This window comes from Bacteroidia bacterium (assembly GCA_027493955.1).
Classification (GTDB): domain Bacteria; phylum Bacteroidota; class Ignavibacteria; order SZUA-365; family SZUA-365; genus JAOSJT01.
In genome coordinates, this window is record JAOSJT010000001.1 from 1,787,819 (window position 1) to 1,903,161 (window position 115,343).

The following is a 115,343-nucleotide window of genomic DNA, read 5'->3' on the forward strand; positions in this document are numbered from 1 at the left end:
CAGTCCGCACAGGCGGATTGGTGGGCACACTTCTTATGACATCGAGGCGGGACCTACTTTTCTCGTACGTTTCGGAACGAATCATGCTTCGAGACGCCACCGGACAACGTTGGAGCATCACCTTGAGATTTTGCCGCGGTTCAGCCTGAGGCTGATCAGCATGACGAGCTTAGTTGGCGCCGATTCGGAACCCGATGTCATGCCTGAAATGGACCGGTTTCCGCCCAGGCGGATTGGTGGGCACACTCAGGGTGACCGTGTTTGCGTCGATTTCTTCAAACCAATGTCACACTCGATATAAACCGTCAGCCTCAGGCTGATGGTTACCCGACTCAACGTGACGATTTTTGTTCGCATTTTTTTAATGTCACACGCGATATACACCAGTGTCCGCCACGACGGATTGCGGGTCACACCTGGCGTCCTGAAACGAAATTCGATGCGTAACTGTTGTAATTTATTGTCCGGGTATTGATGTCCATTTGTTCAGCAACGTAACGTATCCGATTCAAGCAGTTCACATGATTCTGTCCGGCATTCTTACGGTTTTTCTCCTCGCCGCTCTTGCGCCCCTGCTGCACCGTGTGCTGCGGAACAAGACAGGCATAGTGTTGGCGATACTGCCCGCAGGGTTTTCCGTGTGGATTGTGTGGGCGATGGTCGGCGGTGCGTCGGACGCCCTGCCTTTGGAGTCGTGGGAATGGGTGCCGTCGCTCGGCTTTGTTCTGAGCTTCCGGCCGGACGGACTGAGTCTGCTTTTCGCGCTGCTCATCAGCGGTATCGGCGCCATCGTGCTCGTGTACGGCGGTGGTTACCTCAAGGGGCACAGAGATCTCGGCCGCTTTTACGCTTTCCTCTTTCTCTTCATGGGTTCGATGCTCGGTGTGGTGCTGTCCGACAATCTCCTGGTGCTGTTCGTATTCTGGGAACTGACCGGCGTCGCATCGTATCTGCTCATCGGCTATTACCATGAGAAGGAAGAATCCCGGAAATCCGCTCTTCAGGCCTTGCTCATCACAGGTGCCGGAGGACTCACCCTGCTCGGCGGCATCATTCTTCTCAGTATCGCCGGAGGAGGATTTTCCATCACGGACCTCGTGAGCAAGGCCGGCGACATCCGTTCGCACGCTCTGTATCTTCCCGCCCTGCTTCTGATTCTGATCGGGGCGTTCACGAAGTCCGCCCAGGTACCCTTTCATTTCTGGCTTCCCGGCGCGATGGCCGCGCCGGCGCCGGTGAGCGCGTATCTGCATTCCGCGACCATGGTCAAGGCGGGCGTTTTCCTCCTCGCGCGTCTGACACCCGTGCTGGGCTACACCGCCGAGTGGCATTACCTGGTGACGCTCGCCGGTGCGGCCACGATGATCGTTGGTGCGGTGATCGCCTACACGCAGACCGACCTGAAGCGCCTGCTCGCGTTTTCGACCGTCAGTGCATTGGGGACGCTGGTGATGCTGCTGGGTATCGGCACCGAACTGGCGGCGAAAGCGGCCATGGTGTTTCTCGTGGTGCATTCGCTGTACAAAGGCGCGCTGTTCATGGTGGCCGGAAGCATCGATCACGAGGCGGGGACGCGGGACGTTCGTTCGCTGCGGGGATTGATACACGTGATGCCGATGACAGGCATCGCCGCGGGACTTGCCGCGCTTTCCATGACGGGCTTCCCTCCCCTGCTCGGCTTCATCAGCAAAGAGCTTATGTACGAAGCGAAAATGCAGGCGCCCGACGCTTCGCTGCTGATACTGACCCTGGGTGTCGCGGCAAACGCGCTCACCATAGCCGTGGCCCTCATGGTGGGGATTCGGCCGTTCCTCGGCAAGGCGGATCAGGTGCCCGCGGGCACACACGAGGGCTATCCCTCGCTGTGGGCCGGTCCGCTGTTTATGGGATTCGCCGGTCTTTTATTTGGCCTCTTCCCCGATCTGATCGCGGGACCGGTGCTCTCCCCCGCCGTGGCCGCCATACGCGCGGAGCATGTCGCGCTGGAACTCCATCTCTGGCACGGCATCAATCCCGTGCTGCTGCTCAGCATCGCGACGGTGATCCTGGGCGTCGCGCTGTACGCGTTGCGCGAGAAAAGCCGTTTGCTCGCCGGGACCTGGGCGCCTCCGCAGCGCCTGCGGCCCGGCGCAGTGTATCAGCGCGCGGTGGCGCACCTTCCCGCCTTGGCGGCACGACTCGCCGGCACGCTGCAAAGCGGCTATCTGCGCACCTATCTGGTCATCGTCCTCTCCGCGTTCATCGTGCTCATGGGCACGGCGCTGCTGCGCCTGCACGCATGGCCCGTGATGGACGGCTTCGATGACGTAACGCCCTTCGAATGGGGTCTGGTGCTGCTCATGCTGGCGGCGATACTCGTCGTACTGTTTTCCCGCACGCGTCTCGCCGCACTCGCGGGATTGGGCATCGTGGGATACGGCATTGCGGTAATTTTCATCTTTTATGGCGCGGCGGACCTCGCCATTACGCAAATTCTCATCGAAACACTCACGGTCATCATTTTCGTCCTCGTGGTGTATCATCTTCCGCAGTTCACGCATCGCTCCCCCAACGCGACACGGGTGCGCGACGGCGTTATCGCGGTGTTTTCCGGCGGCATCGTGACCGCGCTGGCCCTGCTCGCGGCGGATGTGCAGCTCTTTCCCTCCATCGCCGAGTCCTTCGCGCAGAAAAGTCTGACCGAAGGATTCGGAAGAAATGTGGTGAATGTGATTCTTGTGGATTTTCGCGCGCTTGATACGCTCGGTGAGATTACCGTGCTCGCCGTAGCGGCCGTCGGAGTCTTTGCGCTGATCCGTTTGCGTCCGCTGAAAAAGGAGGAAGGAAAGTGAATTCCGTCATCCTCCGCATCGCCGCGCGCCATCTCACGCTCATGCTCCTGCTCGCATCGGTCATCCTGCTGCTGCGCGGACACAACGCGCCGGGCGGCGGCTTTATCGGCGGATTGCTCGCGGCCTCCGCCGTGGCCCTGCGCGCCATGGCCTGCGGTGTGGACGACGCGCGCCGGCTGCTGCGCTTCGATCCCCGCACGCTGATCAACGGCGGATTGCTCGTGGCGCTGAGCAGCGGATTGCCGGCACTGTTCTCGGACCAGCCGTTCATGACGGGGATGTGGATAGTCCCGGAACTGCCGCTGATCGGCGCGCTCCCGCTCGGGACGCCGCTATGGTTCGATCTGGGCGTGTACTTCGCCGTGATCGGTTTTACGCTGACGATCTTTTTCACGCTGGCCGAGGCGCCGGGAGAGAAACAGACATGACTATCCTTCTCTCCATATTGAGCGGCGCACTGTTCGCGGCGGGCGTGTATCTGTTGCTGCGGCGCAATCTGATCCGCATCGTGCTCGGTCTCATTTTCATCGGACATGCGGCGAATCTGCTCATCCTGCTGTCGGACGGCCTGAGCAAGGCCGCGCCGCCGATTATCGCGCAAGGGCGGCAGGTGCTCGAGCCACCGTACGCGGATCCTCTGCCACAGGCGCTGATTCTGACCGCCATCGTCATCAGTTTCGGCGTGTTCGCGTTTTTTCTCGTGCTCATCAAGCGCAGCTATCAGGTGCGCGGCAGCGACGACATCGATCAGTTCCGGGAGAGCGGCACATGATGCTCATGCTCCCCATACTGCTGCCATTGGCCGGTGCCGCGCTGTCGTCGCTTCTGCGGGCACGCATGCTTGCGCAGCATATCATCGCCGGAGTGGTCACTGCGGGCATGCTTCTGGTGAGCGTACTCCTGCTGCACCGCGTGCAGAGCGAAGGCATACAGGTGCTGCAGGTCGGCGGCTGGGATCCCCCCTTCGGCATTACGCTCGTCGCGGACACGTTTTCGGCATTGATGCTGCTGTTGACCGCGCTGCTCGGCTTTGCCGTGACGGTGTATTCCTTCGCGGGTATTGACGAGCAGCGGAAGCAGCACGGCTATTTCCGTTTGCTGCTCGTCCTGCTGATGGGTGTATCCGGTGCGTTTCTCACCGGCGATCTGTTCAATCTCTACGTCTGGTTCGAGGTCATGCTCATCGCATCCTTCGTGCTGATGGTGCTGGGCAGCGAGCGCGCACAGCTCGAAGGAGCGATCAAATATGTGACGATGAACTTGCTGGCATCGGTGCTGTTTCTGATCGGCATCGGCGTGCTGTACGGCAAAACGGGATCGCTGAATTTCGCCGATCTCGCCGTACGCCTGAGCAGCAATCCCCAGGGAGCGCTGGTGAACGTCTCGGCCGTGCTCTTCCTCATCGCCTTCGGTATCAAGGCGGCGGTCTTTCCCTTCTTTTTCTGGCTGCCGGATTCCTATCATGTGCCGCCTCCTGCCGTCACGGCCATATTTTCCGGCCTGCTCACCAAGGTCGGCATATACGCGACATTACGGACTTTTTCCACCATTTTCGTGCACGATCAGGGCTTCACGCAGCCGTACTTCCTTATCGTCGCGGGACTGACCATGGTGATCGGCGTGCTCGGCGCCGTCGCGCAGGGCGAGATGCGGCGGCTGCTCTCGTTTCACATCATCAGTCAGATCGGCTACGCGATGATGGGTATAGGGATATTCACCGGGGCCGCGCTTTCGGGCGTGCTGTATTTTACCCTACATGTCGCCATAGCGAAAGCGGGGTTGTTCCTCGTCGCGGGATACATACTCGCGGTACACGGAAGCACGACGCTGAAGGACCTCGGCGGTCTGCTCCGCTCTTCGCCCTTCGTCGCCATACTTTTTCTCATCCTCGCGCTGGCGCTTGCGGGACTGCCGCCGCTGTCCGGCTTCTTCGCGAAATACGCGCTGATACAGGCGGGGCTTGAAGCCGGCAGTTATGTGATAGTCGCGACGGCGCTGGCCGTGAGCGTGTTGACGCTGTTCTCCATGACGAAAATCTGGGGCGAGGCCTTCTGGCGCGAGCGCGACGGCGACGCGGCCCCAAGCGCCGGAGCCCGCACGCTGCGGAGAGGAGACAGCTGGCTGCTCATCGCGCCCATCGTACTGCTCGCGCTATGCACCGTGGCGATGGGCGTGGGCGCGCAGTACGTGTTCGATCTCACCGACCAGGCCGCGCGCGAGTTGATCGATCCGGCACGGTACATCCACACCATACGCGGAGCATTGCCATGACGTTGTTTCGCTTGCTGACGCCCCGCAGATTGTGGAAGGCCCTGCTGTTCGCGATTTTTTACATCGAGGAGATGATACTCTCGAATTTCCGCGTCGCCCACGACGTGCTCACGCCGCGCGATCATTTCCGGCCGGGTATCGTCGCGATACGGCTGCCCGAACTGAGCGATGTACAGCTCATCGTGCTGACCAATCTCGTGACGATGACGCCCGGCACGATAAGCATGGAAGTGACGTACGACAGACGGACCTTGTACATACACAGCATGTACATCGAGGATCCCGAGACGTTGCGCAGACAGATTTGTCAGGATTACATCACACGCATACGGGAGATCGTCCCATGACGGAAGCGCCGTCCCCCCTGCTGCACACCGCCGCCACTATAGCGCTGGTGATACTGATGCTCTCGCTCGCCCTGGCGTTATGGCGGCTGGCGCGCGGCCCTGCCTTGCCGGACCGTGTGGTAACATTGGATCTTGTCGCCTCCATCGTGCTCGGGATCATTGCGGCATACAGCGTGCTGAGCGGAGTCGCGATATTTCTGAACGCCGCCGTGCTCCTGGCGCTCATCGCTTTTTTGGGCACGGTGGCATTCGCGCGCTATCTCGAGCGGGGTGTGAAATGATACCGGACATCATTGTGGCCGTACTGCTTCTGGGCGGCGCTGTCTTTTTCTTCACCTCCGCGCTGGGCACGCTGCGCTTCCCGGATCTGTACATACGCATGCACGCGGCCACCAAGGGCGGGGCCTTCGGCGCCGTGCTGATGTTGCTGGGCGTGGCGATGTATTTCCGCGACTGGTGGGTGGGCCTCGAAGTGCTGCTCGTGATACTCTTCATTTTCATGACCGCCCCCGTCGCCGGCCACATGATATCCCGCGCCGCTTATCTGCTCAAAACCCCCATGTGGGAAGGCACCGTGCTGGACGAGTGGAAGAAGGACATGGAAACGCGCAAGAGGGAGTGACGCGCGGGGTGATCGGTGCGGGGGGGGGATGGGGTAGCGCGGATGTCCGGGGAGATTTGGTTCGCGGGGGCATGCCGGAAGATCCTCGGATAGCAAGTGTTATAATCATCCATTAAGATGCGTATTCGTCAGCTAAATCTGAGTGTTTAGCCATTTTCGGATAACTTTTCGTCGAGAGGGATATGCAGAATGAGACGACTAAAGTCATCCAGTGCCTTATGACGCTTTCATTATTCACTATTCAGCTTAATGATCTCTGTCATGAGGTGAACCAAGTCAAATTCTAAGAGATTACTGTGCGAGTTCTATTGACCTGACGTTGATCATCTCGTCAACAAAAATCGTACATTAACCATGCATGTTTTTAATTATACCTCAAAAGGAAATTCGTGATATAAACTGCCTTTGAATCTCAGGAGATAGTTCTCTGTATTTCTCAATGAGCCAGTCAATCTTGAGACTATTCAAATGCTCCTCTAGCTTATGCTTAATCAACTCAAGACGAGATTGATGTTTATCAGCGAGGAACGCAGGAGGTAAATTAGCGCGAACGTGTAGATTGTTGATATCTGCCATATTTAGGCCATTTAATTCAGCAGCTTCTTTTTCTATATTATAAATCCACTCCATACTTTTCTCCTCTCTGTTTTCAGCTATCATTTTCTTGAAATTATCAATTGTCTCTAATGGTTCCCACGGTGGTTCGTCTTGGCCGACCGCTTCAAATACTTCTGATTTTAGTTTACTAGCGAGTGAATCAAACTCACTCCATGTAAGTCCATCATTATCTAACTGCAGATAGGTTTGTATATATATGCGTAAAGATCTACGCATCAACTGTAAATCATCAAGATCCTCTCTGCATCCTTCGAAAACAGAAAATAATTCATCGATTTCATTTTGAAGCTCTTCGGCGTCATTAAAAGAATTTATTGATGTTTGCCATAATCTTGAAGCACGACTCATAGTTTCATTTAATGAATGCTTAATTTCTTCAAGTCTCTCCGACAATTGCAGGCGCACATTTGCGATCTTAGGCATCTCGATATGTGTAGAAATGCTTCGAAGTTTGGCAGCATATTCGATGCCGACTTTCTGAAGAGCACGAAGCTCAGATATCCGTACAAATCTTGTTGCTTCAGCGTGGGTTGTGAGCCATAGGTTTACCTCCCTCAACATTTGGTTCGCAGAAGCTAGCAGTTCCGCTTTTCGTATAGCGGTATTGGTATATTTGACAAGCTCCTCCTCTAAATCGTCCAATTTTAATTTATTTAAACTTCCGCCCACCTTATGAATCATCTTGTGCTTAAATTCACCAACAGCATCAGGTGTCCCATCCTTTGGGGATTGCTTTTTGAGCCAATCTGGGAAGAGATTAATCAATGTTTGCCTAGAACGTTCAGCAATTGGTTTGATTTTCTCGATCTCATGATCGGACCATAATGGTTTATTTGATGTCATTCGGGATATCAAGTCAACAAGGTCAGCCGTGCCCCAAGAAAGCAAGGCAACGTCAAAGCGTTTGAGCCCATTATCAATTTTACTTATAGCGGATTCCTGTATTTCTTCATTTTTTTTCAATTCAATAAAGGCCGTTTTCCCTAACTCTTCGAGATGTAATTCTCGATAAGCCTGTGAGGGTGGCAGCGGTAGTCTTCTTTTTAATTCTTCCGCTTTAATGTACCAATCTCTTCGTTCAAAGTAGGTTTCAGCCTGTTCCCAATCGTCAAGAAGGCTTTCCCATTCTGAAGAAGAGCCTCCGGAAAGCATCAGTTCCACATCATGCAAACTGCTGACATCGATGAAATTTCCCCTAAAAACTCCTTCTTGGATCCATTCGGTAATCGTAACAGATCTTCCAGATTTAACGACAGAGAGCTTTTCACTTCGCGGGGCAACAAAAACTCCTAGGAATAGGCCAGCAGAGGCAATATTTGCCCCATATGGTGGCGCACAAAGTCCTTTTATTGATTCCTGCAAATGGATCCTTTTTTCGCCATTAGCAAGTTGTTCATCCCATTTTTCCGTAAGCCCCCTTAGTACTGGATGCTCTGGACGCATGCGGACAGAGCCATTTTTAGCAAAGACACCCCACGACTCGCGAAGAACAGAAGCTGCACGGTTCTGATCTTTTGCAGGTTTGGCCATTATAGAATTCCAGTCAAGTCGTCCCTGCAAAAGCTCTGCCGTAAAAATTTGGCAGGTTGTGGCTGCGTTCCCCCTTATCGTGGTGAATCCATCAAAAGGAAAGATGATTGGACTTTTGTATATTTTTGCAAAGATATCAGATCCGACACGCCCGAGTCGTGTCGATTCCATGGGTTCTTTAAAGGCTGTAACATATCGGCGCTGTTTAATCATTCCTTCAATGCGGGATTTAATGTCTGAACGCATTTTTTGTTTATGAGCCGGAATAAGGTTGCCAAACTTTGCGACGTCTTGAGCGCTGAGAGAGTCTTCCAAAATTGATAGCTCTGCTAATGATTGCCCTAATTTCCCGTCATCGTCGGAAAGCATTACAATCAATACGGGCTGGGCAACAATTCCGAAATCTTTTGCTATTGTTCTAAGAAGCATTGATGCATCACGTTCAACAACGTTAATATCTCTACTAGGCTCTACATAACAATAAATTACCGTCCCTCTCGGCTCGTCAATACTTGCTGCGCTGACCCATCGGTCCGAGGCCAATTTTACGTGTATTGGGAGGACATCAAGGTTTGATGTAATGGCTTGGTAGCGCCATTCTTTGGTGGTAATTTTATTTTCTTCGGCGAAATCGCATTCAAGATCACCTAGAAGATCACACCAGTCTCCCGCTTTTTTTGAAAATAGTGAAGCCTTGCCTGTTTCATCAAACGTACTTGCAACCCGCTGGCGAACATAAGCTAGAAACTGAGTTCGTGGTACAGCATCCCCTAGAATATCAAACTGCTTAAAAGCCTCGTCCCATTCAATTATGTTGAATTCTTCTCTTAAGAGCTTAAGCCCGTCATGGGCAGTCCTAGGGTGAAGTCCTGATAGTTCAGAGAGCGCCGTAATCGCCTCTTCTTGGCTAATAGATTTCATTCCAAGTTTTGAGGCAAGCACCACTGATCTTAGTAGTTTTAAAAGATCAGATGATAATTGTGCCCCATGGCGTGCTATTACCGAGGAGTATGAATGGGTAATAGCACCTTGTTGTCCGCCCTCTTCAGAAGTTATAAGCTCGTGTTGAAGTGCTTCCGACCAAAAATCCACCGGAGCCAGAAGTCCAACCTTCCCATTCTCAACGACACGATCCCTGTACCGATCAAACGCATCCCAAAGCAAAGCAAGAACCGACCGTTCCTGGAGATGCTTTCCCGCTGCAGCAAAATGGAAAAGAAGCCAGACAGCATAGGGTGAAAGGGGCCAGCAACCTTTACGGATGACACTGTGAAATTGAGCCAGATCCTTCCAGATTCTGTGATTTTGAGAAACCGGAAACCACCTAGAAATATTATCGATAATAAATTCAGATTCTTTTCTTGCAGCGTCATTTCCAAGAAGTTCTGTTATGTAATTAGTATCATTTTTTTCTATAAGGTTTGCGATTAGCGTTTCTAAGTTTATTGACAAGTAAACTTTGCTAGCAGTTTGATATCTTGTAACATAACGCAATATCTCATTTCGATGCTCTGGAGCGACCCGCTGTATGTATGCGTTTAATTCAAACTGAATAAACCCTACAAAACATACCTTGCTTGTATTGTTTTGGATTGCCTCGAACATGTCTTGAAGGACGCCACTGCCAGCAACATGACTTTTGACAGTGGCAAATTCCGTATATCTACCAAATTCGTCGAAAAGTATAGATATGCACTTAAATGGCTTTCCAACCCCACAATACTCACGTGATGCAACGTCTATAACATCCCTTACAGATTCTCCGCCTAATGCGGAAATTCTTATATTTCTGGATGCTAGTATTTTATAGACCTTGCTGTACGTTATGTCGTCTTGCTGCTTTAATTTTTGTAAAACATCATCGATGTTTTCAGCATCACATGCGACGAGCAACTCATCAACAACATCTTTATTGCCAGCAGCCATTTGAATCAAGCTTGATGCTTGAGCAAACCGGGGACGCAAATCATCGAGTGGGCGAGTATCCAAGTCGTGACTCTTGACTTGGTTCATAATTTGCCTGGAAACCTCAGAGGCCAAATCGAAACTTTGCATGCCATTCAAGGCTACCACCAAACATGGCTGACTAACTTCGGCGATCAAGGTCTTGAGGTCGGCCGCAATCTCACGGTCCGCAGATTCGATTCCTGACAAAATAGCATCAGCTTCAATTCCAGTTGGATTACCAAGAAGCCTGCCAAGGGTCAGACCAAGATGTGATTTTCCAGTACCATAACCGGCTATGGCGAGCGTAAAAGGCTGCTCCTCCAGCCCATAGCAGCGATGAAATATGGCTTTTACAAAGCTTGCCGTGTCCTGCAACCGATGGCCATGAGAAGTGCCAATATCTGTTTGAGAAACGCCATGGTAAGCAGGGCCGTGAAATACAAAGGCAGATGACGCAGCCAAAGCCTTAGCTTCGTCGGTTTCTAGCCAATCAATGTTAACGGCACCATTGAAAAGCTTATCTCCGCGAAAACGAACAATGTCGCCAAGCAACTTTAACATGGGCCATCTCCTTTTAGATCAAATCACAAAAAATTAGTTTCCAGGCTGCTTCTAGATCCATCCTTGGATGCAAAAGCCAAGGCTCCATATGACGGTCAACGGTAAACAATCCTTTTCTTTCGGCCAGTTGGAGCACTCGCTGAAGAGCATCTATGTCCCAACCTGGAATGGTTCGCCAACCAGCAACCGAATCAAGCTCTACAACAGAAATTTGGCCGTTCTTAGGGAAATGGTCATGTACAAGCTGCAACAACCATGCACCATATCCAAAACCGAATTCGTCACTCACCGGGGCAGGTTTTCGAGTAATAACCCCACTTTTTTCCGACAAAGCTCCACAAGTTCGAAACGCAGCATCATCCTCGTAGGTGCCAACCAATGGCCCGATTATGCCGGACTTGTCTATTTTGAGAACAGAGTGAAGGTAAGTCTCCAATTTAGATCGCTCAAATGCCATTCCGAGTGCTTGCTTGCCAGGAAAGAAGGTTTGATACCAGACTTCAGCACCACATAAAGGGCTGCAAAGATATAAATGGGCTACCCACTGCGTAATATTCAGTTTTAAAAATGGGTCTTCTAGTAGCACAATGCGGCCAAAGGGTGTGAGATCTGGCTTTTTTATAGATGTTCGGCTGGAACTAGGTAGTCGAATGAGCCCCATACCCCGACAATAATCGATAATAGCGGGAACCTTGCCACTCGACACCCCCATAGGAATACCGGTTTCCGATGCGATTTCCTGATAATCCCCTGACTTTCCAGATGCCGCATAACGGAGCAATGCATTGATGTACTGACGCTCCGGCTTGAAAGATTTATGGAAATTTCGAGGAAGGCGCGAAGGTTTACTCATCGAAACTACGCTCCTCCAATGCTGTTATACGAATTTTCAAGGCTCTCGGGACAAGCTTTTCTCCAGCTTGATCTAGAATACGACCAATGGAATAACATTCTCCTTTTGAGAGTGAAGATAGTTTGCGAATCCAGTCGTCTACCTTTTGTCTTGTTGCCAATGCGGCAATCTCTGCGAAGGCCTTAAGTTCAGTGTCAGCTGGCCTAAAGAAGAGTTTATGCTCCGCATTAAACATGCGGTCCCGCTCGTCTTTTCTCATATTACTCATAGTTTGCGTTGCAAGTATGAGTGAAAGGCCAAATTTTCGTCCCTCACGCAAATATTTCGACAGGGGACTTCCTTCCTTGTGATCAAGATTCTGAACCTCGTCGAGTACGATAACTTTGGGATCCGTTTTCTTCCCTTTTGACTGAAGGTGTCCGTACAAATCCCACAAAATAAATTCAGTAATTAACCTTCCAGAGTACATATCCATTCCAGCAAGCTGGAATATGTTGCATAGCGGATCCTGTTCAAGGAATAAATGATCCCAATCAAAGCCAGCCTCACCAGATGAAAAGGGTTGATCCAAGACAAATGGGCGTAACTTGTTGTGCAGTGATTGCGCGTATGCCTTGTACTGCTTATCCTCAGCCATCGATTCGATTATTGAAAGCATGTGATCAAGATTCATTCCGCTTTTCATGCTTTCCACACCGTCCATAATGGCGTGGTGAAGAACGCTATATTGCTGGTTTCCAATATCATATACCGAGTCAAATAGGCCAGCGATGCGCTTGGCAATGGCATTGGAATTTTCTTTGATTACAATCCCGCCATTATCGGACACCTGGGGTAAAAAAGGATTGATCGGGAGCGGCTCCTGACGCACTACATGCTGCTTGGGTGACAAAATCTCATTGGCTATTTTTTCCAAGTGATTCGGAAGGAAGCCATTCGTGTAGTCAATGATCAGGCTGTTTTGCCTGAATTTACTCATCTCGCACAGCATCGCCTGTATGGCGTAGGTCTTCCCTTGCCCTGAAGATCCAAAAATGAGCATATGACGGTTTGCTAGCTCAGGGTGCTTGAACTCCCAATAAACCGGCTGGCCATTGGGGACTGTCTCACCAAGAAGGATTCTCCCGGAAGGCACTTCTTTATTCACGACGGGTGTTACCGCCGCAACGCTTTCAGAGCCGGTTTCTTGCGGCATTGTGCCTGATGGCTCCGAAGCTGCCTTTGTCTCCATCTCGGGTTCGGATGGTAGTGTTGAATCTTTGATCAGCTCAGCAGCCAGCGGCTGACCGGCTGGTTCAAAAACCTCATCTTCAGAGGACTCATCCTCGTTTTCATCCTCGTCATATACCCAAGGCGTGTAATCATCCTCTGTATCCTCGGGAATATACTCATCATCCTGTTCAACGACCGCAGCCTTCTGCGCATTGATGGCTGTCCAGTCGACAGGATACTCTAAGGAGTCAGTCATCAATTGGCGTACAAATCCTCCCCCAACAGTGTAGACATTGGCGACCACATCGAGATCTCCACCAACGCTCCAATATCCGGCGCGTTTAATTTCTGGATCCTGATCGATCCAGAAGGCGAATACTGAAGCATCCCAAGTTACTAAAAAATCTCCTTCCGCCAAACGTTCGAGTGCCGACAGGACATCCGAATACTTGATTTTCGATACTTCCGTTTTGCTAGCAATCAGACGATGGAGCTGCATCCACCAGTAGCGGCGGTCGGGACGATCTTCGATGGAGCCCGCTCCTCCTGCCCTTTCCGTCGAACTTTTAAAGGCGGAACCCAATACTGACAGGCCGTTGTCAATCTGCGACTTGGCCTTAAAAATGTGCTCCGGCGACTGTTGTCCCATCTTGCATTCGATCAGATGCAGTTTCACGTGGAGGCGTCCATCCTCTCGCAGCCAAACCTGCATCCACATTAGATCTGGGCGACGTAAATTATCTGCAAGATCAAACCAGTGCCGGTAGGCATCTAGTGAGATCAATGATTCACAAAGCAGGTCTTCGGACCCTCGCAGCAGTTTCCGGGTCAAGGAATATGCCATGAAATCACGGATGTATTGATCTGCAGCTCCAGTTGCTCTTACCAAAGATAGACCGGAAAGCTCGGGGGCAACATGAAGAACTCCTTTGGCAACAGCTTTGCAATCGTCCAAAGACCAGCCCGCTTCCGCTGCGTATAGCTGCTGAATGGCGGCCTGCAGCCGGAAGTGAATATCGGCAAAAGAAAACTGCTCGGTCGAAATGGTGTAATTGTCTTCGCCGTGGCTACCGACTCCTGAACCAAAGCCAATTATTTCCCGCTCTTTGTTCTTTTCGAGTTTGGGCGTTCTGATGAGGCGTTCATCCATATTGGGATCAATGCAGATAATCCACTCGGCTTTGTCATGGAGGCAGTCAATTAGCGCTCTCCACGGCGAAAAATCTCCGGAACCAACGACGACAGTGCCGGTCTGCTGTGTTCCAGTCTTCAGACCATGCAGCAGAGTGGCGTGATAGGCTCCAAGTGCAAACTGCCGGTTGCTTACAACCCGTTTCCGTTTGTATTTATCGGCCGGGTTACTGACAGTGCAGCAGGCCTTTTCAAGGATGGGGAATTTAAGATCGCGGCTGGTGATATCGAAGGGCTCGACTCTCTCAAACTCATTCACACCGGTACCAGCGCCAATAAAATCGTAAAAAACGGCAATATCCGCCTCAAACTGCTCTTTTATCAGCTTCTGGAATGCACCGAGATCGTTTTTTTCAACGATACGGTGAGCCACAGAGAAACGGCAGTTCCGGTACAGCTCATATTTTGTTTCGGTTTCAGCAGCCTCCCAACGCTCCTTCCACTGCTGCACCCAGTTGGAAATGTCGGATTCATCATTGGATTCCGTAAACACGGTCACACCGATGGCGTAGGGTCTTCTTCGTTCCTCGTTCAGCACATAGCGCTTATTTGGCTTCTGTTTAGTCGGCTTCGTTGCCAAAACCTTCAGATAAGCATGCACCGCTGCGACCACCGGCTGAACATCTTTATTCCTGAAAACCGCAATACTTAATCCATCTCGCGCATGGGGGTGAAGATCGAAATAGTCCTGCATGAGCCGCAGGAGGAGTTTTGATTCGCTAGTTTCACGGAACATCTCGGCATCATTTAAATTGCTGTCATCTTCGGTGCCCTCGTTATAACGAACTAGCAACCGCGTCGAGAGCGGCGCGTCTATCGTTGAAGAGGATCCGATGCGATGGATCAGCTCGTTGCCCCTGACATCGGCGCACAGGTTTTTGCTTTCATCGCTTAGCAGTCCCGTCAGGGGAGACTGAATGCTCGAGAGGTCAACATACGTTCTCCAGATATGGGTCTTGAAACCATCCCGGCTCGGGGTTTTGGACAACTCCTTATTCACCGCAAAGTTAAAGCACCTGGTCAGATAGACAACCTGTGCCTCCAGCATTTCCACGACGGAAGGATGAAGAATGGTTGCCACGCCGGAGCGCTCGTGAACATCCGCATGCCAGGTATCGTCAAGGTTCAGGGAACGCGGCTCCACAACCAAAAACGCCCGGGTAAGCATCCCGATGAGGGAGGACGCGGAAATGTCGGGCAGCGCAAGCGCCACCTCAAAAGATTCCGCATAGGCCTTGCGGAGATCCGGCCATTCCGGCTTGGCACTGAAGATGGTTGAAAAAAGACCATTTGAAGATGCTGCGGTTACAAACCGGTCATACTTCTCTGCCAGCAGTTTGAGTTTGGGCGACAAGGGATCATCGACCTTGCTCCACTCTCCGCTTAGCAGGTTGGTCAGTGCCCCGTTGGACTCCCGTTCATCCCGGATTGCGTGCAAGAGTACGCGCCGAACCTCTTCGTCGGCCGTGGCCTGCAGCAGTTCCTCGAAATAGGAAATATGATAGACAGGAAGTTTGTGAATTTCCTGCAGGCTGGCAATAGACAGCCTGGCGCGGCGCAGCAGGTCAATCGACAGTCGATACATATGGTGTTCAGGAAGCCGCCAGCCATATTTCCGTTTTAACGGTTTATGCTCCGAGGAAATGACGACTGCAAACTCCAGAACCGGCTCGGCGGTTTTTGCATACCGACAGTTGATCTCCGGAGAGAGTAGATCGCTGAATATGGTAATCTCGCTTCCATCGGCATTGCTGATATTGATATGTTTCGTCAACAACTCATCAATTCCGCCTATCAGACGGGTGAGGTAACGCCGGGCATATTCCGCATTTTCCGCCGCATCCCCAAGCCCATCATCCATATTGTTCTCTTCTCCGGCACCATCCACATCGTGTTTAAACAGCACGGGAGAAATTTCGATGGATTGAATGGAGATCTCAGCCTTGTCTTTATGCTCGATATAAAATTCTCGGAGCGTCATCCAGACGGCATTCAGGAGAACTTCGACGGGGCTTCCGGCCAACTTTCTGGTACTTTCCCTCTTTTCCTTTTGAGCCCTGTCCTTGAATTTTAAAATATCGTCCCAGATAACTACAAAGTCGCACTGTCTTAATTTTTCGCGTTCACATTGCCCATCGTTTTCAATAAAGTCCCTCAGCCCGACTAGCAGCTCTTGCCCGAAAGCATAGGGGCCGCAAACTTCTTCATCGTCAAAGGGAATGCCCGGATCATTTCCTTCTGTTATCGCTTTTTGTAAACTATCAATAGCCTTGAGCGCCTTGTCCCGTTGACGGGCCTCAAGGAAGAGCGTGTAATTGAAGAACTCCACCGCTTTATGAATGTATGGTCCTAGCTGCTTTCTCTTTTGATGGCACGGAAAGCGGGAAAGAACCGGCAGGCCGAACGCCTGGAGATTTGCCAGCATCAATCGGGGAACATCCGTCACGTCGGCCGCGAGGCTGAGATCCATTTTTTCCAGCCAATCGCTGAGCTGCAGCAGATCCCCGGTTCCACTGGTAAACAGCGGCTTGATGACCCTATCGATGGTCGTGAGATCATCCGGGCGGTAGTCATGCATTCCAATGCTTTTCAGTTTCTCTTCAATCCACGAACTGAAACTTCCCCGCATATCCTCATTCCAGACCATGTCGGGATCGCAGGTGTGGAAATCCGCCAAACCCGCAGAGTCCGTCACCTGATCGGAACCGCAAAGAACAATAACCAGCAGACGGTTGGTATCTGTATTCACGATACTGCGGGTATATGTCAGATCCCGGCCTTCGCTCAACCATCCATTGCAGCGGGCCTGGGCGACTCCTGCGTCACTCCAATCTGCCGTCAGTGCGGAGGCGATTTTCAGAACCAGTCTGATTTTTGGGTCTTTCAGGCAAACGGCCGTTACCGCCTCGGCAATGGCCAGAAGGGTCGGTTCCTGCATAGCCGGAATCATAAATATCATCTTGCGGCCATACGCCGGATCCGCCTGAAAACGTTCGATCCGGGTTTTCAGATGGTTTCGTACTGTATTAGCAAAATAACTCATAGGACGTCCCCTCTGTCATCCGCCGGATTGTGGATCAGCGCACAGGAATCGGATAGATGGATTAGGAACCCGGCGGCCTCCAGCATTTCCTGAAGCCACTGGTCCGTGTCTGCCGGTAAATAGATTCCCTTGCCGCAAAGTCGCTCGCTGGCCCGATCAAGTCCTTTGGCATCAAAGACTAACCCATGCCGGCGCTCCAGCAGCTCCTTGAATGTGTCGAACGTAAGTCGACCTCCCACCGGAACCGTGGTCACGACCAGCAGGCGCAGCAGTTGTTCATTCAAAACAAACCGCGCACCGGCCCCCCTTTTGGGAACGACGAAACCGAGGCGTTTGGAGAGGCCCACGAACAGCTTGCTGCCGTAGGATCGGTCCGCCTGTTTAAGTTTTTTATTCCGTTCACCCTCATCCTCCGGCAGCTCAACCGTGTCCGACCTCAACGATTGAAAAATCATCTTTTCAATCGCTTTGACTGATTGCTGTGAAAGGCGACGGATAACCGGACGGTTCTCTTCCGGAGCCGATACGGCCAGCCGATAGTCCGGCCCGCTACAGGGTTCCGCACCGCTCATGAGTCGCATGCTCTGCATTGCCAGGGTGCGGAGAACCTGCATGGAACAAGCGGTCTCCAGCATATAAATCCGCTCCACCACATCCAGATTGCTCTGCATGAGACGAAGCAGATCAACAGCAAACAGATAGCCTTCCATCCAGCTTTCTGCATTGCACCAACCGGCGGAGACAAAACGACGATCCGACTCGGTCCCATCAGTGCTTTCCGGGGTGATTGGATCCAAACGGGAGTCAATGAATTCCGCAAGTTCCGTCAAGGTGGGTGGACAGAAGCTCATCAGATTCTGCAACGATTCGTTCAGCTGAGTGTGCAGCCACTCCGGATCCTGTTCGTCTTTCGTCAATCCGAAAACCCCATCCCGGCACCATGCGGTGATTCGGTCGTGAGGTTGCCTCAGCGCATTGCAGACCTGCAAATAAAGCAGCTCACCGCCTCGCGATAAGAAACGGTGCTGATTCATTGTTAAGTATTTGCTTTTGTTTTCAAAAATATCATCCCAGCTGTCTGGATTCTCTCTCTCAGCCGCACTTTCATTCCAAATCGTTTCCCCTGCTAGAAACGAGTGAGAAATCGGAAGAAAGCTCTGGGCACACCATGTCCTACCGCTGCCTGCGCCTTGAAACCCGAGAAACAGATTTTCGATAGTGCGGATAATATCCTTTTTACGCTCGGGGTCATCGACCTGAATTTGACCGTGCAGTTTTTGGATCAACTGCTCATGGTGGACCCGGTGTGTTTGGTGGCGAGACTCCAGCCGGGATGCCCCCAAAAAGGAGAAGAGTTTCAGGTTCAGACGCGCCTTCGGCGTATATTCAAGTCGTGCGTTATTCCAAGCAAAAAGCAGTTCCCGGCTCGGCAAGGCCGTTTCAAAAACCGAGTGTCCTGTCCGTTTGGGCGAAAAGATAACAAGCAGGAATTCGCTCAGCAGTTCACTGATGGTTTGGTCGGAAAACAGGCGGTTGCCATAGAGCTGAATCGCCGGATTCTGCATCGCTTTCACATCATCTGGAGTGTAGGGAAAATAGTTAAAGGTCATCGGTTACCTCCAGATTGTTGCCATTTACGGCAAAACGCTGCCTGCGAAAGGTGTGATCCGTTTTCAGGCGCACCAGCATGATCCGTTCGTCGTCATGAGCGGAGGCCTTTTGTTGAACCTGCGCCTTGAAGCAATCGAGCCGCTCAAGATAGGAAGCTTCAAGCACCTCGCCCAGTTCACCGAAATGGCGCATCATGACATAATCCAGAAACGGTACCTTCAACGGCAACTTCAGTCCGTCAATACGACTATTTTCCTTTCCGCATAAAATGAGATCTCGACGCAATTCACCCGATGCACTGACGCTGTTGATTAGCCTTAATGTTGTCGAGTCTCCCCAGTCGACTTCGGCCAAAACAACCTGGGCGCTCTGCCGGACTTCGCTCCGGCGGCGGCTCAAAGTTATATAAAGCCGCCGCCGGTCATTCTGCGTCGATCCTTCGGGGAGCCGCACCCCGGTAAAGTGCTCTTGAAGGACATGGTATATCTTGCGTTCGAGCGTCTCTTTTTCTTGCCCATTAAGCTGAACTCCACCTTGTTGCCATCTGATCCAGTCCAGAATCGTCGGAGAGTTTAGGTACTGCCCCAAATATCCCTGTTTCCCTTCGGGAAAGTCCGCCAGAAAATAGAGCATGCGGCGAACCTGTTCCCGGGCCAGATCCGATGACATTCCGATAAACTGCGACTCATGAGCCCCATGACGGCGCAGCTTTTCAAACTCCGTATTCAGCGAATCCACACCGAGCGTCACTGGCTCGTCACAGTTGCGCAGCCACAGTTTGTGCTCCCATCCTGGGCAGGGACGTTCCCCGAATTTCTGTTTTTCGATCTCCTGCACTGCCTTCATTTCGAAGGCTGAACCATCCGGTTGGCGGCCGTTGTCGCCAAAAAAGCGGTTGAAAAAGAGATATTCGGAAATCAGCGGAGGTGGATTCTGCGTCTGAACCTCCCGGATGTCCTGTTGATCCAGCCCGGAGGTGATGAGATATGCAAGGTGCTCCGTAAACTGCCGCATGGTCAGGCGCGTTCCATATTCATACATGCGCCGATAAGCCAGAAAGATCCGTTCGGTTGCCCGTTCCTGATTGGATTGCAGGAGGTTGACGTTGATGAAAATGGGACAGGTTTCCCGGCAATCCAGAGTTTGGCAGATCGTCCAGCGTTCCGGAGCCAGCATCTTTTCAAAAACCCGGCGGGCCAGCGCCATATTATCCATGCGGGCCAGGTTGAATACCCGGAATTTGATGCCGCCCAGAGACAGGGTCGATTCCCCGCTCTCGCTGCTGATAGCCTTTAAGACGCGGCTTTCCACTTCAACATCCTTTTCGCCGAAATATGCCGAATGCCGCTTGGCAAGATCCAGCAAGGTACCAGTGTTGGAGACCAAAAGAAAACGGCGATCTCGTTTCGACAACTCGTCCAGCAGGCTTGGATCCTCGTTACGATCACGTTCACTCAGGTCTTTTATGATAGATACATCCCCCGTATCTTCACGAGGTTGCGGCGGCACATCCAGGGGACGGTCACGATCCCAGTCCCGAAAAAGCTTATATACCTCCATGGCGAGGGTAGATTTCCCGTCTCCCGCATGTCCCGTCAAAAGTACATGTTGGCCTCCCGGATCCCTCATTTCTTTATAAATGATGTCCGCCAGCGGATGCTTTACGTGGATGGTGGCAAACTGCGCATTGCATACCTGCGATTCTGCCAATGCGTTTTCATTGCTTCCACCCGAGCGTTGAAGTGAATTAAGATAACTCACAAAGGGATTTAAGGAAGCTTCACTCTGCCCATCAAGCAATCTTTCAAATGACTGGGCGCGGTGATCGCTCCGGTTACTACTCTCTTGTAGACAATTAATAATAAGCTGAACAAGTTCCCCCCGCGTTGATTCATCCTCTAGCAAGCTCAGTAGGGGGTCTAAAATTAATGCATGGTCCACTAAATCACATAACGCTCCAGGACCTCCAACTGTTTCTGTTGCCTCAAGCTCTGGTGCCTTTCCATCCAAAGGCACCAACGACCAAAACGTAGAAGTGTGTAAATGGAAAAACGGAGTGTGAGCCCTGCAACTACTGCTGGTATCAGGTGAAAACTGATTAAATAAATCCGAAAAAGTCTCTTTGAAGAATGAATCGAAATAAATTCTTCCGTCTGAAAAGTTGTTCTTTTTCAGAGATTCAATCGCTGTCAGCAGTGCAATCAACTTATGCGGTTTAAAAGCATTTCCTTTCCAACCTAATGCACGAATTTCCCGTTTGACCTCCATCAGCATCATCAGCCCCTCCTCATGGTTGTCGGAAAATACTTTTAATTTCAACTACTGAGCGTCTTAGCATCTCTATGGCCTCATGGATGTCGTTTTGGGTTGTATGTCGCCCCAAAGAGACTCGAATCGTCCCTTTCGCTGTTTCACGATCACATCCAATTTTCTCAAGCACGTGAGATATCGTGATTGCATGATTGGAGCAAGCCGAACCCTCAGAAACAGCGAGTGTCTGTAGATTGTCGATGAGCAGATCGGCAGGAACTTTTGGAAAAGCGATTGAAAAGACCCCTGGCAATCTAGGAGTGGTCAGCGAGTGAACTATGCTTTCTGGAAATGCTCTTGCTATCCGCTCTAATAACTCTTTTTCGAGTCGAACGATTTCCGCTGAGCCATTCTTTTGAACATACCCTTGGCAAATGGAGCAAGCTTTACCGAAGCCAACTATACCTGGAACGTTATTTGTCCCAGGGCGCAAACCATGCTCCTGCCCCCCTCCACGAAACGGTCGTGCCCAAGGCCATTTCCGGGCGCCTCCTCGGACAAAAAGCGCCCCCACCCCCTTGGGGCCGTACATTTTGTGGGCGCTAAATGAGGCAAAATCACAATTGACCACCTGTACATCGAATGGCACCTTGCCAAGCACTTGGGCAGCGTCAGTGTGGAAATAGGCCCCGTTCTCGTGGGCTAGATCAGCCAGCTCAGCTACAGGCTGCAGCGTCCCCAGTTCGTTGTTGGCAGCCTGCACTGAAACCAGCAAAGTCTCCGGGGTGATGAGCTTTCTAGCAGCATCCAAATTGGTTACGCCAGTCTGGTCTACGGGCAGCTCAACAACCTCAAATCCATGTTTTTCCAGTAGGTGGGCGGGCTCAAGGACCGACTTGTGTTCAATGGTCGATACCGCGATCCGTTTTCGGTCGGAGCGGGGCGTCAGTAGCACGCCCAGAAACAGCAGATTGTTGCTCTCTGTAGCTCCCGAGGTAAAAATCATTTCGGCAGGGAGCGCATTGGCCAAAGCGGCAACCTGCTCCCTGGCTGTTCTGACCGCCAACTCGGCCCGTCTCCCCATCAGGTGTCCGCTGGAGGGATTACCATATTCTTCATTCCAGTAACGCTGCATCGCCTCCACGACTTCCGGGGCGCATGGTGTTGTCGAATTATGGTCCCAGTAAATCATTGAAAAAAATCCTAAAGATGACAGATGTTGCAAGAGAGAGACTCGCCATCGTCGGAGTCATAGCCCCAAATATCTTTCAGTTTCTGATGTCCCTTAAAAGCATTCGTCTCACGCTCTTTCCTTTTTGCGTGCTCTTCCATAATTGCCTCTGCGCGTTGGGCCAGCTCATCAAGGGTCTCACCCTGATTCCAGGTATACCGTACACCTGTTTCTGGATCGTATTTTTCGTATTTTTTTGCTTCTTCAAAAAGTTCAGGGTGATTTTGAAGCAATCCTACCCATTCACGCTTCTGCTGATAGAAGCAAAAATAACATCCTGACCGGGACCGCCACTCATAATAACGAGGCACCCCCAGCCCCGACTCATTAAGAATCCTTTCCACATCTTCAAGACGTATATTATTTTCAACAAAGGGTAAGACTGTTTTCACATTGGGTTTTGTTGAAATGTAGCCTGTACGGTGAGGTTCATCTGCTCGTATGCCGACATAGCTGATTACAGGATCGTTGCCTATGAAATCTTCGTAAGGCTTCAGCTTTAGATACTCTGTACACCAGCGAGACTTTGGAGATGGGAGGTAACCTTTCTTGATTTGAAGGATCTCGTCGAACCCATATCCCGATGAGTATTTAAGAAAATGAATCTTTTTGCCGAGAAAAGTTTCTAGTTTAACCAAGTACTCATACGTCTCATCAAGTTCCTTTTCTGTGTCACAGAAAACATATTCGACATCCGGAATCTTGCCCAACATGTAAACAGCTAGCGCAGAGCTATCTTTACCCCCTGACAGCGCCAGAATATGTCGCACAGGCTTATCGGATTTTGCAGATATTTGAGTATCGGAATACATTGGGAACTCCTTGCAATCTAATTCTGGTTCGACTCAATTGTGCTCAATAGCTCCCTTAAGGCAGCGGCAAGGGCGCGGGAATTGTCTTTCCCTCTTAGTTTGCTGAGCTGAGGTTCCAGCATTATCCGGAAGGCCTCCTTTTGCTCGAGCTCCTTGTTAGTCAAGACAGGACCAGCATCCCCATAGTTAAGCCAGGTCTGCCGGAACAGCTCCCCCATGCCTTTTGCCAACCCTTCAAAACTCTCTAAGTCCATGTCAGTCCACTGCTCAAAAGGCCGATTGGCGATCAGAGACAATGCTGGGCGTGCGTTGTGGTCGTCGGCAATGCCGTTGTTCACACAGTTGAGAAAGGGGGTCAGCACCTCATGCTTAATGCGTGGTACGAGCCATGCCGCTCTACGTTCGAGCTCGTGCCACCCATCGATGTTTTCGGCAAGCCCACAGTGACGGAGCAAGACCTTCCTTTTCTTCTCAAGCAACTTCGGGCCGTAGTTGTTTAAGGTGGAAAGACTGTTATTGAGCTGCTCAAAAAAATAATCCACGTCTCTTTCACGCCTCTGCCCCTGCATGAATGGCTGCAGCCCAAAACAACGTGGCAGGTCGACAAAGAGGAGCTGTTCCGGTGAAGCCGCGTGCAACAGGCAGTCGCGCACTTTTACTGCCGCAGCATTCCCGATCTGGTTTGTTTTCTGTGTGACGGGTGGCAACGAATTCAATACCCGATACAGTGCACGCACGACCGATGCCGTCTTAGGAGCCTGTTTTAAGCCTGTGGCCAGACGTTCCACAACAGCCTTGCGGGTGCCATCAAGCTTTGCGCCCGAAACCGCAAACAGGTCAGGCCTTCTTTGCAGCAGCTCCAGGTGGGCCGACTGGACTTCGGGAATAAAAGTACCTTCCCTATAAAGAAACAACTCATCCTGGTAATGGAGGTAAAAGGCAACAAATATAATTGGATGAACACCATCCGGAAGACCATATGGGACATTTGCAAGCTGTTCAAACAGGTCGACAAGTTCGATCCGCTGAATATTTTCCGCGAATACTATATCCTCAACCAAATCCCACGATGGCCGTAGGTTGCAGCTATTGCCCTCAGAAGGAGGTCCGAAGTCCCAACGCTGACGGTCATCATTAAAGAAGTGAACCCCAGAAGCACGTAACACGGATTCATATACGCTGCGTTCCGGAGGGTAGCCCTCAATGCCAAGACACTCCTCACCGCGCCTTTCCAACATGCGCTCCAACAGACAACGTCGTGCTGCTGAAGCAGCGCTTGAAAGTTTTTTTCTGACGACCAGCTCATTTCGGACCATGGGGGTTAAATGGTATATTTGGTCACATGCCTGGGATAGCAATTTTGTTACATCAACAGGCTTTTGCGGCTGCTGGTCTTGACCGTGCCATATCCATTGACAAGAATTGCCCACCGGCGCAGGACGAGGATCTAGCAACGTCTGAATATGTTGGGCGATGTGCTGTTCTCCCATAGCGAGCCTCAAGCTTAACTCGCGCCGGGCAATGCGGTCATCACGGAGTTCAGGCGTATTTTTTTCGACCCAACGTAAGCAAGCTACCTCCTCCGCAACACCGCGTAAGGCATCAACTTGTGTGGGCAGAGCAATAATGAGCCTTTTTTGTCCCTTGGCCGCTTCGAGAGCTTCTGCCTTTAGTCGCTCTATGTTGGCTTGTGGCAGCAACACAATAATGGTGCCTGCTGCATCTTCAAATCTATCAGCTGCCTTCAGAATACTTTTGCTCAAACTCTCCGCGTACATCAGATTGAAATAACGGTTGACACCAGTTTTCAGGCTGTGGCGACGGGCAACGAGAGTCCTGGCAGGAAGGTGATGGCAAAGAGCCTCCAAGGGCGACACACTTTCAATCTGAAGCTTTCTCCTACCTTCATTCATTCGGGCTTCGATATCGACATCGCTGCCCTCCCAAACCCGATATGAGTTGTCCAATCGTCGATAAGTGACTACCGACTGCTGTCTCAAAAACTCCAGGTCCTGATCTAGTGTTGCAGGGCTAGAAACAGCACTCCTGAGAATTTGCGCTGTGGCGCGAAGAGGACATATTTCTGACAAGACATTCAAAAGCGCCACTGTCTGCACAATTTCAAGTTGGGCGTGACTTAGATAGTGACGGCTATTTATAATGTCGTTGGCCTCCAATAAACGTTTCGCGTGCGGCAAGCGAGCTAGCCCCGCCTCAAAGTTAGCTAATAAATAAGCATAGATGTGATGCAGACGGATAAAGTTGTCACCCCCGTCAACAGGATGGTCAATATGGTACTGGAAGGCAAATGGCTCGCAGCTGGTTAAATAAGAAAATATGGATCGTTCATTCTGTGCGAGCCTTCTGAATAAGTAGGGCATTGCCAGCAATAAGCTAGGGTGCAATGGCCATGAGCGACGAGCTATTTTTTCAAATTCGGCATATTCCAGGCCAAAAGGGAGTGAGATTGCTCCCTTTTTGATGTCCAACAAAGCGTAATCCAACTCATCCGCTATTGGCTTTGGCAAATTGACAGCTGGATGTAATGCTGAAGCTATAAGCCTTATTGTGGTGCCCGCTGACTCGCTGAATTGAATAGACTGAAAACGCTCCTGGACCTTGTTCCACTCATTACGAAGAGTTCGATCAGACAGCTCAACATAGTCGTCAAACATTTGGTGCAGGGTAATGAGAAACAGCAGAGGTGTTTTCGATTGGCGGCTGGCGTATTCCGCCAACTCCTGGAAAATATATACGTCGCCACCTGCTCGATCCTGAAGGGCGTATTCCAGTGTTTTCCCCGCCTCGTCAACAAGCAAGAGAACGCCAGTGAAAAATTGTTTCTCCGCCTCTTTCTGAACGTCAGTCAGAAAACCAACCACAATGGCAGTGTCTCGCCAAACCTTTCGCCGAAGCGCCTCCTCAATTCGAGCATGGAGATCCCTCACTGATGTAGAAATTTTCATGCCCCTGACGGCCTCGAGCATTCCTTCCAACAGCAATTGCGCGATGGGGCGACGACGAGCCGTAACCGGGACAAGAAGAAATCCCTCTCGGCCGTCTTTGGTTTTGCGAATTTGCCGCAACTTTGCATTCAGCTTGGAGTATTCCGGGGCAAGCATTTTAGCTGCCTGGTCAACCTTCCTGGCATCCCGATCCAAAAGCTGACAAAGAAAAACCGCAAATGCTGATTTCCCGGTTCCGTATGGACCGGTCAAAGCGAAGGCCCGCTGCCCCTTTTCGGATAACAACCCTTCGCTCAGTTGCTCCAGCGCCTGAGCTACATTGGGGGTTACAATGTAACCGGACGCACTGCCAATGTTCTGCCAGTCGTTATGAAGGTTGACAGAGCGCAAAAATCGAGGCGCTACCGCAACATAATGAGATCTTTTCAGGCCTTTGCCCATCACACATCCCCTCGGCAGTAATAGCTGCTTAGCAACTCTTCGGCTTCATCGAGGGCTACATTGCAATGCACTTGTGCAACACCAGCGGACTCTGTGAAATCGAAACGATTCCCCCAAATCGAGTTTTCATGTAATTCCTGAACGGCCTCAATCAATGCGTTTTCATCCAGCATAAACACTTGCCCAGGGCTTCCTTCCTTGTAGAGCACTCCCTGAATTGTCATTGCGCTCTTGTTTTCTCGTCCGAAATACTCGCAGATTGCATAACCAATAATTTCTGCGGGAAGAGAAGCTTTAGCCCCAATTGAAAAGCGGTAAAAGTCTCCTCCACTCATCGCCTGAATTAAGTTCAGCTCTTGCAGAGGACAATCGAATGATTCCTCTCCGGATTTTTTTTTCTCAAATCGCTTGAGCCCGCAATAAGAGCGGATAAAGCAGTCGACATCTCTCATGATAATATTGTCGGAAGGGGCATTCTTGCCTGCATCAACAAAGCGCAAGGCTGCTTCAGCCACATCCTGTTTCGAAAATTCAGGCTTTCGGAGGTAAGAGAAGAGAGCCGTGCCTGAAGTCTTATAGTTCAGGTTTGTAGTAAGTTTCCAATGCAACAACCACCAGGAAGCTTGGTCCTCCAAAAAAGGATCCCAGCCTGATCTCTCGTCCAATAGTTTCTTCCCGAAACGGGTAACAACATCGCCTTCGATGATCCCGGTCAAATCGCACCAGTACTTAATGCTATCGACCATGTTTTTTCCAACACCCAAATCAACAATAGCTGATTCGTGAGAAAAGCTTTTTCTGTTTGCGGTGAACTCGTAGCCCTTCTCCAACCAACCATAGCGGAGGGAAAAAGTCTGATGTCCTGAAAATTTTACTCGCTGGTTATTCATGAATCGCCTTTACTCACTTTTCAGTTGTGACATTTACCCTGTCAGCCGCACCACCAGAGCGGACCCATGCGTCTACCTCGTCTTGCTTGGACGTCCACCTCGTCTTGCTTGATCGTCCAACGACGACCGATGCGGTGACCAGGCATAGCCCGTTATTCAATCTACTTGTAGACCGTCTCGTAGCTTACATCCAGGTATTTGCAATGTCATCGACTGTCGGCCATCTCTCAATTTTAACCGGCTGGAACAAATTTTCCATTGTTGCCTTGTTATCATTGTTCCGTATTCAGGGAAAATTGAGGACGTGCAATTGCTTTAATAAAATATACCTAATTATTGCCATAATCAAGCGAATTGAATCGAAGAGTGTCGAATCTGATAGAGCTAAATTGCATTACGGACCGCCATGCCTGTGTGTAGCCTGGAACGGTGTTCGGACTCGGCGGGAGTGCTGTCAGAGGTTCCGCCCACCATTCGCGGGCGTGGGTCGAAATTCGTATTGCCGCTGACCGAGATTCGGGACGGATACCGCGTTCGAGCAAGGTGTTGCGCACGGCCTGATTGTTCGAAATATGTACCGCGAGTGGTCCTCCCCGCTGCGCAGGCCGTGTTGTCGGGCGTTGAAAATGGTGATCTCGATGGCGAAATCCCTGGCTTTAGGAATGATCGTGGGCGCGATGTCCGCCAGAGGACGATTGTCCGGTACCTCCCACCGCGCTTTCATCGCTTGTGTGGTCTTGTTGAAATCGCCTTTGCTTCGAAACGGGCGAAATTCTCATCACCACCGGTTTGCTCGAAGATGACGGCGAAAAGCTCCTCATCGAACAGCCGCCCGCTGCCCGGCTTGCCCGGGACGAGACTGGAGCGGAAAAGTTCACTTTGATTTTTCATACGGCATTCTCCGAAAGCAACTCTTTGCCTTTGGCTGTCAGGCGGTATTTTTGGAGCCGGCTATTGTGCTTGTCGGGGATGGTCATTTCGATAAGCCCTTTATCCAACAAGGATCGGATTTGCTTATGCAGCTCGCCGGAAACGGTTTTGTGCCCAAGGTGGCTGGCCAACGCGGATTTACCGGCAGCTTCTTCGCTGAGCTTTCGTACTACGGATGCCGCCAGTTTTGACTCTAGCCGTGACTCTAGCCGTGACTCTAGCCGCGACTCTGACTGTTCGGTTACTTGTCCCGCATCGGTCGGCTCTGGTAGCGGCGAGGGATTTACCTTGCAAATAACCGAATGAACGTCGAAGATGAATTCCGGGGGAGGATTGCCATTGTCACTCAACTCACGGCGAGCCATCTGAATGCCAACACCGAAGCGTTGGACCAGATTCAAGACCTTCATGCTTTCGGCGATATCCGGATTGCGATAGTCGGCAAAACCGGGCTTGCCGAAGTTCTCCGGAGTGACACGCCCGTAAGGACTGCCGGCATTGATGATTTCGATATGATCGTTGAACCAGTACACCATGACCGGTGCATTTGTACCTTCATAACTGCGGTGCATGACGGCGTTTCTGGTCAGTTGCTGCAACGCGGGGATCGGGTAGTTGTAACGGCGGATTTCGGTCGGGGCACTGACAATGTCGACGGCCACGCGGTTATGGGCTGTCATCTTCTGATCAAGCGCTTCAATCTGACGACTGAGCGACCCATCGATGCGCAATTCATCAATCACCTCATCGCCCCATTGTGTGCCGTCAATCCTCAGGAATTGAATACGCGCGCCCGGTACGAAGTCCTGTGGTCTCCGGCCGAGCGTCAGCTCCGGATGCCGAGCCACTTTTTCGAGTGCTGCGAGCACATCCAAATCCTTGGGCTCTATCTTGACGGTTTTCGGTGTCTTGACCATGCGAGTGATGGACGCTTCTTTGTTCACGCTCGGGATAAACACCTTCAGGCGAACGAATGCCTTTTCATGGTAGTCCCTAGCATCAACGTGTGGCCCATGCGTCTTCACGCTCAGAGAGCCAGTTCCGTGCCCCGAGAGCCTCGTCATGTCGCCGGTGAGACAGAACTCGATCGCATCAACTACACCGCTCTTACCTGAGCCGTTGGGTCCCTGGATCGCGAAAGTCTTCCGATTCAGTGGCAGTGTAAGCTTCCGGATGCCGCGCACCTCCTCAATATGGACCTCTTCGAGTTGGATCATGATTCGCCGCCAATTTGCTTATCGGAGAGTTGCAGGTAGCTGTCGGCTTTTGGCACAGTTCCCGCTGCAAGCAACTCGCGTAGCTCCTCCAAGAATCGGTCGGATAGTTCGGGCTGCTTGACCTTCATGTTCTCGATGGTTCTGCTGACCACGCGGCCACGAACTCCTGTACCGACATATTGGTTTTGTTTCTCAGTCATTACTGTCTTGAAGAAATTAAAATTGGTAAGCGGCTCCAGCATAGAGAAGGACTAGCGCACGCTGTTGTGGGGCAGGCACTCGCGACCAGAACTCATAGGCCCGTAACGAGCTTCATTGTGATCTTGATGACAGCGCCACTAACCTTGCCAATCTTGTCGGCGAGATCAGCCTTTTTCTGATTGTCCGAGGCGTCTGAGTTAACGATCTCGATCAGCTCAAGAAGCTCTTCACGATCACTCTTCGTAGGGAAGAGTTCCTCTATCTCCCGCGAGGTTAGCGATGTATAGCTGGACAGCTCCTCTGCGAACTGTTTCTTGGTTTTCGCGTTCGCCAAGATGCCAACTGGACTTCGTTTAGCCATGTGATCCTCCAAGTTGATTTTTTACTGATTCGTAAGTTTTTCGATGCGTTCTTTTATATTCTCTTTGGCGGTCTTGACTGCTCCATCGACGGCCTCGAGAGATAGGCCAGGCTTGATTGCACTCAATAAATCGTTGATCGCTTGTCGCTGCGCCACGTTTAGCTTCTCAAGGCTGTCGAGCCAACCGCCAATTGCCCTGTGCGCCGACAGCGCATTTCGGTACTCCGCTTCAATAGCACCTCTGAGTTGCACTCGTATCGCTTCGATTGGCGCTGATTCCGCCTGGTACTCAGCAACCAGATCATTGTACAGGGTTGGGAAGTCTTTATCCTTATCGTATGGACGTCCGTTCAACTCCTCGAAGGCATTGATCCAGTTACTTAGGAAGACGGGACCGTATTCGTGGAAGAAGAAGTGCTCGAAGTTCTGAAGCTTCTGGTCAATGAAGGAATTCACCATCGCGAGATGGGAGTTCTCTAGCGACTTGATGATCTCTGCCTGCTTTTGATGCGTCCTCGCTACCTCTGGAGGGACTGAAACGCATCCTACGGTTGCAACCAGAAGTACGAGGAGCGCGACGCCAAATTTGGCCTGAGTGCTCATTTTGATCATTGAAGTCTTTATTAGCATATATTTATCCTATTTTATTTATCCTCGCTTAGGCCGGGGAACCCTAGCTGCCCAACAATAACTAGATGTCCCCTCATAAGCCGCAGGTGTTGCACTTTCTGTCCACACAATACTCCGTTGGATATTGCTTGAATTGTGCGATACCACCAGTTCCTTCAGTCTCTTGTTGTTGACGTGGCCAAGTAGCAGCGAATGTTATACGGATCAAAATAAGAAGCTGCCTTTCAAAGTCCGTCCTTGGGGCTGCGAACACCTGCCGGTTTCGACTCCGCTCAACCACTGTTGAAGGGATGGTACATACTGGCGTGCGAACCTATCTCCGCACCCCCTCCGCATCCCAGACCAACAACGCACCAAAGAGCGAAATTCACCCAACGGTTCATGTGCGAATCTCTCAGATGCGTGGCGAAGTTGCATACAGTTTGCGGGTATCCTGATACGAATCATGGGAAATTACAGAAAGGAAAGACAAAAGTCAATTATGCCCTGGAAATCGCGAACAGGGCCGTACGCCGTCTATGATCAACCAATCCCACAATCCCAACAACACTATCCTGCCTTCAAACTGACGGTATGATGATGTGATCCAATGAAATGGGAAGGGGTTGCACCGCCGCGGATGCGGCTGCCGCGAGACGATGTTGCCTTGCCGAAATGTCGCTCAACTTCCATGAACTGTTGTACGCCACCGCAGTACATATCCCGCACAGGGTGTACATTCCGCTCGCAGTCACAAGCCGGACGTGGCAGAGCGCGTATCGGCTTTTATCCTGAAATGGCGAAACACAGGCCGCAGCATTTGCATCAGGAAGCGTACGGTTATGATGGCAGCTCAGTGGTCTTGCTCTCCACCCCGAATGGATCGTCCGTGTGGGGTGTCGTTCATCTGTGGTCAGGAAATGATCGTGGCTGCATGCCGCGACGGGGACCAGGCATGGGAAACGATGCGAGCACCTCTGCACAACCACGCATGCGCAAAGGAAGCACCGCTTCATACCACGGCACAACCTGAATGGAGGCGAACTCCTCGGAAACGCGCCGTCTTCTAGCTGATGCGCCCTGAACCGGCCACCAGGGTGATCAGCGCTGAGTAAAACAGCGCGATGATTAGTCCCAACGGGTCGGGAAGGAAATCCGGAAATACAACGTGAAGCACCCCGTTGTCGAGTATAAACATCCAGATCAGAAATGCGATGACGGTCGTCGCAATTACCGCAATACTTGCGCCGGCGAGCCAACGGACGACCAGAAGCAAGATCAGAGCCAGGGTGAAGATCAGCCAAAGAATGCCTTGAGACGGATCGGTGATCGAATCTACCGCCATGAGGTAGAAGCCGCTGGCCTCCCCGGGTATGTGCTTAAGGATGTTCTTCGCAATGTCGGCATGCACCGGATTCGCCGTTGCGGTTCCCACGGGTGAGGTCGCCGATGCTGACCGGGTGTTCGAAGCTAACAATGCTGAGACAGGTGTTGCATGGAATCTCATGGTGCGCTGCTCCTTGCTGAATATTGGGGTGATATGAGCGAAACGGGTGTATAACGCTAGAATTCCGTCGTCACCGATATACCGCGACGTAGTTGTTGGCCGTCGGCAACGAGAAAGCTCCTTATCCTATAGGGCCGAGGGAATTCCCCCGGTGAATCCAGTCGTGAGGGGACCCGTCATTCTCGAGGTGCGTTCGAAGCGTACTCGCCTGAGCAGATAGGGCCCGCGTATAGCCCTCGAACGATTCAACCTCTCCGTCTTGGTATCCCGGCAATTGTCCCACAGCACGATGGTGCGCTGTCACTACAAGTTGCCATACAATCGCGCAGGAATGTATGCAGAGTATACCACCTTCGAGCAGTCGTCTCCGCTGGCTGAGTTGGCGCATTTTGATAATGGCCATAACCGTAATCACCACGGCTACCAAGGTCGCCGGTACGAGTAGCAACCATTGCTGATCGATGAGGATTTGCACACACATCGCGGTCATGGAGAGGATACCCAGTGCGACGATCATGAAGAGGATGGAGAGCATCGTTCGAAGATAGCTCCCCGCATAATAGACGCTGCCAGGCGAATGCAATTTTTCGGGCTCGAACCAGGGATACCGGACACGTGAATAGTTGGTCTTGAGCGTGTTGCGCCTGTGTGTGCCCCAATTGTAATAGAGACGAAAGACTGTGGGCTGCACAGTCCTCCAGGCACGCACCGCTTCCTCCCATCCAATCTCACGATACACACCCTTCCATCCTGGCGAATCACGCAGGCGTCTGATCCGATCAAGATAGAGTTCGTAGCCGTGTATTCGGTTGGCAGTGGCATACTTGTGGGCACCGATTCTGCCCACAGAGAGTGCGATCAGGACAACACCAACGCTTGCGAGACCCAGCAGAGGGTAGTTTGGCTGAAATCGCGCAACAAGGCCCAGCGCTATGGTGCTCACAGCAACGACTTGAAAAGAGAATCGCGTGAAGCAATCCTTGACCGCGTCCGCTTCTTTCCTGAGGTAATCGAGCAACGTGGTCTCGTAGTCGCTGAGTCCCTGCATGATACCCTCCGTGCTTTATACGCGACAAGTTTTATGGTGCCATTTCGTGTGCACTTTGGTGACCGGGGGCACGAACATCCGGTGCAGTGCTTTCAGGGGATGTGTCTGTTTATCCGGCAGCCGTCACCGCGTCCTCGTAATCGAATCTCAGAACAACGTTTCCTTTTTTGTGACCAGCGTCGACGTAGCGGTGCGCTTCCACGATCTGCCCGATCGGGTAGCAGCGATCAATGACGGGGCGGTATTCTCCTCGAACTGCGAGATCCGCGAGGAAACGCACATCTTCGGGGCCGCCGCTCGCAGGGCCTGCGATGATCTTTTTCCCGCTCATCGCGGAGAGCCACGGCGCGGAGAGCATTTGCGGGAGTCCGGCGAGCACCAGGAGAAGACGGCCCCCATCCTTCAAAGAGCCCTTGCATCGCGAGAACGGGGCTGTCCCGACCGTATCAACAATCACGTCATAACGCTCACCATTCCGTGTGAAATCCTCCCGGCTGTAGTCAATGATCTGCCGCGCACCAAGGGTTCGTACCATTTCGCCGTTGGAGGAACTGCACACGCCGGTGACGTCCGCTCCGAAATACCTCGCAAGTTGCACCATGGCCGTGCCCACCCCTCCGGAGGCGCCGTTGATGAGCACTGTTTCGCCGTCCCGGAGTTTCGCCTTTCTCAAGAAGTGCAACGCCGTCGTACCGCCGAAGCAGAGCGCGGCGGCTTCCTCGAAACCGAGATTGGGTGGTTTGTGTGCCACAGCGCCATTTTCCGGCATGCATTTGTACTCCGCATAACACCCCATGGCGGTATCGCTGAAGGCGACAACGCGGTCACCGGGAGCGAAGGTGCGCACGCTCCCACCCACGGACTCGATTACGCCCGCCAGTTCCATCCCTGCTATGGGTTGTCTTGGTTTTGATACGCCGAGTGCCAGGCGCATGAGCAGCGTGAAGCCGACCGGCACATCGAGGCTACGTACCCTCCGATCGCCGGAGGTGACTGTGACCACGTATGTCTTTATCTGGATTTCATTGTCCTTGGGCATGGGTTTTTCGACGTCCTTCCACCGAAGGACCTCGGGCGGCCCGTAGTGTTCATACACAATGGCTTTCATGGGGTGCGATTAAGAAGATTCGATCCGGTACTGCTTATGGGTTGAGTGGTAGCTTGCACCGACGCCAATGCGGCATAGATGTGCTTTGCAACAATAGCGTTGTCAAGGTAACCAGTGATACCGTGTCTGTTCGGTGTATGGTTATCCACGTCGGTCTTGTTTTGAATCGCCGGAAAGACATCGAAATTGTTGGTATCGAGCGGATGTAATGCCACGACATCTCGCTTATCCATCGCATTAAACCAATGCTGGACACAAGCAGGCATGGTGAGAGGTACATCCAATTTTCTTTTGATAGCATTCAGTCCAAGCGGTGAGCCAAGAGTGACATATTGTCTCACCCCCACCGAGGCTGACGAATTACGCAGGACGTTGTAGGAGACAACGGATCCGAGTGAGTGGCCGACAACGACGCAAGGACCATCGGGCATTGATGCAGACACGATCCCGTCAATCGCTTTGCGTACCGATCTGTTTGTCAAATACACATAGACGTCTCGCGTAAAGACATCGATCGCTACTTCGCCCAAAGGGGTTTTATCCAGAGCCGAGAGTATTGATTGCACCCATTCCCAATTCAGTGGTCCCTTTTCCTGATAGGTGCCTGAGAAATGTGATTGAATCTCCGCATCGCTCACACCCGCGCCCTGAGCAATTTCATATAACAGTTCGCCCCTGAAAGCGGCTTCCGCCGAGTCCGGTGCGGCGCCACGCAATAGCACATCCGAAACCAGCGGAGCGTCGAGCTCCTGCAGTAATTCATCCAATCGATCTCCATAATACGGGAAAATAACCTCAACGCCCTGCTGCAGTTTCAGATTGGATTTCTCGAGGCCGGCAGTCAACGCATGAACCCACTCCTGCTGTAGTTGTGCCGGATCCTTTCCTTGTTGCGCGCGACCGTGGACAAAAACGAGTTTCACAGGACACCTCCTTCTTCAATATGCGACCACAATATCGAAGCGCCTTTTTCTCCAAATGTTGTCCATAGTCCCGGACGCAGATGCTCGCGGGCACGCCGCACAACCGCCGGCAACCAGACTTCACTTACATCAACAAAAGCCCACCCTTGTGTCAGCATGGGACAAAATGGAGCGATTTTTGAGAGACGCTCACTGTTTATCGCCGGGGCATCCAGCTTGGCGCAAAGCATGGCTACATCGAACAGAACTGGAACGGACTCGCGACTCATATATTCGAACACGGACTTTATTCCCTGGAAATCGCCTGCTTGCGCGTACGCATAGGCCGAATGCAGCCCGAGGGTCGGATCGATAGCCTTCAGCATGCGCAGGTAATCTGCTCCCGCCGCTGCCTCCACGGTACTCTCAAATCGAAATGCGCCATTTCGCGCGGCGACGGATACAAATGCTCGCCTTTGTTCAACCTCATGAGCGAAGTGTTCATATTCGGAATAATGTTCCGTATTTCGACTTGGAAGATAGTTTACTGTGACAACTCTCCCTTCCTCGACTACCACCGTGCCGATATATCCGGGCAGTACCGCGAGAGGAATTACGAGGCCACCGGTAATTTGCATGAGGGTGGACCTTGATCGAATGCCGTCTTCATCACTGTGAACCCTAATCTGAAAGGCCCCGTTCTCTTGAAAAACATCACACCCGGAGTCCGTAACAACAGCTCGTTCCACAGCAGTACCAAGCACACTGAATCCTGTTCGGGTTTCGAAGCTTTCCCGACCCTTTGCGTCCATCAACCGATGTATTGCGCCAGCCATCCCAGATTGCTCCGCGAACGCTCGCGCGTGGTGTGAAAGAGAGGTATCGTGTATTCGTCCCTGGAAAAACTGTGTTTCTTTGAGACTCCGCACAACGTCTCCGAATCTGACCTGGTCTGGCTGATCGGTCCGCGCGGTTCTGGGGGAGGTTGCAGAACTCGGGCGCGCGAACTCCGCCAAATAGTTCGGTGGATGAGACTCAACTCTGATATCGGGATCTTGCTGAAGCCTGATATGTACGCTCGCCGCAGCGTCGGGTACTTCCTGTTCGAGGTAGGGTTTTAGCTCCCAGCTCGGCACCACCCACTTTTCCTCATTCACGAGTGGTGGGGCAATGTTCACGATAACGTCGGGGACATGGCCAAGTAATCCCTTGAGAAGACAATCGGTAAAAATACCGCGATAGTTTTCTGTCGCATCTACCGCTGAAACTTCCATGGCGGGGTCGCCCGGCAGCGTTGCGTAAAACACATCAACAGCAGGTCTGGGAGCTTTCGGCGATTCGTTCGGAAAGATCACACCACCCTGAATCTGACTGAGACGTGAAGTATTCGGCAGGGACCGACATGCATCGGAGATTACCACCACATGGGGAATGCCGACATTTCTTGCCAGCCATATTGAGCCAGGTACATTTACCGCGTCATCCGGATCATCGGGTGCCCCGGATAGCAGCCACAGTTCGTAGTCAGGGCCTCGAAGGATGCCGTGACCCGAAAAATACACAATCAGTTGGTTGAAAGTCCTCTGGCGGACATAGTGCCGTATGGCATTTTTTATATCGCCAAGCGACACACTTTCGTTCTCGTCTGTAAGAAGGGATACATTTATACCTTGCGCCGTGGCCCATGCAGCGAACTGCTGAGCTCCGGACACAGCCGCTTGCAGGACGGGCATATCACCAGTCTTATTCACCCCGATTACGACAGCACATCTATTCATTTCGAGTTCCTTGTGTTACAGGTTGAGAAGGGATGACAATCCGGTTAACGCGGTGACGCGGCTTCTGAAACCGAATGTCCAGAACGCCCATTATTCAGCCAGCGTCCACATTTTTCCCGGCTTCTTTTTCTGATCGTGCAAGTCGGGGCCGGCGACACGGTCCCAAAAGCGTCCACCAACCTTTTGTTCCGCGTCATACGTTACTACAAGGTAATCCTCCAGTTTGCCGTTGAGCGCAGTGTTTTCCATCTCGAAAGTCCAGAGCTTCAGACGTCCGCGGTTATCTTCGGCCAGAATGCTCTTCACGAAAGCGTGTGGAACGGGCACATCAATGCCATACTTGTCATTCTTGTCTCCTATTGTCTCTACCTTTCGATCAAAATAAAAAACCGGAGCGGTCAGGACGTACGTTTCCAGCACATTCTTCTGATCGTTCAGCTGGCGTACCGCTTCCTCGAGAACACGCCAGAGACCACGGTTGAGATCCGGGTGCTGTGGCGACATATTGGACAGGAGAAAGGTCTCGCTATTCTGAACCTCCAGCTCCGCATGATTAGCACTCCCGACAAGGTGGCCACGATCATACCCCGAACCCGTATAGGCCCCAAGCCCGGCCCGAAATCTTCGTGGAATCCGAATATCGGCGCGGAAATTATTACTTCGCTCGACCTGCCATCCAAACGGCGCATTGGGATTGACAATTTCCAGTACCCATTTTGCTTGCCTGAAGTACCAAGAGTAACCGATGGTAAAAAATCGTCCAGTCAGAATCTCATCGCAGACTGGTGCACCATAGCGGAGTTCTCGTTGAATCTGAAATGGATTGTTCATACCACTCTCCTTTTTCGTATCGTTATATATGCTTCAAGACGACCGATGTGATTACTTTCCTGCTTCTCCAGAGCGTCATCCATTTCTGACTTGAGAGGAAGGGGCCACCTTGGAAAACCTTGCGCAAAACCACTCCATCCGGTATGTCATTTCCGTATGTTACCAAATCGCAGCGATACGCATATCGTACACCGCACCGCGAACTATTTCACCGGCACAGTACGCAAGGTGTAGGCACTGTCGTTACCACCGCGCCGGGTAGTGTGAACGTGGACTATTCCTCGTCGCAATGGCAGCCCGTCATGAGCATGATATCGGCTCTGACGCATAAACGGCACTCCTGGGTCCAAAGCAATGCCTGGTTGCTTATGGACGTCGTCTATTCCGGACGCTCGTCTTTGTTATTGCATCGTGACATTGAAGCGAGTCCCCTCGTGCGCTTTCCATCGCTTCGTCCCGCCATGACGCGCGATGTGTGGCACCGATAGGAAGAGCTGCGTGCACGATGCAATGGCATGCGTATGACGATGCATATAGCTTGCGTGTATCCAGATATAATTAGGAGGAACTTACGCAAAGGAAAAACAAAAGTCAAACATACCCGAGTTTTATTGTAAATTGCTCGCAACCCCTGCAACCGGGCAAGCGCCGCCCTCTGCGCGTACACATTCGTATTCCCCGCACGCGCGGGGATGAACCGATAGATCTGCTCAAAATAGAACACGTTCAAGCGTATTCCCCGCACGCGCGGGGATGAACCGCAGGCCATCGTGCCGGATTCGTCCGGAGATTAGTATCCCCCGCACGCGCGGGGATGAACATTTTGCGCGCACTGCTTGACGAGTGCGTCACTCCGTACTCATCATCCGTGATGATCCGTTTTCAATCCGCGAAATCCGTGTACTCATTAGTACGCGAATTCGTGCGCGGACTACGCGGATCGGCACGGATACTTACGGGTGCATGGACTTTCAGCATCTTTTTTCCGATGTTTCATTTTTTACCCGGAGATGCACAGTCCATGCCAGGCATTGACCTCGACGAAATCTATCGCACCCTCGCGCCGGAGGATATTCCCTGGAACAGACCCGCGCTGCCGGAGCCGCTGGTGGAATTACTGGACGGCGGGGTGGTCTCACCGTGCCGGGCCGTGGAATTCGGCTGCGGCCTCGGGAATCACGCCATCGCGATGGCGCGGCGGGGCTTCGAGGTGACGGGCGTGGACCTCTCCCCCACCGCTGTCGGCATGGCGCGAGAGCATGCCGCGGCCGCGGGTGTGCGTGTGCGCTTCCTCGCGGCGGATGTGACGGCGGAGCTCGACGAACTGCACGGGGACTTCGCTTTCGGCTGGGACTGGGAGATGCTGCATCACCTTTTCCCCGAACAGCGGCTTCGCTATGTCACGAATCTCGCGCGGCTGCTCGCACCCGGAGCACTGCATCTCAGCGTGTGTTTCAGTGAACACGATCCGATGTTCGGAAGCGGCAAACAGCGCAGCACTCCGATAGGTACGGTGCTGTATTTCAGCTCGGAGAAGGAAATTCGCGAACTGTTCGAGACGGCATTCGACATCGTGACGTTGGGAGAGATCGCCATTCACGGCACACATGGCGATCATCGCGCGGTACGGGCGCTCCTGCGAAAACCGGCCTGAAAGAAACCGCTGAAAAACCGGGATACGAATTCGTGCGCGGATCACACGGATTGAGGCGGATTATCGCGGAGGGAGCTTCGAGGGGAGCTATCCGAAAAGCTGCCGGATACAGACCTCGAAAATATCATCCGTGACAATCCGTTCTCATCCGCGAAATCCGCGTACGAATTCTCATCGGGCGAATCACCCTTCCAGCAGGCCCCAGGCAAGACGGGGTTGATGGCGGTCGCGACGGACCATGGTGATCCAGAGCAGCGCGAGATGCTCCAAATGCAGGGCCTGTGCGAGCGGTCCTACATCTTTGGCCGCGAAGCCCAGTGTTTCCGCCAGCGTCGCAACCATCCCTTTCGCTTCCGCATCGTTGCCGGCTATCGGCATCATGGGGCGCTGAGCGGCGGTGGGAAAAGCGCTGTCTGCGAGCAACTCGACGCCGTATACGGAAAAGGCCTTGACCACGCGGGCATCGGGGGCGGCCTCCTGCACCACTTCAGCACCGGAGCGTGTGCCGCCCAATCCGTGCGTGAGGCCTGCGCCTACCGGATTGGTGCAGTCCACCAGCGGTTTACCGTGAAAGTGCAGTCCCTCGAGCACGGTCGCCACCGCGCGGAAAGGCGTGGCAAGAAATACCACCTCCGCCGCCGGAAGCGCTTCGCGCACGGGCAGAACGCGCAAGGACGGATTGCCTCGCAACGCTGCGCGTACGCTTTCCGATTCCGCGTTGTCGTGCGCGACCAGTATCTCGTGTCCTTCTTTCTGCAGTCTGTCGGCCAGCGCGAAGCCGACGTTGCCGATACCAATGAATGCGAGTGTCATCGTCGGGGAACTCCTTATTTTAATCTGTTTTCAGAGTCGTATTTCCTGTATAATCACGCCGTCAGAACTGATAGCGCACGAATACGCCGGTCTGGCCGCTGCCGCTGAGCGTGCCCCTTCCGCGCTGCTGATAATCGGCTCCGACGCCGAACGCCACCTCCCGCCACTGTGCGCCGAGACGCACACGCTGCGTGAACGCGCGCGCCGACCGTCCATCCGTCGGAAACACGTTCAGCAGCTCCAATTGCGTGTATATGCTCCAGCGCTCCGTCAGCGGAGGGGTCCATCGCGCCAGGAGATACGCATCAAGGTCCGGTCGCCCCTGGATTTCCGTCACGAACCAGGAAAACACCGTCCAGCGTTTCGCAACCCGCGCGTATTGCAGACCGCTTTTCACCTGTGCTCCGGACGAGAAGAGTTGTCCGATCGCCACCGGGGCGAATCCGCCGAGTGCGGAGGGATTCCAGGAAACGGCTTCGGTGAATCCGAACTGCGGGAGACGCGTGCCGGTGGTCATACGATGGTCGAGTATCGCACGGTTTCGATTAAAAAACAACCAGTCGGAATTCTCTCCTTCCGCTGTCCGGAAAAAGCGAAAGAACAGCACATCCACCGAGGTGCGGTCGGGTCCGGAGAAGACCTCGACCGGCACCTGGGCGAGTGCGCAGAGCTGCGGCAGCAGCGTCGCGAGAAGCACAAGAAGTGCGCGCCTCATTTCCCTATCGCGTCGACGAGCAGGCGCGCCGCGGCCGCCCCGCTGTTCTGCTGCTGACCAGTGATGAGATTGCCGTCGCGAATCGCGTAAGACGAAAAGGGTGCGGCGACCTTGAAGACAGTACCAGGGATTTTCCGCGCTTCATCCTCTATACGGTACGGCTGCAAGCGCTGTCCGACCGCCTTGTCCGCATAATCCTCTTCCGCGTTCGCGAAGCCGGTCCAGGTTTTTCCTTTCACCAGCAACTCGCCGTTCGCTTTCCGCGCTTCGAGCAGCAACGTGGTGGAGTGACAGACCGCCGCGGCGGGTTTGCCGCTTTCATAGAAGCTGACAAAGAGTTTCTGAAGCTCCGTGTTGCCCTTAAAGGTGTACATGGGGCCCTGCCCGCCCACGAGAAAGATTGCGGCGTAGTCGCGCGAAGACAACTCGGTCAGTTTGCGCGTACGCGCGAGCATATCGTTGAAGCTTTTCTGCTGCAGATAACCGAGCGAGATGACATCGTGCGCGGAGTAGCCGCTCGGATCGAGAGGATTGGAATAGGCGTCCATCTCCAGCTTGCCGCCCTGGGTGGAAACCAGTTCCACCTCATAGCCGGCTTCCTGAAACACATGCAGCGGATGCGTCAATTCGGCGGCCCAGAACCCGATGGGCCAACCGGTTTGTTCCGACACGGCGGGGCTGCTGGCGACCATGAGTATTTTCCCCTTCGACGGCATCCCGTGCGCATGCACGTAGTGCTCGAGTTCGACCACGCCCTTGCCGGATTTGTTGCTCTTTCCCTGGGCATGAAGTCCCGCCGCCATCAGCGTGAGGGCAATAGTTGCGATTGCGAACGTTTTCATCTTTCTGTCCTGTTGTTGTATATAGTTGCGTTCTGCGTGTTCAAAGATATCGCCCGCGCATCCGGCGGCGGAAGTATGTACGACGAAGTAGGTAACGCACTTTTTTGTAGGTTTGTAAAAACAGCAGGTGTCGCGCCATGCCAACATTTACCTATCGCGGAAAATCCTTCTACAACCCGGTGGAATTCGCCCTCGATCAGATTGGCGGCACCTGGAAAATGCCGATTCTCTGGAGATTGCGGGAAAAAACGCTACGGTATTCGGAATTGCGCGACGACATCCCGCATATCTCCGAGAAAATGCTGAGTACGCAATTGAAGGAACTCACCGCGGACGGTTTTGTGGACAAGGAGATTTATGCGACCGTACCGCCACGAACAGAGTACTCTCTCACCGCGAAAGGCCGGCGCGCCATCGAGGTGATAACGATGATACGCGATTACGGTCTCGAGCTGATGCGCGATTGCGGCCTTGAAGAAGAGCGCGTGTGAGCGGTCCCCTTATGCGCACGAGCCGCAATCACAGCACAGCGATCATGCGCTGATCCAGGAACATGTGAATTCGCAGAATATCCCGTGAAGGGATGTTTCGTGTTTTCCTGAGCCGTGACACAGCCCCCGTCATGCAGGAGTTTGTGTGAGGGGCAGCGCAGCCGGCGAGTTGCGTACCCCGGAGCTTCCAATGCGGTACAACGTTTGTTGCATCCCGGCGCGACAGCACTCGTCCGGAAGAAGTAGCCCCTACTCCCCCAATCGTGTTCGTCGCGCCATGATCACTTCCCGCCGCGACGATCACCAATGCCTTGAAAACCGTTCCCACGACAGGAGCACAGGTGAAAAAATTCGTCCTTCTCATCTTCGTCTTCGCCGCGGGTGTGGCGGCGTATTTCTCCGTGCAGAACAACGCGCCCGGGCGTGTCGCACGGAAGGACACATCCGCGGAAACGCTGCGACACGCGGACGACGAGGAAGTCCGCCGCGCGTTCGAGAGGCGCAGCAGCGGCGTGCAGGTCATCGGCGCAGGTACAGTGGAAAAGGTACTGAAGGACGATCTCGAGGGAAGCAGGCATCAGCGCTTCATCCTGCGGCTCGCGTCTGGGCAGACGCTGCTCATCGCACACAATATCGATCTGGCGCCCCGGGTGGCGTCACTGACAACGAGCGACGAGGTGGAGTTCTACGGCGTGTACGAATGGAATCGCAACGGCGGCACGGTACACTGGACACATCACGATCCCGGAGGAAGGCATACGGACGGCTGGATCAAACATCGGGGGAAATTGTACCGCTAGCGAGTCTTGGGAATTCGCGTCCATTCGGCGTTTCCGTCCGTATCACGCTTCTCGTCCCTGCCTGACCACGCGCGCGCTTCGCGCGCAGGCGGTGGAGGTGCGCAGCAGGGCTTCAATCCGCTCGCGTTCTGTTTCGTCGTGATAGAGATCGCAAGTCAAGGGTTATTTCACTTAATACAGCGTTTTACCGCTCGGTAAATATCGCCATATAGTAAAAGAACGTAAGAAGAAGAACGAAACTGCACACAATCGGTCTACTTACAGCATATTACGCGCAAAGCATCCCGCCGAAGTTTAAGATCGCGCAGCAGAGATGAGCCATCAACTATGGGAAATTGCATTGTATCATCAGGGAATAGAGACTATTTGCTTTCATGGCGTCCTGAAGAGCAGAAAGTGCCTCCCGGCCTTCCACAGTATCCAGCTTTGCAGCGACCGCCACATGCTTCATCAATCGCAGGTATTGCAAGCGGTCGTCCAGTAGTTCTTTGCGATTCAGTCCGGTGCGAACTATCGTTTCCTTCCCGACGTCGGTCAAGCCAACCGCGACTTTTGCGTTGAAGGAGAGGTGATCTGATGGGTCCATGGTCCCGATGTCCACGATCAGCGGTTCTTCTCTCGAGATGCTCGTACGATGCGTTTTAGCACGCTTTGAAGGATTGCGAAGCGGGAAATAATTCTTCTTGTAGACCTGATTACACTTTTGACAGGAAAAATACAGATTCGAGAATTCGAAGGCCAGCCAATAATATCCGGGCTGATGGAGGGCGTCTCCGGTCTTCTGCATCCAGCCGCCTTTGGGACGATAGTGCTCGACATCTCCATGGGCCACATGAGCGACGCGCGCCTCACAGAAACAACATTTTCCATGCTGTACGCGCTTCAATTCGTCCTTCACGGTTGCGTGCCCGTAAATTTTGGAGGAGAACGCATAGGCAATGAGCTCGGCTTTCTTACACTTCTTCAATTTTTCGGTTTCCACAGCGCCCTTTCCGGCAAGGACAGCCGGGGTGCCGGCACCCTTATTGATGCGCACCATTGCCGTCACCTCTTGGCTGCTTTTGCTTTCTTGAGAATCTCTTTCGCCGCAAGGTATTCCGGCGTCTGATCGACAGGCAGGAGGCCTATCAACAGATCGAGCTTTTCAAGCCGTGATCGTTCCTTTGCGTTGAGAGTCTCCTTTGCCAGCAACCTGCGTCGCTCCTGCATAATCTTCTCGCTCTTTTCGGATCGAGCGCTCGGCAGCCCGAACAGATCGCTGGTCAGTATCTGATCGATGCGCCAGCTCGCGATTGCTTCAGGGTCGTTGTTGATGATCACCCGATCACCCTGTCGTTTTAACAGGACCAGATTCCAGTCCATTGCCGTTTGCACGATCAGTGGGCTATGCGCCGTCACGATGAACTGTGTATTCGGGAAAACGCGAGAGAGATGGCCAAGTATCTTCCTTTGCCATCTTGGATGCAGATGCAGATCGATCTCGTCGATCAGGACTACGGCGGGTTGCGCGAATGGATTCGACCGCAATCGATGATAGTAGTACATGCGGCTTGCAAAGTCCACAATCCAGGCAATAAGACTTTTATACCCCAGACTTAACTCTCTCATGCGCACCCACCCGTACGGAGTTTTCATCTCCACTTGACGGGTTGCGCCGTGCGCACGCTCACTCTTGACAATGCGCAAATCGTTGACGTCAGGCAGCACCCGTAATATCAATTTCTTCACTTCGTCACGCTGTTTGGCCGCTCCGGCACTCTTTGTTGACTTGGCTTCATAATCCGCCTGAAGGAAAAACTCCTCCACATTTATCAGCGGAGCCTCGTCATCGAAGAGGCTTATACTTGCTGTGGAGAATTTCTCGTTAGCAAGTGAGCTAAAGCCCATTTTCCGCGAAGCGCCGTAGGCGAAACACAGGAAGTCTCCGAGCATTTCGTACTCGTGACTACTGTGGACAATATCATCGAACGCTTTGTGGCCGTGACGCAGTTCGAGCTGCTGTGTGCTGTCTTTTCGGAGCTTTTTGAAGCCATCAGCTGCAACGATGGTCCCTCGAATAATTGAGGGTTCTTCTCCGGCGTGACGGCGCGGATCCCATCGTTCGCGCCAATCAAAGAAACCGGGGTACAACCGAATATTCTGAGAGTCATCCCGGACGATTTTCGGCGATGGAGCAAGGGATATCAAGCTCCTTAACAAGGTCGTCTTGCCGGCACCATTATCGCCAAGTATCACGGTCCAGTGGTGCGGGAGGCCGTGAGCGTCGCTGAGTTTCAGCGTGCTCTTCCTGCCAAAGCAACGCACATTCTCGATCGTCGCCTCGAGGAAGTAATGCCCCGGGATGTTTTCCCTAAGATAATCGGAATTCTTGATGGGCTTCATGGCAATCACTCATACAGTGAAACGATGCTTGAATGTTGTAAGAAAAAATACGCGACCGACCTTGACTTTCATAATTGAAATGATTGTCCGGGTCCTGGTAATTCTGTTCCCGATCGTAACGGTTGAAGTGGGACTCGAACGCGTTGGTCCGTTTGCGTGAACCGCGGGGAGGTTGCCTCCAGTGACCATGAGGTTGAGGGACCCACACGCTATCTCGGAAAGGTCGTCCCCATCAGGTAGTCCGGAGTCTACGGGTTTTGCCTGACACGGGATCCGACCCCGGGGAGTCTGTCACGCAGGCTATGGCGATGCGGCTACCGTGCTCTTCCCAGCAGGGGAAATGCGCCGTGAGCACGGCACCGCGTGTTGCTTACACACGGCGATTGGAGCAAGGCGCGTCAACCCCACACGCATACGCTGACCGGAGCCTTACTCCATCCGCATCCTGTTGCCGCGTGCGCCCGTTTCACGATGCATCTCCTACACAAGTGACGGTTCCATCACGCATCCAGTCGGCGCAGGAGTATTCGCGGGACCAGATCTTCGGGATTGAGTTGGATCGCCCAGGCCCGAATTGCTTCCTGAACCTCGGTGGTTTTCCCCGCTTTCTCTGCCGCGCGCATCACGCTGTCGTATACGGCGGACACATCCCACGGTGTGGGTTCGTCGTAGGAATGTCCCGTATGGAGGTTCCCGATAGCGGCCAGACCGACGCTGATGGCAAAGTCCGGGTGTGTGTCGGCGTGGTCCCGTGCGGCAGTGATCAGTGTTTTCGGCTCTGTCCGGTACTCTTGCGCGAGCTGCTGTGCCACATCGAGATACCCTGCCGAACGCGCCGCCGCGAACCACTTCCCTTCTTCGTCGGGTGATTGTTCGATGCAGTGGTTCAGAATATCCCGCGCGTCGATGCCGGGGTATTTTTTGCACAGCGCTCGATAGGTCGCGAGAAACGTCGTCGCCATATTGGCGTCCAGGCCATAGGTGCGAAACGCCCGCTCGCTCTGACCGACCGCGAGCAGTATCTCCTCGCCGCATCTCGCGATGGCGTAACGGCTGTCGTTCAGTCCCGCGCCGCTTTCAAGCCACTCCAGGGCCTCCTCGACACGGCCCGTTGCAGCCAACGCTCTGATGGCATACACACGATAGAACAGCATCCGAGATTCGCGAGACTGCCTGAGCAGAGCGATCAGTTCCTCATACCTGCCCGCGGTGAACAGCGCAGCCAAACACGAAGACGTTCCCTTGAAATAGCCGCCGTATCCCGGGACATCGAGAAGAATGGGCCGGACTATCGGCAGGAACTCGTCCGCCCAGCGCGAGGCGAGATGCGGAGTCGCGCAGAGTTCGCCCCAACGGTCTCCGAGTGCTTCGATATACGGCATTTCGTCATCCTGGATTGCCTGCCACAGTCGTTCCAGCCAGGACTGCCGCATTTCCACATCGGCTTCCGCCTGTGATATGATGGGGACGAGTTCATCAATAGCTCGTCCGACGGCACTGCCTATAGCGCCGGACGACGAGTCGATGCGCTCGAGCGCGGGCGCGAGTTTCTCGAGAAACAGCACCGCGCCGTCCGCGGCAAGGACGGGGTCCTTTTTTGCGACGCGACGTATCTCGCTCACCGCTTCCTTGATGCGCTTGATCGCTGGTTGGGACTTCCAGCCGAAGGCGTTCCTTCGAAAACGTGCACGGAACTCCCATGTGTGCTCCGCGTTACTCACGCTTCTTTCCCCTGCTTGACCGCACGCTTGATCCGTGCGAGGGCTTTTTTCCGGCCCGTGTCATTCGGATCGGCGAGATTGGCCACGACAGCGGTGACGGGGGTGCGATGATACTGCCATCCGAGAATGTCGTCAAAGACCTGCTTGTCCGTGCGCAGGCGATGGACGTCGCGCACCAGGGCTTCCGCGCGCTCGCGTTCGGCTTCATCATGGATGTTGACAACGATCAGGCCGGCGTCCTGTATGCCGTTGTGCGATGCGGCGAGCGTCCAGCAGGGCGTGGGCTCCGGCACGGGGAGAGCGCGTAATTCCCGCACCTTGTTCTGGAGTTCCTCACGCACGGAATCGAAAAAGCCGGAATTCCGGCCGATGAACGAGTTGAGCCTTCCGCTGAAATCCGCTCCCAGTATGTCAATGATGCGTCGCGGATCGTTGGCGAGTGCTTCAGCTTCCGCAAGCTGGCGTTCGTGCTCCGCGCGGTTGTCGCGCAGGCCCGCCACGATCAGGGGGTCGTTTCCGGGAAGGGGTCGGGCGACATACGTGGTGAGATCGTAGCAACTGAGGGGCGAATCGCCCTCGATGAGCACCGCGCCGGAGTAGTGGGTCATCACCTCCGACTCATACAATGTGTCGATACCATCTCGTGCCGCGCCCGCGAAGTGATACCGAACGGCATGCATCGCCCCGGCGTCCAGGTATCGTTTGAGGTGGGGATCGTTCCGGGGGCTGCTTTCCTTCGGCTCTTTCAGTTTTTTATCGGACTGCGCGTACACGCACAGAACCATCTCCGTGCGCAGGGCTTCGAGAGTCGCTTCCATGAGCTTCGTCTTTCCCGCTCCGGACTGACCAGTGATACGCAAATAGGCACGGTGGATCATACGGGCAACGCCTTCGTTCTGTCAATGGAATGGAATGGCACACTACAACGCGCTGCCGGCTTCGAGTCGCGCCAGCCAGGTCTGCGCTTTGTTCGATAGTTGTCGTACATGGGTGTCTGGCAGCAAGCCGTGGAAGCGTAACTCTCTGATTTTGATATGCAGTGTCGAACGCCGCCAGTCGTTGAAACACACCGCGACGATGTTGTCTGAATCCTTGATATGCCTGAACAACGCGAGGTAGCGCTCGTGGGGATTCCCCGAAGGCCGGGTGGCTATAGCGACGGCCTCGTCGTTAATACGCGCACACAGGGTGTGCAGCAGTTCATCGCGAATGCTGCGCATGTATTTCCAATCCTTCTCTTCGATGGGGTCGTCGGGTCTCATGTACCTGCCTCCGCGAGTAAATGGAGAAATGGAGCTGTGTGGCATCACCAAGCCGTAGTCGGGAAACTGATGATGCGGATGGACCTGTCCGGGATCGTGCGACGGTTGCCTGGCTCGAACAATGGCACGGAAAAGACGGTGTCAAACCGTTTTCTGCAATCTACTCCAACGGGAAGGAGAAGAAAAATTCTCACAACAGCGATAATGGCGCGACAACATCGCTGCGATGCGTACTTCCAGTGTATCGAGGGTAAAAAAAATGACCTTGCCGTCGTACACGGGATTTACGCATATTGCAAAAAGGGACGTCTGGATGATATACTCACTATCAACCTCATTCACCATGCATCACACCCGTTTTCATCACCATGCGCGTATTCTCGGCGCCAGCGGGCGCTGTCTCGTGTTCGCGATCCTGTGTGTATGTCACTTCCAGGTCGCTGTGGGCGGTTTCGTCTGCGGTGGCGACGAGGCACCGCGTCTGTCGCGACAAGGCGGCGCACTGACGGAATGGAAAGCACTACCGGGGCCGTACGGCGGCCTCGTGCGGGCCATAGTCCCGACAGCGTGGGGAGCGTGGTATGCCTGCGGCGACGGCGGCGGTGTGTACCGCTCCGATGACGACGGGCAGTCCTGGTTGCCTCTGGCTCCCATACCGCAACGAGGTTTCATGATGGAGACGCTCATACCCTTGCGTCCGGACATTATCGCAGTCGGAGGGTATCACGGCAATTTCATCTCCCGCGATGCGGGACTTTCATGGCGGGCGCTGCCGGAGAACATGAGCAGTCTCACGTTGGACTCGTCAGGAACGCTGTGCGGTCTGCGCTCCGGATCCGTCCACGTCTCCCACGATAGCGGGAGGACCTGGTCCGGACCGACGCTCCGCGCTTCGGGAGTGTTCGCCGACATCGTGTTTCAGCTCTACGCTCCGGCGCACGGTATGCTGCTGGCCAACAGCCGCCGCACCTTGTACAGAAGCACGGACGGAGGGATGAGCTGGGATTCGCTGTCCGTCCCGTTCTTTGATCGCCCCGAATTTGACGGTGGACGCCTGTTCGGCGATGACGTCAATTTGTATCTCGTGGCCTTGCCGTCAAGGTCTGATCTGATCTGGTTGTTCCGAAGTCCCGATCTCGGCCGCACGTGGACGCAAATCAGACTCCCCGTGTCGCACGACGGTCTCGTCAACGGATGCGATGCGCGGGGAAATCGGCTCATGCTCGTCGAGCGTCGGTACGAACAATGCAGCGGGGTGCTGCACAGCAGCGAGGATGCGGGACAGAGCTGGTCGCATCGCTCTCTCCCCGATTTTTCTTCGACGCATGTCATTATGCGTCCGGATGGAGACGCCTTTGTCAGCAGCTACGATGCACTGTATCACGTTTCACCGTACAGCGACAAGACGATCGATGTCGGCAAGGGGATGGTGACCTCGGTAGTACGCTCCATGGCGGCGCTCTCCGACTCCATTCTCCTCGCCGGTACGCATTCGATACTCTTTCGCAGCACCGATGCGGGTGCGACTTGGAGCGACGTCAGGAAAATCCCTTCCTGCAAATGGTTCGGCGAACAGATCGTCCGGCTTGGAAACGGCGCGTTGTTCATCATGGGAAGCGATGAATCTCTCGTTCCCATGCTCCTGCGCAGCGACGACAGCGGCGCGACCTGGCAAGCCCTGAATCCGCCGCGATGGGATCAGTCGCCCGAGATTCTGGCCGGCGATGGCGGCAGACGGATTCTCGCGACCTACTATGATGGCGACATACGACTCAGCGAGGACGAGGGAGGAACATGGCGGAAACTGGCGGCTCCGCGCGGCAATGCGTCCTGCCAGGCCGCTGCGGTGGACAGCGGAGGGCGCGTCTTTGCGTGTCAGTTCGACATACTCCGCTATACGGACGACGGTAGTGAATGGAGAGTCGTGACACACGGTGTACCGGCGAGTTTCCGCTGCACCACCCTGCTGCCCGATGTGGCCGGGCAGATGTTCGCAAGCACCGCTAATGACGTGGTGTATCGCTCGACGGATCGCGGCGTCCATTGGCAGGCGCTGCCTTCGGGCCTCATTGACTGGCCGGTGCGAGGGCTGGCGGCCGATGCCCGCGGAAGAGTTTTTGTCACGGACGATGCGTACACGTATCGTCTCGATACAGTCTCGGGTGATTGGAAGAGGTTCGCACGACACGCCGGTTTCACCATGACGCGCTCCTTCACCTGCGCCGCCTCCGGACGCCTCTTCAATGGCACACATCACTTCGGCGTGTGGACGCTCGATCCGCCGGAGGATGAACCGGTCCCACCGGTTTGGGGCTTCCGGCTGTTGCCCGGCTATCCGAATCCGCCGACAGGCGGCACGACTATACGCTTCGAAACAGACAGGTATACGATGGTCTACCTTACCATTCACGACTTGCTCGGGCGACAGGTGTTCGTGGACAGCCAATGGTGTCCGGAGGCGGGTTCGTATTCCTTCCTGTGGAGCGGAAGCGGCAGGGCAAAAGGCGTGTATCTCTGTACCCTGACCGATGGAAGCAGACGGCTGTACGGCCGGCTGTTGCTACAGTGACGGGGGACGCCGGAATCTGTTTGTCCTGTTCGAGCACGTGCGGGCGACACAGAGATGTGCTGCACGCAGCCCGTTTCGCAGAACCATGGGTACGGACAAAAGCTGCGCGGGGACCGATGTCATGTTCCACCGATGTCATGTTCCATTGCCGCGTGACGATGATACCTGCGGGAATTATCCTACATTAGCGTGTGGTACCGGTACCCGTCCGACCCGAACGGGATTTCCGCGATGTGTTGTACGAAGCAATGGGACGATGGCATGGGCAATCGGTTTGACTCCTCCCCCCTCGCACGACGCACGGTCGTTGCGGCAATGTTCCTCATCGCAAGCCTGCCGGCAGCAGGCATCGCACAGGGACAGCAGCACTTCGGCATCGTGTCGGAACTCCCTCTGGTGACGAAAACGCTGAACACCGATTTTTCCCTCGATTCCCTGCAAACCTTTCTCAAACAGCTCTGCGGTGAGCTGCCCGTGATGGTGCATGGTACACCGACGAGCATCCCGCACCGTTTCGCGGGGAATGGTTCGCAGGAATACCGGGACGCGGCGCGGCACATCGCCAATGTATTCGAGCGCTACGGTTTGCACACCGTTCTCGAAAACAACAGAGACCCCTATACCCGATTGAACGTCATCGGGACGCTCCCCGGCCGCCGCGCCGAATATGTCATGATCTGTGCGCATTATGATTCGCGCTTCGAGGGCTGTCCCGGGACCGACGACAACGCGAGCGGCACCGCGGCGGTACTCGAGGCCGCACGGCTTCTTCACGACATCCCTTTCGAATACTCCATCAAGTTCGTCGCCTTCGGTGGCGAGGAATTGGGCCTGCTCGGCAGTAAGGCCTATGTCGCGGCGCACGGGGACGACTCCATTCGCGCCGTCATCAATCTCGACATGATAGCGTGGGACGGCAACGCCAATCGCGTCGTCCAGGTGCACAGTGAGGCGCCCACAGATTCGAACAGGGCGGAAGATCTGTTCCGTCTGATTTCCGATGTTGATGATGTGTATGGACTGCTTACCGAGGTTGCGCTTGTACGGCCGGGAATAGGAGCCAGTGATCATGCACCTTTCTGGGATGCGGGCCATCCCGCGGTGTTGCTTATCGAGGAGTTTGGCTCGGATTTCAATCCGTACTATCACTCGGAGAAGGACAACTGGATCAATATGTCCGCTGAAAAACATCAGCTGCTTTTCCGAAGCATCACGCAGCTCGCGATCGGGTCGGTGATGCATCTCGCTTCACCGATGGATCCGCTTTTGCATGTCGCAGCGTCAGCGGATCATGCAGCCGGTATGCAGATCTTCGCGTACCCCAATCCGACGCACGGGCGGACGAGTATCGCATGGAGCAGTCCCTTTCGCACTCCGGTGGTGCTGGTGGTCACCGATTTGCTCGGCCGCGAGGTGTTTCGCGCCGAACGCCAAGCCGTCGGAAGCACTCCTCAGATCGAAGCCGTCGACTTCACTTCCCTCCCTCATGGAATGTACCTGCTCCGTCTCAGCGGGGCGCAGCACGCCGTTACCGAAAAACTTCTCCTGCGCTGAGTTCCGGAAGTTGTGCTGAGGCAGGGAGGCTTCATAGGCATCGAGCGTGCCACAGCGGCACGACGCGCCGGTCGCTCCCATCGCGCTCCGCTATCCGCCTCTCTCGCCCGTGATCAGCACGGGGATGAGAGAAAGCACCCTTCCATTCCCGTTCCGTAGCATGAAGAAATACACTCCCGGCGGCTGAGCGCGCAGATCCACGCACAAGGACGAACCGAAAGCCGGCGTCGTCAGCACCCTGCGTCCCAAAACATCGGACACAGTGAGTGTAAACCCGGCTCCGACTGTGCTCACAGTACACAATCCGCTGCCGGGATTCGGATAGACGGAAAATCCGCTCGCGTCGGGTATCTCATCCGTCGAGGTCGCCTCTTTCCACTCATGCGCACCGATGTCCATGGCCGAAGCTTGCGGACGCGGCGTTTTGTCCATATCGTCCGGGACGAGCCCACCCAGGTCACTGCCGGCATCCACGACGGCAGGTAACGCCGAGGAAAGACGCAGATTCCCTGCGCCAGCCTCCACGAACCACGACGAACGCGCATCCGTGACATTTGTGGTGAGCATGGCGCTCGCTCCGTCGCGCGCGCGAATGGCCTGATTGCTGAGATTATTGACGATGTGTACGTCACGCGTGGAAGCGAAACGGTATTCGATGGCGTTGGGGTAGCTGATGAAGATGGTGTTGTTGTACACCTTCGTTCCGGGGGAGCTCTCCAGACCGATACCGACATCGGGAAAGCTGCCCCCGCCGTCATGCGCGATGAAATTGTTCCTGATAATGCCGCCGCTGTGCGTGCTGTTGCCGAGGCCGAAGCCGATGCCGCGGTCGCAGTTGATGATGAGATTGCGCTCCACGGTGCTGTTCTCGCTGGTATTCCAGAAATGCACCGCGTGCTCGGCGACCGAACCGGCGGGACTCCGGATATTTTCGAAGACATTGTCGCGCACAATCCAGTTGCGTCCCTTATGCACGTCAATTCCCCCGATGTAGTAATTGGGGCCGACTCCCGCTGTGTACTCGAACATGCAGCACTGCACGACGCCCGAGTCAATGACAGCACGCTCGGTCGCACCCTTGAGCATCTGCTGATAGGTATCCTGGATGCGCACATTATGCACCAGCAGTCCATGCCCACTTACCTGAATGCCATGATTCCCGACATTGCGTATCGTAAGGTCCGCGATCGTGACGTGATCTCCGGCGATGAGCAGGCCGTTTTCCGTCGCGGGCTGCACGTCGCGCATGCCTCTCCCCTCGAGAATGACCGAATCCCTATTGCCCGAACTGCTGCGCAGTATGACATTGCTGCCCGTGATGTACGGAAATGAGGTGGTGGAAGCGACGCGGTACACACCGTTGTCGAGCAGAATGGTCGTGTTGCCGCCCCGCGCGTTGGCTTCGTTGATGGCCGTGCGAAAGTGCTGTTCGTTTTGCACGCGAAGAAGCAGCTCATTTTGCGCAGCACAGGGAGATACGAGGTTCTTCCGCACCTGCTCGGTGGTGCAGCCGCAGTCCTGCGCATACAGCGCTTCCACGGAGAGAAGCATGAGGCCGGCGAGCGTCAGGAACAGGAGCAGTACGCTGCCGCGAAGGATGCTGCGGCGACCGGGGGATGCGCTTGTACATCCCGATACCCGACTGGAGCGGTGCAGGACGGCCGGCGGAGGGCCGGACAGAGATTGCGGATGATACGGCATGGCGGCAGCTCCGATTTCATTCATACATACTGCTGCGGGAGCGGATCCTTCCCGCCTGAACAGGCATCGTGCCCTGGCGTCGTACCGATACACGAAGTGTGCGGGCACGACCGGTGGTGATTCGGATACGAATGTACCGAAAGATAGTCTGGAATTCAATGCGGCGGCGTGGCTGCTCGGGATATGCCTGCTCGCGGATGCGTCGCAACGCATCGAAACTCGTTCCCTGTGTAACGCGGAGCGACAACGGCATTGCGTAGACACTATCCTGCGAAGAGGGGCAGTGGTCAGTGTGGTGACAGACGGGGCGAAACATTTGCGGAGCATTTTCGTACCCCACAGATCTTATGCACATCCGGAGCGCAGCATGAAAAGCTTGGTTCTCGTTGTCGGTAGCGTCCTCCTTCTCCTCCTGTCCTTTCACCACCCTGCAGCCGCAGCCACCGATAATGCGAAGGCAAGCATCATCAAAGGCACTGTCATTGATGCCGGCTCCCGGGCGCCGTTGATGTACGCAAACATCGTTCTCCGAAAAAAGTCTGATTCTTCCTTTGTATCCTCCACCTACGCCGGTGAAACAGGAGAATTTCTACTGTCCGGCGTCCCTGCGGGAGAGTATGTCCTGACGATCAGCTACGTCGGGTACACACGACAGCAACTGCCGGACGTCAGGGTCGCCGAAGGCGGAAAAGTGGTGGACCTTGGGACCGTTGCGATGCGTGAGAGCGCCGTAGAGAGTAAAGAAGTGACGGTCGAAGCCGAACGCGCTCCGGAGGAATTCCGCCTGGACAAAAAAGTCATCAACATCAGTCAATCCCTTCACGCGCGCGGTGGTTCGGCGATGGATGCACTGCGTGAACAACCGTCGGTCCGCGTCGATGAAAACGACAACCTGACGCTGCGCGGGAGCAGCAATTTCACCGTATTGATCAACGGACGGCCGGGCGCCTTTCAGGGCTCCGACGCCCTGCGGCAGATCCCGGCGAACATGATAGAGAGCATCGAGCTGATGACGAATCCCTCCGCGAAATACGAAGCGGAGGGGTCGGCAGGAATCATCAACATCATTCTCAAAAAGGAACAGCGCTACAGCAGCAGCGCCATCGTCAATATCGGCGCCGGTACGCGCGATAAGTACAACACCGACGCCACGATGACGATGAACATGGGCAGTACCACGCTCACGGCGGGAGGTGATTATCGCGACGTCACCTACCATCAGGTACAGGACGTCAACCGCGTGACCTTCATTCCGGACGGGCGCATCGTCAACAACACGGACCTTCGCAGACGGGATATCCGCGAACAGTACTCGCTGCGGCTGGGCATCGAGCACGGTTTCAGCGAAGAGCATACGGTGTCGCTGAACGGCAGCGGAGGGCACATCACGCTTCCCCGTCTTTTCACCTTCGATGTGCATAATACCGATCCCTTTCAGGATCTGTATCAGCATATAGAGAACAGTTTCGATCTCGACGCGGTGTACTATACCGCCAGTTCCGCCTATGTGTACAAGCCGGTGCCCGGAGCGCGCGAACTGACACTCGAAGGCAGCTACACACACGTGACCCTTCCCTACTCGCAGATGACGCGAGAGTTTACCACCGATGCCAACTTCATGAATATGCAGCCCGATCCGTATTCCGTGCGTATGGAAAGCGATGTCCAGCGCTTCGAGGCACGCCTCAAACTCGGCTACATGCACAAATTCAGCGACGTGAGCACGTTCGAAAGCGGCCTGCAGTCGGATGTTTCCTCCCGCAGTTACGATGTGGAGAATTCGATCTATGACTGGACGCAGCAGCAATGGACCATCGATCCCGTCCTCACCAACACCTTCGACATGGATAATTACGTCCATGCCGCGTACGGGACGTATTCCAACGCCCTGTTCGATACACACTTCCAGGTCGGTCTCCGCGCGGAGTACATGGACCGGCTGTTGGAGCAGAAGACCATGGAGGAGGATTACCGCTACGACAAGCTCGACTGGTTTCCGAGCGTCAGCGTTTCGCGGAAATTCGGAGAGCATCAGCTACAGGCGAGTTACAGCAGGCGCGTCAACCGGCCGAACGAGAACTTGCTCAATCCCTTCCCGTTCTATTCGGACAGATGGCTCAGCAGCGCAGGGAATCCGAAGCTGCTGCCGGAGTACATCAACTCCTTCGAACTCAATTATCAGAAAATGTTCGGCGGGGTGTTTGTGTCCGTCCAGACCTACGCGCGCACATCGGTGAACGGGATGTGGCAATCGCAGGTCGCCGATTCCGCCGGGAAGATGATACAGACGTTCGGAAATTTCGCGGAAAACGGCTCCATAGGAACGGAGGTGTCGGCAAGCTTGCGTCCGCTCTCCTGGCTTCGGCTCGATCCCAACGTCAATCTGTTCCACTATTCCCTTTCGGGCGACGTCTTCGGGCGGAAGCTGGAACAGAGCGCGTTTACCTGGACCGCGCGCCTCAGCGCCACAGGCACGTTCGCCACAGGTACACGCGTGCAGTTGACCGGCATGTACCTCAGCAGACAGATCAATCCGCAAACGGAAACGAAGCCGCTGTTCTTCCTCAGCGTCTCAGCGCGTCAGGACCTCTTCGACCGCGTGCTTTCTCTCACATTGCAGGCGCAGAATCTTTTGACCACCGCGTACTACACCATCAATGCGTCCGGAAGCAACTTCGCGAACTCCTTCGTCATCAAGCCGGAGGTCCCTGTCGTTAATCTTTCGTTGAGTTGGAATTTCAACAATTACAAACGCAGGGAACGTCCGAATGAGGGCGTGGATGTGAATGTCGGGATGTAGCCGAAGCAAGGCATGACGCGTCCCGACTGATTCTTCAACGTCGCTCATCCCTGACACGCGACCGTAAGCATCTGTTTGCGGTCGCAATTGTTGATGTAGCGCAGAGTTCGCAGCAGAAGTATTTCCAGCCGTACGCTGCGGGAGAAATGGGCGTTTCATGTATCGCCCATGTTTCGATGCGGGCGCGGCGGGAGAAGTGGGCGTTTCATGTATCGCACGGTCCTGCTGGCACAATCGGGTTCCTCGGACGGGGTTTCCCGAGCTGCCTGCTTCTACCGCATCCACACTCTCAGCAGGCTTACGAGGATCAGAGCGCCAAGCAAGGCAATAACGGCACCAAGGAGCTTCTGCAAGCGCATGCAATGCGAGCGCCGCAAACGCTGCGCATAACGCGAGGCGAGCCTCATGCAGGTCTGGAGATACAGAAAGTTGCCGAGACCGAAGCCCATGGCAAACACCGTCCTTCCGAAAAAGCTCCAACGGCTTAACCCCAGTGCACCTGCCTGCGACGTCAGCAGTGCGAAACCGGCGAGAAAACTTGGACTCGCGATTGTGGAGAGTTTCAGTGTGATACCGAGCAGAAGATATCCGGGAAGTGATACCCCAGCACCCTGCGACGTCACGACACGCTCACAGTGCAATGCCTCGTCAGCCATTGGTCGCTGTCTGAACACGAGATATGCACCGTAGCATCCCAGCGCGGCAACGAGAGCCAACTGTGTTCCATGAAGCAGCGATGGATACGCAGCAGCTATACGGACATACGCATCCGTTGCTGAGGTTGCTGCCGTCACTGCGAGAAAAGCATAAACGATATCAATGAGCAACACACCATAAGTGAATGCGGCAGTGCGCGAAAATCCGGAAGACAGGGCCAGGTTGAGCCCGACGAGTATCGACCCACCGGGAATAAGAGCATACAGAAAACCGATGAATATGCCTTCGAGAAGTATCATACGCCCCCCGGTACATATCCGCTATTGTTGTTCGCAATCACAAACATGGCGCACCCTCCGCATCGGCCGGGAGCACTGCCGGCACGCGATGCTTCCCGCGCAGCCGCTTCAGTCGGAGATACTCGCGCCTGAACAACCAGTTGCTGTAGAGGAAGAACACAGACAGCTTCACATCGCTGCTGACTGAACGGCGAATGATCTGACCGTACCCGGACAGACGGCCGAGTAATTCGATGAATCCTTCCTCCGCTTCTTCGGCTGTCAGATTCTTCGGTTCGTAGAGGCAAAGGTTAAAGGATGAATTGTAGCCGATGTTGTTGCGAAGAAAATCGTTCTCATCCCGTATGAGCAATCTGTTCTCTGCTTTGAGCCGTTCGTACAACACAGTCCCTGGAAGAGGAACAAGCAGATTGATCATCGGCAGCTCGATATTGTGCCGGGAGACGAGTTCGGCAAGCTGCCGGGCTGTGTCCTTTGTGTCATAGTCGAATCCATACATGAGAAATGCTGCGATCTTGATCCCGGCACTGTGGATATTGCGGATTCTTCTCTCGTAGGACTCCGCGGACAGATCCTTGTTCACGTTCTCCAGATTGGATTGCGAAAATGTTTCCAGACCGATGAACAGCGCCTTGCAGCCGACACGGCGCATGAGCTTCAGTGTTTCTACATCGTCGCCAATGTCGATCGTAGATTGTGCGCCCCAGACAAAGCGGTACTTTCTCTCAAGCATGCCCTCGCACAGCGCTTTGAGATAGCTGTGCCGGCTGTGAATGTTCGTATCGATGAACGCGATGCGCCGGGTTTTCGTATGGAGATAGTCCAGTTCCGCGAAGACGTGGCGGAGCTTGCGAACACGACAGTTCCCTTCATATATCGAGGCAACGCAGCAATAGTCGCAGCGAAAATTACAGCCGACACTGGTAAACACCGGAGTGAACAGCACACGGCTGGTATCGAAGGCTTCGTAGTCCACCTGGTAATTGATGTCCACACCGCAGCGGTACTCGCGCTGCAGCGTTCCGTTCAAAGCGTCATCGAGTATGCGTCGCATCGCTGACCTGCCGGGATTTCCGTGAACGACTGCGTCGCAGTGCGGCGCAACGAAATCGCTGCTGAGGTGCGCCTGAAAGCCACCGAATATCACAGTTTTCCCACGACGACGAAACTCCCCTGCAATTTCAATGCCACGGTAGATCTCGTACCCCATCGATGAGAGTCCGATCACAGAGGCGTCGGTGTCGAAATCGACTTCCTCGAAAAACTCGTAACAGAGCTGTTTTTCCCATTCGTCGGGCACGGCGGCGCTGAGAGCAGGAAGAGCGAGCGACATCGTATACAGACTCTTGCCCTTGAGCAGCTTGCCGAATTTGTCTCTGTACGTGGGTTGTATGAAATACACTTTCTTTTTCATCATTCACCTCTGCCTTCGGACGCGGTGATGCGGCCGCTGTCCATGAAATGAATTACGTCGGCATACTCGCGCAGACGGAGGTCGTGGCTTGCCGCGAGGACGCATTTCTTCAGATCCGCCGCGCAGGAATGGAGCAGACGTATGATTGCTTCGCCCTGCTGTGTGCCGAGACTGGCTGTGGGTTCGTCGGCAATGAGAAGATCGGCGTCGATGGCGAGTGCACGCGCTATTGCCACTCGCTGCCGTTCGCCATGGCTGAGTTCCGGCGGACGCTTGCCTGCGAGCTGCGGAATGCCTACGCGCTCAAGCGCATTCAACGTCCGGCCACGGGCGTCCGCGTTCCGCACCCCTGCGAAGCGCAGTTGCAAGTCGATATTCTCTGCCGCGGTAAGCGCATCGATGAGCAGGAACGTCTGAAAAACGAAGCCGATCCTGGCTGCGCGCAGCGCCTGAAGCTGCCTGGAGCTGTATCCGCCCAGCGTCTGTCCGAAAAGTTCCACCGTTCCACTGCACGGGGCCACGAAGCCCGCGGAAATCGTGAGCAGCGTGGTTTTACCGCTGCCGCTGGGACCGAGCAACAGCAGCAATTGCCCGGGAAAGGCATCCAGATCGATGTCAGTGAGAGCGGTATATTCGTTGCCCTGCGAAACAAATGACTTCGAAATCCCGCGCAGACGGACCGCCGGTGTGTTTGTATCATGCCGCGTCATGAGAACACCTCCGACGTAGAAATGCGCCGTACCCTTCTGCTTGCGAGCAAACCGCTGGCGATGCTGATCACGAACACCGCTACGGTGACTGCGAGGATGTGTGACGCTGTGACGAGAGCGGCCACCTCGGGTGTGATCGATTCGATCAGCAGCAGCAACGGATACAGCGCAGCCAGACCGAGACACTCGGACGCGGAACACACGAACAGCGACTGCGTCAGAACCACACGCCTGAGATAAGAGGACGGCGAACCGATGAGCTTCATTATCGCGAAGTCGTGACGCCTCTCGAGTATATTCACCGAAAGGATCAGACTCAGAATGATTGCCAGAACGACTCCCCCAATCAGCGCTATTGCGAAAAACAGCGGAAGTATACCGGACTCGACTTCGCGAATGTTGTTATCGAGAAATTGCGCATGCTGATGCACGGACAAACGCCCCGGGTACTTCAGGGCAATGTCCCGCGCCACAGATTCGGATGTGCTGCCTCCCCGCACCTGAACGATGAAGAAACTCGCCAGACCCGGCAGCTCGATGATCGACTGCTCGTAAGCCAGCGTCACAAACGCGTATTGCGTGACAAATGCGTTTGTCCCGGATGAGAGTCCAACAACCGTCAGCGAATCGTCCCGCAGCTTCAGTCGCCGGCCGAGACCAATGCCGTGCTTTGCCGCAAACGCCTGATCGAGCACGATCTCGCCGTCCCTTGTGATCGCCCGCCCTTCGGCGATGCGCGGTGGTCCGCCCAACTCTCCGGGCACGTACCCTGTGAGCAGCACTGTTGCATTGCAGCCGTCAAGCTCAATTGTTGCAAAGAACAACAGCACTGCGGTTGCCGAGGCGATGCTCTCGTGTCGGCGGATTTCATCGCAGTATGCCTCGGGCAGTATGGAAGTGCCGCGCATGATATTCGATGTGTTCGCCTGCAGCACCCATAAATCGGCGGGGGTCTGACGAACGTAATCCACCGATCCTGTCGCGACGCCATTGTACACCCCGAGAATGAAAAGTATGAGCACGATACACAGCCCGATGCCCGAAAGTGTCAGCAGCAATCGGACAGGGTGTGTTGTCAGTACGCGCAGGACATACATGCGGCACGCTCCGTGTTTTTTAATCGTCCAGACACGAACGAAGCACGACTTCAAAATCCGTCCAGCGGAATTGAAAATCCGTTTCGCGCAGTCTGGCCGAGGAAAACGTCATATCGAAGCCGGGCCTCCAGACGCCGAACGCCAGGCTGCGCCGGCCGTGCAATCGCAGTCTGCGCGCCAGCGATGGTCTTCGCTCTATCAATACGGAGATTTGTCCGAGGAGGCGCTGGCGCAGAAAGCGATACCCGGCGCCGTCGAGTGCACGAAGGTAGGCCTGAAACGCATGTTCGTAGGAGACGGAAGGCTCCGCGACGATGTTGTACACGCGGGCACTGAGCTTCTGAAGTTGCATGACATGCACGGCAGCCGCGGCCACATCGTCCACATGCACAAAATTGAAATGCTTGTTCCTGAACCCTCCGCCAAGAAGAATGCGGGAAACCGCGGCCTTCCGCAGTTCGCTTCCGAAATGCGTGTGCTCCCCGGGCCCAAACACTGCGGTGGGACGAATCACAACGGTGTCGATTTCTCTCCCGGCGCCGATCTCCGCAGCGATGCGCTCGCCCAGTAGTTTCGAGCGTCCGTACGGTTCGACTGCACGCGGCAGGATATCCTCGGTCACAGCCTGTCCGTTCTGCGCAAGCAGACCATACACTGCGGTGCTGCTGCAGTACAGCGCCTTGCCGATCCCGGCATCGGCGGCAGCTTCCCATACGCTGCGTGTGCCCTCAGCGTTGACGCGCAGGAGCTTCGCGGCTGACGTGTGCGAGGTTACCGTCGCCGCAAAATGGTACAGTTGGTCGACTCCGCGCATCGCTCCGGCGAGAGACCGGGCGTCGCAAATGTCAATCGCGACCACTTCACAATCATCGCGCCGCGGCAGGGCTTTTTCTGAGCCATGATGTCGCACACCCGCTCGCACGTGTACACCGGCGGCGAGCAGGACGTCGACGACGCGTCGTCCCACAAATCCTGATGCTCCGGTGACAAGCGCGGTTGTCATATCTGCCCCGCATCCTCCGTGCGCCTGGTGACGATGAAATCGCCGAGCGCGAGGAGATCGATATCTGTGTTCAGAAAACAGCGGATGGCATCATCCGGTGTACAAACGATGGGCTCATGCATGACGTTGAACGAAGTGTTCAGGAGGACGGGCAGGCCGGTCCGACGGCCGAACGCCCGAATCAGCTCATGGAATCGCGGGTTCGAGTCCCTTGAGACTGTTTGCACACGCGCAGTTCCGTCGACGTGTGTAACAGCAGGTATTTCACTCCTTTTATCTGGCAGCACCGGCACAACAAACAGCATGTACGGCGAATCATGCAGGCCGCTCATATCGAAGAAGTCGTGCACATCCTCTACAGTCACCGCTGGTGCAAAGGGACGGAAGCCTTCGCGGTGCTTGACCTTTGCATTGATGCGGTCTTTCATATCCGCCGGGCGGGGATCCGCGAGTATGCTTCTGTTGCCCAGGGCACGCGGACCGAATTCCATTCTTCCCTGAAACCAGCCTGCAACCTTGCCATTCGCCAGTGCTTCTGCCACATCCTCGGTGATGTGCTCTGAGATATCCCAGGCAACTGCATCAGCATGTTTTTCCAGTGCGGCGGTGATGTCCGTGTTGTCAAAGCCCGGCCCTGTATACACGTGTCTGAGCTGCGGGCTGGCGCCGTTTCCTTCACCGTATTGATGCCATGCCTGCTGCGCTGCACCGAGGGCACCGCCTTCGTCGCCGGCCGCCGGCTGCACGAATATGTCATCGAACAGTCCCGAGCGGGCAATGACGCCGTTCATCATGCTGTTGAGTGCGACGCCGCCGGCCATGCACAGCTTGCGCAGTCCAAGACGCCGCTGTGCGTGCGTGAGCGCATGCAGCACCGCTTCTTCCAGCGCTTCCTGCAATGCTGCGGCGATATCGCAATGGTGCTGCGCGATTTCCTCTCCTCGCATCCTTGGCATGCCCAACGCCTCCGTCAGACGTGACTTCAGATCACTGCGCGCAAAGCCTTCGAGCGTATGCGAGCCATCCTCGTGGAGACGAACGAGCGAGCGGAAGAAATCGCGGTAGCGTGCAGGATTGCCATAACCGGCAAGCCCCATCACCTTGTATTCGTCGCCGAGACTCCTGAAGCCAAGCAACACGGTGACGAGCAGATACAGGGTGCCGAGTGAGGTCGGCAGCATTGTCCGCGACTCCTCGGTAATAGTGGTACCGCGACCGACTGCGAGCAGCGCGCTTTCGCGTTCGCCTGTTCCGTCGATGGTATAGATCAGCGCCTCGTGGAATCCCGACGGGTAAAATGCGCTGGCCGCATGCGCAAGGTGATGCGGGACTTGCTCGAAGCGCCGCGGAGAGCCGCCAGTCATGGCTTCGAACTGGCGAAGCAGCACAGGCAGATCCATCATTTCCATAAACACCTTTCGGTACGAATCGCCGATCATGGCGGACTCGTCCGGTGACACGAAGGGTGCGATCAGAGCCTGCCTGTCCGCTATGGCTTGCGAATCAAAGCGGCAATAATGCGCCACAATATCCACATCATCGATGCCGATGCCTGCTTCTTTCAGGCAGTACGCGATCGCATGTTTCGGCAACAGCGTATTCCCCGCAAGATTGAGAGCGAACTTCGCTCGGGTAAAGCGCTCCTCCGCAGCGCAGGCGACGAGCTCGCCGTCGCACAGCAGCGCGGCGGATGCATCATGCCCGAAGAAGCCGAGCGGGAACATCTGAAACGGCACCTCGCCTTCATGAAACATAAAAACGGAGTCGAAATCCTGCTTCGTTTTTGCAAAGGGATTGCGGTAGCCGTCCGCAGACCGCGAGTCGCGCGTAAAACCGCTGTAACCGAGTACATACATGGCAATTACCCTCCGGATTTCTTTCCCAGCATGAGAAAATAGCGATCGGGTTTCAACAGCAGGTCGCAGGCGATCAATTGTTCATCGCTGCTCATCAAATAATATCGACGGCGGAGCTCATCGGATCGCAGCAAAACGCTGATATCCTTTGGAGCACCGATCCATTCCTCCATGTTCAGCCCGCTTGACTGCAACAGAGCCAGGATAACGCGAAATGTGAGACTATATTCGTTGGGATTGAGAAACTGGTCAGCTATCCACGTTGCATCCTCAAAAAACGTGCGCAGCAACGGATCGGCGCTTCGCTCCCCGAGCAGATCACGGGCCGCCATGTTGTCTCCTGCCGCTTGAATGAATTCGCGTGCCACAGCAACCGCATCATCCGTCGGGTCAGCACCGAGCAACATCGCCAGCAACTCCATGTTGAGCACGTGCCGGTATCGTCCGTATGCACCGTACACCCAGAGGAACATGCTGCCTTCGTCTCCAAGCACAGCACTGATATTTCCAAGCGCAGTGTGCATATCCGCCGTGTGGTGCAGCGCGCCGAAACAGAGAATAATATCGAAAGGCTTCTCGTGTCTGAGCGGATGAAGCAGATTCCACCGATAGAACTCCGCGTTCCAGAGGCCGTGCGCCGCCACACCACACTTGGCGCGCTCAATGGAGCTGCCGGAAAGATCTACTCCGGTAAAGGTCACTGCAGGGAACTGCGCCGCGAGCGAAAGCGTCGTGTTCCCCGTCCCGCAGCCTGCGTCCAGCACGCGTACATCCCTGCCATCCTTTCTCATCGCAGTCACGAGGCGGTCGAACTTCCGTAAAAAGACGAGACTATCCTGTTCCATAGGACGCGTACCCGGAAATTGTATCGCCTCGTAGAAGCTCCGGACCTCTGCCGTCACATCCTCCTGCGAGCCTCCTACGGAATGACGCAGCGGCATGCCAGTATACCGATTCGTGTCAGACATAAAATTCTCTCTTCCTTGAGAACCGATCCGCGATAATGAAATGTCGTTTCAGGCGCGTGCGCACATAGTCATCCTCGATGTCCTCCCAACGCGTCTGCGCCGACACCACGTAGGCCATGAAGAGACCATCTATCTCGCGCGGTGTGAAATACGGCGGCATGATGTTCTCCGCACGCATCACTCTCTCCTTCGTAAATGCGAATTCCGTTATCGCCTTCTTCTTCAGCTCTATCATCCGCTCGGCGCTGAAATTGTATGGACCATCGCTTACCTGGACGTAATCGCGATTGATTTCGTTGTGTTCCTCCTTGAAATACCCCATCGACTGCGCGAGCTCGTACAGTTTTGTTCCGGGGTAATACACGACCTGGAAGAAGGTCGCCCCGCACAAAGCAGACTGCTTCGCGTATTCGATGGTGCTGAGCGCTTCTTCCTCGGTTTCAGTTGGGAAGCCGAGCATGAAGAAGCCGCGTGTCACGACTCCGGCCTCTGAAAACAAATCGATCGTGCGAAAGGCCGTGTCGAGATCGAGATTCTTCTTTATCAGCTTCTGCAGACGGGGAGACGCGGTTTCGATGGCTATAGCGGTAAACTTCGTCCCCGCCAGCGCCATTTTTTCCACAAGTTCCTCATCGACCCTGTCCGAGCGTATCGCATTCGGAAACGCGAACGTCAGATTCATGCCACTCTGGATAATCAAGTCGCAAATTCGCTTCGCCCGGTCCATATCGAGATTGAAAATGTCGTCGATCACCTGAAAGTCCGTGATCCCCAGTTCGTCATGTATCCAGCGGATCTCCTCGAACACGTTCTGTGCGGACCTGGGTCGGAAGGTCTTGCCCAGAATATTGTGACAATACGCGCAGCGGTAGGGACATCCGCGCGACGTCATGATATTCGCATGCGGCGTCGATACCTTAGCAGCGAAGCTGAGGTAGCGGTTCGAAAAAATATCGAGATCCACGACCGAGTAATCCGGAAACGGGAGCGCATCGAGATCGTTGATCACGGCGCGGGGAGGATTTTTGACCATGCTTCCATTGTTCCGAAACGCGATGCCCTCGACGTGCGCGTAGGGCACGCGATCGAGCAGGCACTGCGTCAATTCAAGCAGTGTCAGCTCGCCTTCCCCGATAACGGCCACATCAACCAGACCTGTCGACAGCACATCGCCCGGATCGTCGGACGCGTATGGACCGCCGGCGAGAAGCACGCAATCGCTTCGCCACCCCTTCACAACCCGGGCCACAGTGTGGACACAATCGCTGCTGAGCGTGAGTGAGCGTAGCCCCACGACGTCCGGCTGTGCTTCCTCCAGCAGGCGCTGCATCGACTCGCGGTCCTGGTCTGCATGATGAGGCAGCGAAATCAGCGAGCGCAGTTCCACGTCCACCAGTGCGCCGAAGCGCTGTTTAAGTACAGCCGAAAGGTACATCAGGCCGAGCGAGTGTTCTGCGGCGGGCCATATCTCCTCGAGGCCCGAGCGGAGAATATCGACGAGCAGGAATTTCATTGTATCCTCACCCATGATGGACATACAGGCTTCTGTGAATGGTCAAGAAGAAACACAAGACTTCCATTTTCGCGAAGCTCATGCTGCCGGAAACCCGCCATCTGGAACATTGTGCGCATCATACGATTCCGATCCGTCGCTGTGTACGATGCTGTTACGCTTGCGCAGCCTCGCTCCGTCGCCTCACCTATGAGCGTGGAGAGAATCGCACGTTCGACTCCGCGCCCCATGACGCGGCACGACATCGCGAAGAGTTGAATATCCCAGCGCGCTCCGGTGGTTTCCGACATGACCGTACCGATGATACCGCAGGCGCCAAACCTGTCCCGCAGTTCCGCGACATAGAGGCTGCGGACGTCACCGGGATCCTCAAGCATGCGATATACCTCGGCCTCGTCCGGTAACAGCCCGGTAGAGTTCATCTGATGCGTGCGCTTCATCAATTCAAGAACTCGTGGAACGTCCGTGGTCGCAGCATGGCGGACGCACAACTCCATGCCGCAGGAGAGCAGGAAGTCCTCACGACTCGCGAAATCGCGCTCGGCGGCTTTCCTGGCCTCTTCCTCCTGATAGAGCCGGTTGCGCTTCATGGCCTCGGGAGTCAGCGGACCGGAATCAAAGCCAGGGAGATCCGGAAGCCCTGCTGCCTGATCCGCTGCGAAAACGCGCACGCCCGGCAGCATCCATGCGACCTGCTCGCGTTCGAAGGGATCGTCGTCGATAAAGGCCGCGGCATCCGGCGCCAGATTGAGCGTACGCACGATGTCAAGGATGTTCGTGTTTTTCGGAAGCCAGTTAATCTTCGGAGCGGTGAAATACGGGCGCAGTTGATGCTCTTCCAGGGTCCGCAGCGCGATGGCTTCATCTCCCCGGCTGGCAATGGATTGCAATATCCCGCGCCCGTGGAGAGTTTCAAGCGTCCGGACCGCCTCCGGGCGGGGTGTGACCTGTCCTTCGAGACAGATGCCGTCCCACACCGTATTATCCAGATCCCAGATCACGCATTTGCAGAGCCACGACATCATTTCACCCCTCCTCGATTACGGCGGGCTCGCTGAGCCGGCTGCGGATGTAGTCCGCGATGGAGGCGATGGTAGTGAATTTTTCCGGGATGAGATCCTCGTCGGGAATGACGATATCGAATCGTTCCTCGATATAGCCGATAAAATGGATCAGTCCGGCGGAATCGATGGTCCCGGTCTCGAACAGGTTGTCACCAAGCCCGAGCGTTGTCTGCATCTTCTGAGGAAGACAGTGCTCGCGGATAAATGCGATAAGGATAGCTTCGATATCCGTTTCCATCAGTCATCTCCTCATGGTTGTTGCACCTGGCACGGGACAATGGTGATTCGATCGCAGACAGAGGACACTGCACCGGGGTAGCAATCGCGAGACCGCGTTTCAGGCGTCCATAATGCCCGATTATCTTCTATTTTGACATTGCGCAAAGATACCTGCGATGGCAGCGAAAAACAAGTGTCGCGCATCGGGCAGCGCGTCTTCGGGCAGCGCGTCAACCGCAATTTCGCCCGCCGCTCCCCCCTCTTTGTCACAATGTTGTCAAAGTATCGTCACGGGTGCTGTTACCGAAGCACGTGGCCGTTTTTGGGCTGAGATGCCCTCGCATAGTTTAGCGGCGATAGGCCTGGCACGATGTTAGTGTCGTTTGATGCTGGAACTCCGGGAAGCACGCACATTTCAGTGTAACTACGTAGGGATTTACGTACCTCCACTCATTGAGCTTGCGGGATGAATCAGGTAGTTTTCTGCTGCACAACCCGCATCGATCCCGGCAACCTCCATTGCCGAACCTTATGGCGCCAGGCGTCACCGCATGCATGCGGGCAATGCAACACGTGAAGTCAGACATCATTTTTCTTACGCATTGCACAGCAGGAGGACAAGACAATGAAACGGTTCCATTTTTCGATTATGACAGCGATACTGCTCATCTCTTCGGTGGTAGAGATGTACGCGTCCGGTCCCGACCGTGCCTCGCAGTCACTCGCGAATACAGGGATCCGATTCCAGGAAAACCGCGGGCAAATTGTTGATTCCGAAGGACGAGCGCGCCACGACATCGCCTTCATTGCGGAGGCACCAGGAGTGCGTATGTATTTTCGCATTGACGGAATCAGCTATGTCTTCAGCGAGACAAGCCTTAACCTCGCCGAAGCTCCTCATGAGGGTGCGCCGGTGACCTTCGCCAAAAGCAGCACAGCTGCTGAATCAAAGCTCTATCGCATGGATATGACATTCCCGGGCAGCAATCCGAACACGCGTCTGCGCGTCGGCGATGTGTACCCGGGGTATGTGAATTACTACCTCCCCCACTGCCCGCAGGGTATCACGGGTGTCAAAGAGTACGGTCGTATCGTGTATGAGAATATCTACCGGCACATCGACCTGGAACTCCTCAGTAGCGGCGGAAAGATCAAATACAACTTCGTTGTGCGTCCCGGCGGGCTGGTGAGCGACATACGTATGCACTATGATGGCTCCATCGAAACCGCGCTGACACAGGCAGGGCTACTGCAAATCGCAACGCCCCTCGGCCGCATCGAAGAAGCCGCTCCGTACAGCTACGTTGGCCGTGAAGAAAACGAAGTGCAATCACGATTTATTCAAGACGGCAACACCGTGGGCTTCGAGGTGGATGCGTATGATCGTTGGCAGACGCTCGTCATCGATCCCTGGGCGACCTATTATGGGGGAAGCGCAGGAGACGGAGCGTATGAAATTGTCGTCGACGAATACGGAAATGTCATTATTGCCGGAAACACAAGCAGTCTGAATCTCCCGGTCAGCACGGGTCTGCAGACGGTACTTGCCGGCGGATCCGATGCGTTTGTGACGAAGTTTGACAACGCGGGACAGCGCGTCTGGGCGACGTACTATGGAGGCAGCGGTAATGATGGGGCTGCCAGCATCTCGTGGAATACGAACGGGAAATGCACTATCGTCGGCACCACCTACAGCAGCAATCTCCCCGGAACGTCAGGATCCTATCAGCCGCTGTACAAGGGTAACGGCGATGCCTACCTCGCACAGTTCAGTTCCGCCGGAGTGCTTCTGTGGGCGACCTATTACGGCGGCACAAAGGTGGAGCAGATGCCCTGTGCCGCCACGGATGCCAACGGCAACATTTTTCTTGCCCTTCAGTCCGGCAGCAAGGGCATGCCTCTCACGCCCGGCGTGTTTTCCGTGAGCGGTGGTCTGAACCTCGTAAAGTTCAGCGAGAGCGGCACCTTGCTCTGGGCCACGCAGCATGGCAGCGGAACACCGTGGGACGGCATCGCCACCGACGTGTACGGCAACATTCTCGTCACGGGTATGGCGCCCAGCGGATTTCCGGTGTCAAGCGGAGCGTGGCAATCCACCTGCGCCGGAGGCAATGACGCCTTTATCCTCAAGTACAGCGGAAGCGGTGCGCGGCTGTGGTCAACATATTACGGAGGAAGCAGCAACGACTGGGCGCGCGGGCTAGCGACCGACGGAAACGGTGATGTTGTGATCACCGGCTACACGTACAGCACGGATCTACCCGTTTCTCCCACTGCATTCCAGACCTACCATGCCGGAGGTGGGATGTATGACCAGGATGCCTATCTCGCGAAGTTTTCCGCCTCGGGACAGCACCTGTGGTCCACATACTACGGAGGAAGCAGCTACGACTATGGATTCGCAGTGACAACAGATCTGAACAATAGCATCACGTTCGCCGGAAGCACCAGCAGTGCGCAGTTTCCGGTTTCTCCCGGAGCATTCCAGGGGTCGATCCAAGGAATGCGAGATGGCTTTGTTGTCCAGTTCAGCAGCGCTGGAAGCAGAAATTGGGCGACGTTTTTCGGAGGCAGCAATGACGAGACAGTGTATGGTATTGTTTCTGACGCAGCGGCCGCGTTGTACTTTACGGGAAACACGTACAGCACCGATTTCCCGACTCTGAATCCATCTCAGCCGGTAAATGCAGGTCAAGCGGACGCCTTCATCGCACAGCTCAACTCGAGCGGCCTCATTCCCGGCTACAATGCCCCACCTGTTGCGGTGATGGCTGCAGTTCCGACACAGGGTAAAGCTCCGCTGGCGGTGAACTTCAGTTCCGCCGGTTCGTATGATCCGGACGGCACGATCACAGCATATTCCTGGGATTTCGGCGACGGAGGCAGCTCTAATCTGGAGCACCCGTCTCATGACTACCTGACTCCCGGCGTCTATACCGCCGTGTTGATGGTGACGGACAATGGCAACGCGACCGCGAGTGCGAGTACGACGGTTACTGTCACCTCGGCCTCCGCATACCTCTATGTGCATGATCAGACGGTCACCCGCGTCAAGGCAGGAAACAAGTGGAAAGGCCGGGATCTGATCACCATTTATGATGGAGCGAATCAGCCCGCGTCCGGTGCGGTGGTGACCGCCAGCTACAGCGGGCCGAACAGCGGAACGGCAACGGGAACGACAGCCAGCAACGGAACAGTAATGCTCGAAACAGCGCCCATAGCCAATCCTGCGGGCATTTGGTGCTTCACCGTCACCAACGCCCAGAAAAGCGGCTATACGTATAATTCCGGCATCGGTGTGCCCAGCGCCTGTGAAGTGGCACCGAAAGTGAGCACGTCCATCCCATCCACGATTGATGTCAGCGTGGATCCTAATCCCTTCAATCCTTCGACGACCCTCACATACAGTATACCAGACGACGGCTTTGTCCTACTGAAAGTTTTTAATGTGAGCGGACAGGTTGTATCAGTTTTGGTGAAGGAGAAGAAAGCACCAGGGACATACTCCGTTGTCTTCAATGGTGCTCATCTGCCGAGTGGACTCTACCTCTACCGTCTTGAAGCAGACGACCAGACTTGTGTTGGCCGGATGATTCTGATCAAGTAGGCAAACAGTATGCGGGTTGGGAAGCAATTCCCAACCCGCACGATCCTATTCAAGATGGCCATAAATAACTGACTTTACGACTATAACCGATAACGAGGCATGGTTATGATATACTCCATAATTAATATTCACAACACGATAGCAAGAGCAATGAACATACGAAACAGAGTTCTCACATTGCTCATATTGACGACTCTGACATCATTGGTCGCAACACAGGACTGTTGGTCACAATCCGTAGCTGGTGGCGGGGCTCATTCTCTCGTGTTGTACCCGACTGGTGCCGTTTCTGCAACCGGACTGAACGACTGGGGGCAACTCGGCGATGGATCGACAACAAACAGAACGACACTTGTTCGGGTAACCGAGCTTAATGGCGTAACCGCCGTTTCAGCTGGTCAACATTTTTCTCTTGCCTTGAAAGAGAATGGGACTGTCTGGGCATGGGGATTGGGTGGACATGGACAACTCGGTGATGGGACCCAAACGACAAGGCTTACACCTGTTCAGGTATCTGGGTTATCAGGAGTAACAGCAATTTCCTGCGGTCAGGAGTATTCGCTCGCCTTGAAAAACGACGGGACGGTCTGGGCATGGGGATATAATGGAGAAGGCGAGCTCGGTGATGGGAGTACGGTGTGGAGAGTGACGCCCGTACAGGTTTCGGGATTAGCTGGAGTAGTTGCTATTGCAGGCGGATGGCGCCATTCTCTTGCATTGAAAGATGATGGAACAGTCTGGGCATGGGGGCTGAACACAGATGGACAACTCGGAGATGGCACCACGACAACAAAATTGTCTCCCGTACAGGTCGCTGGACTATGTGGAATAACCGCCATATCGGTTGGTTGGACTCATTCACTTGCCGTAAAAGCTGATGGGACTGTCTGGGCTTGGGGATTGAATGTGAATGGACAACTCGGCGATGGCACCACCACGACGAGACCGACACCCGTTCAAGTAACTGGGTTATCAGAAATAGTTGCCACTTCCGCAGGGAGGTATCATTCGCTGGCCAAAAGGGCTGATGGAACAGTTCGAGCGTGGGGAGTAGGTGGGGAACTCGGCGATGGAAGCACAGTGACGAGGCTGACGCCCGTCCAGGTTCTCGGGTTATCTGGAATAACTTCCATTTCCAGTGGAGCGGAGCATGGCCTTGCAATGAAAAATGATGAATCGGTCTACGCATGGGGAGCGAATTGGTTTGGACAACTCGGTGATGGAACCACAGATTGGAGGTTAACACCGTTTCAAATGATTCCTACCGTCGATGCAGGGCCCGATTTGACACTAACTTTGGGCTATGGAGATCAATCCAAGACGATCACGGCGGTCGCATCTGGCGGCACGCCCCCCTACAGCTACATGTGGTCCACGAACCAGACCACAGCTTCAATTACTGTTTCTCCTATGCTCACCACAGTCTATACTGTGACAATCACTGATGCGAGCAACCGGACGGCAACAGACAACGTGACAGTGACCGTGATTGACTGGCGTTGTGGGATTCAGAACAACAAAGTCAAGATCTGTCACAATGGTCATGAGATATGCGTCGATGCGAGTGCCGTGCCTGCACATCTCGAACATGGAGACAACCTTGGTAGCTGTCAAACACCAAAAGTTGAGTCTAACACCAATACATCTAATTTTTTCCTCTCCCAAAACTTCCCCAACCCCTTCAACCCAACCACCACGATCAGCTACAGCCTACCGGAGCGCGCCGTCGTGCAGCTTCGCGTCTATGACCTCATCGGGCGCGAAATTGCTGTGCTGGTCAATGGAGAGCGGGAGGCCGGTGTGCATACTGTGTTGTTCGACGCCCACGCACTTGATGCAGGCGTATATTTCTATCGGCTCTTTGCCGGCAATGAGGTGCTCTCGGGAGCGATGACGCTGGTGAAGTAAGAGAAGCGTCCTCAGCGAGACCAGGAATAATTGAAGGAAAGAGGAGACGGTCTTGATATTCGGAATTACAAACCGTATGTTACGGCCGTACTCCCCTTTTCTCCATACGAACCGACGAACGGTGACAGCCATGAAAACGAGGTTGTTCTACTGGGGCGCTTTCTCCTTCCTGGTCCTGTGGCTGATGAGCAGTGTGCTTTGCGCTCAGCAAGCGAAAATTGACAGTCTCCATGCCTGCTTGTCCTCCAAACAACTCCCAAGTGAAATCAGGGTTCGGTTACTCTTGGAACTTTCGGAACTCGTGAACAGGACCGATCCGGAATATTCATTTTCACTGGCGAAGCAAGCCCTACCCATCGCACGGAAAATCAGGGATGCAAGAATTGAAGCTCGGTCTCTATACCTGATGGGCTATTGCCGTCTCGTACTGAGCCAATTGAACAGTGCAACGGAACTCATCAATTCCAGCATGGCGATCAGCACAAGAATCAGGAACTATGCTGCTATGGCAGATGCTCTTCGGTGTCTTGGCTACATTGAAAAACGAAAGGGCAATCAGGATAAATACGTTACATACCTCAAACGTTCGCTGTCCGTGTGCGAACAGCACGGGTATACCAAAGGGGCGGCCCAGGTCCTGATGAATCTGGGCTTCGCAGCAATCGGAGCTGAAGCATTGGGCTACTTTGAGCGCAGCTATGAGAAATTTCATCAGCTGAACGATATTCACTCGATCCTTAGTGTGTTACACGTGCTCGGCGGGGGATACTATGATTTGCAGGAATACGAGCGCGCCGAGCAATGGTTGCTCAAAGCCCCACCGCTCATCCCTCTTGCGGGCGACGACCGACTTGTAGCGGGCTGTTATGAATTGCTCGCCATGACGCATCAGCAGCTGGGAAAAATCCAGACTGCGCGGACCTATTTCTCGAACGCTGTGGATCATGCACGCTTGTCGGATGACCGGAATCTATTCGCCGAATGTCTACAGAAAGCGGGTGTCGTAGAATACGACGCCGGCTTTCAAGTGATCGCTCTCAGATATTTCTCTGAGGCAAGAGAGGTATTCAGCCTTCTGAACGATTCCGCCCGGCTGTGCGAATTACTTGTAAATGTGGCGAATTGTCATGAACGCCTCGGGAAAAATGATTCCGCCATTTCGAACTATAAGAAGGGACAGAGCATAGCGAGCAGTATCGGACATATCCCTGCTCTTCTCGGAGCCCTGGAGGGTATGAGTCTCGTATACAAAAACCTGGGTGCCGCTGAAAAAGCACATGAAATGGACAAGCAGCGCCTGACGATCTATGAGAATTCTGGCGAAAGCTCGGAATGGAGTGCAAGGCAAATCGCGGGGATATATCATGACTTCGGTTTGTACTTTGAGCTCCGCGGAAGCAATGATGAAGCACACCGGCACTATGAACGCGCCTTGAAAGTGCTCTCGGATGCGAAGATAAAGGATGGTATGGCACAGCTCTATTCAAGTATCGGCGGTCTTTATGAAAAGACCGGCAATCCAAGAGCTGCACTGGAAGCATACAGCACTGGCCTCGCCATTGCCGAGAATACCGGTGAGTTTGCTTCACAGGTCACACACCTCACCAATATCGGTTTGCTCCATCTGGGAGAGGATCGGCTGGATGAATGTTTGAAATATCTGAAGAGGAGCATCGACTTGAATTCCATGCTTGGTAATCCAAAGGGCTTTGTCTATGCTTATGTCAATATGGGACTCGCGTACAGACGGCTCGGGAAATTGGACCTTGCGATGGATTATTATCTGCGTGGCCTGGATCAGGCACGTTCCGTCGGGGAGCAATATGCTCTTGCCTGGGCTCTCCACCGCGTCGCGGAATGTTACCTGTCACTCGAAGATTACCACCGTGCCATCAAGCATATCGAAGAATGTCGCAGCATCGTAGAGAACAGATTTGACCGTAGTTGGCTTGCCGAAGTGCTGGGTACAGCCGCCTTGGCATATCGGCATCTACATGAATTTGACAAGGCACAGCAGTATGTCCAACGCAGTCTGGAGATTCATAAGATGATCGGGAGCACGGAGGGTATCGGAAAGGATAACTTCATCATCGGATTGATTCACGCGCAGCGACGGCAGTTCGACGAGGCGCTACCCTACTTCGATGCGGCTGAAAAGTTGGGGGCGCAGACGACTCAATATGCGAGTGTTGCGGAGGCTCGTTTGAACATCGGTTTGTGTCATCTTGCACGCCACCGCTATGAGCAGGCTCGGGATCATTTGATGCAAGCTCTCTCCATGGCTGAGTTATGCAATCGGATTGAAGTCAAGCGAGATGCATGCAAGGGGCTGAGTGACGCCGCACACGCGAACGGTGATCATGTCGCAGCCTTCAAATATCACGTGCGTTTTACAGCATTGAGGGATTCGGTTCTCAGAGAGCAAAATCGACAGAGTATCAACGAGATTACGGCACGTTACGAATTTGATTTGAAGAATCAGAGGATTACGATACTTGAGCAAGAACAGTCCCTACAGAAGTCCGAGCTAGCCAGACAAGCAGAGTCGCTTCGCCTTAAGGCGCTTGAGATGGAGCGCATGCGTCAGCGTAACCAGCTGATCACACGGCAACACGAACTTGATCTTCTGCAACTCGAAAAACAGCGCCAAGACCATCTATTGACAACTACACAGCTCGATCTGGAACGTGAAACCAGAGTTCGGAGGGAAAAAGATGTCATCCTCATTTCGAATGAGAGATCATATAACGCATCGCTAGCTCATTCTGCCAGACAGGTAAAGAACATGCTCCTGATACTTCTTCTGCTGCTCCTCGTCATCTCCTACCTCACCTTCAAACGCATACGTGCGAAAAAAGTGGAAGCCGCGCTGCGTGCCGAAGCGGCGGAAGTCCGCGAGTTGGCCGCACGCACCGAGCTGGAGCGTAAGGAAAGTGAATTTCAGAAACTGTATACCAGCAGACTGATCGAAATCGAGGAACAGGAGAGACGGAGACTCGCCGGCGAATTGCACGACGGCCTCGGACAGGAATTGCTCGTCATTGAAAACCAGGCCGAGCTTGCACTGATCGATTATAACGTCCTTTCGGCCCGCGAGAGCCTGGCCAGCATTGCTGAACGAGCCAAGAACGTCATCGTGGAGGTGCGTCGGGTTTCACGGAACCTGCGTCCTGTACAGCTCGAACGCGCCGGACTCACCGAAACAGTGAGAGACACCCTGCACCGCATTGAAGCATCGACAGGGCTGCATATACAAACCGATATAGAGAACATGGACGGCTGCTTTTCCCAGGACAAGGAAATTCATCTCTTCCGCATCGTCCAGGAAAGCATCAGCAACATCCTCAGCCACTCGCATGCGGATGCGGCATCCGTCAGCGTTTCGCGAAATGATGCGGACGTGCATATCCGAATCGAGGACAATGGCATCGGCTTCGATGTGTCGGCATTGACGATACGGCAGGATTCAGAACGTGGCTTCGGACTTCACGGAATGAGAGAGCGGGTGGCGATGCTCGGCGGCACTATAGCAATCGTAAGCAACCCGGGACAAGGCACAACAATTGACGTGCGCATCCCACTGCCTGTTGATACTGAGCGTATGTACGAGGCGCAGGAGGTAACGTGAAAACCATGCCTGAAACCATCACTGTGGTGATCGCCGATGATCATCCGGTATTCCGCAAAGGTCTTTACGATGCAATGATACGAAATATGTCATACAAGATCGTTGGAGAAGCAGCAGACGGCAAAGAGGCGTACCGCCTGATTAAAAAACTTCTGCCGACGCTCGCAATCCTTGATATCGAAATGCCGGGGCTGAACGGACTCGATGTCGCCCGACGCATCAATGATGAGAATCTACCTGTTCGTGTAATAATCCTGAGCATGTATGATGAGCAGGCTCTTTTCAACAAAGCCATCGATGCCGGCGTGAAGGGTTATATCCTGAAGGAATCGGCGGTGGGTGACCTCCTCGCTGGTCTCTCGGTCGTGGCTGAAGGGAAGTACTACTTCAGTCCTACTCTTACGAGTTTTCTTGTGAGAAGAAATCTCGCGCAACAAAGCTCTGAGAAACCAACAAGAATTGCGGCGAACCTTACCCCGACGGAGCAGGAGATCCTGCATTTGATATCCGAATCATTATCCAGCCGTGAAATCGCAGAGCGGCTGTATGTCTCCCTTCGCACCATCGAAACACATCGCTACAACATAAGCCACAAACTCGGGCTAAATGGGAGTTACGCGCTGCTCCGTTTTGCACTTGGTCATAAAGACGAACTCTGACGATTGCGTTATCCCATGAACAACGCGCGTGCTGTGCGTCGACGGCTTCGATTCCTCATTTCATACGCCGCTCGATCTCCTGTCCGAGCATCACCACCAGGCCGGTTGCCACGCCGATACCGCCGAGGATAATGGCGGCAAGCGCGAGCAGACCGAGGCCGATGGGATTGCCGTCCGATGGACCGAACTGTATGTACAGCAGCAACGGGAGACAGCCGCCGAGACCGACAACGATGCTCCAGAGCAGGATTTTCAGACCGATGGATTGTTGTCGCACGGAAGCGTTGTCCTTGCTCATGCCGCTTCCCTCCTTTCGCGGAGGCGAACAACAAACCATCCTGCCACAGCGCCGACACCAGCCGTCAGCAAGCCCAGTAACGCTGCGATGATCAGTTCGAACGGCCAGAGATTATGGGACGTGGGATCCATGATGGCCTCGACGATGACGCGGAGCAGAACCAGAAATGGTAACGCGGACCCAATGAGAAGCACACTGCTCAGCCAGAATGCTTTGCGCAACGTCACGAGCAGCATGGCGGCGAAAGCGGCAACAAGCAATCCCGGCGCTATGAGCGTCGTGGGAAGTGAGACCTGACTGTACGGGACGACCCAATACGGTAAGCCCGAGGAGAGCACAGACAGCGCGAAAGCCGCGATCCTCCATGTTGTATCGGATAGCTTCATGTCAGTGTTGGTATAAAGTGAAGAGTGAAGAGCGCACACCCTGTCATGCACTTTGAAAGGACCCGCCGTTTTGGCGGGTCCTTTCCGGTTGTCATGTGTCGGGATTGAAGGATTTCATCGAGACGCTGTCCGTTGAAACGTCTTTCCGGAATCCGACTATTTATCGCAGGTCTGTGTCACAACGATGGAGATGCGGCGGTTGAGTTTGCGAATGGCTTCGATTTGCGCGGCCGTCATCTTTCTCAAGGTCTTGCCGGTGGGTTCCTTTACCTTGGGCTGGCTGGATCCGTAACCGGCAGTCTGCGCAATAACCTCTGGCTTGATGCCGCGCTCGATCAGCCACGCGCGCACACGATTGGCGCGCATCTCCGACAGTTCCTGATTGCGTGTGGGATTGCCTTCGGAAGAGGCGTGGCCCTCGATGCGAATCCGCAAGCCTTCGCATTGCCGTACGAACGCGAGCAGCGTATCGAGGTTGGCGGCGGTCTGCGGAAATTCGTAGTTGAACTCATCGGTGTTCACGATGAAAAAGATATCCGGGAAGTCCACTCTTGTACCCACCTTCGGCGCGGCGGGACAACCGTTGCGCCCCTCTTCTTCGCTCTTCACGCCGCGGATCAACGGACAGTCGTCCTCGCTGTCGATGATGGTGTCGCCGTCGGTATCGGGATTGAGAGGATCGGTGCGATAGCGATCACTGAGTTCCTCACCGTCCTTGAGGCGATCTTTGTCGGTATCCGGATCGAGGGGATTCGTCTTGTGTTTGAGCACTTCATCACCATCGCTCAGGCGGTCGTTGTCCGAATCCACTTCCTTCGGATTGGTTTTATAGCGCTGCACCTCATCACCGTCGCGCAGGCCATCCCCGTCGCTGTCCGCGAGCATGGGATTGGTGTTGGTGGTGTTCACCTCTTCACCGTCGGTCAGTCCGTCGGCGTCCGTGTCCCGCGCGGCCGGATCGGTTTTGAACTTCCTGATCTCCTCCCCATCGGGGAGACCATCCTCATCCGTGTCCACCCTGATGGGATCGGTTTTGTGATCCCGCACCTCATCTCCGTCCAGCAGACCGTCGCCGTCACTGTCCGCCGTCATGGGATCGGATTTTCTGGCGATTTCCTCGCCGTCGTTGAGGCCGTCGCTGTCCGTGTCCGGTTTGATGGGTGACGTGTTGTGCAGTTTGATTTCATCGAAATCCGTAAGATTGTCGCCGTCCGAATCCGCTTTCTTCGGATCCGTGGTATAGATTCGCACCTCTTCGTAATCGTTGAGTCCGTCCCCATCCGTGTCAGGATTTTTGGGATCCGTGCCAATGCGCTCCTCTTCCTCATCGTTGAGGCCATCCTTATCCGTGTCGCGGGTGCCGAAGAGATAATAGGATAAGCCGATGCCGAAGGTCAGGAAGGCATCATCGCTGCTGCCCTCCTCCAAGACGTCGTCGAAGAAATCCGTCCCCGTCAGGCGCATCGTCGCTCTGCCGTTGAGCACGAGATTGCTGGTCAGGTAGGATTCGAAGCCGAAGCCGAGAGGTATCGACAACTGCCTGGCTTCGTACTTGTCGTTCGCGATATTGGGCAACTTCTCGTTGGAGTAGATGTTTGCCGCATTCCATTCGAGCATGCCGACTCCTCCGAAGATGAAGGGAACGACACGCTGCGACGGGAACGCATTGATGGAGAGCACGAGATCGTAGGTGGAGAAGCGTAACGCGTTTTTCTCCTCGATCAGGGCGCTCGTACCGGGGTACAGCCCTCCCAGGGTATTGCCCGGTCCGAAGTATTCCGGACGTTCCCGAATAATGGTGTTGTCAATTTTATAGCGCGCCTGCCCGAAACCCACGACGGCATGCAGCGACAGATACGGAATGATGTTATAACGCGCAAACCCATCACCGGCGAGCCAGAATTGGTTATCGGTGAATTCTCCCCAGTATTTCACGCCTCCTCCCTCGAATCCGAACGCCACATGGCCGCCTGCGACCTGTGCGTTTGACATGCCGGTGGCCAAGAGCAGCATGAGCAGCATGAGACGAACTGCTTTGTGTGCCATGACATCCTCTCTATTGTTACGATTATTGATGCTGTTATCTGTAGAACCTCTTCTTCGCGAGGCGCTCTGCCAATTGCGCGGGTTCACCCGTCCTTAATATGGATATCGTCGGAAAAACGACAACTGTGCGCATGGGAATTGAACATGCATGGAACGAATATATCCGTTGGTGCTGAATTGTTTGCTGTTGCGCACTATTTACTGGAATTTCACGAGAAATCAAACTATGATGCACCATTTTTTTCCGACCGGCGGTACGACTCCGTATCGGCGGACTACGATGGTAGCGCATCCGCACACTCTGGAGAATCCGCTATATTGTCGTACATCTCCTGCGAGAGAGTCCGTCCTATCTTACGAATGTCGCATCCAACTCCGGAAAGCAATCCATGGCCAATCGCAATCGTTCAGGCGTATGTCGCGCGAGTGTGCTCCAGTGCGCGATGTTCGTCGCTCTGATTCTCGTATCTGCAACGCTGGGACTTCCTGCCCAGGAAATCCGCTACACGGAGTATGTGAATCCCTTCATCGGCACCGACCGCATGGGGCATACGTTTCCCGGTGCGGTCGCTCCGTTCGGTTTCGTGCAATTGAGTCCGGATACGGACACGATCAGCTACGAGAAAGACGGTGCGTACAATCCGCGCGTGTACGAATATTGCGCGGGGTATCAGTACCGCGATTCCACCATCGTGGGTTTCAGTCATACGCATTTCAGCGGAACGGGACGTGCCGATCTGGGCGATTTCCTCATCATGCCCACCACCGGCGAAGTGCAACTCAATCCCGGCATCGCCCAAAATCCCGACGGCGGCTACCGCTCACGTTTCTCGCACGACACTGAAAGCGCCGGCCCCGGATACTATCGTGTGCGGCTCGACGACTACGCCATCGTCGCCGAGCTCACCGCGACAGAGCGCGTCGGCTTCCATCGCTACACCTTCGAGCGCGGCGGTGCGGCAAACATCATACTGGATTTGATGCACGGCATATACAACACTCCTGAAAAAAACGTGTGGACCTTCGTGCGCGTCGAAAACGAACGGCTGATCACCGGTTACCGGATGACCAGCGGCTGGGCGCGTACACGTGTGCTGTACTTCGCGATGGAATTCGATACACCGTTCAGCGCGTACGGACACAGGAAATACGACACGGGAATCTACCGGGGCTTTTACAGAAAATTCGACGAGTCGAAGAATTTTCCGGAAATGGCGGGCCGGCAGCTTCGTGCATACTTTTCCTTCGATACGCGCGAAGGCGAGACGGTTCAGATCAAATTCGCGCTCTCGGCGGTGAGCACCGAAGGCGCGCTGAACAACCTCCGGACGGAAACACCTGATTGGGACTTTTCGAAAACCCGGGCCGCGACATCGGAGCAATGGAACAGAGAGCTCGCCCGCGTCCACGCCGACTTCCTCTCCGATGACGATCGCACCGTCTTCTACACCGCGCTGTATCACAGTTTCATCAGTCCATCGCTGTACGAAGACGTCGACGGATCCTATCGTGGTCTCGATCAGAGCATTCACCGTTCGGAGGGCTTCACGAATTACAGCACGTTTTCCTTGTGGGACACGTACCGCGCGCTGCATCCCCTGTTCACACTCCTGCAGCCAACGCGGACGAACGACATGATTGAATCCATGCTCGCGCATCAGCAACAAAGCGTGCACGGCATGCTCCCGGTATGGTCGCATCACGCGAATGAGAACTGGTGCATGATCGGCTATCACGCTGTGTCCGTGATCGCCGACGCGGCCGTGAAAGGAGTGTACACCGGCGATCTCAAGCGCGCACTCGATGCCTGCGTCGCCACCGCGACCTATGGTCCCTACGACGGCATTGCCGAGTACATGCAACGCGGATATGTACCCCAGGAGCGGAGCCGCAACTCGGTCAGCATGACGCTGGAATACGCCTACGACGACTGGGCCATCTCGCGGCTCGCCGCGCTTGCCGGAAACAGCGACGCTGAGGATACCTTCCGCCGCCGATCCGGGTTCTGGCGGCACTGCTACGACCCCTCCATCGGATTCATGCGTCCGAAAAGCGCGGACGGTGTATGGATGCGCGATTTCGACCCGCTCGGCACGCACGGGCAGGGCTTCATCGAAGGAAACGCCTGGAATTACGGCCTGTACGTTCCGCATGACGTCGAGGGATTGATTGCGCGCATGGGTGGGCAGACGCGCTTCACCGCTTTCCTCGACTCACTGTTCGTGATGCACCTCGACGACCGGCACTTCGAACACACGGAAGACATCACGCGCGACGGCATCATCGGCAGCTATGTGCACGGCAACGAGCCGGGACATCACATCCCCTATCTGTACAATTGGACTGCGTCGCCATGGAAAACGGAGACGACAGTCCGCATGATCCTGGACAGCATGTACGCCAACAGGCCGGACGGACTGTGCGGCAACGACGACTGCGGACAGATGAGCGCCTGGTACATTTTCAGCGCACTGGGCTTCTACCCTGTCGCTCCCGGATCCGACCGGTATTATTTCGGGAGTCCCCTCGTGCGTAGCGCCCGCATTCATTTCGAGAACGGAAACATGCTCACCATCACCGCCTCACAACAGAAACGCGAGAACGTCCATGTACGCGATATCATTCTCAACGGACGCTCCCTCGGTCGGCGCTATATCACACATGCCGAGCTGACTGAAGGCGGGGAGTTGGAGTTCGTAATGGGAAACGCAGAATTCGGAACACAGAATTCGCAGAATAAACAGAACACGCAGAAATAATGGTGAAAAGGTAAAAAAGTAAAAAGGTGAAAAGGTTCCAGCCCGTAGGGCGACACCTCCCGTAACCCCATACGTAAGTATGGGGGCCACGCATCCTCCCTAGCACCTCAACTCCCAGCCCGCAGGGCGGCACATGGAAAAGTGAAGAGTGAAGGGTGAAGAGCCCGAAGGGCGACACTTCCCGCAACCCCATACGTAAGTATGGGGGCCACGCACCCTCCCTACCACCTCAACTCCCAGCCCGCAGGGCGACACATGGAAAAGTGAAGAGTGAAGGGTGAAGAGTGAAGAGCCCGCAGAGCGACACTTCCCGTAACCCCATACGTAAGTATGGGGGCCACGCACACTCCCTACTACCTCGACTCCCAGCCCGCAGGGCGGCACATGGAAAAGTGAAGAGTGAAGGGTGAAGAGTGAAGAGCCCGCAGAGCGACACTTCCCGTAACCCCATACGTAAGTATGGGGGCCACGCACACTCCCTACTACCTCGACTCCCAGCCCGCAGGGCGGCACTTCCCGTAACCCCATACGTAAGTATGAGGGCCACGCACCTCCCTACCACCTCGACTCCCAGCCCGCAGGGCGACACTTCCCGTAACCCCATACGTAAGTATGGGGGCCACGCATCCTCCCTAGCACCTCAACTCCCAGCCCGCAGGGCGACACTTCCCGTGACCCCATAAGTAAGTGTGAGTTCCGCAGGTTGATACTTCCTCGTCCCATGTGAACAGTGAGAATGCGATACCGATTCTTCGGTGCCGTGCATAATCTCTTTGATCGTGGTTCTGGTGTTGTCTTCCGCCGCGTCCATTTCTCATACATAATATTTGCTTTTATAATATTTCCGGTACATATTGGGGGGTTGTTCATACGTACATATCCCTGAACACCCGCCGAGGAGGCAGTATGGCCTTCGAGGCAGTTGGTGAAGCGATACACCGGATCATGCAACAGTACGTGTTGCTGAATGTGGCAAAGTCACCCTCTATTTCTTACGCGGAGAAGAACAATATGAGAAGATATATACGAAGATCAGGTCTTTTGCTGATGTCGGCGGTGCTGCTCCTCGCGGCCCTGTTGCCAGTCGGATCAGCGTTCGCGCAGCGGCGAGGCGTACCCTCGTTACCTGTGTACACTCCCTCGCAGGCGCCGTATGCACGGGCAGCCAGAGGAGCCATGATTTCTCCCCTCAACAGTACGGGGGCGGTTTCGGGTCCCGGTATGCAATCACAGCATGCCATAGCAGCATTCAGCGTTACGAATACCAACGACGCCGGCGCCGGCAGTCTGCGGCAGGCGATTCTTGACGCGAACGCCGCGGCGGGATCGGACATTATCACGTTTACCGTCACCGGCACGATCACACTCACCAGTGGAGAGCTGACAATTAGCGGCGACCTGACAATCAGCGGACCGGGTGCCGGACAACTCACCGTAAGCGGAGGCAACAGCAGCCGTGTGTTTGTTGTCCATGGCGGCTCGACGGTCACAATGAGCGGGCTTACCATCGCCGAAGGCAATGTGGCAGCGTTCGGTGGAGGGATTCTCAGCAGCGCGAATCTTACAATCGACAAATGCGTCATCACCGGTAATACCGCCTCAGGATTCAATTCGGGTGGCGGCATTTTTTCTGACGGTACCCTCACCATTACGAATTCATTGATCACGGGAAATTCCTGCGATTTCGGCGCGGGTCTGGCTCAGTACGCTCCCGGCACCGCGACGCTCACGAACACCACGGTTACCGCCAATTCTGGTATCACCGGCGGGACAGGCGTAGGATTGCTTTCGGGATTCAGCGGAGCACTGATCAATCTCAATAATTGCACCATCGCGAATAACACCTTTGCCGGTGCCGCCGCCGGCGGGCTTTTCGTCGGTGGAGGCGGGGCGAATGCGACGTACAGGAACACCATTTTCGCCGGAAATACCGCTCCGAATCTCGCCAACGGAGGTGGTACACTCACATCCCTTGGCCACAACATCGCCGACGACGGCACCGGACTGCTCATCGCACCCGGCGATCAGCCATTTACCGATCCGATGCTTGCGCCTCTTGGCAGCTATGGCGGCCCCACGCAGGTGCATCCGCCGATGTTCGGCAGCCCCGCGATCGATGCCGGCAACAATACGGGCGTCGCGGCTTTCGACCAGCGCGGAGTTACCCGTGTCGCGGACGCAAATTGCGACGGAAACGCCATCGTGGATATCGGTGCTGTGGAACTTCAGCAGTACGTCGTCACCAATCCCGGTGATGGCGGCCCCGGCAGTCTTCGCGATGCGCTCGTGGCCAACAACAGCCAGGGATTCGGTGTCGTGTGTTTCAGCATCGGCATCAGCGGTACATCTCATTCGCTCACTCCCGCGACGATGTATTCCCCGATTACACGTCCGGTGTATCTGGACGCTTGGTCGCAGGGCGGCAGCAGTTATAACGGCCCCCCACTGATAGAGATCAACGGCAGCAGTGTCACCAACGGCTTCGGTTTCGCCGTACTGAACACGAAATACAGCATTATTCGTGGCTTCACCATTAACCGTTTCACGGGCACCAACAACGGCGCGGCGATTATTCTGTTCGGACCGGGCAGCGACAGGAACTGGGTGTACGGCAACCGGCTTGGGACCGATCCCGCAGGAAACGCGGCGCTCGGAAGTTCCATGGTCGGTGTGTTCCTGTTCGATGGCGCCAACAACAACATTATCGGCAGCAACGCCGACGGGGTCAACGACGCCGCGGAAAGAAATCTCATTTCCGGTAATTCGCGCCAGGGCATCATGTTATGGGGCTTCACGAACCTCGCCAACGACAACAAAATCTATGGCAACATCATCGGTATGAATGCGACCGGCTCCTCGGCGCTGCCCAACGGCACGGGTGTGTATCTTCAGGACGGCAGTTCCAGAAATCAGATCGGCGGGAATGATCCGGCAATGGCGAACACCATTTCCGGAAACAGCCTGCAGGGAGTCCGCATTACGCACTCCACCAGCGACAGCAACGCTATCGTCCGCAACATCATTTCCAACAATGGCAATGCCGGCGTCGCCGTGTCAGATGGGACCGGGAACCGGATCAACGGCAACAGCATAGTGGGCAACGCAGCTCTCGGCATCGACCTCGATTTAAACGGAATCACGTTGAATGATCCGGGCGATGGTGACTCGGGTGGAAACGACAGACAAAACTTCCCGATTCTCACCAGCGTGATCGATAATGCTGGTACCACAACGGTCAGCGGAACGCTGAACAGCACGCCTTCGACGACATTCCTCGTTGAGGTCTTTTCGCAGCCCGCATGCGACCCCTCCGGACACGGCGAAGGCGCCACGCTCGTGCAATCACTCCCGGTCACTACCGACGGCAGTGGAAACGCGGTGTTCAGTTTCGCCCTCGCCACCGCGACAGCTCCCGGCACGATGTTCACCGCCACCGCTACGAATCCGGCAGGAAGCACATCGGAGTTTTCCGCCTGCCGCCGCGTCAACCACCCGCCGGTGGCTGTTGCCGGCCCCGATCAGGTTCTCGAGTGCGTGTCCGGAGCCGGCACAATCGCTGTGCTCGATGGCAGCGGCTCATCCGATGCGGACGGCGATGCGCTTACCTACACCTGGCGTGAGAACAATGTCGTGATCGCCGGGCCCAGCAATTCACCCACATCACCGGTGTTGTTCCAGCTTGGAACGCATATCGTCGAACTCACCGTCTCTGATCCGGATGGACAGATCGGGCTCGACACCGTGGTTATTCGCATTCGCGACACCACACCGCCGGTCATCACCGCCCCGGCAGCGGTCATCGCAAGCAACGATCTCAACGTTTGCGGTCGCGCGCTTGCAAACACGCCGCTCGGCGCTCCCGTCGCTTCCGACATTTGCGGCAGCGTCACCATCACGAACAACGCCCCATCGCTCTTCCCGGTCGGCACCACGACTGTCACCTGGAGGGCCACGGACGGCTCCGGGAACACGGCGACCGCCACACAGCTCGTGACCATCAACGACACGCAGCAGCCCAACATCACGGCTCCTGCCGCGCTGGTGCTCGCCAACGACCCTGGCCTCTGCGGAAAGAACAGGTCCAGCTTCTCGCTCGGAACGCCCACCGTATCCGACAATTGTCCCGGTGTGACCTTCTCCAACAACGCGCCTGTCTTCTTCCCGAGAGGACTGACCGTTGTGACCTGGACCGCGCTGGATGCGCATGGCAACACGCGCACCGCAACGCAGAACGTCACCATCAACGACACGCAGCCCCCGACGATTTCCACGCTGCCGCCGGTGACCGCGAACAACGATCCCAACATCTGCGGACGTGCACGCGCCAATACCGCGCTCGGCACACCCACAGCGGCGGATAACTGCGTCACAGTAACCATCACCAACAATGCACCGGTGACCTTCCCTGTCGGCAATACCACAGTGACCTGGACGGCGACCGACGGTTCCGGCAACACCGCGACGTCGACCCAGCTTGTCACCATCATCGACGCGCAGCCGCCGACCATCACCGCGCCCGCGGCGGTGAACCTCGTCAACGATCCCGGCCAATGCGGCCGCGCGAAGACGAATATCGCGCTGGGCAATCCCACCACGGCGGACAATTGCGGCGTCACGTCCGTGACGAATAACGCGCCCAACTTCTTCCCGGTCGGTACCACGATAGTGACATGGACCGCGCAGGACGCACGGGGCAACACCGCCACCGCAAATCAGACCGTGATCATTCGCGACACCGAGAAGCCGACCATTTTCGCACCGGCAGCCGTCACGGTAGATGCGAACGCCACGCTGTGCGGACGCAGCTCTCCTTTCGCTCTCGGTACGGCAACGGCCAGCGACAATTGCGTGATCGTAACGATCACCAACAATGCGCCGGCGTTCTGGCCCGTGGGTATCACCATCGTAACCTGGACCGCTACGGATCAGTACGGCAACTTTAATACGGCCACGCAGCAGGTGACCGTACGGGACGTCACGCCACCGGTGGTCACGCCGTTCCTCTATCCGCAGTATCTCTTCCCTGTGGATCGCACGATGCGCACCATCACCGCCAGCATCAATCTCACGGATAACTGTCCGGGCAGCACTTTTACGTTGCACTCGATCACGAGCAACGAAGCTGATGCCGGAACAGGCCCTGGTGATCTGCCCGGCGACATCTCCGCCGTGATCGGACAGGCCACAACGCAGTTCGCCTTGCGGGCGGAGCGTTCGCCCACTGGTTTCGGACGCACCTACACCGTGCGTTATACGGCCAAGGATGCGAGCAACAATACGTCCATGGCGACACGATACGTGTACGTGGCCTGGAATTTCCTGAAGGATGAAGAAGTGGTGTTCTCAGACGAAGCGGTGGTCCCGGCCTCACCTTCCCTGGAGCAGAACTATCCCAATCCCTTCTCCGGAAGCACCAGTCTCGTGTTCCGCCTTCCGTCGGAGCAAAGCATCACGCTGACGGTGCACGACGCCCTCGGTCGTGAAGTCTCGCGCCTGGCAGAGGGTCTGTACAATCCGGGTTCCCATGCCGTGATTTTCCAGGCAAACGACCTACCGGACGGAGTGTACTTCGCACGTCTTGTCGTCGGATCGCAGGTGATTCAGAACAAGATGTTGCTCGTGCGCGAGTAATTCTAAACGACCTCAAGATCCTTTTCTTTACACAGCAACGGCGGCCGCAAGGTCGCCGTTGCTGTTACAAAATGGACTGCGGAAGTTCTCCGCTTATTGCATCTTTCGCTGCCGTCCTTCAAGGTCCCCCGCAATAAAAAAAGACCACCCCGTCCCGGAGTGGCCTGAAAGTGCGAAGTCGTAGCTCAGGGTTTGTTTACCCGTATCGGGAAAGTCACAGAGGGATAGAGGCTTTGATCGTATGTGAGGTTGCTCCCCGTGACGTTCGTGATACTCAAATCCACATAGGCCACATTCTTGTTCAGCGAAGAGGTAGAGAGCATGACATAACCGTTCACATCCGTCGTGGCGGAAGAAGTTCCGGATGCGCCTCCCGACCAGGAAAGCGTGACAGTCGCATAGGGGATACCGTTGCCATTCGCGTCTTTTATCGTGACCGCAAGCCGGGCGGTCCAGTTGTTGCGAACCGATACCGTGCTTGGCACCGCCGAAGCAACTCCGACGCTTGTGGCTGACACCAGCGTCGCGGACACCGAGTTGGAATAGCCGGACGCTCCGATAGTGTTGAACGCAAATACTCTGAACCAATACGTCGAATTCGTCGTAAGCCCCGTCACTGAACAACTCTGCGTATTCTGGCCCAACTGCACGATGGTCGGATTGGTGAAGCTGCTGTTGTCCGCATACTCGACTTTGAATCCGTCTTCGTTCGAGGAATTATCCTGCCAGGTGAGATTGACCGATGTTGGAGAGCCGACTGTTGCTGACAGATTTGACGGCGCGTTGGGAGCCGTCGGGGTGCTGCTAGACCCCAGCAGACTATACACAAGTAAATTCGGTGTGCCACTCGGAATACTTGACAGTACCCCGCTGGTCGATGTGCTGCTAATCGCGGATACTACTGTGGCTGGGGGCGCCGAGGGATTATTCTGTAAATACAATGCCGCCACACCCGCCACATGTGGTGATGCCATGGAAGTACCGGACATCGTAGTGTAGGACGTGGTCGAACTTTTATAGGCAGAATAGATACTCGAGCCCGGAGCGAAAACGTCGACGCAACTCCCATAGTTGGAGAACGAAGATCGGGCATCGGTATTGGTCGTAGAACCTACCGTGATGGCCTCTGGTACACGGGCAGGTGAGTAGTTGCATGCGAGCGCATTATCATTACCCGCTGCAACAGCAAACGTTACGCCATCCGCAATCGCCGCTTGTACTGCCTGGTCGAGGGAAATGGAGGGTCCCCCACCGAGAGACATGTTGGCAACGGCGGGTGCTGTCCCGCTATGGTGCGATGCCACCCAATCGACACCATCTATCACGCCGGATGTCGTTCCGGATCCTCTCCGGTCCAGCACACGCACGGAAATGAGATTGACAGCTTTGGCTACACCCACGGTCGATCCGCCGACCGTACCAGCCACATGCGTGCCATGACCGTTAAGATCTGCACCGTTGCTGCCAAATGCATCATATCCAAAAGTTGCGCGTGTCGGGTTCCCGAATTCGACATGACCGTAAAGTATACCCGTGTCGATGATGTACACCGTAACACCCGTTCCTGTGGACAGGTATTCATATCCCAGACTCAATGGAAGAGCCCTTTGATCGATGCGGTCCAGACCCCAGAGTGCACTCGTCACAGGCTGAACGGTATTGATTGACATGATGCCATCGGCTTCAATGTAATCCACGTTCGGATTGCGTCGAATCCCTTCCAACGCCTGCGGAGGGATGGTCGCGCAGAAGCCTCGGATGGAATGCTGATAGCGGTAGTGGATTTGGGCACCCTTGCCGCGGGTCACTTCGTCAATCAGGGCGTCGACATTGCGCACATCCCTCTTAAAGACGACGATGTAGCGGTCCTTGAGATCGAAATCTTCACTGCCCTGCTCCGTCGCGGCTTTGCGCACTGCGTTATCGGCTGGATCGGGACCAGAGGGCTGATCGCTGCAGGCCGCGAAGATCAGTACGCCGGCGAGCAGCATGAGATGGAAGCGTTTCATGGTATGTCTCCTGAATGCTGGTGAAATCTATGCTATACGTCCCTGCGCGATAACCGCGTAAGGGAAACGGTACACAGCGATGGTAGCATCAGTGATACCAGGACCGTCGGAGAGAACATTCCGTCAATACGTGACAGGATGAGATGCCGCAGCGAATACCTGAAACAACGCATCCGCATGACGAAAACTTCGTAGCACGAGGTACATTTTTGCAGATCATAATATCTTCAACACACAACGGTACTGTTTTTTTCGGTGAATGTCAAGTGATATAAATCTGTGGATGATGGGATGTGTGGCTGTCTCGGCCTGCTGAGGATCGGCTTGCCAACGGCGAAGTCAGCCGGCGCGGGTATTTCCTCTGGAATTCCCCGAGGAGTGACTGACCGCCGTCAGATCGTCTGCAGCGAGAAGCTGTGTACGGTGATCTCCACGAGCAACGGAAAACCTCTGGCGACGCCCGCCCGGGTTCGAGGGGTAACACGCCGGAGCGAGGGGTAGTCGTGGCCATCGAAGCGTGCATGCTCGATAACCGTGTTCGCGGCGGTCGCGAGCGGAGTAACCACGTCGGCGTTGTAATTGTGCTGCCGCAGCAGTCCGGTTTCATTGTCAAAAAAGAGTACCTGTTCGCGACTGTGCGTCGGGATATGCTCAGGGAAGTACGCGGACAATACGCCGTCCGCTTTCTCCGTCCATACGATGTCATCGTTCAGCAACAGCCGCGGGAACGTGAGGTAATTCCAGAACGCGTAGTTCGCGAAGTACGCCATGTCCAGATCGTCCCAGTACAGCAATCTGCGCTTGTAGGGAAAGTACGCACGTGCGCCGGTTCTTCGTGCCAACGGAGTACCTTGTGCATCCTCCAGGGCAACATCATGCGAATACAGCACACCGCTGACCAGCGGGCTCTTCCCGATCGGCGTGATACGTGAAACGGGCTTGGCGACTTCCATTATAATGCGGGCGTGTCGCAGAGGCGGTCTCCGCTTCAGCGTGAACAGCAGACCGGCAGCGGATATCTCGGCTTCGACGGTGGTCGCTTTTCGCCAGCGCTCTTCTCCCCCATAGGCATCGAGGGCACGCCGCGCGGTCGGACTCAGAGTCATGCGACCACCGGAGCCACTTTGTTGATTATATACACGGCGAGAAACACCTCGAAGAGACTGAGCGGGACAGCGATGGGCAGTATCCCGAAAGGCAGCACCCCGAGGTTGCCGATCACCAGCCACATACACACGAAGCCGAACAGCCAGGAAAGCAATGCAGTATGCACCATCGTGAACTTCCTGCTCAACACATAGATGCTTATCGCAAAGCACAGCGACCACATCCCCCACACCGCACCGTTCAGCGCTTCCTCGGGAAAGGCCTGGCCGCGAGCGGTGAAATGCGCCACCCAGTACTCGCGGAGGAGAAATGAATTACGAACGAATTCCGAAATACTTATCCATAGTGTCGTAGCCGCAATCGCCAGAAATGCTCTTTTCATTGTCAACTCCCGATTCTGCAGGTGCGTCGTGTGGTTTTGAGTATCATGGTGATCATCACCGATCCGACTTTCGCCGGACCTACGGTCGCGACGTGGGCAAAGGACCGGTCGAGCAACATTCAGCGAGCGGACCTCTTTGTCCGGGTTTTCCGTGATGACACGGAGACGGGATAGATGTCTTGACCACTCCTCCGATAGCCGAGATAGTCGTCATCGTGAACAATCAATTTGATCCCGTACGCGCGTTCGATCTTGTCGCACGCCTCGGCGTGAATGGTCGGCGCTTTTCTGGAAGAAGAAGAGATGATGAAAGAGTCACGCAGACCTGTTCGGTTTTCAAACCGTCTCTTGCTTCCACCGGCGAGATCCTGGACGAGTACTTCAAGCAACTGGTATGCAAGCATGTAGCACAGCCTCCACAGCTATGAAAAAATTGATCTGCAATGTCTTCCATTGCGCACGTGGGAATGCGGATGCAATGTCGCGAATAGCCCAGCCAAGTACAACCGCTTTCGTGCGGTACGGTACGCTTGCCTTGAACTCGATACGCGACTACGGGATTGCCGCGGTCCTATCTCCGCACCGGGAACAAGGCCACGTCCCGGCGCTGGCCCGAGGTCACCTCGAGCATATAGACGGCCGCCGGGAGCGATGAGACATCCAGCGTCCGGACTTCACGGCCACGCGAGAACTGATCCATGCGATGCTGCAGGCGGATACGACCGGTGAGGTCGTAGATGGTGATCTGCCCGGGTTCATCCGACAGCAGATCCAGCGTGATGGTCACGGTTTCCACCGCCGGGAGGGGACTCAACGACACGATGCTCATACGCGAGGGTCGGGTGGCGGCGAGTGTCAACTCCGGGGAGTAGCTCTCGCTTCCATCGTTGTCCACGATGCGCAAACGATACAGTGTGGCGTTGGTGGCCATGACGGTGTATTCGTAGCGGGCGCCATCAGCGGCACGGGCGGGCACAAAGCCCTGTGTGCTGAACTGCCCTTCCACCGCACTCTGTACTTCAAAGCCGTGCACATTGACTTCGGCGGCCGTGCGCCAACGAAGTACGACATCTTCTCCCGACCGGTCCGCCGCGAACGAGAGCAACTCCACCGGCAGGCCCGTACCGTAACGATTGACACGTTGCACAAAGACGTCCGCAGTGCCATTGCGATAATCGGTCCAGGCTACATATACACCGTTGAGTCTGTCGCGCGCCAGCATCGGACGCTGCTGGGCGGCGGTGTTGGTGCAGACAGGGCTGCCGTTCATAAGCCAGAGGATGCTTCCATTGTTGTTCACCGCCTGTGTATAGACGTCACCTCGGGCGTTGCGGTAATCCATCCACGCCACGACGACACCGCCGGAATCCCGCGGAGCGATGTCCACGGCATGCTGGGTTGCGGCCTGGGTGCAGAGAGGCACACCATCAGCCGACCATTGCAGCACACCGGCCGAACTGACGCGCCTGGCGTAGATATCACCCGCGGCAACGCGGTAATCCGCCCACGCCACAATCATCCCTCCGGTACCATCGGGGGCGACGCGCGGAGCTTCCTGCGTCGCCGCGTCCGTGCACACTGCGGCACCACTCCCGATAAACGCAAGCCCCTGAGGATTGAGGATATGCGCATAGATATCCGCGGAAGTGTTGCGATAATCCTGCCACGCCAGAAGCATGGTTCCCGTGCCGGTGGAGTACCCGGTGAGCTGCATCTGCACACCCGCGGACGTGCACACCGCGATACCACCCGCGCCCCACTGCAACGCGCCGCTGCCGTTGACGCGCTGCGCATAGATGTCGTACTCCGTTCCTACGCGATTCTCTTCCCATGCCACCAGGGCGCCTCCGGCGGCATCTGTGGCGATGACGGGAGCGTAGCGCGTACCCGATACGGTAGCGAGCGGCACGCCGTCGTTTTGCCACAGGACCGCTCCGTTGGATGAAACGCGCTGCGCGTAGATATCACCCAGTCCACCGCGGTAATCCTCCCACGCGATAATGGCACCGCCCTGACCGTCGCTGATGATTGCGGGCCGCATCTGCACGTTGGCCGCGCTGCAGATAAGCACACCGAGGGGATTCCAGAGTAGCGTGCCCGTGGGGGAAATCCGCTGCGCGTAGATGTCCGCACTGTTCAATGCGATCCGGTAATCTTCCCATACCACGATCACTCCACCCGCGCCGTCGCTGACGGCCACCGGATTGAACTGCGGCTTGATGACGGAACACACCGCTATGCCATCCGCAGCCCAGAGCTGCGTACCGGACGCATTCACTTTACGCGCATAAATATCGGCCTCGCCGGAGCGGTAATCTTCCCACACGACGATAGCACCGCCGCTGTCGGACACCACGACATGATTGAGCTGATGATTTGCCGCGCCGCACATGAGCAGACCGTCCGGTTGCCACTGCGCGTACGATAGAGTGGTTGCCAAAAGGAGAAGAAGCAAAAGCAGAATGCGAGTGAGCATGATGAATCCGTCTATAGTGCGGGAATCCTGTTACTTGCGAAACACACCGCCGCGTACGGCGGCAGACACGGTCGCAAGCGAGACATCATCGTCGTCGATGGACCAGTCCATTTCCAGCCCGGGTAGTGTCCGGTCACGCGGATTGTTGTACAGAACAACTGCGCGCGTCGCGGGATACTGTGTACGCAGTTTTCGCCACGCATCGTTCAGCCACGCCGGACGGCTACCACCCACCGCGGAGCAGCCCAGCTCCGCGATCATGATAGGCTTGTCATATAAGATAACACTCCGATACACGGTTTCGAACAGGTATTCAAAACTGTACCATGCATCAACCTGCGGACCGTAATTGAACACACCGGTACCAATCCAGTCCACATACTGTCCTCCCGGATACAGATCACGCGGGGCTTCGCGTTTGGGCGACCAGACCCAGATGACGTTCTCGGCGCCCTCGCGTTCGAAAATGGACCAGACGTGCCGCCAGGCTCGTACGAAATCTTCGGCCGTATTCCCCGCCTGCAACGACCAGGGATATTGCGGGTTGTTCATTTCATGGGCGAATCGGAGAAAAAACGGTTTTCCGAAAACCACCGCTTCACGCGCCCACTCCCGTATGTATGCGTCATATCGTCCGGCGGCGATTTCCTCCATGTCCGTGCGCAACGCATCGCTTCCTCGGCCTGCGTTTGCGCGGAATTCCGTCGTCCACGGTTCCCAGGTCAGCAGTGCGATAGCGCCGGCTCCGTCAATTTCGCGCAGCAGTGCGTCGGGAAAACGATCCTCCTCGCGCTCGCCCCAGGTGGTGTACAAGGAGATAATGTCGAGCTTTTTTCCGATCGCGGATTCCAGCCGCGGGAGTCCGTTGAAAGAATACGGATATTCGGGCTTGTACATCCCGAACATTACTTCTTCGTCCTGACTCAGCACTCCGGCCGACACCGCGAGCTTGCCGGCATACACGCGCACGAAGGACACCGCCTCGGTGTACCATCCATCGAACAGCGGAAACGCAAGTACCAGCGCAACGACAAAGGCGAGCGGGGTGAGCCATCCGCGTATCTTTCTCAGAATCATGACGCCGCCTCCCTGTCCCCCAGTATCTCGGCGAGCGCCACAACCAGCGTCGGAAGCATCAGGGCGCAGTTCAACGAAGCAAAAAATATCATGAGCTGCGTCCCCTCGAAATTGCTGAGCGGCGAACTCAATCCCCACGCGATGGCGGCAAGAGAGAGTACGACGACGACGGCATGCGGGAGAATCAACAGAGGGTTGCCGCCCCGTGCGTGCGTTTTTGGTGTGGGGAGATACGGCACATTCCTGCCCGCCATCGCATACAGGAGCGCAAGCACATACACGGGCCACGTGCCGAGTTTGAGCAGCATGCCGCGCCATTGCAACCCCCGCTCCGATGGATGACGCATCCAGCGCTGCGCCAGCACATGGATCACAATGAACAGTACCGCGAACGGAAGAAGGTGCGTCGCATAGCCGCGAAAGGGCATCTCCACCGCCCACACGGCGAAAAACAGAAAGATGATCGGCAAAAGCAGGTTGATCAACATGGGAACACCCGCGAGATAGTACGTGGCGCTCATGGCGTAACTGAGCTTTTGCCACCCCTTCAGTCGGTACAGCATGCGCGGCAGCATGCCGAACAGCACCTGAAACATCCCGGTCGCCCATTTGAGCTGCTGATTGAAATACGAGGAGAGATCCTCGGGCACCAGGCCGCGGGCGAGGATTTCGGGAACATACACGGACTTCCAGCCCTGCGCGTGCAAGCGCAGCGAGGTGACGAAATCCTCGACCAGATGCACCGCATGTCCGCCTATGGAGGTTAGTGCCGCTCTCCGAAACGTGCAATTCGCCCCGATGACGATAGGGGTGCCATAACCGTGCATGCCCATGAGAATCGGCCCGTAAAAGCCGTAGGTCTGTTCGGCGGCGGCGCGGGCGATGAAGGAGGAGTTCTGATTATGATAGGCCTGCACTACCTGCACGAAACCGACAGCCGGATCCGAAAACTGCCCCGCAACGCGATCGAGAAATTCCGGGGCCGCTATATGATCCGGATCGATGACGAGCACGATATCCCCGTCGCTGCGCTCCAGCGCGTGGTTGATCTTCCCCGCCTTGGCTCCCTGCACCTCGCGGCAATCAATGTGCTCAACACCGCACCGCTCCGCCAGAGCGAAGAAGGCCGGATCGCCGGTACCATCCAGTAAAAAGGTGCGATGCGGATAGCGTATGTTTTTCAGTGCCGGAAGGGATCGCTCGAACATTTCGAGAGGTTCACCCGGCGCGGCGGTTGTGAAGACATCGACGGAAAGCTCCTCAGGAGCCTCCCTGTGCCCGGGCGCCCGCATGCCCATGAGGTAAAACCAGTACATGAAGGATTCGTAGAACAGCCAGAATGTCGAAAGCGTGAGCGGCAGAAACCACGACCAGTGCTTCGCGTGCTCCGGACTGAACCACCACACAGCGAAGTACAGCACGCTTTGCAAGGCGGCGAACACGAGCAGCAGTAACAGCACCCGCGCTCCGGCTCCCGGCATGACGGCAACAGACCCGGCGGAGGCAAACCCGTCGCGATAGCGATCTTCCATGGAGGATTCCGATATCGGATGTTTCATAAACGCCGGGCCGTTGACAGCTTCGGATTATTCGTGGGTCGTTTGTCGCAACGGTATCCATGCAAAACTGCGCGGCGCATCATTTCACCCAGAGCAACTGCAACAACTTCGCTTTCGCCGCCTTATGCTCCGGCTGCACCTTGAGAACGCGCTCGTAGCGCCGTTTCGCTTCTTTGTAATTTCCCGACCACTCGTCGAGTTCACCCAGACCAAGCAGCGCGTCCACATTGCCGTCGTCAAGGCGCAGCGCTTCCCCCCAGGCCGTGCGCGCCGCATCCATGTCCCCTTTCCATACATGCACCTGACCGATTCGTGCGAGCGCAACGCTTTTATAGGCGGGGACGCTGGTGAGCGAAACAACACGGCGGTAGGCGGAGAGAGAGTTGTCGAATTGCTTTTTCCATGAGAGTAATTGGCCGAGCCCCATATGCGCATCGAGGCTCGATGGATATTCCTTCGCGGCCATGCGGTACTGCTCGATTGCTCCGTCGAAATCCTTCATCCACGACAGCGTCCGGGCGTAGCCCAGGCGCGCGTCGACACCGCTGTAACCGGAAGCCAGAACTTCCTTGTACAACGCCGCGGCTTCTCCGAAATTCTTGTTCCAGCTCAACGCTTCGGCGAGGTACACTTTCGCTTCGGCATCCCGGGGTTCCTGCTTCAACCCCGCGCGCAAAGCCTCTATCGCGGCAGGCATGTCCCACAGCTTGATGTACGACGCTCCCATGCGCTTGCGCACTTCGGACGTCAACGGAAGTTTGTGGTACTCCGCAAGAGCTTCCTTGTACAGCTCCCGGGAATAGAGCCGGTCGCCCTTTGCCGTTTCGGGGGATTGCGATTTGAAGGGACTTTGCGCGAATGCGCTTACGGTCAGAACAAAACTGAGGGAAAAAGTGAAAAATACGTTTATTCTCATGCCCGTGCCGTGTAATTGTTGCGATACCACTCAATGGTGTTGGTGAGTCCCTGCTCCAGATCCGTCGTGGGATTCCAGTTGAGCAGCTTTCGCGCTTTTTCGTAGCTGCCGACGATTCGCCACACCTCATTCTGTCTATACGGCAACGCTCCCGGTAGAAGTTCCATCTCCGGCTGCATCATACGCATGATGCGCCCGGCAACATCGCGTATGCTGTATTCCATCCCCGAGCAAATGTTGAACACCTGCCCTTCGGCAGCGGATGTGATCGCTGCAAGAAGTATGCAGTGCACCGCATCCGACACATAGACGAAGTCGCGTGTCTGTTCCCCTTTTGTCATGGGAAAATCCTCGCCACGCAGCGCCGCGAGAATGAGTTGCGGAATCATCATGTTCCCCGACTGCCCCGGGCCATAGAGGATGAAGGGACGGAGAATGCAGACGGGAAAGTGAAACAACTCGGCATACAACTGCGCAAAGCGGCTCGCGGCCGCTTTGGCCACGGAATACGGTGACACCGGATGCACGGGAGTATCCTCATGCACCGGAAGGGACGGACTGTTGCCGTATTCTTCGGCGGATCCGAGCAGCACCATGCGGCGGAGCTCCGGTGCATGCATGCCCAGCGCGATCATGAGACGGTTGCCTGCACAGAAATTGATTTCCGTCGACTCTTCGGCGAATTCCCAACTGCGCTGGGCGGACAGCTTTGCAGCGAGGTGAAACACGTATTGCGGACGGAGGTCCCGTATCAGTGAGTCCGCGGCTCCCGCTCCTGTCAGATCGCATGAAAGCCATTCGGCATCGGTACCTAGCGTGGTCTGTTCGCCCGGGCGAAACACCGCGAACGGACGGATATCGGCCGCATTGAGTGTCTGGAGCAGGTGCCCACCGACAAAGCCGTTGGCACCTGTGACGAGCACACGCACGTCGGCGGGGAACGCGTCGCGAATGCGCTGCACTTCCATCTCGCTCAGGCCGCCCACATTTGCTCCTTCTGTGCGGCCAGACGCGTGTAATCGCGGATCTGGTGCACACAGTACTGATACATATTCGTATCGGCGTATTCGTAAAAATACTTGTACCATTTGACGGTCATGGCGATGGTCTCGTCAAAGGAGAGGACGGCGTTCCATGGCAACATGAAATGGGCTTTGTCGCAACTCAGGCGCAACCAGCCCGCCTCGTGCAGGCGATGGTCGTTCTTGTCGGAAATGTCCAGCCAGGCCCCTGTTTTCCATTCGCGCACAATGGCTCCCGCGAGATCACCGACACATTTGGCGGAACTGTCGGCCGGGCCGAAATTCCATCCCCCGGAGAAGCGCTGTACATCCTCATGCAAACGCGCACCCAGCCAAAGGTAGCCGCTGAGGGGCTCAAGCACATGCTGCCAGGGACGGATGGCCATGGGATTACGGACTTCAATCACCCGGCCTTCTTTCAACGCGTTGATGCAATCCGGGACGATACGGTCACGCCCCCAGTCTCCGCCGCCTATCACATTGCCCGCGCGTACGCTGACGCCGCCGAGCATTTCCCTGTGCGAGAAAAACGACTTCAGATAGGATCGGCACACAATCTCCACGGCACCCTTTGAAGCGCTGTAGGGATCGTCTCCTCCCATGGGATCATTCTCCTTGTAGCCCCAGACCTGCTCACGATTTTCGTAGCATTTGTCACTGGTCACGACAACGACGGTATGCACGGAGGGTGACTGACGGACGGCTTCAAGGACGTTGACCGTGCCAAGGATGTTGGTTTCCAGGGTTTCCCGCGGGACCTCGTAGCTATACCGCACAAGCGCTTGAGCGGCGAGGTGAAAAACGATCTCCGGCTGCACTTCCTCGATGAGGCGCGTGAGTGCGGCGAGATCCCTGACATCACCATGTACGTGGCGGATTTTCGCGTCGAGACGGCAGATGCTGAAATTGTTGGGCTCCGAGGGAGGTGCGAGCGCAAAGCCGGTCACATCCGCACCGAGTTCATTGAGCCAGATGCACAACCAGGATCCCTTGAAACCGGTATCGCCCGTCACAAGCACGCGCTTGCCCGCATAGTATCGTTTGAACGCCGTTTCCATAGGTCAATCCCACAGTTTCCAGGGTGCCTTTCCCTCGTGCCAGATATCGTTGAGGAGCTTGAATTCCCTCGCGGTATCCATGCATTGCCAGAAGCCATCGTGCCGGAAACTCGCCATCTGTCCGTCCTTGGCCATGGCGGGAAGGGGTTCGGTTTCGAGACTGAGACTTTCCTCCGGCCAGAGATAGTCCCACACACGTTTGCCGTCGAATACCATGAAACCGCCGTTGATCCGGCCTTCGCGGATATTGGGTTTCTCGTTGAAATGCGTGACCGTATCGCCGTCCAGTACGATTTCACCGAAGCGGCTGGCGGGATGCACACCGGCGATGGTAGCGACTTTTCCATGCGCGCGATGAAACGCTATACTTGCGGCGATGTCGATATCCGCAACACCGTCCCCATAGGTCAGGCAGAACGCGTCTTCATCCTTCAGGTATTTCCGCACGTTCCACAGCCGCGCACCCGTCATGGCCTGATCTCCGGTGTCAACGAGGGTGACCTTCCAATCCACGACTTCGGATTCGGAATGAAATTCCACAGACGAGGCGCCATCGAGTGTCACGGTAAAATCGCGCGTCATTGCATGGAAATTGAGGAAGTATTCCTTTATTTTCCATCCGTTGTAGCCGAGACAGAGCACGAAATCCTTCAGCCCGTAATGGGCGTAGAGTTTCATGATGTGCCAAAGGATGGGCTGCGGACCGATAGGCAGCAGGGGTTTGGGTATGACATCCGACACGTCGCGTATGCGGGTTCCGCGACCACCACAGAGAATCACGACTTTCATGCGAACTCCATTCAGGAATTGTGTAGTGCTCATGCATGCGCATTGTCCGTCAGCCCGATGCGCGCAGTTGCCTCTCGGAGCGGATGAATGTGTCTGAGCATCGGCGTTCCGATACTAGCGGCGAATCACGAGCGCTCTTGGGCTGCAGAGGCTTCTCAAGAATACAGTTTTTATCAATGAAAAACAGCTATCCGTGGGAATCCGTGACTGCACGGTGGCATGGCGCTTGCTGCAGACCATGCGGGAATCGTACTTACGCGTCTGAACGCAAAACCCGAGTATCGGGACACCATTCCCACCGCGAGCCCCCCGTTGCAGATGAGATTACTTGCTGTCGAATCTGTATTGCAATCCCAGGCGCCCGGCCGTATAGCTGTAATACGGCTTGGAGAAATACTCGGCAAAGACGCTGACGACCACCGGATCGAATACCTCTGTAATGAGGCCGACTTCATACTGCGTCGGCAGGATATCCTCAATTTCATAGGTTACATCGAAATCAATGGGGACTGGAGATCGTCCCGCTTCGGGCATATACTTCAGACGACCACGGGAGTACACCGGGACAGTCGCCTTCCCGTGAAGCAACACTTCATCGAAGAGATACCATTGGAGAATGGCAATCGCGAGATGTCCTCGTTCCATCAGTGGTGTGAAGTACGGGTAGTAGAAATACTCGAAGCGATACTCACGCGTGGACGGATTGAAGCTTGTGCCCGTAGCGGACCAATTCGAACGCTCGGTATCCGTCCAGGACCAGGCGTAGCCGAGAGTGATTTTTGGATCTGCAAACACGTTGGCGAGCAGGTACGCGTAGGCGGATTCCTTGCGATTCCCATCGGAATACCAGGATCGTTGTGCGCGTGCGGAGATATCGAGCACCTCCATGAGCGAAATATCCAGTTGTCCGGCCGCGTCGCGAACGGAAATGTTTTCCACTAAGGCGGTAGTGACACTCTGGTCCCGAGAACGTCCCGCGTCGGCTTTCAGGGTAAAAAGGATGGGAGGATCGCCTGCACTGACCGACACGGGGATATCGTAGGCAGCGCCAAGGCGAAAATCTCCCACGATAGCGTCGGTCGGTAACAGGGTCAGTGCTCCGGAGATATGCAGTTGCAAACCGGTCGCGAGCCATCGCGCCCTGAATGCCTGTTCCACAGTATGCAGAGCAACACGGAGCCGTTCGAGACCGCTGAATGGGTTCTGATCTGCGAAGAGATAGCGGTAGCTGCTTTGCGAAATCAGCTCGCCACTTAATGGATAATTCAGCGCGAGCCGATGTTGCTGAATGTCCGCCGGGATGTCGTCGCGCAGCAAGCCCGATTCGAGAGAAAGTATTTGGCCGTGCAAAGGATGCGCGGCGAACATGGCCACGGCGATGAGAATAGCTGTGTGTCGCGGATTCGTCGGCATTACTCCTCCATGTACAAATCTGAGAGCATCAGTATGGAATTTCGCTACAGTGTCGGTTATCGCTGTTCCGCTGCCGTTCCACTGAGCGGCAGCATGCATGCTCATGACGAGGATCAGGAGCGGCTTCGCGGTGTCGGATCAGCAAGGGAATACCTGTTCGTGGATGACAGAGCGAAACTCCGAATGTTTTCGATGAAAAGCAAACGGGTGCCTCAAAGCGCTCATCACACCCTCTGCTGGGGAAATGCTGCCGCTTCTTTCCGCTTGCCGGACGATTCGCTATTTTTCATGACGATCACATCCGGAATGGCGGCATGAACAAGGAAAAATCTCTCGGCGACCTCCTCTATGCTCTCGGCGAACGAAAAAAGGAGCTGAACTGCCTGTATCACGTCGAAGAGGTGTTGACGCAGCAAAACGTCTCGCTCGACACCATTTTCGAGCAGACCATCACCGCTATCCCTCCCGGCTGGCAGTATCCGGACATTTGCCGCGTCCGCATTCTCTTCGGCGGCCGTGCATGGACCTCCGCCGATTTTCATGAAACGCCCTGGGTGCTCAGCACGCCCATCCTGATCGACGACCGCGCCGAGGGATCCATCGAGGTATTCTACATGAATGAGATGCGCCCCGCAGACGAGGGCCCCTTCCTTCGCGAGGAGCGGCGGCTGGTGAACACCATCGCGGAGCGCATTGCGAACTACGTGCAGCACCAGCGTCTGAAAAATGTGTTTCACGAGTGGCAGATCATGAAGGACCAGCTCGCCGAGAAAAAGCGGGCGGAATGGAAAGTGATTCTCGAGATGCTCCGCAGGACGGACCAGAATCTCTACACGCGCATTTCCAGAAAAATGCTCAATCGTATGTGCTGGGCGGGAATCCCTGTTGCCTGCGAGCTGATGCAACGCTTCAGCGCCAGACGCGGCAACGGAGAGCAGGATGTGTTCGGGGAGAGCAATCGTCCCCGACAACGCGAGGAGTTGTATAACTTCATCGCTTCCAGCGACGAGATCTTCCTGATAGCGGCCGAGCATCTCAGCGACGAGGATATTCTGAATCTGATACAGAAATGGATAAAGGATGACAAGGCCTCATTTCTCGTCAATTCGGTGGAAAACCTCGACACGTCGCTGGCGGAAATCGTGGACGCGATCAGCCGCTACTACCACATCTTTCCCGAGGGTATCGAGCTCTCCCCTTCCACCGAACTCGGTCTCCGGGTATCGCTGATCCGCCGCTTCTTCACGGAACAGTTGCAGTACATCAACATCGCCAAGGGATACCTGCAGGTCAATGACTTTTTCGAGCTGACCAAGCGCATCGTGTTTCATCAGAAAAGTCATGGCAAGCTCGGAGGGAAAAGCTCCGGTCTCTTTCTCGCGTCGCACATTCTGAAAAAGGAAACGGAGGCCACGGGCAACTTCCAGAATATTCGCGTCCCGAAAACCTGGTACATCACCTCCGACGGGATCCTGAGCTTCATCCATTACAATAATCTGGAAGAGGTGTTCAACCAGAAGTACATGGATATCGAACAGGTGCGGGAGGAGTATCCGTCCATCGTACAGGTATTCAAAAACTCCTACTTCCCTCCGGAAATGACCAAGGGTCTCGCGATCGCCCTGGATGATTTCGGTGATAACCCGGTGATCGTGCGCAGCAGCAGTCTGCTGGAGGACAGCATGAACGCCGCATTCTCGGGGAAGTACAAGAGTCTCTTCCTCGCAAACGCCGGCAGCAAGGCGGAACGCCTCGCGGCGTTGCAGGATGCCATCGCGGAAGTGTATGCCTCCACGTTCGGTCCGGATCCGATAGAGTATCGCGCGGAACGCGGCCTGATTGACTTCCATGAAGAAATGGGGATCATGATTCAGGAGGTCGTCGGTACACGGGTCGGAAAGTACCTGATGCCGGCCTGGTCGGGAGTCGCCTTCAGCAATAACGAATTTCGCTGGTCACCACGCATACGGCGGGAGGATGGTCTGATACGCCTCGTGCCCGGACTCGGGACGCGGGCTGTGGACAGAGTGGGCGACGACTATCCGGTACTGCTCGCTCCCGGGCAGCCCAATCTGCGCGTGAACGTCACACCGGATGAAGTGGTACGGTATTCTCCGAAAAAAATCGACGTCATAAACCTGGCATCCGGGTGTTTCGAGACGATTGATATTCTGGACCTGCTGCGGGAAGCCGGGAATGATTATCCTGGAATCAATCTCATCGTCTCGCAATACGACGGCGATACCATACGGCAGCCCTTCGGATTTGAATTGGATTTCGATCGCGACGTGTACGCCGTCACGTTCAACGGTCTGATCAACGGGACGCAGCATATCAAGACGCTGTGGAACATGCTTCAGACTCTGCAAAAGAAATTGAACACTCCCGTAGATATCGAGTTCGCCTCGGACGGCGAGCATATTTACCTGCTGCAATGCCGTCCGCAAAGCTTTACACGCCACAATCTGCCCGCGCCCATTCCGCAGGATATTCCCAACCGGCAGAAACTGTTCACGGCGAATCGGTATGTGTCCAATGGCATCATCCCGGACGTCACGCATCTGGTGTATGTCAATCCCGAAAGCTACTCGCGCCTGCCGGAGCGTATCGATCTCGTGACCGTGGGACGCATCGTCGGCAAACTCAACAAAATATTACCGCGACGTCGCTTCATCCTGATGGGACCCGGTCGCTGGGGCAGTCGTGGCGACATCAAGCTCGGGGTGGGTGTCACGTACTCGGACATCAACAATACCGTCATGCTCATCGAAATCGCACGGCAGCAGGGCAATTACGTACCGGACCTCTCGTTCGGCACGCATTTCTTCCAGGATCTGGTAGAGGCCTCCATCCGCTACCTGCCGCTGTATCCCGACGACGAGGATGTGGTGTTTAACGAAGTGTTTTTACGAAGCAGCCGCAATTTGCTCTCCGAGTTGCTTCCGGACTATGCCGCGTACGCGGACACCGTCGCGGTGATCGACATCCCCGCGAGCACGGGAGGCAATGTTCTGCGCATACTCATGAACGCGGAACTGGAACAGGCCGTCGCGTTCTTTACGCAACCCAGTACGATGAGTGAAGAGACGCGGGAAAACACTCACACACCGACGCTGTTCGTCACCGACCACTGGGAGTGGCGCCTGCGCATGGCGGAGCGCATCGCGGCTTCCATCGACGCGAAATATTTCGGCATTCGGGCACTGTATCTGTTCGGCAGCACGAAAAATGGCTCGGCGGGGCCGGCCAGCGACATTGACCTGCTCGTCCACATCGAACAGAGCGCCGTGCGGCGAAGAGAACTGGAACGATGGTTCGAAGGCTGGGGTATCTGTCTCGCAGAGTTAAACTATCTGCGCACTGGCTATCGCAGCGATTCCCTGCTTGACATACACTATGTCACCGACGACGACATCGCCAAACAGACATCCTATGCGATGAAAATTGATGCGGTGACGGATGCCGCGCGCATGCTGCGCTTGACGCGGAAGGAATGAACCCGGTATCCGGGATCAGAGCAACTCCCTCTCCGCATCGGCGGGATGGTCGGGATCAAAGCGCACAAGCGCGAGTTCTTTCCCCTTGTGTGCGGCCGAGTAGCACCAGGTCGCACCGAGTTGTTGCTTCCACGTTCCGGTAATCGATGCAGACTCGTGTATGTGACCGTGAAGGGAGATGCGCGGAACACGATCAAGTATGAATTTCCGTATTGCGATGCTGCCGACATGTACATCAAGCGGCACATGATCAATAAAACGTCCGTCCAGGGCCGCGCGGTCCATCACCGTGTCATACGGCGGTGAGTGAAAAAGGCAGATCGTGCGCGAAAGATCGCGGCAATCTGACATTTCTTTCAGATCATCCTCGATGGTCCCATAACGAAGGTCGCGCTGGTCACGCGGAACAGTGAGGAAGCCGTCTTCAGGAGAAATGCAGCCGGGATCGACATAGCGGGATACATCGTACCGTTCCCAGTCCTTGCAGCGGAAAGGCGTCGGTGGGACGAAGGCGTAGCCCAGTACGTCATAGTCCCGCAGCGCCTGAATTCGTCCATGTGCATAGGTCCAAAGTCCATGATCCTCGGTCGCGATCAGCGCGTCTTCGTGTGTGCGGGCATCGTCGTTTCCGGGAATCAGAAAAATCGCCGGATAGTCCTCGCGCAACCGGGAGCGCAGTTCGTCCAGACGAACAACGAGAAAATCCCTGATAAAGTCGTTTACCACAGGATAGACTCCCGCCGCCGAGCGTCGCACGGCGGGCAACAGATCGCCGCCGAGAAAGACGGCTTGGGGAAGTTCGCGCTCAATGGCGTCGAAAAGCGCGAGCCAGCGCCGCTCATGCCCATGGATATCCGAGGCAAACAGGCAGCGCATCAGCGGCGACGTGATCCGAAATACCAGGTGACGCCGAGTTGGGCGAAGGAATAGCCGTCGCGATCGTCTCCTTGCACGAGCAAATCCCAGCGATCCGTGGAGGTGTACGCGACGCCGAGCAGCGCGCGCACACCGAAGTTGCGTCCGGACACCACTTCGAAACCAGCAGCGAGCGACCACGACAGATGCAGTCGTTGAGGGATGGAGTACACAACATCGTCCATGCGCAGTTCGGGTGCGATGGACAGCACACCACCACGAATTTGCAGCAACGGATACAGCGCCCCGCGCAGGAGAGGTGCGCGGAACTCGGTCAGAAAACCTGCCGCGAGGAAATCGGTGTTGGCTTCGCGCCGTAGCGTCGTAGAGCGCAGCATACCACCCGTACCGTATATCCCGATGGCGATGTTCTGGTTGACAAGCTTGGACAATTCCACGCCACCCAGAGGTCGGAAGTGGTAATCCTTGCTGTCGCGGGTATTGTCATCGCCAAGCACGCCGACACCACCCTCCAGTCCTATGCGCCAGGAGCCATCGCGGGGAGCGTACATCAATCTCCGGGATTGTGCAAACCCTTCCGCCGCGGAGAACAGAAAGAGCCCGATAAGCAAGGCGACAATATGTTTCATAGGAAATCCCGTAGATTATAACCTGTCATGCCGAAAGGTACCACACGCGGCCGGGACGGAATTCTTCGTGCCCCCACAATAAGAAAAAAGATCATGGACTGCAATGGCATCACCGACACTCTTTCATACTGAATCACTGGCGCAACGACGCGGACGCATGGGAAAAGTCCTGCGTGCCCTGCGCACAGTCTTCCCGGCTCCTGCTTGTGCCCTGGTGCACGACGATCCGTTGCAGTTACTGATAGCGACGATACTTTCCGCGCAGTGCACGGACGAGCGCGTGAATATGGTGACGCCCTCACTTTTCGCCGCCTGGCCCACGGCACGCGCACTGGCGGACGCGGATGTGGAAGAAATCGCTGAGGTGATTCGCAGCACGGGCTTCTTTCAGAATAAATCCCGCAACATCAAAGCCTGCTGTCAACGGCTGATGGAGGTCCACGACGGAGAGGTTCCGCGCACGATGGAGGAACTCACCGCGCTGCCCGGTGTTGGACGGAAAACTGCGAACGTCGTGCTGGGCAACGCCTTCGGCATACCGGGCTTCCCCGTGGACACACATGTCACGCGTATCTCCAATCTCCTCGAACTCACCGATTCGGATGATCCGGTGGTGATTGAGCGCCATCTCTGTGAGATAACACCGAAGAAACACTGGACTGATGCCAGCCATCTCTTCATCCTCCATGGCCGCGCCACCTGCATTGCACGACGTCCCCGCTGCGGCGAATGCGTCATCGCCCGGTGGTGTCCGGCTTCGGTAAAGAGTGAAGAGTAAAGAGTATAGGATGGAGAGGTCCGATGAACTGACGCCTCCAGGCTCTTCACTCTTCACTCTTTACTCTTCACTCATCATGAATCACTCCGGTCCGCGCTGAGTCGCAGAAGTTCCACGACCATAGTGACGGCTTTCTCCATGTCCGCGACGTGGATGTGCTCGTCGGTGGAATGCTCGAGTCGGGCGCCGATGCCGACGACGGCCATTTCAATGCCCATATTGTTGTATATGGACGCGTCGGTGAAACCGGTGATGAAGGTCGTCGTTGCGTTGACGCCCGCGGTGGCCAGTGCCTGAACGGCCGCACGTACGGTCCACGAGTCATCGGGAATACTGACAGCTTTGCAGAGATTGTTGATGACGATTTCTGCCGATGCGCCCGTCGCCTGCACTTCACGTTCGATGATGGAACGCATTTCTTCCGCGAGTGCCGCCGCCTTCTCATGCTGTAAACTGCGGCACTCGGCGAGGAATTTCGCCCTGTCCGGAACACCGTTGCGAATAATGCCTCCCTCAATCACACCGACGTTGGCCGTGGTATCGTCGTCGAGACGTCCCAGCCGGAGTGCGGCGATCGCTCTCGCGGCCGCCTGAATCGCGTTGATGCCCTTCTCCGGTTCCATGCCCGCATGCGCCGCGCGCCCCGTCACGAATACATCGATGGCGAAATACGAGGGACCGCCCACGACAATGGTATCGAGTGTGTCGTTGTCCAGGAGAAAACCCTGCCTCGCGGTAATGCGGCTGTAGTCCAGATTTTTCACACCGTGCAGTCCGATTTCCTCTTCACGGCTGATGGCGATTTCCACGGGCGGCCGGACCTCCGCGATGCGCAGCGCCTCGAGCATTTCGGCGATGCCTGCCTTGTCGTCCGCGGCGAGAATGGTGTCGCCCTTGGAGCGGATGACGCCGTCTTCGAGCACGGGATCGATACCGACACCGGGCTTGACGGTATCCGCATGGCAGGAGAGCAAAATGGGGATGGTCTGATCGGAACCCTTCGCGGGCAGTTTGGCGATGAGATTGCCATAGTCGTCCGTCTCCGCTTCGGCACCGAGTGCTTCGAATTCGCGCTTTAGATACGCGATCATTTCCGCTTCGTTTCCGGACTCGCTCGGTATGCGAACCATTTCCATAAACTGCTGTATCATGCGCTCGGACATCGAGTACCTCTGTGTTTGACGGTGGAGAAGGTGCGGACCGCGCGTGACGCGTCCCGCCACGTTTGTGTATCGGAGTTATTTGAATCGGATTTCGATTTCGTCGGCGGAGTCGAACGTGATACCAGGAATTTTCGACACCAGCTCTTTCATCTGCGCGGGAGTGAGATCCTCCATGGCCTCGAGCTGCTTGATCGTTTCTTCGTTTTCCATCAGCTTCGAGAAATCTATGTCGAGTATGGTAATGGTACTCCCGTCGCGGTAACTCGCGTTCGTGCCGACGATATCTCCGTCGATCTGTACGCGAATCGAGACGCGCATCTCGGAGAAGATCTTTTTCATCTCCTCGGAAGCCGCCTCGTCCGGTTGGCTCTGCTCCTCTTGCGTCGGTACGGGCTCGGGCGTCTCCGCAGTGTTTGCTTCATTCTTCTCGTCCATCGCGGGCGGGCGAATAATCAGCCGCGAGGGCGACCCTTTCGTGAACGTAAACAGAACGAGATCATCGGCATCATCGCCTTCCTCGATCACTTGCCCCGGCATGTCCGGCAGGGCTGCCGCGGGATTGGAGTTGAGTTTCAGCGCGTTGATGTTGCTGAAAGCGTATTCAGCGCTATACCCGCTCTTCCCCTCCGTGTCGATGCGTTCGTGAGAAAGATAGCGCACGCCCTCTCCGTAGCTCGCGGCACGTGAGCGAATTTCGTCCTCCGAGAAAATGTCCGGCGGCGGCGGCGGTGGCGGCGCTTCGGCGCCTTCTTCCGCCTCCCCCTGATTCATCGCCTGGGCCAGCTCCATCATCGGGAGCAGAACGTCGGAGTTCAGTTTCACGGTTTCGCGCAGCGTGCCGCTGCCGTCCGGACGGACCTTGACCAGAAGATGCGTCTCGATACAGCCGGTGGAAATGAGCAGCAGGAGCGCGGCGAACACGGGGAATACATATCGTTTCATGGTGGTGTTCCGATGGGTTGGTGTATGTGCAAATGTACGCAGGGATACAAGGCGAGCCAAGCAGGGTACACTGACGGAAGGTGAAACGGATGGATCCGGATGCGGCTGGAGAACCGGACACCGGACACTTTACCTGGTATGCTCCGAAGATGCGTGTCGCGGAATTCTCACGGACTCTCCGTGTACATCGCTGTCAATGTTCGCACGCTTGTACGTGTTCACCTTTCAGCACTACCCCCCTGCCTCGATCAGGTAGCGTTTGATTTTTTGCGTAGTCGTTTTCTCGAATTCCGTATCCTTGACCGTCACCCGCCGGATTTGCTTATATACCGGAAGCTGTTCGTTCAGTTTGCGTATCTGTTCGTCGAGAAGTTTCCGTACGTACACTTCCGTGACTTCCTCACCCTTGTTCCGGGCGTGCTCGTACACGGCGTTGGCGTCGGGAACGATCATGGTCGCGATCAATTCGTTGCCGTCGTCACTCTTGCTTCCGTATACGACGCATTCGAGGACGAACGGGAGTTTGGCGATGCGTTCTTCGATTTCCTCGGGGAAGACATTTTTCCCGTTGCGGGCGATAATGACGTTTTTCTTTCGGCCGTTGATGTGAAGAAAACCATCCTCATCGATGAAGCCGAAATCGCCCGTGTAAAACCACCCGTCGCGCAGCACCTCCGCTGTCGCTGTTTCGTTTTTGTAATATCCCAGCATGATGCTGTCGCCCCGGGCGACAATCTCTCCGCGTCCCTCGTTGTCCGGATCCTCGATACGGAGCGCGACGCCGGGTAAAGGCAGTCCCGCCGCATCATCGCGGTATTTACGTAGACGATTGAGCGCGAGAATCGGAGAACACTCGGTCAATCCATAGCCCTGCAGGAAGGTGAAACCCAGAGCCCTGAAGCCCTGCGCGACGTGGGGATCCGGAGCGGCGCCGCCCACAATGAGCATGCGTATGTGACCGCCAAAACGTTCGTGGACCTCCGCGAACAGCTTCCGCCGCACCCCTCCGACACCAACAGCCTCGAGTATGGATATGACGCCCTGAAGCGGTTTCATCACCGCCGAAGCGATGCGTTTCTCCGCTATCGCCTGCGAAATCCGTCGATACATCTTTTCGAAAAGCAACGGCACTCCCAGCACGACGGTGGGACGTACCGTGGTCATGTCCTCAGCCACGGTTTTCAGTGAGCGGGCATAATGTACCGAGGCACCCTTCACAAGCGGACAGAGAAAACCGCAGGTACATTCGTAGGTGTGATGCATCGGCAATACGGAAAGAAAGCGATCCGTCTCGGGTATCTCGAGCATCTGCAGCATGGCGCGCAAATTAGAGCAGATGTTACGCTGCGAGAGCATAACGCCCTTGGCATGGCCCATAGACCCGGATGTGAAAACGATGACCGCCATCGCTGCGGGATCGATCGCGGGAAAGGGATTATCCTCCGACGGCAGCGGTTGCCCATCGATCAGTTCCTTCATCGAGTGAATCACTTCCCGGCGGGCGGGAAGGTCCATGTCTATGAGCGTATCGAGCTTCGACACACTGCGCTCGAACGCACTGAACATTTCACGGAACGATTCCGTAAACACCGCCGCACGCGAATCGGACGCGTGAAGGATGGTGAGAATTTCGTTTTCCTTCAGATTTCTGTCGATGGGAACAACGACGAAATTGAAACAGGTGATTGCCAGATACGCGATGCCCCACTGTACGCGGTTTTCACCGATCAGCGCAACGTGATCACGCTCCTTCAGACCGAGAGCGCGTAATGCCCGACCGAAACGCACGACGTGGCGGTACAACTGCGCGTACGTCGCCTGCTGTATTGGCGTCGGCAACAGATCCGACAATGCGGGCCTGTCCGCATGCGTCACAAGACCGTTGCGCAGGATGTCCTGCAAGGACCGCAGTTCGGGGACGGGATACAGCGGATACTCTTCCTTGGGATATTTCATGGCCGCTCCAGGTGCTTTCTTTGAGAATATCTGATCCTGAATCGGGAATATCACGAATATCGCACTCGGATTCAAGCCCGGAAAGTTTTCCGGTGTATGTTTGACTCAAGCTTGCGCTGTGCGGTTAATAGGGTCTCGTTAAAAGTCGAAGACTCGCCTCGGCGAGGTGAAAAGGAGGAAAACCCGGCTATGCCGGATTGTTCGTGCAACGTCCCTGCTGATGCGGGATCGCTGCGATCACCCAAGTCCCGATTAACGATTAACGATTCTCGATTAACGATTAACGATTAACGATTAACGATTAACGAACCGGAACCGAGACGTTGCCGCGAAGACGTTGGGCCAAGTCCGCGGCCGTCACGCCGGATTCATCGCGCAACGTCTCTTCGCATGCAAGGTCTCTACAAAGGCAACGTCTCTACGAAGGACCTTCTCCCATTGTCCATTGTCCATTATCCATCACCCCGTCACATCAACAGCAGCAAGCTCAGCGCCATGACTATCATGCCGGCGATCAGACCGTAAATCGCGAGATGATGCTCGCCATATTCGCGTGCGCCGGGGAGAAGCTCATCGAGGGAGATAAACACCATGATTCCGGCAACGGAGGCGAACACCACGCCGAATACGATTTCACTGAAAAACTGCATCAGGATGAAATAGCCTATCACCGCGCCGAGGGGTTCCGCGAGTCCCGAGGCGAAGGAGAGAAAAAACGCCTTGCCTCGGTTTGCCGTCGCATAGAAAATCGGAATGGACACCGCGATTCCTTCAGGAATGTTGTGTATGGCAACCGCGATTGCGATGGGTATGCCGAGATTGGGATCCTCCATGGCGGAAAGGAAGGTCGCCAGCCCCTCGGGGAAATTGTGGATGGCAATCGCAATGGCGGAGAACATACCCACCCGCATCAGACGGTCCATGTTCTGTACTTTTGCCGGTCCGTCGGGCATCTCCTCCACTTTGTGCATCTCATGCGGATTTTCCGCCGAAGGCACCATTTTATCGATGATTGCGATGAGAAAGATGCCACCGAAAAATCCGCCGACGGTGGCCCAGCTCCCGCCTGTGTAGCCCAGAACCTCCACGAGAGAATCCTTCGCTTTGACGAAGATTTCCACCATCGAGACGTAAATCATCACGCCCGCGGAGAAACCCATGCTAAGGGAAAGAAATTTGGTGCTTGTTCTTTTTGCGAAAAACGCCAGCGCGCTGCCGATACCGGTAGATAAGCCGGCGAACACCGTCAGGCCGAATGCGAGTAACAGATTGGTGGTATCCATGCTCAATCATGATGATGGTGATGCCGCGGCTCGGGCGGCTGTAAACAGGGGCTGCATACTTCGTCCTCGAACTCCATCTCCAGCGTGAGATGCTCGATGTCTTCGGAACGCAGCACGGATTTTATTTGCTGCTTCACGGTAATCACCGCGTTCTTCTCCAAACCACTCTCAACGACAACGTGCGCCGAAAGCACGTGCCTTTCTCCGTCCAGCGACCAGAGATGAATATCGTGCGCGTCGATCACACCGCCGACCGATCGCATCTTCGCGCGTACAGCGTCCACGTCCACGCTGTCCGGTACACCCTGCATGAACAATTTCAGTGTGCGCGACAGATTGACGGCCACATTGTAATACAGAATGTATGCGGCAATGCACAGCGACAAAATCGGATCGAGTATGGGCGCGTGAATAAATTGCATGACGATGCTGGCAACGAGTACCGCAGCCCACCCAAGCACATCTTCCAGTAAATGCCAGGTGACGACGCGTGCGTTCATCGAACCGCCCTGTCGCAGGCGCAGCGCGGCGATACCGTTGAGCACAATGCCCGCAATCGCGAACCACATCATGCCCTCGGCATGCGGCTGTGGCGGTTCGAGCAAGCGCGGAATGGCTTCCGTGATAATGTACAGCGATCCCCCGATGAGGATGAGCGAATTCAGCAACGCGCTGAGCAGCGACATCCTCCGAAAGCCGTACGAAAATTTTGCCGTCGGTGCCCTTCCCGAATTGCGCTCCATGAACCAGCTCAACCCGAGAATGAGGCTGTCGCCGAAATCATGCAAGGCGTCGGACAGTATCGCGAGACTATTGGTGAGGATGCCACCCACGATTTCCGCGATCGCAAAAAGGAGATTCAGAAAAAAGGCGAAGCCGATGGCCTTCGTGCTGTCTCCCGAATGATGCGTGTGCGCGTGCCCCATGGGCAGTCTCGTCCGTACGATGAAAAAAATCACTCCACGTCAAAATACGGCAAGGACAGTTAGCGTTCCACCGCGCTCACCATCCCACAACCAGCGTCGCACCGGCCAGAAGCAACAATATCGCCATCGCTTTGCGGCCGAGACGGGACTCGTCGAACAGCTTCCCCCCTGCCATCGCCGCCATGAACACCGAGACACGCTTCACCGCGAGCACGAGCGCCACCGGCGCAAGATACACGGCTTCGAACTGCGTGAAGCGGTAACCCAGCGTCAGCACCCCCACCGCGGCTATCCACAGCAGGGCCTCGCGGGGGAACGCCGCCGCGGCCACCGGCTTGCGCCCCGATGCGAGAATGAAGACGAGAAAAACAAGGGGAGTGAACGCATGCTGAAACGCCATGAGAGACAGCGGTCCCATCGCGAGATCGGTGAGCAGCACCTTATCCAGTATGGCAGTGGCCGTGAACAGCAACAGTGCCGCGACAATGGAGCGATGCTTTTCCGACCGGAAGAAGACAGTGAAGGGATGCAGCAAGGACGCACCACGTACCGTCTCGATGACATAGGTGCCGGCGAGCAACAACAGCATACCGCTCACCTCACGCACATTCAATGCCTCTCCGAGCAGCGGCCAGGCCACTACGGCGGTAAGCCCCGGCGTGAGCGTCATCATGGGCAGCGCGGCGCTGAGCTCGAGTCCGCGGATGGATTGCATTACGAAATAGAAGGCGAACGCACCG

84 protein-coding genes and 2 pseudogenes (1 of these 86 cut by a window edge) are annotated in these 115,343 nt (G+C 55.3%); 23 read left to right on the plus strand and 63 right to left on the minus strand.

The window, feature by feature from the left end:
- Positions 1–521: 521 nt before the first annotated feature.
- From M5R41_07010 to mnhG, 7 genes are read left to right on the plus strand one after another with little or no spacing between them, the layout of a single operon-like run.
- Complete coding sequence (locus M5R41_07010) at positions 522–2,831, plus strand: putative monovalent cation/H+ antiporter subunit A (GenBank protein ID MCZ7556133.1); 2,310 nt, start codon at positions 522–524, stop codon at positions 2,829–2,831.
- On the plus strand, positions 2,828–3,259 hold the full coding sequence (locus M5R41_07015; protein ID MCZ7556134.1) for a Na+/H+ antiporter subunit B: 432 nt from the start codon (positions 2,828–2,830) through the stop codon (positions 3,257–3,259). Before M5R41_07010 ends, M5R41_07015 begins: the two co-directional genes overlap by 4 nt.
- Positions 3,256–3,603, plus strand: a complete 348-nt coding sequence (locus M5R41_07020) for a Na+/H+ antiporter subunit C (protein ID MCZ7556135.1) — start codon at positions 3,256–3,258, stop codon at positions 3,601–3,603. Before M5R41_07015 ends, M5R41_07020 begins: the two co-directional genes overlap by 4 nt.
- Positions 3,600–5,102, plus strand: a complete 1,503-nt coding sequence (locus M5R41_07025; protein MCZ7556136.1) for a Na+/H+ antiporter subunit D — start codon at positions 3,600–3,602, stop codon at positions 5,100–5,102. Before M5R41_07020 ends, M5R41_07025 begins: the two co-directional genes overlap by 4 nt.
- Positions 5,099–5,449: a Na+/H+ antiporter subunit E gene (locus M5R41_07030; protein MCZ7556137.1), complete on the plus strand. Its 351-nt coding sequence runs from the start codon at positions 5,099–5,101 to the stop codon at positions 5,447–5,449. Before M5R41_07025 ends, M5R41_07030 begins: the two co-directional genes overlap by 4 nt.
- Positions 5,446–5,730, plus strand: a complete 285-nt coding sequence (locus M5R41_07035) for a monovalent cation/H+ antiporter complex subunit F (protein ID MCZ7556138.1) — start codon at positions 5,446–5,448, stop codon at positions 5,728–5,730. Before M5R41_07030 ends, M5R41_07035 begins: the two co-directional genes overlap by 4 nt.
- Positions 5,727–6,071 (plus strand): monovalent cation/H(+) antiporter subunit G, encoded by a 345-nt coding sequence (mnhG, locus tag M5R41_07040; GenBank protein MCZ7556139.1) that lies wholly within the window; start codon positions 5,727–5,729, stop codon positions 6,069–6,071. The genes M5R41_07035 and mnhG overlap by 4 nt, the downstream gene beginning before the upstream one ends.
- 375 nt (positions 6,072–6,446) lie before the next feature.
- Here the strand turns inward: mnhG and M5R41_07045 are convergent, their stop codons facing one another.
- From M5R41_07045 to M5R41_07145, 21 genes and pseudogenes are all read right to left on the minus strand, one after another.
- Positions 6,447–10,727 carry a hypothetical protein gene (locus M5R41_07045; protein MCZ7556140.1) on the minus strand — a complete coding sequence of 1,427 codons (4,281 nt, stop codon included), beginning with the start codon at positions 10,725–10,727 and terminating at the stop codon, positions 6,447–6,449.
- A gap of 13 nt (positions 10,728–10,740) precedes the next feature.
- Positions 10,741–11,580, minus strand: a complete 840-nt coding sequence (locus M5R41_07050) for a DUF4007 family protein (protein ID MCZ7556141.1) — start codon at positions 11,578–11,580, stop codon at positions 10,741–10,743.
- Positions 11,573–17,026: a DUF87 domain-containing protein gene (locus M5R41_07055; GenBank protein MCZ7556142.1), complete on the minus strand. Its 5,454-nt coding sequence runs from the start codon at positions 17,024–17,026 to the stop codon at positions 11,573–11,575. Before M5R41_07055 ends, M5R41_07050 begins: the two co-directional genes overlap by 8 nt.
- A complete protein-coding gene (locus tag M5R41_07060; GenBank protein MCZ7556143.1) occupies positions 17,023–18,636 on the minus strand; it encodes a hypothetical protein in 1,614 nt (537 codons plus the stop codon). Before M5R41_07060 ends, M5R41_07055 begins: the two co-directional genes overlap by 4 nt.
- Complete coding sequence (locus M5R41_07065; GenBank protein MCZ7556144.1) at positions 18,626–20,956, minus strand: hypothetical protein; 2,331 nt, start codon at positions 20,954–20,956, stop codon at positions 18,626–18,628. Before M5R41_07065 ends, M5R41_07060 begins: the two co-directional genes overlap by 11 nt.
- Positions 20,925–22,079 carry a cysteine desulfurase gene (locus M5R41_07070; protein MCZ7556145.1) on the minus strand — a complete coding sequence of 385 codons (1,155 nt, stop codon included), beginning with the start codon at positions 22,077–22,079 and terminating at the stop codon, positions 20,925–20,927. The genes M5R41_07065 and M5R41_07070 overlap by 32 nt, the downstream gene beginning before the upstream one ends.
- An 11-nt stretch (positions 22,080–22,090) precedes the next feature.
- Positions 22,091–22,930 (minus strand): phosphoadenosine phosphosulfate reductase family protein, encoded by an 840-nt coding sequence (locus tag M5R41_07075; GenBank protein ID MCZ7556146.1) that lies wholly within the window; start codon positions 22,928–22,930, stop codon positions 22,091–22,093.
- Positions 22,931–22,947: 17 nt separating this feature from the next.
- Positions 22,948–26,337 (minus strand): hypothetical protein, encoded by a 3,390-nt coding sequence (locus M5R41_07080; GenBank protein ID MCZ7556147.1) that lies wholly within the window; start codon positions 26,335–26,337, stop codon positions 22,948–22,950.
- Positions 26,337–27,227, minus strand: a complete 891-nt coding sequence (locus M5R41_07085; protein MCZ7556148.1) for a DUF4007 family protein — start codon at positions 27,225–27,227, stop codon at positions 26,337–26,339. The genes M5R41_07080 and M5R41_07085 overlap by 1 nt, the downstream gene beginning before the upstream one ends.
- Before the next feature lie 13 nt (positions 27,228–27,240).
- Positions 27,241–27,486 (minus strand): annotated as a pseudogene (locus M5R41_07090) (excisionase family DNA-binding protein).
- Between the two features lie 253 nt (positions 27,487–27,739).
- A pseudogene (locus tag M5R41_07095) lies at positions 27,740–28,049 on the minus strand (DNA damage-inducible protein D).
- A 65-nt stretch (positions 28,050–28,114) separates the two neighbouring features.
- On the minus strand, positions 28,115–29,374 hold the full coding sequence (locus M5R41_07100) for an AAA family ATPase (GenBank protein MCZ7556149.1): 1,260 nt from the start codon (positions 29,372–29,374) through the stop codon (positions 28,115–28,117).
- A complete protein-coding gene (locus M5R41_07105) occupies positions 29,371–29,574 on the minus strand; it encodes a hypothetical protein (protein MCZ7556150.1) in 204 nt (67 codons plus the stop codon). Before M5R41_07105 ends, M5R41_07100 begins: the two co-directional genes overlap by 4 nt.
- Before the next feature lie 92 nt (positions 29,575–29,666).
- Entirely contained in the window at positions 29,667–29,936 is a 270-nt protein-coding gene (locus tag M5R41_07110) for a hypothetical protein (GenBank protein ID MCZ7556151.1), read from the minus strand.
- Positions 29,937–29,957: 21 nt separating this feature from the next.
- Positions 29,958–30,548 (minus strand): hypothetical protein, encoded by a 591-nt coding sequence (locus M5R41_07115; GenBank protein MCZ7556152.1) that lies wholly within the window; start codon positions 30,546–30,548, stop codon positions 29,958–29,960.
- Between the two features lie 1,063 nt (positions 30,549–31,611).
- The gene (locus tag M5R41_07120) at positions 31,612–32,052 is read right to left on the minus strand and encodes a hypothetical protein (protein MCZ7556153.1); all 441 of its coding nucleotides are present in this window, start codon (positions 32,050–32,052) and stop codon (positions 31,612–31,614) included.
- A gap of 121 nt (positions 32,053–32,173) precedes the next feature.
- Positions 32,174–33,100: a hypothetical protein gene (locus M5R41_07125; GenBank protein ID MCZ7556154.1), complete on the minus strand. Its 927-nt coding sequence runs from the start codon at positions 33,098–33,100 to the stop codon at positions 32,174–32,176.
- A 109-nt stretch (positions 33,101–33,209) separates the two neighbouring features.
- Positions 33,210–34,208 (minus strand): NAD(P)-dependent alcohol dehydrogenase, encoded by a 999-nt coding sequence (locus M5R41_07130; GenBank protein MCZ7556155.1) that lies wholly within the window; start codon positions 34,206–34,208, stop codon positions 33,210–33,212.
- Entirely contained in the window at positions 34,205–35,131 is a 927-nt protein-coding gene (locus M5R41_07135) for a hypothetical protein (protein MCZ7556156.1), read from the minus strand. Before M5R41_07135 ends, M5R41_07130 begins: the two co-directional genes overlap by 4 nt.
- Positions 35,128–36,888: a caspase family protein gene (locus M5R41_07140; protein MCZ7556157.1), complete on the minus strand. Its 1,761-nt coding sequence runs from the start codon at positions 36,886–36,888 to the stop codon at positions 35,128–35,130. Before M5R41_07140 ends, M5R41_07135 begins: the two co-directional genes overlap by 4 nt.
- Positions 36,889–36,978: 90 nt before the next feature.
- Complete coding sequence (locus M5R41_07145) at positions 36,979–37,719, minus strand: DNA/RNA non-specific endonuclease (protein MCZ7556158.1); 741 nt, start codon at positions 37,717–37,719, stop codon at positions 36,979–36,981.
- Between the two features lie 143 nt (positions 37,720–37,862).
- Here M5R41_07145 and M5R41_07150 point away from each other — a divergent pair, with 143 nt between their 5' ends.
- Positions 37,863–38,207, plus strand: coding sequence for a hypothetical protein (locus M5R41_07150; GenBank protein ID MCZ7556159.1), 345 nt, complete (start codon positions 37,863–37,865; stop codon positions 38,205–38,207).
- A gap of 533 nt (positions 38,208–38,740) precedes the next feature.
- The gene (locus M5R41_07155) at positions 38,741–39,373 is read left to right on the plus strand and encodes a class I SAM-dependent methyltransferase (GenBank protein MCZ7556160.1); all 633 of its coding nucleotides are present in this window, start codon (positions 38,741–38,743) and stop codon (positions 39,371–39,373) included.
- 183 nt (positions 39,374–39,556) lie between these two features.
- Here the strand turns inward: M5R41_07155 and M5R41_07160 are convergent, their stop codons facing one another.
- The 3 genes from M5R41_07160 to M5R41_07170 all read right to left on the minus strand — a co-directional run bounded on the left by M5R41_07160 (position 39,557) and on the right by M5R41_07170 (position 41,617).
- A complete protein-coding gene (locus M5R41_07160; protein ID MCZ7556161.1) occupies positions 39,557–40,186 on the minus strand; it encodes an NAD(P)-binding domain-containing protein in 630 nt (209 codons plus the stop codon).
- Positions 40,187–40,247: 61 nt separating this feature from the next.
- Positions 40,248–40,901, minus strand: a complete 654-nt coding sequence (locus M5R41_07165) for a hypothetical protein (protein MCZ7556162.1) — start codon at positions 40,899–40,901, stop codon at positions 40,248–40,250.
- Complete coding sequence (locus M5R41_07170; GenBank protein ID MCZ7556163.1) at positions 40,898–41,617, minus strand: type 1 glutamine amidotransferase domain-containing protein; 720 nt, start codon at positions 41,615–41,617, stop codon at positions 40,898–40,900. The genes M5R41_07165 and M5R41_07170 overlap by 4 nt, the downstream gene beginning before the upstream one ends.
- Before the next feature lie 263 nt (positions 41,618–41,880).
- Between M5R41_07170 and M5R41_07175 the strand changes: the two genes are divergently transcribed.
- A complete protein-coding gene (locus M5R41_07175; protein MCZ7556164.1) occupies positions 41,881–42,234 on the plus strand; it encodes a helix-turn-helix transcriptional regulator in 354 nt (117 codons plus the stop codon).
- Positions 42,235–42,689: 455 nt separating this feature from the next.
- Positions 42,690–43,034, plus strand: a complete 345-nt coding sequence (locus M5R41_07180; GenBank protein MCZ7556165.1) for a DUF3465 domain-containing protein — start codon at positions 42,690–42,692, stop codon at positions 43,032–43,034.
- Between the two features lie 325 nt (positions 43,035–43,359).
- On the opposite strand, the gene M5R41_07185 is transcribed toward M5R41_07180, so the two are convergent.
- The 5 genes from M5R41_07185 to M5R41_07205 form a co-directional block, all read right to left on the minus strand.
- A complete protein-coding gene (locus M5R41_07185) occupies positions 43,360–44,073 on the minus strand; it encodes a hypothetical protein (protein ID MCZ7556166.1) in 714 nt (237 codons plus the stop codon).
- Between the two features lie 5 nt (positions 44,074–44,078).
- Entirely contained in the window at positions 44,079–45,416 is a 1,338-nt protein-coding gene (locus M5R41_07190) for an AAA family ATPase (GenBank protein MCZ7556167.1), read from the minus strand.
- A 500-nt stretch (positions 45,417–45,916) separates the two neighbouring features.
- On the minus strand, positions 45,917–47,137 hold the full coding sequence (locus tag M5R41_07195; GenBank protein ID MCZ7556168.1) for a hypothetical protein: 1,221 nt from the start codon (positions 47,135–47,137) through the stop codon (positions 45,917–45,919).
- Positions 47,134–48,015, minus strand: coding sequence for a hypothetical protein (locus tag M5R41_07200; GenBank protein ID MCZ7556169.1), 882 nt, complete (start codon positions 48,013–48,015; stop codon positions 47,134–47,136). The genes M5R41_07195 and M5R41_07200 overlap by 4 nt, the downstream gene beginning before the upstream one ends.
- 42 nt (positions 48,016–48,057) lie before the next feature.
- Positions 48,058–48,399 carry a hypothetical protein gene (locus M5R41_07205; protein ID MCZ7556170.1) on the minus strand — a complete coding sequence of 114 codons (342 nt, stop codon included), beginning with the start codon at positions 48,397–48,399 and terminating at the stop codon, positions 48,058–48,060.
- Positions 48,400–48,742: 343 nt separating this feature from the next.
- Here M5R41_07205 and M5R41_07210 point away from each other — a divergent pair, with 343 nt between their 5' ends.
- Positions 48,743–50,968 (plus strand): T9SS type A sorting domain-containing protein, encoded by a 2,226-nt coding sequence (locus M5R41_07210; protein ID MCZ7556171.1) that lies wholly within the window; start codon positions 48,743–48,745, stop codon positions 50,966–50,968.
- A gap of 261 nt (positions 50,969–51,229) precedes the next feature.
- Positions 51,230–52,522, plus strand: coding sequence for a M20/M25/M40 family metallo-hydrolase (locus M5R41_07215; protein ID MCZ7556172.1), 1,293 nt, complete (start codon positions 51,230–51,232; stop codon positions 52,520–52,522).
- A gap of 90 nt (positions 52,523–52,612) precedes the next feature.
- Here M5R41_07215 and M5R41_07220 read toward each other — a convergent pair whose 3' ends face one another.
- Entirely contained in the window at positions 52,613–54,247 is a 1,635-nt protein-coding gene (locus M5R41_07220; protein ID MCZ7556173.1) for a T9SS type A sorting domain-containing protein, read from the minus strand.
- Between the two features lie 343 nt (positions 54,248–54,590).
- Between M5R41_07220 and M5R41_07225 the strand changes: the two genes are divergently transcribed.
- Positions 54,591–57,023, plus strand: a complete 2,433-nt coding sequence (locus M5R41_07225) for a TonB-dependent receptor family protein (protein ID MCZ7556174.1) — start codon at positions 54,591–54,593, stop codon at positions 57,021–57,023.
- A gap of 272 nt (positions 57,024–57,295) precedes the next feature.
- On the opposite strand, the gene M5R41_07230 is transcribed toward M5R41_07225, so the two are convergent.
- The 10 genes from M5R41_07230 to M5R41_07275 are packed head-to-tail and all read right to left on the minus strand — an operon-like array spanning position 57,296 to position 67,842.
- Positions 57,296–57,979, minus strand: coding sequence for a hypothetical protein (locus M5R41_07230; GenBank protein MCZ7556175.1), 684 nt, complete (start codon positions 57,977–57,979; stop codon positions 57,296–57,298).
- Between the two features lie 37 nt (positions 57,980–58,016).
- Entirely contained in the window at positions 58,017–59,393 is a 1,377-nt protein-coding gene (locus tag M5R41_07235) for a radical SAM protein (protein MCZ7556176.1), read from the minus strand.
- Positions 59,393–60,103 (minus strand): ATP-binding cassette domain-containing protein, encoded by a 711-nt coding sequence (locus tag M5R41_07240; protein ID MCZ7556177.1) that lies wholly within the window; start codon positions 60,101–60,103, stop codon positions 59,393–59,395. The genes M5R41_07235 and M5R41_07240 overlap by 1 nt, the downstream gene beginning before the upstream one ends.
- Entirely contained in the window at positions 60,100–61,200 is a 1,101-nt protein-coding gene (locus M5R41_07245) for an ABC transporter permease (GenBank protein ID MCZ7556178.1), read from the minus strand. The genes M5R41_07240 and M5R41_07245 overlap by 4 nt, the downstream gene beginning before the upstream one ends.
- A gap of 19 nt (positions 61,201–61,219) precedes the next feature.
- Positions 61,220–62,203 carry an NAD-dependent epimerase/dehydratase family protein gene (locus M5R41_07250; GenBank protein MCZ7556179.1) on the minus strand — a complete coding sequence of 328 codons (984 nt, stop codon included), beginning with the start codon at positions 62,201–62,203 and terminating at the stop codon, positions 61,220–61,222.
- Complete coding sequence (locus M5R41_07255; protein ID MCZ7556180.1) at positions 62,200–64,059, minus strand: hypothetical protein; 1,860 nt, start codon at positions 64,057–64,059, stop codon at positions 62,200–62,202. The genes M5R41_07250 and M5R41_07255 overlap by 4 nt, the downstream gene beginning before the upstream one ends.
- A gap of 5 nt (positions 64,060–64,064) precedes the next feature.
- Positions 64,065–65,027: a methyltransferase domain-containing protein gene (locus M5R41_07260; protein MCZ7556181.1), complete on the minus strand. Its 963-nt coding sequence runs from the start codon at positions 65,025–65,027 to the stop codon at positions 64,065–64,067.
- Positions 65,020–66,540, minus strand: a complete 1,521-nt coding sequence (locus tag M5R41_07265; protein MCZ7556182.1) for a B12-binding domain-containing radical SAM protein — start codon at positions 66,538–66,540, stop codon at positions 65,020–65,022. The genes M5R41_07260 and M5R41_07265 overlap by 8 nt, the downstream gene beginning before the upstream one ends.
- The gene (locus tag M5R41_07270; GenBank protein MCZ7556183.1) at positions 66,537–67,565 is read right to left on the minus strand and encodes an HAD-IIIC family phosphatase; all 1,029 of its coding nucleotides are present in this window, start codon (positions 67,563–67,565) and stop codon (positions 66,537–66,539) included. Before M5R41_07270 ends, M5R41_07265 begins: the two co-directional genes overlap by 4 nt.
- 1 nt (position 67,566) lies before the next feature.
- A complete protein-coding gene (locus M5R41_07275) occupies positions 67,567–67,842 on the minus strand; it encodes an acyl carrier protein (protein MCZ7556184.1) in 276 nt (91 codons plus the stop codon).
- A 606-nt stretch (positions 67,843–68,448) separates the two neighbouring features.
- Between M5R41_07275 and M5R41_07280 the strand changes: the two genes are divergently transcribed.
- Both M5R41_07280 and M5R41_07285 read left to right on the plus strand, forming a co-directional pair.
- On the plus strand, positions 68,449–71,430 hold the full coding sequence (locus M5R41_07280) for a PKD domain-containing protein (protein MCZ7556185.1): 2,982 nt from the start codon (positions 68,449–68,451) through the stop codon (positions 71,428–71,430).
- 105 nt (positions 71,431–71,535) lie between these two features.
- On the plus strand, positions 71,536–73,338 hold the full coding sequence (locus tag M5R41_07285; GenBank protein MCZ7556186.1) for a T9SS type A sorting domain-containing protein: 1,803 nt from the start codon (positions 71,536–71,538) through the stop codon (positions 73,336–73,338).
- 745 nt (positions 73,339–74,083) lie between these two features.
- Here the strand turns inward: M5R41_07285 and M5R41_07290 are convergent.
- Positions 74,084–74,284: a hypothetical protein gene (locus tag M5R41_07290; GenBank protein ID MCZ7556187.1), complete on the minus strand. Its 201-nt coding sequence runs from the start codon at positions 74,282–74,284 to the stop codon at positions 74,084–74,086.
- 336 nt (positions 74,285–74,620) lie between these two features.
- Here M5R41_07290 and M5R41_07295 point away from each other — a divergent pair, with 336 nt between their 5' ends.
- Both M5R41_07295 and M5R41_07300 read left to right on the plus strand, forming a co-directional pair.
- A complete protein-coding gene (locus tag M5R41_07295) occupies positions 74,621–76,966 on the plus strand; it encodes a sensor histidine kinase (GenBank protein MCZ7556188.1) in 2,346 nt (781 codons plus the stop codon).
- A gap of 5 nt (positions 76,967–76,971) precedes the next feature.
- The gene (locus M5R41_07300; protein MCZ7556189.1) at positions 76,972–77,625 is read left to right on the plus strand and encodes a response regulator transcription factor; all 654 of its coding nucleotides are present in this window, start codon (positions 76,972–76,974) and stop codon (positions 77,623–77,625) included.
- A gap of 55 nt (positions 77,626–77,680) precedes the next feature.
- On the opposite strand, the gene M5R41_07305 is transcribed toward M5R41_07300, so the two are convergent.
- The 3 genes from M5R41_07305 to M5R41_07315 all read right to left on the minus strand — a co-directional run bounded on the left by M5R41_07305 (position 77,681) and on the right by M5R41_07315 (position 80,355).
- On the minus strand, positions 77,681–77,923 hold the full coding sequence (locus M5R41_07305) for a hypothetical protein (GenBank protein MCZ7556190.1): 243 nt from the start codon (positions 77,921–77,923) through the stop codon (positions 77,681–77,683).
- Complete coding sequence (locus M5R41_07310) at positions 77,920–78,309, minus strand: hypothetical protein (GenBank protein MCZ7556191.1); 390 nt, start codon at positions 78,307–78,309, stop codon at positions 77,920–77,922. Before M5R41_07310 ends, M5R41_07305 begins: the two co-directional genes overlap by 4 nt.
- Positions 78,310–78,465: 156 nt before the next feature.
- Positions 78,466–80,355 carry an OmpA family protein gene (locus M5R41_07315; GenBank protein ID MCZ7556192.1) on the minus strand — a complete coding sequence of 630 codons (1,890 nt, stop codon included), beginning with the start codon at positions 80,353–80,355 and terminating at the stop codon, positions 78,466–78,468.
- A 389-nt stretch (positions 80,356–80,744) separates the two neighbouring features.
- Here M5R41_07315 and M5R41_07320 point away from each other — a divergent pair, with 389 nt between their 5' ends.
- Together M5R41_07320 and M5R41_07325 are read left to right on the plus strand one after the other, a co-directional pair.
- Positions 80,745–83,114 (plus strand): GH92 family glycosyl hydrolase, encoded by a 2,370-nt coding sequence (locus M5R41_07320; GenBank protein ID MCZ7556193.1) that lies wholly within the window; start codon positions 80,745–80,747, stop codon positions 83,112–83,114.
- A gap of 1,011 nt (positions 83,115–84,125) precedes the next feature.
- Positions 84,126–88,745: an HYR domain-containing protein gene (locus M5R41_07325; protein ID MCZ7556194.1), complete on the plus strand. Its 4,620-nt coding sequence runs from the start codon at positions 84,126–84,128 to the stop codon at positions 88,743–88,745.
- Between the two features lie 185 nt (positions 88,746–88,930).
- On the opposite strand, the gene M5R41_07330 is transcribed toward M5R41_07325, so the two are convergent.
- The 11 genes from M5R41_07330 to M5R41_07380 form a co-directional block, all read right to left on the minus strand.
- Positions 88,931–90,754: a S8 family serine peptidase gene (locus M5R41_07330; GenBank protein ID MCZ7556195.1), complete on the minus strand. Its 1,824-nt coding sequence runs from the start codon at positions 90,752–90,754 to the stop codon at positions 88,931–88,933.
- Positions 90,755–91,146: 392 nt separating this feature from the next.
- A complete protein-coding gene (locus M5R41_07335; GenBank protein MCZ7556196.1) occupies positions 91,147–91,860 on the minus strand; it encodes a hypothetical protein in 714 nt (237 codons plus the stop codon).
- Positions 91,857–92,243: a hypothetical protein gene (locus M5R41_07340; GenBank protein ID MCZ7556197.1), complete on the minus strand. Its 387-nt coding sequence runs from the start codon at positions 92,241–92,243 to the stop codon at positions 91,857–91,859. Before M5R41_07340 ends, M5R41_07335 begins: the two co-directional genes overlap by 4 nt.
- A 571-nt stretch (positions 92,244–92,814) precedes the next feature.
- Complete coding sequence (locus M5R41_07345; protein ID MCZ7556198.1) at positions 92,815–94,719, minus strand: T9SS type A sorting domain-containing protein; 1,905 nt, start codon at positions 94,717–94,719, stop codon at positions 92,815–92,817.
- Between the two features lie 30 nt (positions 94,720–94,749).
- Complete coding sequence (locus M5R41_07350; protein ID MCZ7556199.1) at positions 94,750–95,796, minus strand: glycosyl hydrolase; 1,047 nt, start codon at positions 95,794–95,796, stop codon at positions 94,750–94,752.
- The gene (locus tag M5R41_07355) at positions 95,793–97,328 is read right to left on the minus strand and encodes a glycosyltransferase (protein MCZ7556200.1); all 1,536 of its coding nucleotides are present in this window, start codon (positions 97,326–97,328) and stop codon (positions 95,793–95,795) included. The genes M5R41_07350 and M5R41_07355 overlap by 4 nt, the downstream gene beginning before the upstream one ends.
- Before the next feature lie 106 nt (positions 97,329–97,434).
- The gene (locus tag M5R41_07360; GenBank protein MCZ7556201.1) at positions 97,435–98,271 is read right to left on the minus strand and encodes a tetratricopeptide repeat protein; all 837 of its coding nucleotides are present in this window, start codon (positions 98,269–98,271) and stop codon (positions 97,435–97,437) included.
- On the minus strand, positions 98,268–99,257 hold the full coding sequence (locus M5R41_07365; GenBank protein ID MCZ7556202.1) for an NAD-dependent epimerase/dehydratase family protein: 990 nt from the start codon (positions 99,255–99,257) through the stop codon (positions 98,268–98,270). The genes M5R41_07360 and M5R41_07365 overlap by 4 nt, the downstream gene beginning before the upstream one ends.
- Positions 99,245–100,351, minus strand: coding sequence for a CDP-glucose 4,6-dehydratase (gene rfbG / locus M5R41_07370; GenBank protein ID MCZ7556203.1), 1,107 nt, complete (start codon positions 100,349–100,351; stop codon positions 99,245–99,247). The genes M5R41_07365 and rfbG overlap by 13 nt, the downstream gene beginning before the upstream one ends.
- 3 nt (positions 100,352–100,354) lie before the next feature.
- On the minus strand, positions 100,355–101,140 hold the full coding sequence (rfbF, locus tag M5R41_07375; GenBank protein MCZ7556204.1) for a glucose-1-phosphate cytidylyltransferase: 786 nt from the start codon (positions 101,138–101,140) through the stop codon (positions 100,355–100,357).
- A gap of 324 nt (positions 101,141–101,464) precedes the next feature.
- On the minus strand, positions 101,465–102,553 hold the full coding sequence (locus M5R41_07380) for a hypothetical protein (GenBank protein ID MCZ7556205.1): 1,089 nt from the start codon (positions 102,551–102,553) through the stop codon (positions 101,465–101,467).
- A 33-nt stretch (positions 102,554–102,586) separates the two neighbouring features.
- On the opposite strand from M5R41_07380, the gene M5R41_07385 reads away from it, so the two are divergent.
- Positions 102,587–102,871: a hypothetical protein gene (locus M5R41_07385; GenBank protein ID MCZ7556206.1), complete on the plus strand. Its 285-nt coding sequence runs from the start codon at positions 102,587–102,589 to the stop codon at positions 102,869–102,871.
- Positions 102,868–106,050: a nucleotidyltransferase domain-containing protein gene (locus tag M5R41_07390; GenBank protein ID MCZ7556207.1), complete on the plus strand. Its 3,183-nt coding sequence runs from the start codon at positions 102,868–102,870 to the stop codon at positions 106,048–106,050. Before M5R41_07385 ends, M5R41_07390 begins: the two co-directional genes overlap by 4 nt.
- 15 nt (positions 106,051–106,065) lie before the next feature.
- Here the strand turns inward: M5R41_07390 and M5R41_07395 are convergent, their stop codons facing one another.
- Both M5R41_07395 and M5R41_07400 read right to left on the minus strand, forming a co-directional pair.
- Entirely contained in the window at positions 106,066–106,926 is an 861-nt protein-coding gene (locus M5R41_07395) for a metallophosphoesterase (protein ID MCZ7556208.1), read from the minus strand.
- Positions 106,926–107,555 carry a hypothetical protein gene (locus M5R41_07400; GenBank protein ID MCZ7556209.1) on the minus strand — a complete coding sequence of 210 codons (630 nt, stop codon included), beginning with the start codon at positions 107,553–107,555 and terminating at the stop codon, positions 106,926–106,928. Before M5R41_07400 ends, M5R41_07395 begins: the two co-directional genes overlap by 1 nt.
- Before the next feature lie 103 nt (positions 107,556–107,658).
- Here M5R41_07400 and nth point away from each other — a divergent pair, with 103 nt between their 5' ends.
- Positions 107,659–108,333, plus strand: coding sequence for an endonuclease III (nth, locus tag M5R41_07405; GenBank protein MCZ7556210.1), 675 nt, complete (start codon positions 107,659–107,661; stop codon positions 108,331–108,333).
- A 74-nt stretch (positions 108,334–108,407) separates the two neighbouring features.
- On the opposite strand, the gene M5R41_07410 is transcribed toward nth, so the two are convergent.
- The 6 genes from M5R41_07410 to M5R41_07435 all read right to left on the minus strand — a co-directional run.
- Positions 108,408–109,496 (minus strand): M20/M25/M40 family metallo-hydrolase, encoded by a 1,089-nt coding sequence (locus M5R41_07410; GenBank protein ID MCZ7556211.1) that lies wholly within the window; start codon positions 109,494–109,496, stop codon positions 108,408–108,410.
- Between the two features lie 75 nt (positions 109,497–109,571).
- Positions 109,572–110,438 (minus strand): hypothetical protein, encoded by an 867-nt coding sequence (locus M5R41_07415; protein ID MCZ7556212.1) that lies wholly within the window; start codon positions 110,436–110,438, stop codon positions 109,572–109,574.
- A gap of 231 nt (positions 110,439–110,669) precedes the next feature.
- Entirely contained in the window at positions 110,670–112,394 is a 1,725-nt protein-coding gene (locus tag M5R41_07420; GenBank protein ID MCZ7556213.1) for an AMP-binding protein, read from the minus strand.
- A 467-nt stretch (positions 112,395–112,861) separates the two neighbouring features.
- Positions 112,862–113,677, minus strand: a complete 816-nt coding sequence (gene zupT / locus M5R41_07425) for a zinc transporter ZupT (protein ID MCZ7556214.1) — start codon at positions 113,675–113,677, stop codon at positions 112,862–112,864.
- A 2-nt stretch (positions 113,678–113,679) separates the two neighbouring features.
- Positions 113,680–114,603 (minus strand): cation diffusion facilitator family transporter, encoded by a 924-nt coding sequence (locus M5R41_07430; GenBank protein ID MCZ7556215.1) that lies wholly within the window; start codon positions 114,601–114,603, stop codon positions 113,680–113,682.
- Between the two features lie 76 nt (positions 114,604–114,679).
- Positions 114,680–115,343, minus strand: the 3' portion of a protein-coding gene (locus M5R41_07435) for a DMT family transporter (GenBank protein MCZ7556216.1). It continues 212 nt past the right edge of the window; 664 of the gene's 876 nt are visible here — the last part of the coding sequence; its start codon lies beyond the right edge, outside the window; the stop codon is at positions 114,680–114,682.

What these genes read in the sequence shown, in the direction of transcription:
- M5R41_07010 (MCZ7556133.1), top strand. Translation starts at nt 522, where the DNA reads ATGATTCTGTCCGGCATTCTTACGGTTTTTCTCCTCGCCGCTCTTGCG.
- M5R41_07020 (MCZ7556135.1), top strand. Translation starts at nt 3,256, where the DNA reads ATGACTATCCTTCTCTCCATATTGAGCGGCGCACTGTTCGCGGCGGGC.
- M5R41_07025 (MCZ7556136.1), top strand. Translation starts at nt 3,600, where the DNA reads ATGATGCTCATGCTCCCCATACTGCTGCCATTGGCCGGTGCCGCGCTG.
- M5R41_07030 (MCZ7556137.1), top strand. Translation starts at nt 5,099, where the DNA reads ATGACGTTGTTTCGCTTGCTGACGCCCCGCAGATTGTGGAAGGCCCTG.
- M5R41_07035 (MCZ7556138.1), top strand. Translation starts at nt 5,446, where the DNA reads ATGACGGAAGCGCCGTCCCCCCTGCTGCACACCGCCGCCACTATAGCG.
- mnhG (MCZ7556139.1), top strand. Translation starts at nt 5,727, where the DNA reads ATGATACCGGACATCATTGTGGCCGTACTGCTTCTGGGCGGCGCTGTC.
- M5R41_07045 (MCZ7556140.1), bottom strand. Translation starts at nt 10,727, where the DNA reads ATGTTAAAGTTGCTTGGCGACATTGTTCGTTTTCGCGGAGATAAGCTT.
- M5R41_07050 (MCZ7556141.1), bottom strand. Translation starts at nt 11,580, where the DNA reads ATGAGTAAACCTTCGCGCCTTCCTCGAAATTTCCATAAATCTTTCAAG.
- M5R41_07055 (MCZ7556142.1), bottom strand. Translation starts at nt 17,026, where the DNA reads ATGAGTTATTTTGCTAATACAGTACGAAACCATCTGAAAACCCGGATC.
- M5R41_07060 (MCZ7556143.1), bottom strand. Translation starts at nt 18,636, where the DNA reads ATGACCTTTAACTATTTTCCCTACACTCCAGATGATGTGAAAGCGATG.
- M5R41_07070 (MCZ7556145.1), bottom strand. Translation starts at nt 22,079, where the DNA reads ATGATTTACTGGGACCATAATTCGACAACACCATGCGCCCCGGAAGTC.
- M5R41_07075 (MCZ7556146.1), bottom strand. Translation starts at nt 22,930, where the DNA reads ATGTATTCCGATACTCAAATATCTGCAAAATCCGATAAGCCTGTGCGA.
- M5R41_07080 (MCZ7556147.1), bottom strand. Translation starts at nt 26,337, where the DNA reads ATGGGCAAAGGCCTGAAAAGATCTCATTATGTTGCGGTAGCGCCTCGA.
- M5R41_07085 (MCZ7556148.1), bottom strand. Translation starts at nt 27,227, where the DNA reads ATGAATAACCAGCGAGTAAAATTTTCAGGACATCAGACTTTTTCCCTC.
- M5R41_07100 (MCZ7556149.1), bottom strand. Translation starts at nt 29,374, where the DNA reads ATGATCCAACTCGAAGAGGTCCATATTGAGGAGGTGCGCGGCATCCGG.
- M5R41_07105 (MCZ7556150.1), bottom strand. Translation starts at nt 29,574, where the DNA reads ATGACTGAGAAACAAAACCAATATGTCGGTACAGGAGTTCGTGGCCGC.
- M5R41_07110 (MCZ7556151.1), bottom strand. Translation starts at nt 29,936, where the DNA reads ATGGCTAAACGAAGTCCAGTTGGCATCTTGGCGAACGCGAAAACCAAG.
- M5R41_07115 (MCZ7556152.1), bottom strand. Translation starts at nt 30,548, where the DNA reads ATGATCAAAATGAGCACTCAGGCCAAATTTGGCGTCGCGCTCCTCGTA.
- M5R41_07120 (MCZ7556153.1), bottom strand. Translation starts at nt 32,052, where the DNA reads ATGAGATTCCATGCAACACCTGTCTCAGCATTGTTAGCTTCGAACACC.
- M5R41_07125 (MCZ7556154.1), bottom strand. Translation starts at nt 33,100, where the DNA reads ATGCAGGGACTCAGCGACTACGAGACCACGTTGCTCGATTACCTCAGG.
- M5R41_07130 (MCZ7556155.1), bottom strand. Translation starts at nt 34,208, where the DNA reads ATGAAAGCCATTGTGTATGAACACTACGGGCCGCCCGAGGTCCTTCGG.
- M5R41_07140 (MCZ7556157.1), bottom strand. Translation starts at nt 36,888, where the DNA reads ATGAATAGATGTGCTGTCGTAATCGGGGTGAATAAGACTGGTGATATG.
- M5R41_07145 (MCZ7556158.1), bottom strand. Translation starts at nt 37,719, where the DNA reads ATGAACAATCCATTTCAGATTCAACGAGAACTCCGCTATGGTGCACCA.
- M5R41_07150 (MCZ7556159.1), top strand. Translation starts at nt 37,863, where the DNA reads ATGTCATTTCCGTATGTTACCAAATCGCAGCGATACGCATATCGTACA.
- M5R41_07155 (MCZ7556160.1), top strand. Translation starts at nt 38,741, where the DNA reads ATGCCAGGCATTGACCTCGACGAAATCTATCGCACCCTCGCGCCGGAG.
- M5R41_07160 (MCZ7556161.1), bottom strand. Translation starts at nt 40,186, where the DNA reads ATGACACTCGCATTCATTGGTATCGGCAACGTCGGCTTCGCGCTGGCC.
- M5R41_07165 (MCZ7556162.1), bottom strand. Translation starts at nt 40,901, where the DNA reads ATGAGGCGCGCACTTCTTGTGCTTCTCGCGACGCTGCTGCCGCAGCTC.
- M5R41_07170 (MCZ7556163.1), bottom strand. Translation starts at nt 41,617, where the DNA reads ATGCCGTCGAAGGGGAAAATACTCATGGTCGCCAGCAGCCCCGCCGTG.
- M5R41_07175 (MCZ7556164.1), top strand. Translation starts at nt 41,881, where the DNA reads ATGCCAACATTTACCTATCGCGGAAAATCCTTCTACAACCCGGTGGAA.
- M5R41_07185 (MCZ7556166.1), bottom strand. Translation starts at nt 44,073, where the DNA reads ATGGTGCGCATCAATAAGGGTGCCGGCACCCCGGCTGTCCTTGCCGGA.
- M5R41_07190 (MCZ7556167.1), bottom strand. Translation starts at nt 45,416, where the DNA reads ATGAAGCCCATCAAGAATTCCGATTATCTTAGGGAAAACATCCCGGGG.
- M5R41_07200 (MCZ7556169.1), bottom strand. Translation starts at nt 48,015, where the DNA reads ATGATCCACCGTGCCTATTTGCGTATCACTGGTCAGTCCGGAGCGGGA.
- M5R41_07205 (MCZ7556170.1), bottom strand. Translation starts at nt 48,399, where the DNA reads ATGAGACCCGACGACCCCATCGAAGAGAAGGATTGGAAATACATGCGC.
- M5R41_07210 (MCZ7556171.1), top strand. Translation starts at nt 48,743, where the DNA reads ATGCATCACACCCGTTTTCATCACCATGCGCGTATTCTCGGCGCCAGC.
- M5R41_07215 (MCZ7556172.1), top strand. Translation starts at nt 51,230, where the DNA reads ATGGGCAATCGGTTTGACTCCTCCCCCCTCGCACGACGCACGGTCGTT.
- M5R41_07220 (MCZ7556173.1), bottom strand. Translation starts at nt 54,247, where the DNA reads ATGAATGAAATCGGAGCTGCCGCCATGCCGTATCATCCGCAATCTCTG.
- M5R41_07225 (MCZ7556174.1), top strand. Translation starts at nt 54,591, where the DNA reads ATGAAAAGCTTGGTTCTCGTTGTCGGTAGCGTCCTCCTTCTCCTCCTG.
- M5R41_07230 (MCZ7556175.1), bottom strand. Translation starts at nt 57,979, where the DNA reads ATGATACTTCTCGAAGGCATATTCATCGGTTTTCTGTATGCTCTTATT.
- M5R41_07235 (MCZ7556176.1), bottom strand. Translation starts at nt 59,393, where the DNA reads ATGAAAAAGAAAGTGTATTTCATACAACCCACGTACAGAGACAAATTC.
- M5R41_07240 (MCZ7556177.1), bottom strand. Translation starts at nt 60,103, where the DNA reads ATGACGCGGCATGATACAAACACACCGGCGGTCCGTCTGCGCGGGATT.
- M5R41_07245 (MCZ7556178.1), bottom strand. Translation starts at nt 61,200, where the DNA reads ATGTATGTCCTGCGCGTACTGACAACACACCCTGTCCGATTGCTGCTG.
- M5R41_07250 (MCZ7556179.1), bottom strand. Translation starts at nt 62,203, where the DNA reads ATGACAACCGCGCTTGTCACCGGAGCATCAGGATTTGTGGGACGACGC.
- M5R41_07255 (MCZ7556180.1), bottom strand. Translation starts at nt 64,059, where the DNA reads ATGTATGTACTCGGTTACAGCGGTTTTACGCGCGACTCGCGGTCTGCG.
- M5R41_07260 (MCZ7556181.1), bottom strand. Translation starts at nt 65,027, where the DNA reads ATGTCTGACACGAATCGGTATACTGGCATGCCGCTGCGTCATTCCGTA.
- M5R41_07265 (MCZ7556182.1), bottom strand. Translation starts at nt 66,540, where the DNA reads ATGAAATTCCTGCTCGTCGATATTCTCCGCTCGGGCCTCGAGGAGATA.
- M5R41_07270 (MCZ7556183.1), bottom strand. Translation starts at nt 67,565, where the DNA reads ATGATGTCGTGGCTCTGCAAATGCGTGATCTGGGATCTGGATAATACG.
- M5R41_07275 (MCZ7556184.1), bottom strand. Translation starts at nt 67,842, where the DNA reads ATGGAAACGGATATCGAAGCTATCCTTATCGCATTTATCCGCGAGCAC.
- M5R41_07280 (MCZ7556185.1), top strand. Translation starts at nt 68,449, where the DNA reads ATGAAACGGTTCCATTTTTCGATTATGACAGCGATACTGCTCATCTCT.
- M5R41_07285 (MCZ7556186.1), top strand. Translation starts at nt 71,536, where the DNA reads ATGATATACTCCATAATTAATATTCACAACACGATAGCAAGAGCAATG.
- M5R41_07290 (MCZ7556187.1), bottom strand. Translation starts at nt 74,284, where the DNA reads ATGATCCACAGCGTTCGAGAAATAGGTCCGCGCAGTCTGGATTTTTCC.
- M5R41_07295 (MCZ7556188.1), top strand. Translation starts at nt 74,621, where the DNA reads ATGGACAAGCAGCGCCTGACGATCTATGAGAATTCTGGCGAAAGCTCG.
- M5R41_07300 (MCZ7556189.1), top strand. Translation starts at nt 76,972, where the DNA reads ATGCCTGAAACCATCACTGTGGTGATCGCCGATGATCATCCGGTATTC.
- M5R41_07305 (MCZ7556190.1), bottom strand. Translation starts at nt 77,923, where the DNA reads ATGAGCAAGGACAACGCTTCCGTGCGACAACAATCCATCGGTCTGAAA.
- M5R41_07310 (MCZ7556191.1), bottom strand. Translation starts at nt 78,309, where the DNA reads ATGAAGCTATCCGATACAACATGGAGGATCGCGGCTTTCGCGCTGTCT.
- M5R41_07315 (MCZ7556192.1), bottom strand. Translation starts at nt 80,355, where the DNA reads ATGGCACACAAAGCAGTTCGTCTCATGCTGCTCATGCTGCTCTTGGCC.
- M5R41_07320 (MCZ7556193.1), top strand. Translation starts at nt 80,745, where the DNA reads ATGGCCAATCGCAATCGTTCAGGCGTATGTCGCGCGAGTGTGCTCCAG.
- M5R41_07325 (MCZ7556194.1), top strand. Translation starts at nt 84,126, where the DNA reads ATGAGAAGATATATACGAAGATCAGGTCTTTTGCTGATGTCGGCGGTG.
- M5R41_07330 (MCZ7556195.1), bottom strand. Translation starts at nt 90,754, where the DNA reads ATGAAACGCTTCCATCTCATGCTGCTCGCCGGCGTACTGATCTTCGCG.
- M5R41_07335 (MCZ7556196.1), bottom strand. Translation starts at nt 91,860, where the DNA reads ATGACTCTGAGTCCGACCGCGCGGCGTGCCCTCGATGCCTATGGGGGA.
- M5R41_07340 (MCZ7556197.1), bottom strand. Translation starts at nt 92,243, where the DNA reads ATGAAAAGAGCATTTCTGGCGATTGCGGCTACGACACTATGGATAAGT.
- M5R41_07345 (MCZ7556198.1), bottom strand. Translation starts at nt 94,719, where the DNA reads ATGCTCACTCGCATTCTGCTTTTGCTTCTTCTCCTTTTGGCAACCACT.
- M5R41_07350 (MCZ7556199.1), bottom strand. Translation starts at nt 95,796, where the DNA reads ATGATTCTGAGAAAGATACGCGGATGGCTCACCCCGCTCGCCTTTGTC.
- M5R41_07355 (MCZ7556200.1), bottom strand. Translation starts at nt 97,328, where the DNA reads ATGGAAGATCGCTATCGCGACGGGTTTGCCTCCGCCGGGTCTGTTGCC.
- M5R41_07360 (MCZ7556201.1), bottom strand. Translation starts at nt 98,271, where the DNA reads ATGAGAATAAACGTATTTTTCACTTTTTCCCTCAGTTTTGTTCTGACC.
- rfbG (MCZ7556203.1), bottom strand. Translation starts at nt 100,351, where the DNA reads ATGGAAACGGCGTTCAAACGATACTATGCGGGCAAGCGCGTGCTTGTG.
- rfbF (MCZ7556204.1), bottom strand. Translation starts at nt 101,140, where the DNA reads ATGAAAGTCGTGATTCTCTGTGGTGGTCGCGGAACCCGCATACGCGAC.
- M5R41_07380 (MCZ7556205.1), bottom strand. Translation starts at nt 102,553, where the DNA reads ATGCCGACGAATCCGCGACACACAGCTATTCTCATCGCCGTGGCCATG.
- M5R41_07385 (MCZ7556206.1), top strand. Translation starts at nt 102,587, where the DNA reads ATGGAATTTCGCTACAGTGTCGGTTATCGCTGTTCCGCTGCCGTTCCA.
- M5R41_07390 (MCZ7556207.1), top strand. Translation starts at nt 102,868, where the DNA reads ATGAACAAGGAAAAATCTCTCGGCGACCTCCTCTATGCTCTCGGCGAA.
- M5R41_07395 (MCZ7556208.1), bottom strand. Translation starts at nt 106,926, where the DNA reads ATGCGCTGCCTGTTTGCCTCGGATATCCATGGGCATGAGCGGCGCTGG.
- M5R41_07400 (MCZ7556209.1), bottom strand. Translation starts at nt 107,555, where the DNA reads ATGAAACATATTGTCGCCTTGCTTATCGGGCTCTTTCTGTTCTCCGCG.
- nth (MCZ7556210.1), top strand. Translation starts at nt 107,659, where the DNA reads ATGGCATCACCGACACTCTTTCATACTGAATCACTGGCGCAACGACGC.
- M5R41_07410 (MCZ7556211.1), bottom strand. Translation starts at nt 109,496, where the DNA reads ATGTCCGAGCGCATGATACAGCAGTTTATGGAAATGGTTCGCATACCG.
- M5R41_07415 (MCZ7556212.1), bottom strand. Translation starts at nt 110,438, where the DNA reads ATGAAACGATATGTATTCCCCGTGTTCGCCGCGCTCCTGCTGCTCATT.
- M5R41_07420 (MCZ7556213.1), bottom strand. Translation starts at nt 112,394, where the DNA reads ATGAAATATCCCAAGGAAGAGTATCCGCTGTATCCCGTCCCCGAACTG.
- zupT (MCZ7556214.1), bottom strand. Translation starts at nt 113,677, where the DNA reads ATGGATACCACCAATCTGTTACTCGCATTCGGCCTGACGGTGTTCGCC.
- M5R41_07430 (MCZ7556215.1), bottom strand. Translation starts at nt 114,603, where the DNA reads ATGGGGCACGCGCACACGCATCATTCGGGAGACAGCACGAAGGCCATC.